Annotated in this window: 91 protein-coding genes and 4 pseudogenes (2 of these 95 running past the window's edge); 41 read left to right on the top strand and 54 right to left on the bottom strand. The window is 69.8% G+C overall.

Going from position 1 to position 115,343, the window contains the following annotated elements; all coding sequences use genetic code 11:
- The 4 genes from V1460_RS08340 to V1460_RS08325 form a co-directional block, all read right to left on the bottom strand.
- Positions 1 to 397: the 5' portion of an ATP-binding protein gene (locus tag V1460_RS08340; protein ID WP_338673063.1), read on the bottom strand. It extends 107 nt beyond the left edge of the window; only the first 397 of its 504 coding nucleotides appear in the window; it begins with the start codon at positions 395 to 397; its stop codon lies off the left edge, out of view.
- A 282-nt stretch (positions 398 to 679) separates the two neighbouring features.
- Positions 680 to 1,447, bottom strand: a complete 768-nt coding sequence (locus V1460_RS08335; protein ID WP_338673062.1) for an enoyl-CoA hydratase-related protein — start codon at positions 1,445 to 1,447, stop codon at positions 680 to 682.
- 86 nt (positions 1,448 to 1,533) lie between these two features.
- Positions 1,534 to 2,790, bottom strand: a complete 1,257-nt coding sequence (locus V1460_RS08330) for an Ig-like domain-containing protein (protein WP_338673061.1) — start codon at positions 2,788 to 2,790, stop codon at positions 1,534 to 1,536.
- Between the two features lie 300 nt (positions 2,791 to 3,090).
- Positions 3,091 to 4,314 carry an Ig-like domain-containing protein gene (locus V1460_RS08325; RefSeq protein WP_338677973.1) on the bottom strand — a complete coding sequence of 408 codons (1,224 nt, stop codon included), beginning with the start codon at positions 4,312 to 4,314 and terminating at the stop codon, positions 3,091 to 3,093.
- Positions 4,315 to 4,551: 237 nt separating this feature from the next.
- On the opposite strand from V1460_RS08325, the gene glgX reads away from it, so the two are divergent.
- Genes glgX through V1460_RS08310 form a run of 3 tightly spaced genes read left to right on the top strand, consistent with a single transcriptional unit; the run spans position 4,552 to position 10,744 of the window.
- Positions 4,552 to 6,984 carry a glycogen debranching protein GlgX gene (gene glgX, locus V1460_RS08320; RefSeq protein WP_338673060.1) on the top strand — a complete coding sequence of 811 codons (2,433 nt, stop codon included), beginning with the start codon at positions 4,552 to 4,554 and terminating at the stop codon, positions 6,982 to 6,984.
- Between the two features lie 11 nt (positions 6,985 to 6,995).
- Complete coding sequence (locus V1460_RS08315; protein ID WP_338673059.1) at positions 6,996 to 8,843, top strand: ABC transporter ATP-binding protein; 1,848 nt, start codon at positions 6,996 to 6,998, stop codon at positions 8,841 to 8,843.
- The gene (locus V1460_RS08310; RefSeq protein WP_338673057.1) at positions 8,840 to 10,744 is read left to right on the top strand and encodes an ABC transporter ATP-binding protein; all 1,905 of its coding nucleotides are present in this window, start codon (positions 8,840 to 8,842) and stop codon (positions 10,742 to 10,744) included. Before V1460_RS08315 ends, V1460_RS08310 begins: the two co-directional genes overlap by 4 nt.
- A gap of 75 nt (positions 10,745 to 10,819) precedes the next feature.
- Here the strand turns inward: V1460_RS08310 and V1460_RS36245 are convergent, their stop codons facing one another.
- Entirely contained in the window at positions 10,820 to 11,197 is a 378-nt protein-coding gene (locus V1460_RS36245; protein WP_407077423.1) for a DUF397 domain-containing protein, read from the bottom strand.
- Here V1460_RS36245 and V1460_RS08300 point away from each other — a divergent pair.
- The 6 genes from V1460_RS08300 (at position 11,196) to glgB (ending at position 22,655) form a co-directional block, all read left to right on the top strand.
- Positions 11,196 to 11,924 carry a hypothetical protein gene (locus V1460_RS08300; protein ID WP_338673055.1) on the top strand — a complete coding sequence of 243 codons (729 nt, stop codon included), beginning with the start codon at positions 11,196 to 11,198 and terminating at the stop codon, positions 11,922 to 11,924. The genes V1460_RS36245 and V1460_RS08300 overlap by 2 nt on opposite strands.
- 516 nt (positions 11,925 to 12,440) lie before the next feature.
- A complete protein-coding gene (locus V1460_RS08295) occupies positions 12,441 to 14,456 on the top strand; it encodes a M4 family metallopeptidase (protein ID WP_338677970.1) in 2,016 nt (671 codons plus the stop codon).
- A gap of 408 nt (positions 14,457 to 14,864) precedes the next feature.
- Complete coding sequence (locus V1460_RS08290; protein ID WP_338677969.1) at positions 14,865 to 16,859, top strand: alpha-1,4-glucan--maltose-1-phosphate maltosyltransferase; 1,995 nt, start codon at positions 14,865 to 14,867, stop codon at positions 16,857 to 16,859.
- Positions 16,856 to 18,673: a maltose alpha-D-glucosyltransferase gene (treS, locus tag V1460_RS08285; protein ID WP_338673053.1), complete on the top strand. Its 1,818-nt coding sequence runs from the start codon at positions 16,856 to 16,858 to the stop codon at positions 18,671 to 18,673. The genes V1460_RS08290 and treS overlap by 4 nt, the downstream gene beginning before the upstream one ends.
- 245 nt (positions 18,674 to 18,918) lie before the next feature.
- Positions 18,919 to 20,298, top strand: coding sequence for a maltokinase N-terminal cap-like domain-containing protein (locus V1460_RS08280; RefSeq protein ID WP_338673052.1), 1,380 nt, complete (start codon positions 18,919 to 18,921; stop codon positions 20,296 to 20,298).
- 98 nt (positions 20,299 to 20,396) lie between these two features.
- Complete coding sequence (gene glgB / locus V1460_RS08275) at positions 20,397 to 22,655, top strand: 1,4-alpha-glucan branching enzyme (RefSeq protein ID WP_338677968.1); 2,259 nt, start codon at positions 20,397 to 20,399, stop codon at positions 22,653 to 22,655.
- 66 nt (positions 22,656 to 22,721) lie between these two features.
- Here the strand turns inward: glgB and V1460_RS08270 are convergent, their stop codons facing one another.
- Together V1460_RS08270 and V1460_RS08265 are read right to left on the bottom strand one after the other, a co-directional pair.
- Entirely contained in the window at positions 22,722 to 24,998 is a 2,277-nt protein-coding gene (locus tag V1460_RS08270) for an ATP-binding domain-containing protein (RefSeq protein WP_338673051.1), read from the bottom strand.
- Positions 24,999 to 25,152: 154 nt separating this feature from the next.
- On the bottom strand, positions 25,153 to 25,680 hold the full coding sequence (locus V1460_RS08265; RefSeq protein WP_338677966.1) for an Lrp/AsnC family transcriptional regulator: 528 nt from the start codon (positions 25,678 to 25,680) through the stop codon (positions 25,153 to 25,155).
- Between the two features lie 12 nt (positions 25,681 to 25,692).
- Here V1460_RS08265 and V1460_RS08260 point away from each other — a divergent pair.
- Positions 25,693 to 25,929, top strand: a pseudogene (locus tag V1460_RS08260) (aldo/keto reductase); the annotation flags it as partial.
- Between the two features lie 21 nt (positions 25,930 to 25,950).
- Here the strand turns inward: V1460_RS08260 and V1460_RS08255 are convergent.
- Positions 25,951 to 27,339, bottom strand: a complete 1,389-nt coding sequence (locus V1460_RS08255) for a cation:dicarboxylate symporter family transporter (RefSeq protein WP_338673050.1) — start codon at positions 27,337 to 27,339, stop codon at positions 25,951 to 25,953.
- Positions 27,340 to 27,477: 138 nt separating this feature from the next.
- Between V1460_RS08255 and V1460_RS08250 the strand changes: the two genes are divergently transcribed.
- Both V1460_RS08250 and V1460_RS08245 read left to right on the top strand, forming a co-directional pair.
- Positions 27,478 to 29,262 (top strand): ATP-binding protein, encoded by a 1,785-nt coding sequence (locus V1460_RS08250; protein WP_338673049.1) that lies wholly within the window; start codon positions 27,478 to 27,480, stop codon positions 29,260 to 29,262.
- A complete protein-coding gene (locus tag V1460_RS08245) occupies positions 29,259 to 29,948 on the top strand; it encodes a response regulator (RefSeq protein WP_338673048.1) in 690 nt (229 codons plus the stop codon). Before V1460_RS08250 ends, V1460_RS08245 begins: the two co-directional genes overlap by 4 nt.
- Before the next feature lie 78 nt (positions 29,949 to 30,026).
- Here the strand turns inward: V1460_RS08245 and V1460_RS08240 are convergent, their stop codons facing one another.
- Positions 30,027 to 31,052, bottom strand: a complete 1,026-nt coding sequence (locus V1460_RS08240; protein ID WP_338673047.1) for an ATP-dependent 6-phosphofructokinase — start codon at positions 31,050 to 31,052, stop codon at positions 30,027 to 30,029.
- Between the two features lie 285 nt (positions 31,053 to 31,337).
- Here V1460_RS08240 and pta point away from each other — a divergent pair, with 285 nt between their 5' ends.
- The 5 genes from pta to V1460_RS08215 all read left to right on the top strand — a co-directional run bounded on the left by pta (position 31,338) and on the right by V1460_RS08215 (position 43,498).
- Positions 31,338 to 33,446: a phosphate acetyltransferase gene (pta, locus tag V1460_RS08235; protein WP_338673045.1), complete on the top strand. Its 2,109-nt coding sequence runs from the start codon at positions 31,338 to 31,340 to the stop codon at positions 33,444 to 33,446.
- A gap of 5 nt (positions 33,447 to 33,451) precedes the next feature.
- The gene (locus V1460_RS08230) at positions 33,452 to 34,708 is read left to right on the top strand and encodes an acetate kinase (protein WP_338673043.1); all 1,257 of its coding nucleotides are present in this window, start codon (positions 33,452 to 33,454) and stop codon (positions 34,706 to 34,708) included.
- Positions 34,709 to 34,781: 73 nt separating this feature from the next.
- Positions 34,782 to 36,212, top strand: a complete 1,431-nt coding sequence (gene pyk / locus V1460_RS08225) for a pyruvate kinase (RefSeq protein WP_338673042.1) — start codon at positions 34,782 to 34,784, stop codon at positions 36,210 to 36,212.
- Between the two features lie 1,021 nt (positions 36,213 to 37,233).
- Complete coding sequence (locus V1460_RS08220) at positions 37,234 to 42,174, top strand: ricin-type beta-trefoil lectin domain protein (RefSeq protein WP_338673041.1); 4,941 nt, start codon at positions 37,234 to 37,236, stop codon at positions 42,172 to 42,174.
- Positions 42,175 to 42,184: 10 nt separating this feature from the next.
- Positions 42,185 to 43,498 carry a hypothetical protein gene (locus V1460_RS08215; protein WP_338673039.1) on the top strand — a complete coding sequence of 438 codons (1,314 nt, stop codon included), beginning with the start codon at positions 42,185 to 42,187 and terminating at the stop codon, positions 43,496 to 43,498.
- A gap of 313 nt (positions 43,499 to 43,811) precedes the next feature.
- Here V1460_RS08215 and V1460_RS08210 read toward each other — a convergent pair whose 3' ends face one another.
- The 4 genes from V1460_RS08210 to V1460_RS08195 all read right to left on the bottom strand — a co-directional run bounded on the left by V1460_RS08210 (position 43,812) and on the right by V1460_RS08195 (position 48,094).
- Entirely contained in the window at positions 43,812 to 45,224 is a 1,413-nt protein-coding gene (locus V1460_RS08210; protein ID WP_407077422.1) for a hypothetical protein, read from the bottom strand.
- Positions 45,193 to 45,744: a DUF6114 domain-containing protein gene (locus V1460_RS08205; RefSeq protein ID WP_338673038.1), complete on the bottom strand. Its 552-nt coding sequence runs from the start codon at positions 45,742 to 45,744 to the stop codon at positions 45,193 to 45,195. Before V1460_RS08205 ends, V1460_RS08210 begins: the two co-directional genes overlap by 32 nt.
- A 94-nt stretch (positions 45,745 to 45,838) precedes the next feature.
- Positions 45,839 to 46,498 carry a DUF6230 family protein gene (locus V1460_RS08200; protein ID WP_338673037.1) on the bottom strand — a complete coding sequence of 220 codons (660 nt, stop codon included), beginning with the start codon at positions 46,496 to 46,498 and terminating at the stop codon, positions 45,839 to 45,841.
- Between the two features lie 642 nt (positions 46,499 to 47,140).
- Positions 47,141 to 48,094 (bottom strand): tetratricopeptide repeat protein, encoded by a 954-nt coding sequence (locus tag V1460_RS08195; protein ID WP_338677964.1) that lies wholly within the window; start codon positions 48,092 to 48,094, stop codon positions 47,141 to 47,143.
- Between the two features lie 273 nt (positions 48,095 to 48,367).
- Between V1460_RS08195 and V1460_RS08190 the strand changes: the two genes are divergently transcribed.
- Complete coding sequence (locus tag V1460_RS08190; protein ID WP_338677963.1) at positions 48,368 to 49,012, top strand: TetR/AcrR family transcriptional regulator; 645 nt, start codon at positions 48,368 to 48,370, stop codon at positions 49,010 to 49,012.
- A gap of 114 nt (positions 49,013 to 49,126) precedes the next feature.
- On the opposite strand, the pseudogene V1460_RS08185 reads toward V1460_RS08190, so the two are convergent.
- A pseudogene (locus V1460_RS08185) lies at positions 49,127 to 49,824 on the bottom strand (GDP-mannose 4,6-dehydratase); the annotation flags it as partial.
- Between the two features lie 137 nt (positions 49,825 to 49,961).
- On the opposite strand from V1460_RS08185, the gene V1460_RS08180 reads away from it, so the two are divergent.
- On the top strand, positions 49,962 to 51,143 hold the full coding sequence (locus V1460_RS08180) for a DUF418 domain-containing protein (RefSeq protein WP_338673036.1): 1,182 nt from the start codon (positions 49,962 to 49,964) through the stop codon (positions 51,141 to 51,143).
- Between the two features lie 16 nt (positions 51,144 to 51,159).
- The gene (locus V1460_RS08175) at positions 51,160 to 51,330 is read left to right on the top strand and encodes a hypothetical protein (protein ID WP_338673034.1); all 171 of its coding nucleotides are present in this window, start codon (positions 51,160 to 51,162) and stop codon (positions 51,328 to 51,330) included.
- Between the two features lie 152 nt (positions 51,331 to 51,482).
- Here the strand turns inward: V1460_RS08175 and V1460_RS08170 are convergent, their stop codons facing one another.
- Positions 51,483 to 52,076 carry a TetR/AcrR family transcriptional regulator gene (locus V1460_RS08170; protein ID WP_338673033.1) on the bottom strand — a complete coding sequence of 198 codons (594 nt, stop codon included), beginning with the start codon at positions 52,074 to 52,076 and terminating at the stop codon, positions 51,483 to 51,485.
- A 105-nt stretch (positions 52,077 to 52,181) separates the two neighbouring features.
- Between V1460_RS08170 and V1460_RS08165 the strand changes: the two genes are divergently transcribed.
- Positions 52,182 to 53,969, top strand: coding sequence for an ABC transporter ATP-binding protein (locus V1460_RS08165; RefSeq protein WP_338673032.1), 1,788 nt, complete (start codon positions 52,182 to 52,184; stop codon positions 53,967 to 53,969).
- A gap of 730 nt (positions 53,970 to 54,699) precedes the next feature.
- Here V1460_RS08165 and V1460_RS08160 read toward each other — a convergent pair.
- The 5 genes from V1460_RS08160 to V1460_RS08140 form a co-directional block, all read right to left on the bottom strand.
- Positions 54,700 to 56,919, bottom strand: coding sequence for an MMPL family transporter (locus V1460_RS08160; RefSeq protein ID WP_338673031.1), 2,220 nt, complete (start codon positions 56,917 to 56,919; stop codon positions 54,700 to 54,702).
- 381 nt (positions 56,920 to 57,300) lie between these two features.
- On the bottom strand, positions 57,301 to 59,001 hold the full coding sequence (locus V1460_RS08155) for a methylmalonyl-CoA mutase family protein (RefSeq protein WP_338673030.1): 1,701 nt from the start codon (positions 58,999 to 59,001) through the stop codon (positions 57,301 to 57,303).
- A 118-nt stretch (positions 59,002 to 59,119) separates the two neighbouring features.
- Positions 59,120 to 59,452, bottom strand: coding sequence for a DUF3817 domain-containing protein (locus V1460_RS08150; RefSeq protein ID WP_338673028.1), 333 nt, complete (start codon positions 59,450 to 59,452; stop codon positions 59,120 to 59,122).
- A 74-nt stretch (positions 59,453 to 59,526) separates the two neighbouring features.
- Positions 59,527 to 60,036 (bottom strand): MarR family transcriptional regulator, encoded by a 510-nt coding sequence (locus V1460_RS08145; protein WP_338677961.1) that lies wholly within the window; start codon positions 60,034 to 60,036, stop codon positions 59,527 to 59,529.
- Positions 60,037 to 60,068: 32 nt separating this feature from the next.
- The gene (locus V1460_RS08140) at positions 60,069 to 61,325 is read right to left on the bottom strand and encodes an MFS transporter (RefSeq protein WP_338673027.1); all 1,257 of its coding nucleotides are present in this window, start codon (positions 61,323 to 61,325) and stop codon (positions 60,069 to 60,071) included.
- An 86-nt stretch (positions 61,326 to 61,411) separates the two neighbouring features.
- On the opposite strand from V1460_RS08140, the gene V1460_RS08135 reads away from it, so the two are divergent.
- Positions 61,412 to 62,416 carry a DUF5937 family protein gene (locus V1460_RS08135; protein WP_338673026.1) on the top strand — a complete coding sequence of 335 codons (1,005 nt, stop codon included), beginning with the start codon at positions 61,412 to 61,414 and terminating at the stop codon, positions 62,414 to 62,416.
- 43 nt (positions 62,417 to 62,459) lie between these two features.
- Here the strand turns inward: V1460_RS08135 and V1460_RS08130 are convergent, their stop codons facing one another.
- The gene (locus V1460_RS08130; protein ID WP_338673025.1) at positions 62,460 to 63,203 is read right to left on the bottom strand and encodes an XRE family transcriptional regulator; all 744 of its coding nucleotides are present in this window, start codon (positions 63,201 to 63,203) and stop codon (positions 62,460 to 62,462) included.
- Positions 63,204 to 63,341: 138 nt separating this feature from the next.
- Between V1460_RS08130 and V1460_RS08125 the strand changes: the two genes are divergently transcribed.
- Entirely contained in the window at positions 63,342 to 63,539 is a 198-nt protein-coding gene (locus V1460_RS08125) for a hypothetical protein (RefSeq protein WP_338673024.1), read from the top strand.
- Positions 63,540 to 63,824: 285 nt separating this feature from the next.
- Here the strand turns inward: V1460_RS08125 and V1460_RS08120 are convergent, their stop codons facing one another.
- Together V1460_RS08120 and V1460_RS08115 are read right to left on the bottom strand one after the other, a co-directional pair.
- Positions 63,825 to 64,118 (bottom strand): MTH1187 family thiamine-binding protein, encoded by a 294-nt coding sequence (locus V1460_RS08120; RefSeq protein ID WP_338673023.1) that lies wholly within the window; start codon positions 64,116 to 64,118, stop codon positions 63,825 to 63,827.
- Entirely contained in the window at positions 64,115 to 64,459 is a 345-nt protein-coding gene (locus V1460_RS08115; RefSeq protein WP_338673022.1) for a DUF3817 domain-containing protein, read from the bottom strand. Before V1460_RS08115 ends, V1460_RS08120 begins: the two co-directional genes overlap by 4 nt.
- Before the next feature lie 199 nt (positions 64,460 to 64,658).
- Here V1460_RS08115 and V1460_RS08110 point away from each other — a divergent pair, with 199 nt between their 5' ends.
- The 4 genes from V1460_RS08110 to V1460_RS08095 all read left to right on the top strand — a co-directional run bounded on the left by V1460_RS08110 (position 64,659) and on the right by V1460_RS08095 (position 67,382).
- Positions 64,659 to 65,291, top strand: coding sequence for an AIM24 family protein (locus V1460_RS08110; protein ID WP_338677959.1), 633 nt, complete (start codon positions 64,659 to 64,661; stop codon positions 65,289 to 65,291).
- Positions 65,291 to 65,974, top strand: a complete 684-nt coding sequence (locus V1460_RS08105) for an AIM24 family protein (RefSeq protein WP_338673021.1) — start codon at positions 65,291 to 65,293, stop codon at positions 65,972 to 65,974. The genes V1460_RS08110 and V1460_RS08105 overlap by 1 nt, the downstream gene beginning before the upstream one ends.
- Before the next feature lie 53 nt (positions 65,975 to 66,027).
- The gene (locus V1460_RS08100) at positions 66,028 to 66,786 is read left to right on the top strand and encodes an AIM24 family protein (protein WP_338677958.1); all 759 of its coding nucleotides are present in this window, start codon (positions 66,028 to 66,030) and stop codon (positions 66,784 to 66,786) included.
- A gap of 119 nt (positions 66,787 to 66,905) precedes the next feature.
- Complete coding sequence (locus V1460_RS08095) at positions 66,906 to 67,382, top strand: MarR family transcriptional regulator (RefSeq protein ID WP_338673020.1); 477 nt, start codon at positions 66,906 to 66,908, stop codon at positions 67,380 to 67,382.
- Between the two features lie 55 nt (positions 67,383 to 67,437).
- Here the strand turns inward: V1460_RS08095 and V1460_RS08090 are convergent, their stop codons facing one another.
- From V1460_RS08090 to V1460_RS08080, 3 genes are all read right to left on the bottom strand, one after another.
- Positions 67,438 to 67,854, bottom strand: a complete 417-nt coding sequence (locus V1460_RS08090) for a DUF6924 domain-containing protein (protein WP_338673019.1) — start codon at positions 67,852 to 67,854, stop codon at positions 67,438 to 67,440.
- 42 nt (positions 67,855 to 67,896) lie between these two features.
- A complete protein-coding gene (meaB, locus tag V1460_RS08085) occupies positions 67,897 to 68,853 on the bottom strand; it encodes a methylmalonyl Co-A mutase-associated GTPase MeaB (protein WP_338673018.1) in 957 nt (318 codons plus the stop codon).
- Positions 68,854 to 68,933: 80 nt separating this feature from the next.
- A complete protein-coding gene (locus V1460_RS08080; protein WP_338673017.1) occupies positions 68,934 to 70,136 on the bottom strand; it encodes an acetyl-CoA C-acetyltransferase in 1,203 nt (400 codons plus the stop codon).
- Between the two features lie 148 nt (positions 70,137 to 70,284).
- Between V1460_RS08080 and mce the strand changes: the two genes are divergently transcribed.
- The 7 genes from mce (at position 70,285) to V1460_RS08045 (ending at position 80,285) form a co-directional block, all read left to right on the top strand.
- Positions 70,285 to 70,725, top strand: a complete 441-nt coding sequence (gene mce / locus V1460_RS08075; RefSeq protein WP_338673016.1) for a methylmalonyl-CoA epimerase — start codon at positions 70,285 to 70,287, stop codon at positions 70,723 to 70,725.
- Between the two features lie 178 nt (positions 70,726 to 70,903).
- Positions 70,904 to 74,890, top strand: a complete 3,987-nt coding sequence (gene scy, locus V1460_RS08070; RefSeq protein WP_338673015.1) for a polarized growth protein Scy — start codon at positions 70,904 to 70,906, stop codon at positions 74,888 to 74,890.
- Positions 74,891 to 75,284: 394 nt separating this feature from the next.
- Positions 75,285 to 76,220 (top strand): cellulose-binding protein, encoded by a 936-nt coding sequence (locus V1460_RS08065; protein ID WP_338673014.1) that lies wholly within the window; start codon positions 75,285 to 75,287, stop codon positions 76,218 to 76,220.
- Positions 76,221 to 76,434: 214 nt separating this feature from the next.
- On the top strand, positions 76,435 to 77,391 hold the full coding sequence (locus tag V1460_RS08060; RefSeq protein ID WP_338673013.1) for an ATP-binding cassette domain-containing protein: 957 nt from the start codon (positions 76,435 to 76,437) through the stop codon (positions 77,389 to 77,391).
- Positions 77,392 to 77,394: 3 nt separating this feature from the next.
- Positions 77,395 to 78,174 (top strand): ABC transporter permease, encoded by a 780-nt coding sequence (locus V1460_RS08055; protein ID WP_338673012.1) that lies wholly within the window; start codon positions 77,395 to 77,397, stop codon positions 78,172 to 78,174.
- Between the two features lie 120 nt (positions 78,175 to 78,294).
- Positions 78,295 to 79,464 (top strand): ABC transporter ATP-binding protein, encoded by a 1,170-nt coding sequence (locus V1460_RS08050; RefSeq protein ID WP_338673010.1) that lies wholly within the window; start codon positions 78,295 to 78,297, stop codon positions 79,462 to 79,464.
- Positions 79,461 to 80,285 (top strand): ABC transporter permease subunit, encoded by an 825-nt coding sequence (locus V1460_RS08045; protein WP_338673009.1) that lies wholly within the window; start codon positions 79,461 to 79,463, stop codon positions 80,283 to 80,285. Before V1460_RS08050 ends, V1460_RS08045 begins: the two co-directional genes overlap by 4 nt.
- Before the next feature lie 11 nt (positions 80,286 to 80,296).
- Here the strand turns inward: V1460_RS08045 and V1460_RS08040 are convergent, their stop codons facing one another.
- The gene (locus V1460_RS08040; protein WP_338673008.1) at positions 80,297 to 80,626 is read right to left on the bottom strand and encodes an ATP/GTP-binding protein; all 330 of its coding nucleotides are present in this window, start codon (positions 80,624 to 80,626) and stop codon (positions 80,297 to 80,299) included.
- A gap of 214 nt (positions 80,627 to 80,840) precedes the next feature.
- On the opposite strand from V1460_RS08040, the gene V1460_RS08035 reads away from it, so the two are divergent.
- The gene (locus V1460_RS08035) at positions 80,841 to 81,881 is read left to right on the top strand and encodes an LLM class flavin-dependent oxidoreductase (RefSeq protein WP_338673007.1); all 1,041 of its coding nucleotides are present in this window, start codon (positions 80,841 to 80,843) and stop codon (positions 81,879 to 81,881) included.
- A gap of 148 nt (positions 81,882 to 82,029) precedes the next feature.
- Here the strand turns inward: V1460_RS08035 and V1460_RS08030 are convergent, their stop codons facing one another.
- Positions 82,030 to 82,422: an SCO5389 family protein gene (locus V1460_RS08030; protein WP_338673005.1), complete on the bottom strand. Its 393-nt coding sequence runs from the start codon at positions 82,420 to 82,422 to the stop codon at positions 82,030 to 82,032.
- A gap of 385 nt (positions 82,423 to 82,807) precedes the next feature.
- Here V1460_RS08030 and nucS point away from each other — a divergent pair, with 385 nt between their 5' ends.
- A complete protein-coding gene (gene nucS, locus V1460_RS08025; RefSeq protein ID WP_338673004.1) occupies positions 82,808 to 83,479 on the top strand; it encodes an endonuclease NucS in 672 nt (223 codons plus the stop codon).
- A gap of 80 nt (positions 83,480 to 83,559) precedes the next feature.
- On the opposite strand, the gene V1460_RS08020 is transcribed toward nucS, so the two are convergent.
- From V1460_RS08020 to V1460_RS08005, 4 genes and pseudogenes are all read right to left on the bottom strand, one after another.
- The gene (locus tag V1460_RS08020; protein WP_338673003.1) at positions 83,560 to 86,205 is read right to left on the bottom strand and encodes an ATP-binding protein; all 2,646 of its coding nucleotides are present in this window, start codon (positions 86,203 to 86,205) and stop codon (positions 83,560 to 83,562) included.
- Positions 86,206 to 86,513: 308 nt separating this feature from the next.
- The gene (locus tag V1460_RS08015) at positions 86,514 to 86,837 is read right to left on the bottom strand and encodes an STAS domain-containing protein (RefSeq protein ID WP_338673002.1); all 324 of its coding nucleotides are present in this window, start codon (positions 86,835 to 86,837) and stop codon (positions 86,514 to 86,516) included.
- Positions 86,838 to 87,095: 258 nt separating this feature from the next.
- On the bottom strand, positions 87,096 to 87,944 hold the full coding sequence (locus V1460_RS08010; protein WP_338673001.1) for a 3-hydroxyacyl-CoA dehydrogenase family protein: 849 nt from the start codon (positions 87,942 to 87,944) through the stop codon (positions 87,096 to 87,098).
- 125 nt (positions 87,945 to 88,069) lie between these two features.
- Positions 88,070 to 88,707: pseudogene (locus tag V1460_RS08005) on the bottom strand (TetR/AcrR family transcriptional regulator).
- Here V1460_RS08005 and V1460_RS08000 point away from each other — a divergent pair.
- A pseudogene (locus V1460_RS08000) lies at positions 88,679 to 88,816 on the top strand (ABC transporter permease); the annotation flags it as partial. The pseudogenes V1460_RS08005 and V1460_RS08000 overlap by 29 nt on opposite strands.
- 49 nt (positions 88,817 to 88,865) lie before the next feature.
- Complete coding sequence (locus tag V1460_RS07995; protein WP_338673000.1) at positions 88,866 to 89,438, top strand: cob(I)yrinic acid a,c-diamide adenosyltransferase; 573 nt, start codon at positions 88,866 to 88,868, stop codon at positions 89,436 to 89,438.
- 51 nt (positions 89,439 to 89,489) lie between these two features.
- Here V1460_RS07995 and V1460_RS07990 read toward each other — a convergent pair whose 3' ends face one another.
- Entirely contained in the window at positions 89,490 to 90,068 is a 579-nt protein-coding gene (locus tag V1460_RS07990; RefSeq protein WP_338672999.1) for a hypothetical protein, read from the bottom strand.
- Between the two features lie 230 nt (positions 90,069 to 90,298).
- On the opposite strand from V1460_RS07990, the gene V1460_RS07985 reads away from it, so the two are divergent.
- The 3 genes from V1460_RS07985 to V1460_RS07975 all read left to right on the top strand — a co-directional run bounded on the left by V1460_RS07985 (position 90,299) and on the right by V1460_RS07975 (position 94,206).
- The gene (locus V1460_RS07985) at positions 90,299 to 91,522 is read left to right on the top strand and encodes a histidine kinase (protein ID WP_338672998.1); all 1,224 of its coding nucleotides are present in this window, start codon (positions 90,299 to 90,301) and stop codon (positions 91,520 to 91,522) included.
- Entirely contained in the window at positions 91,519 to 92,166 is a 648-nt protein-coding gene (locus V1460_RS07980) for a response regulator transcription factor (protein WP_338677957.1), read from the top strand. The genes V1460_RS07985 and V1460_RS07980 overlap by 4 nt, the downstream gene beginning before the upstream one ends.
- Before the next feature lie 171 nt (positions 92,167 to 92,337).
- Entirely contained in the window at positions 92,338 to 94,206 is a 1,869-nt protein-coding gene (locus tag V1460_RS07975) for a glycoside hydrolase family 18 chitinase (protein WP_338672996.1), read from the top strand.
- Between the two features lie 9 nt (positions 94,207 to 94,215).
- On the opposite strand, the gene V1460_RS07970 is transcribed toward V1460_RS07975, so the two are convergent.
- The 21 genes from V1460_RS07970 to rho form a co-directional block, all read right to left on the bottom strand.
- Positions 94,216 to 94,947: a 4'-phosphopantetheinyl transferase superfamily protein gene (locus V1460_RS07970; protein ID WP_338672995.1), complete on the bottom strand. Its 732-nt coding sequence runs from the start codon at positions 94,945 to 94,947 to the stop codon at positions 94,216 to 94,218.
- Positions 94,948 to 95,031: 84 nt separating this feature from the next.
- Positions 95,032 to 95,478, bottom strand: a complete 447-nt coding sequence (locus tag V1460_RS07965; protein WP_338672993.1) for a DUF2550 domain-containing protein — start codon at positions 95,476 to 95,478, stop codon at positions 95,032 to 95,034.
- 183 nt (positions 95,479 to 95,661) lie between these two features.
- Positions 95,662 to 96,033: a F0F1 ATP synthase subunit epsilon gene (locus V1460_RS07960; RefSeq protein ID WP_338672992.1), complete on the bottom strand. Its 372-nt coding sequence runs from the start codon at positions 96,031 to 96,033 to the stop codon at positions 95,662 to 95,664.
- A 156-nt stretch (positions 96,034 to 96,189) separates the two neighbouring features.
- A complete protein-coding gene (gene atpD, locus V1460_RS07955) occupies positions 96,190 to 97,635 on the bottom strand; it encodes a F0F1 ATP synthase subunit beta (protein WP_338672991.1) in 1,446 nt (481 codons plus the stop codon).
- Positions 97,635 to 98,561 carry a F0F1 ATP synthase subunit gamma gene (locus V1460_RS07950; protein ID WP_338672990.1) on the bottom strand — a complete coding sequence of 309 codons (927 nt, stop codon included), beginning with the start codon at positions 98,559 to 98,561 and terminating at the stop codon, positions 97,635 to 97,637. Before V1460_RS07950 ends, atpD begins: the two co-directional genes overlap by 1 nt.
- A gap of 20 nt (positions 98,562 to 98,581) precedes the next feature.
- Complete coding sequence (gene atpA / locus V1460_RS07945; protein ID WP_338672988.1) at positions 98,582 to 100,180, bottom strand: F0F1 ATP synthase subunit alpha; 1,599 nt, start codon at positions 100,178 to 100,180, stop codon at positions 98,582 to 98,584.
- Between the two features lie 137 nt (positions 100,181 to 100,317).
- Entirely contained in the window at positions 100,318 to 101,133 is an 816-nt protein-coding gene (locus V1460_RS07940; protein WP_338672987.1) for a F0F1 ATP synthase subunit delta, read from the bottom strand.
- Positions 101,130 to 101,675 (bottom strand): F0F1 ATP synthase subunit B, encoded by a 546-nt coding sequence (locus V1460_RS07935; RefSeq protein ID WP_338672985.1) that lies wholly within the window; start codon positions 101,673 to 101,675, stop codon positions 101,130 to 101,132. Before V1460_RS07935 ends, V1460_RS07940 begins: the two co-directional genes overlap by 4 nt.
- A gap of 41 nt (positions 101,676 to 101,716) precedes the next feature.
- Positions 101,717 to 101,983 (bottom strand): ATP synthase F0 subunit C, encoded by a 267-nt coding sequence (atpE, locus tag V1460_RS07930; RefSeq protein ID WP_338672984.1) that lies wholly within the window; start codon positions 101,981 to 101,983, stop codon positions 101,717 to 101,719.
- Positions 101,984 to 102,073: 90 nt separating this feature from the next.
- On the bottom strand, positions 102,074 to 102,886 hold the full coding sequence (atpB, locus tag V1460_RS07925) for a F0F1 ATP synthase subunit A (protein WP_338672983.1): 813 nt from the start codon (positions 102,884 to 102,886) through the stop codon (positions 102,074 to 102,076).
- A gap of 225 nt (positions 102,887 to 103,111) precedes the next feature.
- A complete protein-coding gene (locus tag V1460_RS07920; RefSeq protein WP_338672982.1) occupies positions 103,112 to 103,549 on the bottom strand; it encodes a hypothetical protein in 438 nt (145 codons plus the stop codon).
- A 305-nt stretch (positions 103,550 to 103,854) separates the two neighbouring features.
- Positions 103,855 to 105,273 carry an MraY family glycosyltransferase gene (locus tag V1460_RS07915; RefSeq protein ID WP_338672981.1) on the bottom strand — a complete coding sequence of 473 codons (1,419 nt, stop codon included), beginning with the start codon at positions 105,271 to 105,273 and terminating at the stop codon, positions 103,855 to 103,857.
- Between the two features lie 213 nt (positions 105,274 to 105,486).
- Positions 105,487 to 106,806: a serine hydroxymethyltransferase gene (gene glyA / locus V1460_RS07910; RefSeq protein WP_338672980.1), complete on the bottom strand. Its 1,320-nt coding sequence runs from the start codon at positions 106,804 to 106,806 to the stop codon at positions 105,487 to 105,489.
- A gap of 203 nt (positions 106,807 to 107,009) precedes the next feature.
- Positions 107,010 to 107,657, bottom strand: a complete 648-nt coding sequence (locus V1460_RS07905) for a protein-tyrosine-phosphatase (protein ID WP_338672979.1) — start codon at positions 107,655 to 107,657, stop codon at positions 107,010 to 107,012.
- 28 nt (positions 107,658 to 107,685) lie between these two features.
- Positions 107,686 to 108,333: an L-threonylcarbamoyladenylate synthase gene (locus tag V1460_RS07900; protein WP_338672978.1), complete on the bottom strand. Its 648-nt coding sequence runs from the start codon at positions 108,331 to 108,333 to the stop codon at positions 107,686 to 107,688.
- A 235-nt stretch (positions 108,334 to 108,568) separates the two neighbouring features.
- On the bottom strand, positions 108,569 to 109,450 hold the full coding sequence (gene prmC, locus V1460_RS07895; protein ID WP_338672976.1) for a peptide chain release factor N(5)-glutamine methyltransferase: 882 nt from the start codon (positions 109,448 to 109,450) through the stop codon (positions 108,569 to 108,571).
- Between the two features lie 110 nt (positions 109,451 to 109,560).
- Positions 109,561 to 110,634 carry a peptide chain release factor 1 gene (gene prfA / locus V1460_RS07890; RefSeq protein ID WP_338672975.1) on the bottom strand — a complete coding sequence of 358 codons (1,074 nt, stop codon included), beginning with the start codon at positions 110,632 to 110,634 and terminating at the stop codon, positions 109,561 to 109,563.
- A 174-nt stretch (positions 110,635 to 110,808) separates the two neighbouring features.
- Positions 110,809 to 111,033: a 50S ribosomal protein L31 gene (gene rpmE / locus V1460_RS07885; protein ID WP_338672974.1), complete on the bottom strand. Its 225-nt coding sequence runs from the start codon at positions 111,031 to 111,033 to the stop codon at positions 110,809 to 110,811.
- A gap of 310 nt (positions 111,034 to 111,343) precedes the next feature.
- Positions 111,344 to 112,435, bottom strand: a complete 1,092-nt coding sequence (locus V1460_RS07880) for an LCP family protein (RefSeq protein WP_338672973.1) — start codon at positions 112,433 to 112,435, stop codon at positions 111,344 to 111,346.
- A gap of 395 nt (positions 112,436 to 112,830) precedes the next feature.
- Positions 112,831 to 114,639: a trypsin-like serine protease gene (locus V1460_RS07875; RefSeq protein ID WP_338672972.1), complete on the bottom strand. Its 1,809-nt coding sequence runs from the start codon at positions 114,637 to 114,639 to the stop codon at positions 112,831 to 112,833.
- Positions 114,640 to 114,992: 353 nt separating this feature from the next.
- Positions 114,993 to 115,343: the end of a transcription termination factor Rho gene (gene rho, locus V1460_RS07870; RefSeq protein ID WP_338672970.1), read on the bottom strand. 1,671 nt of this gene lie beyond the right edge of the window; only the last 351 of its 2,022 coding nucleotides appear in the window; its start codon lies off the right edge, out of view; the stop codon is at positions 114,993 to 114,995.

Below are 115,343 nucleotides of genomic sequence, written 5' to 3'. Positions count from 1 at the left end.
TGGTGTCCAGATCACGCACCGGCAGCAGACACGGCAGACCCCGCGAGGGATCCCGCACCTCCACCCTGATCCTGCCGGGCCGACGCAGCAGGCGCAGCCCGAAGGCCCGGGCTCCGGTGTGCTGGACCGCGTTGCCGACGAGTTCGGAGACGAGCAGGATCACGTCCTCGGCGATTCCAGGGGACAACGCCCACTGGCGCAGCAGCACGTGCTGGGTCAACCGGCGGGCGATCGCGGCCGATTCCGGGAGGGACGGCAACTCCACCTCGCCGTCGGCCGGGTTGCCGAACGACTCCAGGGCCCTGACGACCCGCGTATCGTCGGCCAACGGCCTCCATCGCTCGGCGGTCGCACCGCCGCGCTGCCGTGGTTGCTCCACACCATCCAGCCCCGCCATGGCCCCCATGATGGCCGCTCGACAGTCGACCCGGGGCCGTTCCCGTGGAATCCACCCCCCGGGGGGCCGGGGCCCCGGGGGGTGGATACCGCATATGCCAGGGGCAGAGATACCTGCCATGACCCCCTGACCAGCCCTGACGCGCCACACACGAATGATCGCGAGGCGCTTCGGGGGTCGGCACTCCGGAACTCCCTTAAGGTTCCCTTAAGCCGGAAATCCCGACTGCAACCTGCCGCAACCCCGGCACCCTCGTGCGTACTCGCGGGTAATCGGCCGTGGTCAGAGGAACTTGGCCTTGCCCGGACCCTCCTCGACGAAGCTGCGCATCCCGCGTTCGCGGTCCTCGGTCGCAAACAGCCCGGCGAACCAGTTCCGCTCGATCGCGAGACCCGTGTCGATGTCCGTCTCCAGGCCCGCGTCCACGGACTCCTTGGCCGCGCGGAGCGCCAGAGCCGGACCCTGGGCCAGCTTGACCGCCCAGGCGTGTGCCTGCTCGTAGACCTCGGCGGCCGGTACGACACGGTCCACCAGGCCGATGGCCAGCGCCTCGTCGGCCTTCACATGGCGGCCGGTGAAGATGAGGTCCTTGGCCTTGGAGGGCCCGACCAGCCGGGCAAGCCGCTGGGTGCCGCCGGCGCCCGGGATCAGCCCGAGCAGGATCTCCGGCTGACCCAGCTTCGCGTTGTCGGCGGCGATCCGGTAGTCCGCACACAGCGCCAACTCGCAGCCACCGCCCAGGGCGTAGCCGGTGACCGCCGCGACCACGGGCTTGGGGATACGGGCGACGGCGGTGAACGCGTCCTGGAGGCCCTTGGACCGCTTCACCATCGCCGCGTGGTCCATCAGCTGCATCTCCTTGATGTCCGCGCCCGCCGCGAACACCTTCTCGCCGCCGTAGAGGATCACGGTCCGGACGTCGTCGCGTTCCGTCGCCTCTGCGGCGAGTTCGCGCAGCCGGTCCTGGGTGGCGACGTCCAGGGCGTTCATCGGGGGACGCTCGAGGCGGATGGTGCCGACGCCTTCGGAGACTTCGAGATTGACTGTCATACGGGGAGGTTAGCCCCCGTTAACGCGGACCGACCCGGTGCCGTCCGTCACAGCACCGGGTCCGCGTCAGCGCAGTTGCCGTGGGACTACTCGACCCACTCGTCCCAGGGCATGTTCCAGCCGTTGAGCCCGTTGCTCGGGGCTATCTGCTTGTCCTTGGAGTTCTTCACGATGACCACGTCGCCGATGATCGAGTTCTCGTACATCCAGGCCGCGGGCGCCTTCTCGTCCCAGCCGCCCCGCACATCGCGCAGTCCGACGCAGCCGTGACTGACGTTGGCCGAGCCGAATGTGCCGGGAGAGGCCCAGTAGTTGCCGTGCATGAAAGTGCCCGAGTCCGACAGGCGCATCGCGTGCGGCACGTCCTTGATGTCGTACTCGCCGCCGAAGCCGACGGTGGCGCCGTTCATCCGGGTCACCTTGTACTTCTCGCTGATGACCATCTGCCCGTTGTACGTCGTCGTGGACGGAGCGCCCGCGGTGATCGGGACGTTCTTGAGGAGCTTGCCGTCCCGTACGACCTCCATGGTGTACGCGCTCGCGTCCACGGTGGAGATCTGGCTGCGGCCGATGGTGAAGGTCACCGTCTTCGACTGCTTGCCGTACACGCCGGGCCGGCCCTCGACACCGTTCAGGTTGAGCTTGACCGTCACCTTGGTGCCCGGTGTCCAGTACTTCTCGGGGCGGAAGTCCAGCCGGTCGTTGCCGAACCAGTGGCCCTCGATCGGCACCGACGGCTCGGCGGTCACCTCGATGGCGTTCTCGACGGCCTCGGGATCGGTGATACCGCGGCTGAAGTCGATCCGGACAGGCATCCCGACGCCGACGGTGGAACCGTCCTCGGGGCTGTACCGGCCGATGAAGGTGTTCTTGGGCACCAGGGTGGTGAAGGTGGTGTCCTTGGCCGACTCGCGACCCTCGGAGTCCTTGGCGACCGCGTGCACCTTGTACGTGGTGGCGGCGGCGAGGTGGGCGAGCGGCTGCCAGGCGGCACCGTCCGCGCTGAGCTTGCCCTCGATCGCGTTGCCCTTGTCGTCCTTGACGCTGACGGCGGTCAGCTTGCCCTGCTCGGCGGTCACCTTCAGGGCCCCGCTGGTGGCCACGTCGTCGGCACCGTCCTTGGGCGCGATGGTGACCACCGCCTGCGATGCGGCGGTGTCGGCCTTACCGGCGCCGTCCTTGTCGCCGCCCTTGTCGACACCGCTCCCGCCGGATCCCCCGCCTCCGCATGCCGTCACCAGCAGCAGCAACGCGCCCAGCAGCAGGGCGAGCACACCCGTGCCCGCGCGCCCGCCCCTGCCGTATGCCACGGCCGATGCCCCCGATATCGGCTGCCCGTTCACGATCGGTCTTCTCCCCTCGCACGGCCTGGCCCCGCCACGGCCCGTGGAGTCCGGCCCCAGCCGGACTGCTACCCCCGCGCGCGGCCTGCGCGCACCTGGCGATAGATAATCACACCGCGAGCCATGGGAACTCCCCCACGGATGTCACCGTTCAGTCCCAAGATGTCCAGGACCGGCGCGGGTCATGCGAGACGGCGAGGATTCGCCAGGGGCGCGGGAAGCGGCCGGTGCCGGTCGGTGGGGGCCGATGACGGCGCCGGGCCGGCCGGGAGTGGCGTGGCATGACGGCGGCCGACTCGATCAACCGAGTGCCGAACCGGCCTTCCAGTCCGCCCAGTCCATGTTCCAGCCGCTCAGCCCGTTCCAGGGATCGACCTGCCGGTCGGGAGAGTTGACCACCTCGATCACGTCCCCGACGAGGGTCCGGTCGAAGAACCAGCCCGCCGGGCTGCTCTGGCTGCCGCCCTTCTCGTCCCGCAGCCCCACACAGCCGTGGCTGGTGTTGGCCGAGCCGAACACCGAGGGATGGGCCCAGTAGTTCCCGTGCAGGAAGGTGCCCGATGTGGTGAGCCGCATCGCGTGCGGTACGTCCTTGATGTCGTATTCGCTCTTGCCGGTCTCGTTGCGGAAGCCGACCGTCGCACCATCCATGCGGGTGACATCGAACATCTCGCTGACGACCATCTTGCCGTTGTACGTCGTGGTGTCCCGCGCCCCTGCCGTCACCGGCAGGGTCGCCAGCAGCCGCTCCCCGCGGCGTACCTCCATCGTGTGGTTGCGGACGTCGACGGTGGAGATCTGCGAACGGCCCACGGTGAAGGTGGTGGTCTTGTGCTGGATGCCGTACACGTCCGGCGCACCCTCGACGTCGCGGAGCCGCAGATCGATGCTCACCTTCGTGCCCGGCTGCCAGTACTCACGGGGGCGGAAGTCGAGGCGCTGCGAGTCGAACCAGCGGCCGACGATCTCCACCGGCGGATGTGCCGAGACCCGGATGGCACGTTGGACCGCCGCGCGCTCCTTGATCTTCTGGTTGAAGACGAACGAGACGATCATTCCGGTGCCCACGGTCGAACGGTTCTCGGGGTTGAAGTAGCCGATGAAGCGGTGTTCGGGCACCAGGGTGGTGAAGGTGGCGTTGCGGGCGGCGCGGCGGCCGTGGGCGTCCAGCGCCACGGCGTCCACCCGGTACTGGGCTGCGAGGGCGAGCCGGGTGCCGGCACGGGGCCGCCAGCGCAGCCCGTCCTCGGAGATCGAGCCGGGCACGTCGATGGCCTGGGCGTCCTCGGTCCGGGTCACCTTGACCCGCTCCAGCCGTCCGCTGGACAGCTTCACTTCGAGTTTGCTGTCCGCCGCCACGTCCTTGGCGCCGTCGTCGGGGGTGATCCTGATGGTGTCGGCCGGGGGGCGCGGTTTGCCGCCGGCGTCGGCCGGGGGTCTCGGGGTGCAGCCGATGGGTGCGGCCAGCAGTCCGGTCCATACAAGGACGACGGCCAGCACGGTCCTCGTCCGTCGCCTCGCCATGCCGCACACAGGGCTCACCTGGTCGTTCACCTGCTCATACACCTGGTCGTCCACCTCGTCGGGTCGCAGAGACACAGCACGTCCCGCCCAACGACCGGCCCCCGCGTGTGGGTACGTGAGCGCCCTCATGTTGGGACGAGGTCCGTGCGGGCAGAACAGGTGGGAGGACCACGCGTGGGCCCTGTCCGGCCGGTCCGGCCCGGCGTGTGGGCCCGCTGAGCCGCGGGAGGCCGACAGGTGTCGAGCGCAGCCGGGCAGGAGACAGTGCGGGAAGGAGGGGCGCCGTCCCCTGAAGTTCAGCGTCGCCCGGCGCTGAACGGGCGGCGCCACCGGCCCGGGGAAGCGGGGGAATCGGACGCCCTCGGTGGTGTCGCCGCGGTCTGGCCCGGCTCGCCGACTCCGCTCGGCGCGCGGTTCCGCATCGGTCCCGACGGTGTCGCGGGCACCAACTTCGCGTTGTGGGCGGGTGGTGCCGAGGCCGTCGAGGTGTGCCTGTTCGACGAGGCGGGCGGCGAGTCACGGCTGCCGCTGACCGAGCTGACCCATCAGATCTGGCACGGCTTCGTGCCGGGGGTGCGGCCAGGCCGCCGGTACGGCTTCCGGGTGCACGGCCACTGGGACCCGTGGACCGGCGCCCGGTGGAACCCGGCGAAGCTGCTGCTCGACCCGTACGCACGTGCTGTGGACGGCGACTTCGGACCGTCGGGGCGGGCTCCGCAGCTCTACGGCCATGTGCGGGACTGGCCCGAGCAGCATGTCGCCGACACCGTGCGCGACGACCGCGATTCGGCCCCGTACGTACCCAAAGGCGTCGTGGTCCACGACGAGGCGCCCGGTGACGAGTGGGCCGACGACCGCCGCCCCAAGACCCCGTGGGCCGACTCGGTCATATACGAACTGCACGTCCGAGGCTTCACCCGACTGCACCCGGACATTCCGGAGCCGCTGCGCGGCACCTATGCGGGCCTCGCGCACCCCGCCGCGATCGACCACCTCGTGCGGCTCGGGGTGACGGCGGTGGAACTGCTGCCGGTGCACCAGTTCGCGCACGAGGACCATCTGCTGCGGCGGGGGCTGCGGAACTACTGGGGCTACAACTCGATCGGGTACTTCGCCCCGCACGCCGCCTACAGCGCGTCGGGGACCGCCGGGCAGCAGGTCGGCGAGTTCAAGCGGATGGTACGGGCGCTGCACGCGGCGGGCATTGAGGTCATCCTCGACGTGGTCTACAACCACACGGCGGAGGCGGGCGAGCTGGGGCCGACCCTCAGTCTGAAGGGCATCGACAACCGCGGCTACTACCGCCTCCAGCCCGACGCCCGCCGCTACGCCGACTACACCGGCTGCGGCAACACCCTGCATGTGGTTCAGCCCCAGGTGCTGCGGCTGATCACCGACTCACTGCGCTACTGGGTCACCGAGATGGGTGTCGACGGCTTCCGCTTCGACCTCGCGGCGGCGCTCGCCCGGTCGATGCACGACGTCGACATGCTCTCTCCGTTCCTCGCCGTGATCGCGCAGGACCCGGTGCTGCGCCGGGTGAAGCTGATCGCCGAGCCGTGGGACGTGGGCAGCGGCGGCTACCAGGTGGGTGCCTTCCCACCGCTGTGGACGGAGTGGAACGACCACTACCGTGACGCGGTAAGGGACTTCTGGCGCGGTGCGCTGCCGGATGTGCGGGGCCTCGGCTACCGGATCTCCGGCTCCAGCGACCTGTACGCCTGGGGCGGGCGCCGCCCGTACGCCTCGGTCAACTTCCTGACCGCCCACGACGGTTTCACCCTGCGGGACCTGGTCAGCTACGAGCGCAAGCACAACGAGGCCAACGGGGAGGGCAACCGGGACGGGACCCATGACAACCGCTCCTGGAACTGCGGGGCGGAGGGCGAGACGGACGATCCCGGGGTCAACGCCCTGCGGCGCCGTCAATTGCGCGGGCTGCTCAGCACCCTGCTGCTGTCCACGGGTGTGCCGATGCTGGTCGCGGGCGACGAGATGGGCCGCACCCAGGGCGGCAACAACAACGCCTACTGCCAGGACAACGAGGTCAGCTGGGTCGACTGGTCACTGCGTGGGGAGCCGGGACCGGCCGGGCTGCTGGCGCTGACCGCCCGGCTGCTGGCAGTGCGCGCCGCGCATCCGGTGCTGCGCCGCAGGGCGTTCTTCTCCGGCCGCCCGCAGACCCCGGACGGGCTGCGGGACCTGGCCTGGTTCACTCCGGACGGCACCGAGATGAGGGAGCAGGACTGGTACGCACCGGCGCAGACCGTGGCGTACTACCTCTCGGGCCGCGACATCCCGGGCCGTGACGCCCGCGGCATGCAGGTGGCCGACGACAGCTTCCTGGTGGTGCTGCACGCGGGCGCCGCTCCACTGGACTTCCGGCTGCCGGGCCGGCCATGGGGCGAGGCGTACGAGGTGGTCGTGGACACCTCCCTGGACGACCAGGCGGCGGCTCCCGGGGTGGTGCACCGGGGCGGCGGGCGGATGACGGTGCCCGAGCGGTCCGTACTGCTGCTGAGGGTGCTGGCGGCGGCCGGCGGCGGGGAAGGAGACGGCGTCGCGGGCACGGAGGAGGCGGGGGGCCGGGACGAGGACACGGAGGACCAGGGCGAGGACACGGAGGAGGCCGGGAAAAACTCGGTGGGCTGTGTCAGTGGTGAAACGTAGGCTCGCACCTGATGTCCACCACACACACCCCCTCCGATGACCGGTCCGTCGTGCGTTCCCTGCTGCGGCTGTGGCCCTATGTACGGCCGGTGCGGGCCCGGCTGTTCACCGCCGCGGTGATCGCGATCATCGCGTCCTGTCTGAGCCTGGTGATCCCGCTCGTCCTCAAGTGGCTCGTGGACGGGCCGGTCGCCGATCGGGACACGGACGGGGTGTGGCTCGGGGCGCTGTACGTGCTGCTGCTGGGCATCGCGGAAGCGGTGCTCTTCGGGTTCCGGCGCTGGCTGGTGGCTCGCCCTCTGGCGGGTGTGGAAGCGGAGATGCGGGCCGATCTGTTCCGGCATCTGCAACGGCTTCCGGTGGCCTTCCACGACCGCTGGCCATCGGGCCAGCTGCTGTCGCGCGGGACGACGGACCTGATGCTGGTGCGGATGTTCCTCGCCTTCCCGCTGACCTTCCTGTTGGTCAACGGCGTGACCCTCCTGGCCGGCGCAGCGATCCTGCTGGCGCAGGACTGGACGCTGGGCCTCATCCTGCTGGTGCCCGCGGCCCCGCTGATGGTGCTTCTGTCGATGTTCGAGAAGCGGTACTCCGGTGCGGCTCGCACAGCTCAGGACCAGGTGGGCGATCTGACGACGGTGGTCGAGGAGAGTGTGCTCGGCATCCGCGTCATCAAGGGCTTCGGACGGCACCGCAACCAGGCCGCGGTCTTCCGCGCCCTGGCCGAGCGGCTGCGGGGCACCGAGCTGCTCAAGGCCAGGATGCTGGCGGGCATCTGGGCCGTCATCATGGCGGCGCCCGAGCTGGCCGTCGGCGCGGCCCTGGTACTCGGCACCGTCCAGGTCTCCGAAGGCGCGCTCTCCGCGGGCACGCTCGTCGCCTTCCTGTCGATCGCTCTCGCGCTGCGGTGGCCGGTCGAGTCGATCGGCTTCCTGCTGGCCATGAGCCAGGAGGCGGCGACGGCGACGGACCGCTTCTTCGAGGTGCTGGACGCGCGGGAGGAGTCGGATGCGCGGGCGAAACCCGGGACATCCGCGCATCCCGAGCGCCCCGGGGCAGGGGCCGAAAAGCGGGAGGCGCCGACGGGAGCCACCGCCGCGCGGCCCACCGGCGGACTGGTCTTCGACGCGGTCGAGTTCCGCTACCCGGACGCCGCGCCCGGCTCACCACCCGCGTTGGGGCGGATCGATCTCCACGTACGCCCCGGGGAGACGATGGCGCTGGTCGGCACCACCGGATCGGGAAAGACCACGCTGACGGCGCTGGTTCCGCGGCTGTACGAGGTGACCGCCGGCCGGATCACTCTCGACGGTCGGGACATCGCCGCCATGCCGCGCGACGAGTTGCGTCGGCTGGTGTCCATGGCCTTCGAGGAGCCCACGCTGTTCTCGGCGAGTGTCGGCGAGAACGTGCTGATGGGTGCCGACGGCAGCGCCGGCGAAGAGCAGTTGCGGCGTGCCCTTGACGTGGCGCAGGCCGACTTCGTGGACGCGCTGCCGCAGGGTGTCCACACCCAGGTGGGCGAGCAGGGGTTGAGCCTGTCCGGCGGCCAGCGCCAACGGCTCGCGCTCGCGCGGGCGGTCGTGGGCGAGCCCCGCTTCCTGGTGCTCGACGACCCGCTGTCGGCGCTGGACGTGCACACCGAGGCTCTGGTGGAGGCCGCGCTCAGACGCGTACTCCGCGACACGACCGCGCTCGTCGTGGCGCACCGGCCTTCCACGGTGCTGCTCGCCGACCGGGTCGCTCTGCTGTCGGGCGGCCGGATCGCAGCCGTGGGCACCCACCATGAACTGCTGCGGGACAACACCGAATACGCCTGGCTGATGTCGGGCAGCCACGCCGAGGAGCACGTCCGATGAGCTCATCGACCACCACACCCCGGGAAGCCGATACGGGCACGGGCGTCGAGGACCGCCCCGAAGCGGACCATCCGGTCCGCGCGGACCGCCCCGAAGCGCCCGGTCACGATCCTTTCGACCATGACGCCCTTCCCGCCCCGAAGGGCGCCACCGGGGCCCTGCTGAGATCGCTGCTGGCACCCCGCCGTGCCACCGCGGCACTGGCCGCGGTGCTGTTGCTGCTGCAGCAGGCCGCCGCCCAGGCCGGGCCGCTGCTCGTCGCCTACGCGATCGACAGCGCCGTACCGGCGATCGCGCGCGGCGACCACGGGCCGCTGGTGGCCGTCGCCGTGGCGTACACGGTCTGCGCGGTCGCGTCGGGCCTGTTCCAGTACGGCTTCATCCGCGTGTCCGCCCGCGTCAACCAGGATGTGCTGCTCGACCTGCGCGGCAGGATCTTCCGCCACGCGCAGGTGCTCAGCGTGGATTTCCACGAGCGCTACACCTCTGGCCGGTTGATCTCCCGCTCCACGAGCGATGTCGAGTCCCTGAGGGAACTCCTCAGCGAGGGCCTCCAGGAGCTGATCGGCGTCGTCCTCTCCTTCGTCTACATCTCGGCCATGCTGCTCTGGCTGGATCTCGGCATCGGCGCGGTGGCCGTGGCGAGCTTCGTGCCGCTGTACCTGCTCGTCCGGTTCTACCGGCGGCGCGCGGCAGTGGTGTTCGCCGACCGCTCCACGGCCATCGCGGCCGTCATCGTGAAGTTCGCCGAGACGATGAACGGCATCAGGCCGGTGCGGGCGTTCCGTAGGGAGCGCAGCAATGAGGACCGCTTCCGGACACTGAACCAGCAGCACGCCCGGAGCAACGGGGACGCTCTCCTGGAGATGGCCCGCTATGTGGTCGGCTCCCGGCTGGTCGCCAACACGGCCGTCGCCGGCATGGTGCTGTGGGGCGCGTATCGGGTGAGCGTCGGCACCCTGGCGCTGGGCGTGCTCGCCGCCGCGGTGTTGTACGTACGGCGGCTGTACGACCCGATCGACCGGCTGGGCATGTTCCTGAACTCGTACGAGTCGGCGGCGGCCTCACTGGCGAAGATCGCGGGCCTGCTGGCCCAGAGCCCGAGCGTCCCTGAGCCGGAGCACCCGATGCGGCTGCCCTCTCGCCCCGACGGCGACACCGCCCCCGGCCGGGCCGTCGTCTTCGATGACGTGCGCTTCGCGTATCGCACCGGGGGCGAGGTGCTCCCCCGCTTCGGCCTGAACATCCCGGCCGGGCAGACGGTGGCGGTCGTCGGCTCGACGGGCGCGGGCAAGTCCACCCTGGCCAAACTGCTGGCACGGTTCTACGACCCGACCGACGGGCGGGTGCTGCTGGACGGGGTCGATCTGCGCGACCTGCCGCTCCCCGAACTGCGGCGCGGGGTGGTGATGGTGACCCAGGAGGCGTTCCTGTTCACCGGCACGATCGCCGACAACATCGCGATCGGCCGACCGGACGCGAGCCGCGCGGAGATCGAGCAGGCGGCCAAGGCGATCGGCGCGCATGACTTCATCAGCGCGCTGCCCGACGGCTATGACACGGACGTCCGCAAGCGGGGTGGCCGGATCTCGGCGGGCCAGCGCCAGTTGGTGGCCTTCGCCCGGGCGCTGCTCGCCGATCCCGCCGTGCTGATCCTGGACGAGGCGACCAGTTCGCTGGACATCCCGGGTGAGCGCGCGGTGCAGCGGGCCATGGACACGGTGCTGCGCGGCCGTACGGCCGTGGTGATCGCCCACCGGCTGTCGACGGTGGAGGTCGCGGACCGGATCCTGGTGATGGAGCACGGCCGGATCGTGGAGGACGGCAGTCCGGCGGAACTGATCAGCGGGGCGGGCCGGTTCGCGGATCTGCACCAGGCGTGGCGGGACAGTCTGGTGTGACCTGCCCGAGCGTCGGGACCCCCGGCGACGCCCTCCCGAGCGGACCAAGGTGCGGTCGGGAGGGCATTCCGATGCTCAGCCCCCGGTGACCACGCCGACGACGAACGCGTTCCGGGCAGCGGCCGGTACGACGAGCACCGGGCCGTCGGGGACCTTGCTGTCACGCACGGGAACGGCACCGGGAATACCGTCGAGGACTTCGAGGCAGCTGCCGCCGTTGTCGTCGCTGTAGCTGCGGACTCCCGAATGCACGGCCTCCGTACAGGCGGTCGGCGGTGCGTCCTCGAACTCCATGAGGGTCAGCATCCGTCCCATCAGGGCATACGCACTCGCCGAGGCCGGAAGCACCTGGACCAGGATCGTCGCTCTCGGACCGCTTTCGCCGGAATGCACTCCATCCGCATCGGGGGCGGCCGCGGTCACCCGCGCCACGTGTGGTGGGGTGCGGGTCATGACGACTGATGTGATCGTGGTTCCGCCGCTCTACAGCGGCTATCCGGGGGTCGCCTTCGGCGGCTATGTCGCGGGAGTGCTCGCCCGACGCTCCGCTGCCGACGCGGTACGGGTGGACTTTCGGGGACCGGTGCCCGTGGGGTCGGAGGTGCGGATCTCCACGACGGACGCCGGGGGCGCGGAGTTGGGGGAACCGGGGCAGCCGCTGACCACGGCGATCCCGGTCGACGCGGCCCCGCTCAGCGCACTCGCCGTACCGGACGCACCCTCCTGGGACGAGGCGCTCGCGGCGGCCGAGGCGTATCGCGCGGACCCGCCGCCGGGGTCGGTGGACTGCTTCGGTTGCGGCCCGGAACGCACGCCGGAGCGTGGGCTTCGCCAGCACTGCACCGTGGTACCGGGACGCGAGCTGGTGGCGACCGCATGGGTGCCATCCCCGACTCTCGCGGCGGATGACGGGACGCTGCCCACCGAGCTGGTATGGGGAGCCCTGGACTGCCCGGGCTTTGCGGCGGGCCGGTCGCTGGGTACGCAGCGGGCAGGAGCGGTGACTGCTTCGCTCACCGGCACACTGCTGCGCCCGCTGGTGGCCGGGGAGCGCTACATCTCGTACGCCTGGCTGCTCTCGGAGTCCGGCCGCAAGCACACGATGGCCGTCGCCGTGAGCACGGCCGACGGGGAGCTGTGCGCGGTGTCCCAGGCACTCTGGGTGGACCCCAGGACCTGAGGCAGGACCTGAGGCCTCCCGAGCCGACGGCCGGGCGGCCGACGGGGCCGACGGGGCCGACCGTCGGCCGGCCGGCCTCGACGCCGTATCGACGCCGCCGCATCCACGAAACACCCGTCACCCTGCGGGAATTCGGCCACTTCACACATGCCTGGTGCCGGGTGGCCCGTATCCTCTGCCCGCCATGCGGACGGTACGGCACCGTATACGGCGCCGCAGAGGGTAAAGGAGGGCGTCGACCTGCCGCGATGACCTGGCGGTGATCACCGGAGAAACGTCCGCTTAACGAACATGACGTTTCGGGGAACGGACGGTTTCCGGCCAATATGTTGACAGGCCCCTGACAGGGGCCTGTGATACCTGCCACGCTTCCCCCGATCCACGCACCACATGCTCCGCACGCTCTGCATGCACCGCAGCTTCACAGCCTTCACAACTCGTGCTCAGCTGCTCTGCCCGAACGGCCCACCCAGCCGTCCGGTACCCCCCTCGCAGAAGGAGTCTCGCGTGAGACCCATGCCCAGACGCCGTCGTGCAACCGCCACCGGCGCGCTGCTCGCCACCGCCGCCATGCTCGCCGTCGGAATCCAGACCGGTTCCGCCACCGCCGCCGACGAGCAGGCAGCAGCGGCCAACCAGACCCTGGCCCGCAACACCGGCGCCCTTCCCGCCCAACTCACCCCCGCCCAGCGGGCCGAGCTGATCAGCAAGGCCACCGCCACCACGGCGGCCACCGCCAAGGAACTGGGTCTCACCGCCCAGGAGAAGCTGGTCGTCCGCGATGTCACCCAGGACCGCGACGGCACCGTCCACACGCGGTACGAGCGCACCTACGCCGGTCTTCCGGTGCTCGGTGGCGACCTCGTGGTCGCGGAGACGAAGGCCGGGGCGACCAGGTCGGTCTCCAGGGCTTCCCAGTCGGCGCTCAAGAACATCGCCACCACCGCCGACGTCGCCCCGGCGACCGCCAAGAAGCAAGCGGTCGCAGCCGCCCGCGCCGAGGGCTCGAAGAGCACCTCCGCCCAGAGCGCCCCCCGCAAGGTGGTCTGGATGGCCCAGGGCACGCCGACGCTCGCCTACGAGACCGTCGTCGGCGGCCTCCAGCACGACGGCACCCCGAACGAGCTGCACGTGGTCACCGACGCCGCCACCGGCAAGAAGCTCTACGAGTGGCAGGCCGTCAACACCGGTACCGGCAACACGCAGTACAGCGGCCAGGTGACGCTGGGCACCGCGCCGTCGTACACGCTCACCGACACCACACGCGGCAACCACAAGACGAACAACCTGAACCGCGGCACGTCCGGCACCGGAACGCTGTTCTCCGGCAGCGACGACATCTGGGGCGACGGCACCGCATCGAACGCCGAGACCGCGGGCGCGGACGCCCACTTCGGCGCGGCGCTCACCTGGGACTACTACAAGAACGTGCAGGGCCGCAGCGGCATCAAGGGTGACGGCGTCGGCGCGTACTCCCGGGTCCACTACGGCAACAACTACGTCAACGCCTTCTGGTCCGACAGCTGCTTCTGCATGACCTACGGCGACGGCTCGGGCAACGCCAAGCCGCTGACGTCGATCGACGTGGCCGCGCACGAGATGACGCACGGCGTCACCGCCAACACCGCCAAGCTGATCTACAGCGGTGAGTCCGGCGGCCTCAACGAAGCGACGTCCGACATCTTCGCCGCCGCGGTCGAGTTCTACGCCAACAACGCCCAGGACAAGGGCGACTACCTCGTCGGCGAGAAGATCGACATCAACGGCAACGGCACCCCGCTGCGCTACATGGACAAGCCGAGCAAGGACGGAGCGTCCAAGGACTCGTGGTACTCGGGCATCGGCGGCATCGACGTCCACTACTCGTCCGGCCCGGCGAACCACTGGTACTACCTGCTCTCCGAGGGCAGCGGCGCCAAGACCATCAACGGCGTGAACTACGACTCGCCGACATCCGACGGCCTGCCGGTCACCGGTATCGGCCGCGACAAGGCGTCCCTGATCTGGTTCAAGGCGCTCACCACCAAGTTCACCTCCTCGACCAACTACGCCGCGGCGCGCACCGGCACCATAGCCGTCGCCACCGAGCTGTACGGCGCCACCAGCGCCGAGACGCAGGCCGTGACCAACGCCTGGGCCGGCATCAACGTCGGCGCCCGCTACGGCGGCGGCGACCCGGGCACCGGCAAGGTCTTCGAGAACTCCGCCAACGTGAACATCCCGGACCTGGGCACCGCCACGTCCACGGTCAGCGTCACCGGTATCACCGGCAACGCCCCGTCCGCTCTCAAGGTCGACGTCGACATCGTCCACACCTGGCGCGGTGACCTGGTCATCGACCTGGTGGCCCCGGACGGTTCGACCTACCGGCTGAAGAACTCCAGCGGCAGCGACTGGGCGGACAACGTGGTCGCCACCTACACGGTGAACGCGTCCAGCGAGGTCGCGAACGGCACCTGGGGCCTCAAGGTCCAGGATGTCGCCCGCTATGACACCGGGTACATCAACAACTTCAAGCTGACCTTCCCGTAGGCCGGCTGACAGCACCTCAGCGACAACCGAACCCGGCGACAACCATCCCGCGCACCGCCCGGGGGCTTCGGCCCCCGGGCGGTGCGCCGTGCTGTCGGGGTGCTTGTCCCCTTCGCTGACTCCTAGTAGTTAAGCAACCACAGGACGGGGAAGGCTCCCCCGGTACGCACCGGCGCGCGCTTCCCCAGACGGCTACCACACAGCTATTCGAGTGAACGCGGACAGGAGCGGCCATGCCCGCAGCCCGCCAGTCGCCGACCGAGCGGTTACAAAGAACAGCACCCGTACGAACAACACGCGCACGGAGACCTCCGCGAACACGTGCTCGAAGAACTCCGCGCCCCGTGCGCGGAGCCCCTACCTCGACCAGCCACGCCCGCCCAGCCCCCAGGTGATGCCGTGAAACCGCTGATTGGCCGTATTCCCGTCCTGGACGTCCGCCCCCTCGTCGATCTCGGCAGAAGGCCCGCCAAGGCGGTGGCCGGGGAGGCCTTCCAGGTCTCCGCCACCGTCTTCCGGGAAGGCCATGACGCGGTCGCCGCCAATGTGGTCCTGGTGGACCCGCACGGACGGCCCGGGCCCTGGACGCCGATGCGTGAGCTGGCGCCCGGCAGCGACCGCTGGGGAGCCGATGTCACTCCCGTCAGCGAGGGCCGCTGGACGTACGCCGTCGAGGCGTGGAGCGATCCGCTGACCACCTGGCGGCGGCACGCGGGAATCAAGATCCCGGCCGGCGTCGACATCGAGCTGGTTCTCGCCGAGGGCGCCGAGCTGCACGAACGTGCCGCCGCCGGGGTGCCGAAGACGGACGGCCGGGAGGCGGTGCTCGGCGCGGCCGACGCACTGCGGGACGAGCGTCGTGGCCCCGGGGAGCGGCTCGCCGCCGCGCTCGCCGCCGAGGTCACCGAGGTGCTCTCCCGCCACCCGCTGCGCGAGCTGGTCAGCGCCGGCGAGCCGTTGCCGCTCCAGGTGGAGCGCCGGCGCGCGCTGTTCGGCTCGTGGTACGAGTTCTTCCCGCGCTCCGAGGGCGCGCGCCCGGCGGAAGGGGAGGACGGGCAGCTGGTCTCCGGCACTTTCCGGACAGCCGCCCAACGCCTTCCGGCCATTGCCGCGATGGGTTTCGACGTGGTCTACCTGCCACCCATCCACCCCGTCGGCACCACCTTCCGCAAGGGCCCCAACAACAGCCTGAACGCCGGCCCCGGCGATGTCGGGGTGCCCTGGGCGATCGGCTCCCCGGAAGGGGGCCATGACGCGGTGCACCCGGACCTCGGCACTATCGAGGACTTCGACGCCTTCGTGCGTTGTGCCAGGGAGCTGCGCCTTGAGGTCGCACTGGACTTCGCGCTCCAGTGCTCCCCCGACCACCCGTGGGTGGAGAAGCACCCCGAGTGGTTCCACCACCGCCCGGACGGCACCATCGCCTACGCCGAGAACCCTCCGAAGAAGTACCAGGACATCTACCCGATCGCCTTCGACCGCGACATGGAGGGACTGGTCAGGGAGACGGTGCGGGTGCTGCGGCACTGGATGGCACACGGAGTGCGGATCTTCCGGGTCGACAACCCGCACACCAAACCGGTGGTCTTCTGGGAGTCGGTGATCGGGCAGGTCAACCGCACCGACCCTGACGTCGTGTTCCTCGCCGAGGCTTTCACCCGCCCGGCGATGATGCACACCCTGGCCGCGGTGGGCTTCCAGCAGTCGTACACGTACTTCACCTGGCGCAACACCAAGCACGAGCTCACCGAGTACCTGACGGAGCTCACCGGCGAGACCGCCGCCTACATGCGCCCGAACTTCTTCGTGAACACCCCGGACATCCTGCACGCCTACCTCCAGGAGGGCGGCCGTCCCGCCTTCGAGGCGCGCGCGGTGCTCGCCGCGACCCTCTCCCCCGCCTGGGGCGTCTACGCGGGGTACGAGCTGTGCGAGAACACCCCACTGAGGCCGGGCTGTGAGGAGTACCTGGACTCGGAGAAGTACCAACTGCGCCCCAGGGACTGGGAATCGGCCGCACGTGAGGGCCGCGGCATCGCGCCCCTGATCACCGAGCTCAACCGGATCAGGCGCCGCCACCCCGCGCTCCAGCAACTACGCAATCTGCGCTTCCATCACGCCGACAACGACGCCGTGATCGCCTACAGCAAGCGATCCGGCTCGAACACCGTCCTGGTGGTCGTCAATCTCGACCCCCACCACACCCAGGAGGCAACGGTCTCGTTTGACATGCCGGAACTCGGCCTCGACTGGCACGAGCCCGTACCGGTGCGCGACGAGCTCACCGGCGAGACCTACCACTGGGGCAGGACCGCCTATGTGCGCCTTGAGCCGGGCGTCACGCCCGCGCACATCGTGGTCCTGCGACCGTCCCCGCCGACCGGAGGGTCACCCACATCATGATCGTCAACGAGCCCGTCCACGACCTCTTCGAGGACACCCCCGCGAAGGACCGGGACCCCGACTGGTTCAAACGCGCCGTGTTCTACGAGGTGCTCGTACGGTCCTTCCACGACAGCAACGGCGACGGCATCGGCGACCTCAAGGGCATCACCGGCAAGCTGGACTACCTCCAGTGGCTGGGCGTCGACTGCCTGTGGCTCCCGCCGTTCTTCAAGTCCCCCCTGCGCGACGGCGGTTACGACGTCGCCGACTACACGTCCGTGCTCCCCGACTTCGGCGACCTCGCCGACTTCGTGGAGTTCGTGGACGCCGCGCACCAGCGCGGGATGCGGGTCATCATCGACTTCGTCATGAACCACACCAGCGACCAGCACCCGTGGTTCCTCGAGTCGCGCAAATACCCGGATGGCCCGTACGGGGACTACTACGTCTGGGCGGACGACGACAAGCAGTACCAGGACGCCCGGATCATCTTCATCGACACCGAGACCTCCAACTGGACCTTCGACCCGGTCCGCAAGCAGTACTACTGGCACCGCTTCTTCTCCCACCAGCCGGACCTCAACTACGAGAACCCCGCCGTCCAGGACGAGATCATGGCGGCCCTGCGTTTCTGGCTCGACCTCGGCATCGACGGCTTCCGCCTCGATGCCGTGCCGTACCTCTACCAGGAGGAAGGCACCAACTGCGAGAACCTTCCGGCGACTCACGAGTTCCTGAAGCGGGTGCGCAAGGAGATCGACGCCCACTACCCGGACACGGTGCTGCTGGCGGAAGCCAACCAGTGGCCCGAGGACGTGGTCGACTACTTCGGGGACTACTCGGCGGGCGGCGACGAATGCCATATGGCGTTCCACTTCCCTGTGATGCCGCGGATCTTCATGGCGGTGCGGCGGGAGTCGCGCTATCCGGTCTCCGAGATCCTGGCCAAGACCCCCGAGATCCCGGACAACTGCCAGTGGGGCATCTTCCTGCGCAACCACGACGAACTCACCCTCGAAATGGTCACCGACGAAGAGCGCGACTACATGTACGCGGAGTACGCCAAGGACCCGCGGATGCGCGCCAACATCGGGATCAGGCGCCGGCTCGCCCCGCTGCTGGACAACGACCGCAATCAGATCGAGCTGTTCACCGCCCTGCTGCTGTCACTGCCCGGTTCGCCGATCCTCTACTACGGCGACGAGATCGGGATGGGCGACAACATCTGGCTCGGCGACCGGGACGCGGTGCGCACCCCGATGCAGTGGACACCGGACCGCAACGCCGGATTCTCCTCCTGCGATCCCGGCCGACTGTATCTGCCGACCATCATGGACCCGGTCTACGGCTACCAGGTGACCAATGTCGAGGCGTCGATGGCCTCGCCGTCGTCACTGCTGCACTGGACCCGGCGGATGATCGAGATCCGCAAGCAGAACCCGGCCTTCGGACTCGGCTCCTACACCGAGCTGCCCTCGTCCAACCCCGCCGTACTGGCCTTCCTGCGGGAGATGCCGGCCACCGACAGGGGCGGTGACGACCTGGTGCTGTGCGTCAACAACTTCTCGCGGTTCGCCCAGCCCACGGAGCTGGACCTGCGGCGCTACAACGGCCGCCATCCGGTGGAGCTGATCGGCGGGGTGCGCTTCCCCGCGATCGGCGAGTGGCCCTATCTGCTGACCCTGGCCGGACACGGCTTCTACTGGTTCCGGCTGCGCAAGGAGCCCGCGAAGGAGCCGCTGAAGGCCGTGCCGGCGCTCTCGGGGGAACCCGAGGGCCAGGCCGAGGCCCCGGATGCGGTTGTCAAGGGAACCATGCCGAAGCAGGCGTGACCGAGGCACATGCCATCTCGGCTGCGGGGCGGTTGCACCGCCCCGCACGGGGCACGCTCCTCCTCATACCCGCGCCGTACCCGCGTCCGTGCGGGCGCACCGAGTCCGTACGGACCATCCTCGATCGACATTCCCCCTCCCATCGGCGGGGGGGACCCCCACGCACAGCCCGGACAGCCTATATTTACCGCAATCCGGGACACTCTTCGCAACCTGTGGTGTGCCCGGGGAAAGGACGCGATGCCATGTCGGAGGCTGCATCCACCCGGACCCCCGTGGCTCTGCTTCCCTCACTCACCCCCCTGCTCCACCAGTGGCTGCCCCGGCAGCGCTGGTTCGCGGGCAAGGGGCGCCCCGTCGCCGGCTTCTCACTGGTGTCGGCCGCCGAGCTGCTGCCGGTCGACTCCACGAACCCCGGCCTGCTTCATCTGCTGATCCGCGTCCAGCACCCCGGGCCCGCGGGCGGCAAGGCAGCGGGGCGTGAGAGCGCCGACTGCTACCAGCTGCTGCTCGGGGTGCGGACGACCCTGCCGCCCCATCTCGCGTCCGCGCTGATCGGCCGACTGGGTGAGGGCCCGCTGACCGGCCGCACCGTCTACGAGGGGCTGCACGACCCTCGGCTCGCCGGACTGCTGCTGGAACGGTTGCGCACTCCCGGCCGGTTCGGCACACTCCGCTTCGACCAGGCGGTGCCGGTGGTCGGCGGCCTGCCCGCCCGGATCCTGGACGCCGAGCAGTCCAACTCATCGCTCGTGTACGGAGATTCGTACATCCTCAAGATCTTCCGTCGAGTGTATCCGGGCATCAACCCGGATCTGGAACTGCCGCTCGCCCTCGCCCGCGCGGGCTGCGAGCGGGTGCCCGCGCCCGTCGCCTGGTACGAGTCGGCGACACCGGAGCCCGCGACACTCGGGGTGCTCCAGCCCTATCTGCGCGGCTCGCAGGACGGCTGGCAGCTCGCCCTGAAGGCGCTGGCCGCCGACCGCGACTTCACCGACGAGGCCCAGGCACTGGGCCGGGCCACCGCCGAAGTACACACCGCCCTGGCCGCGGCACTGCCGGTGATGACCCTGAGCCGGGCCCAGACCTGGCACCTGGCGACGGCGATGAACGAACGGCTCGACGCGGCGGTACGCGCGGTGCCCGCACTGCTGCCGTACGCGCGCGGGCTGCGTGACGCCTTCGACGCGATCGACAAGGCCGAGCTCTGCCGCGGCGGACACGCCCAACGCATCCACGGCGACCTGCACCTGGGCCAGACCCTGCGCACCCCCGACGGGCTCTGGTCGGTGATCGACTTCGAAGGCGAACCGGCCCGCCCGCCCGCCGAGCGCCGCCGGATGCAGCCGCCTGTCCGCGACATCGCCGGGATACTGCGCTCCTTCGACTACGCGGCCCGCTCGCACCGCCCCTGGAACCCGGCATGGGCGGCCCGCTGCCGCGCGGCCTACTGCGAGGGCTACGCGGAAGCGTGCGGCACCGACCCCCGGGCGGAGCCCGAGCTACTGCGGGCCTACGAGACGGACAAAGCGGTGTACGAGGTCGTGTACGAGGCCCGCCACCGGCCGGACTGGCTACCGGTCCCCATGGCGGCGATCGAACGGCTGGCCGGACCGGGGCAATGACGCCCGCCCACTGCCCACACCCCCAACGCGCCTAGGAGGCCGTCCCCGTGACCCCCCGCACGCCAGCCGACCGCACCGCCTCAGCGGAATCCGCGTCCATTCGACCGGCCGCGCCCGACCAGCCGCCTGCCACCCGGCAGGCCGCGACGGGAAGCCACGGTGTGCGGCCCGCCAAGCCGCTGTCCGGCGCCGACCGCGAACGGCTGCTGCACGGCGCCCACCACGATCCTCACGGGCTGCTCGGCGCCCATCTGACCAGGATCGGGGTGGTGATCCGGGTCCTGCGCCCGTACGCCGAGTCGGTCACCGTGCTCGGCAAGGGTCTGCGGGCCGAGCTGCACGAGGAGGGTGACGGCTTCTTCTCGGGGGTGCTGCCGATGCGGCAGGTGCCCGAGTACTCGCTCCAGGTCAGGTACGGCGACGACACGCTTGTCGAGTTCGCCGACCCGTACCGCTTCCTCCCGGCGCTGGGCGAGCTGGATCTGCATCTGATCGGCGAGGGGCGGCACGAGGAGCTTTGGGGGGCGCTCGGCGCCCACCCGATGACCCACCAGGGTGTGACCGGCACCCGATTCACGGTGTGGGCTCCGAACGCCCGGGGCGTACGGCTCGTCGCGGACTTCAACCACTGGGACGGAACGGCCCACCCGCTGCGCTCACTCGGCTCGTCCGGGGTGTGGGAGCTGTTCGTACCGGAGGTGGGCGAGGGCGCCCTCTACAAGTTCGACATCACCCGACCCGACGGCTCGCACACCGTACGCGCCGACCCCATGGCCCGCCACACCGAGGTCCCGCCCGCGAACGCCTCCGTCGTGACCTCGTCCCGGCATACGTGGGGCGACGGGGAGTGGATGGCCCGGCGCGGTGAACGCCCTGTGCACGAAGCCCCGTTCTCCGTCTACGAGGTCCACCTGGCCTCCTGGCGCCCCGGTCTGACCTACCGCCAGCTGGCGGAGCAGCTTCCCGCCTATGTCAGGGACATGGGCTTCACTCATGTGGAGTTCATGCCGGTCGCCGAGCACCCCTTCGGGGGTTCCTGGGGATACCAGGTGACCGGCTTCTACGCCCCTACGGCCCGGATGGGCACCCCGGACGACTTCAGGTACCTGGTCGACTCCCTGCACCAGGCCGGCATCGGCGTGATCATGGACTGGGTCCCGGCGCACTTCCCCCGGGACGACTGGGCGCTGGCGGAGTTCGACGGGCGCCCGCTGTACGAGCACACGGACCCGGCCCGTGCCTCGCACCCCGACTGGGGCACGCTGGAGTTCGACTACGGCCGCAAGGAGGTACGCAACTTCCTGGTCGCCAACGCCGTGTACTGGTGCGAGGAGTTCCATATCGACGGGCTGCGGGTGGACGCCGTGGCCTCCATGCTCTACCTGGACTACTCGCGCGAGTACGGCCAGTGGAGCCCGAACGAGCACGGCGGGCGGGAGAACCTGGACGCGGTGGCCTTCCTCCAGGAGATGAACGCGACGGTCTACCGGCGCTGCCCCGGGGTGGTCACCATCGCCGAGGAGTCCACGGCCTGGGACGGCGTCACCCGGCCGACGCACCATGCGGGACCGGCCGGATTCGGCGGCCTCGGCTTCGGGCTGAAGTGGAACATGGGCTGGATGCACGACTCGCTCGGCTATGTCACGCACGAGCCGGTGCACCGCAAGTACCACCACAACGAGATGACCTTCTCCATGGTCTACGCGTACAGCGAGAACTACGTCCTGCCGATCTCGCATGACGAGGTGGTGCACGGCAAGCAGGCGCTGGTGTCGAAGATGCCCGGCGACTGGTGGCAGCGCCGGGCCACCCACCGTGCCTACCTGGGCTTCATGTGGGCTCATCCGGGCAAGCAACTGCTCTTCATGGGCCAGGAGTTCGCCCAAGGCGCCGAGTGGTCGCACGAACACGGCCCCGAGTGGTGGTTGATGGACGAGACCTACCACTCGGCCGGCGACCACCGGGGCGTGCGCGACCTGGTGCGCGAGCTGAACGCGGTGTACGGGGCGACCCCGGCGCTGTGGGAGCGGGACACCCTGCCCGAGGGCTTCGCATGGGTGGACGGGGGCGCCGCTGAGGACAATGTGTTCGCCTTCCTGCGCTTCGACGCGCAGGGGGGCCCGCTGCTCGCGGTGTCCAACTTCTCGCCCGTGGTCCGGGGCGACTACCGGCTGGGCGTGCCTCCCGCGGCCTCCGCCTGGGCCGAGGTGCTGAACACGGACGCGGCCCGCTTCGGCGGAAGCGACGTGCTCAACGCGGAGCCGCTGAAGCCCGAGCAGGTGGGCGCGCACGGGCGGCGCACCAGCATCCAGCTGACGCTGCCGCCGCTCGCGACGGTGTGGCTGAAGCCGGCCTGATCCCGGCGCCGCACCGCACCGGCCGCACGGAACGGGGGCGAGTCGATCGGCTCGCCCCCGTTCCGCTCAACGCCCCGGCTGATCCGCGAGCGCTGCGGGCAGCTCTCCGGTGTGCACCAGGCCCAGCCGCTGGGTGGCCCGGGTCAGCGCCACATACAGATCGCTGTCCCCGAAACGGGCCGGCTCCACCACGATCACGGCGTCGAACTCCAGGCCCTTCGCCTGTCTCGGGTCGAGCAACACGACGGTCCTGGTCAGGTCGACGGTCCCGGTCAGATCGACGGTCCCGCTCGTCGTGTCGCCGAGCGCCCGCAGCTCCCCGTGCAGCTCACGCGGCGCGATCACCGCCAGCCTCCCGTCGGCGGGCTTCTCGCGCTCCACGGCCGCGAGCACCGCGGCGGCCCGGTCTTCTTCCGTTACCCGTTCGGCCCAGGGCATGGTCCCGGTGGACCGTACGGACCTCGGAGGCTCGAAGCCCGGCTGGTTCACCCGCAGGGCGGCTGCCGCCAGATCCATGATCTCGGCGGGCGTACGGTAGTTGACCCCGAGCCTGGTGTGCTGCCAGCGGTCCTGGACGTACGGCCCGAGGATGTCCTGCCAGGAGCCGCACCCGGCCGCGTCGGCGGTCTGCGCCGGGTCGCCGACCAGGGTCATCGACCGGCTGGGGCTGCGCCGCATCAGCAAGCGCCAGGCCATGGCGGACAGTTCCTGTGCCTCGTCCACGATGATGTGGCCGAAGGCCCAGGTGCGGTCGGCGGCGGCCCGCTCGGCCGCGCTGCGGTGGTCGCGCTCCTCGTGCCGCTCGGCCATCCGCTCGGCGTCGATGACGTCGTGCGCGGACAGCACCTCGGAGGCGTCGGCGTCGATGTCCTCCTTGTCCTCGAACTCGTAGGTACGGGAGGCGTACGAGACATCGAGCACGCCTTGCGCATAGGCGATCTGCCGGGCCCGCTCGGCCTCGGCGGCCGCACGGGCCGCTGAGTCGTCGGCACCGAGCAGTTCGGCCGCCTCGTCCAGCAGCGGCACGTCGGCCGGAGTCCACGCCGACCGCGCGCCGTGGCCGCGGCGGATCAGAGCGGCATCGTCGTCGTCCAGGTGCACCGGATCGGCGAGGAAGTCGGCGAGGAACTCGCGGGGTGTGAGCGGCGGCCACAGCGAGGCGATGGCGGAGTGCACCTCGGGGCTGGCGGCGACGGCCTTTCCGAGCTGGGCGATGTCGTCGGGTCCGAGGAAGTTGGGGCCGCCGTAGGGGTCGGCCCCGATCCGGTCCACGAGCTGGGCGGTGAGGTCGTCGATGAGGTGGAACACGAAGTAGGGACGGGCGAGGTTGTGCGGCAGCCCGGTCTCGCGGGCCTTGTGCCGGGCCTCGACGGCCATGTCCCAGTCCAGGGTCAACTCGCCGTCGTCGTGCGGGATGACGATCGGCTCACCCTTCCCGGGCACCTGCTGCCGGTCCCGGACCGCTTCGGCCAGCACGCCCGCCATACGGGCCCCGCCCTTCACGGCCGCGGCCGCGGGGCTTTCGGTGGCGGTGGCGTGCACTCCGGGGAACAGTTCGCCGATGGTCGCGAGCAGCACACCCGTCTCACCGAGCGAGGGCAGCACCTCGCCGATGTAGCCGAGGAACGCGGGGTTGGGACCGACGATCAGCACGGCCCGCTTGGCCAGCTGTTCCCGGTACGCGTACAGCAGATACGCGGCCCGGTGCAGCGCCACGGCGGTCTTTCCGGTGCCGGGACCGCCCTCCACCACGAGCACCCCGTGCTGCGGGGCGCGGATGATCCGGTCCTGCTCGGCCTGGATGGTCGCGACGATGTCCGCCATCCGCCCGGTGCGGGCGCTGTTGAGCGAGGCCAGCAGCACCTCGTCGGCGTCATGCGACTCGTACCCGGTGCGGGTGGTGTCGCTGAGGTCCATGATTTCGTCGTGCAGAGCGGTGACGGTACGCCCTTCGGTGGTGATGTGCCGGCGGCGCCGCAACCCCATGGGTTCGTATCCGGTCGCGAGATAGAACGGCCGGGCCACGGGTGCCCGCCAGTCGATCAGCAGCGGAGTGCGTTCGCGGTCGTCACGCCGGATTCCGGTGCGGCCGATGTGGTACGTCACACCGTCCCGGTGGTCGATGCGCCCGAAGCACAGCCCGGCGTCGGCGGCGTCGAGCGCGGCGAGCGTGGCTGAGTGCTCGATCACGGCGATGTCGCGTTCGACGCGCGCCTGCCGTCCGGTACCGGTCTGCTTGACGACGGCGGACGCGGCGACCTCGGCCTCCGCCCTGAGCTGGTCGAGCCGCTCATGGACGACGGAGACGAATTGCTGTTCCTGCCGCAATTCCTCGGTTGACAACTCAGCTCCCGACGCGATAGAGTGCATTTGTTAAAGCTTCCCGCGATTTTGGTATGCCCGCACACGGAGCCATCCAATATACGTGAGGAAATGCCCCGGTCGTCAATTCGACCGGGGCATTTCTTGTTTCGGTTCCCGGTTTCCGGGGCGCTGCTCAGGCCCGGCGGGCGGCGGGCGACAGGGGCCGGCGCTCCCGTGGTGAGGTGAGCACGATCGAGGTGGTCGTACGCCCCAGCGCCGAGGTCTGCTCGAGGACGCCCTCCAGATGCACGGTGTCCCTCGTGGCCACCTTGAGGATCCAGCAGTCCCCGCCGACGACATGGTGTCCTTCCAGGACCTCCGGCCGCGCGAAGAGCTCCCGGGAGCGCGGATGCCCGATGCCGTGGCCGGCGTACGGGCTGACCCGGATGAATGCCTGGATGCCGTAGCCGAGCCGAGCCGGTGACACATGCGCGCCGTAACCGGTGATCACGCCGCTCGACTCCAGCCGCCGCACCCTCTCGGCGACCGCGGCCGGACTGAGGCTGACCCTCCTGCCGAGTTCGCTGAGGGTGATGCGGCCGTCGGCCTGGATGATTTCCAGAATGTGCCGGTCGACCGGGTCGAAGGCGCCCCCCGAGGCTTCCTCGGTGCCTGACCGCGAATGCCGTTGTTCTTTCGGCGCGGAGGCCGGAACTCCCATTTCTCCCCCTTCATGAAGCCACGTGCGCTGGGTGACCTGCGCGTCCTGCCCATCGGCCTGGGAGCGATGCCCCTCTCCGTCGAGGGCCGCCCCGACGAGACGCGGGCGGTGGCCACCGTCCACGCCGCGCTCGACGCCGGTGTGACGCTGATAGACACCGCCGACTCGTACCACGCCCCGGGTGAACGCACCGGATTGGGTGAGGAGTTGGTGGCACGTGCGCTCGGCTCGTACGGCGGAGGCACCGACCCGTGGGGGGACGAGGAGCGGTCAGACCTTCACGGTCGGCACGGGCACGGGCTGCTCCCGCTGGTCCGGTACGTCGCTCTCGGCCGACACTGCGGGCGCCCGGTCGCCGGACTCGTCGAGCAGGGTCCGCTCGTCGAACGGGACCCGCCCTGCAAGCACCTCGGCGACCCGCTCCTTGTCGATCTCCTTGGTCCAGGTGCCGATGAGCACGGTGGCGACGGCGTTGCCCGCGAAATTGGTCAGGGCGCGCGCCTCGCTCATGAAGCGGTCGATACCGACGATCAGGCCGACCCCGTCCACCAGCGCGGGCTTGTGCGACTGCAGGCCGCCGGCGAGCGTCGCGAGTCCCGCGCCGGTGACGCCCGCGGCGCCCTTGGACGCGATGATCATGAAGACCAGCAGCGAGATCTGCTCGCCCACCGACAGCGGGGTGCCCATCGCCTCGGCGACGAACAGGGAACCCATCGTCAGATAGATCGCGGTGCCGTCGAGGTTGAAGGAGTAACCGGTCGGCACGGTGATGCCCACCACCGGCTTCGAGACGCCCAGGTGCTCCATCTTCGCGATCAGGCGCGGCAGCGCGGACTCGGACGACGAGGTGGAGAGGATCAACAGGAACTCCCGGCCCAGATACCTGAGCAGGGCGAACAGATTCACCCCGGCGGCCAGTCGCAGCAACGTGCCGAGCACGACCAGGACGAACAGCGCGCAGGTGACATAGAAGCCGATCATGATGACCGCGAGCGACTTGAGCGCGTCGACACCGGTCTCGCCCACCACCGCGGCGATCGCGCCGAAGGCGCCCACCGGAGCGGCCCACATGATCATCGCGAGGATGCGGAAGACCAGGCGCTGGATGTGGCCGATGCCGCGCAGGACCGGCTCCCCGGCGCTGCCCATGGCCTGGAGCGCGAAGCCCGCCAGCAGAGCGACCAGCAGCGTCTGGAGGACCTCGCCCTCGGTGAAGGCCGAGACCAGGGTCGTGGGGATGACACCGAGCAGGAAGTCCACCGTGCCCTCACTGGCACCGGCCGCCTGCTTCTCGCCGGCCGCCTTCGCTGCCTCGGTGAGGTGGAGGCCGGATCCCGGCTCCAGGATGTTGCCGACGACCAGGCCGATCCCGAGGGCGATGGTGGACATCACCAGGAAGTAACCGAGGGCGAGGCCGCCGACCGCGCCCACCTTGGCGGCTTTGCGGACCGAGCCCACGCCGAGCACGATCGTGCAGAAGATGATGGGGGAGATCATCATCTTGATCAGGTTCACAAAGCCGGTGCCCAGCGGCTTGAGCTCGACGGCGACACCGGGGGCCGCGAAGCCCACGGCGATGCCGAGGGCGACGGCACCGATGACGGCGAGATACAGGTAGTGCGTACGGTCCCGCCGTGCGGCTGCTGGTGCGGTTGCCACGGGGATTCCTCCTCGGCCTGGTGAAACGTCCTTGTCGTCCACGTCCCGTTGGACTGCCGTGACTATCCACCACCCTGTGACACCGGTCACCCTTGCGTACGTTTCGTTCACACGAAAGCGGACGTGCACACTGACGGCATGCACATACGGCGTCCACGCCCCCGACCCCGGAGCCTCGCCGGCCAGCTCTTCGCGATGCAGGTCGTCCTGGTCGCGGCGGTCGTGGCCGGGTGCGCCGTGTTCGCGTATCTCACCGACCGGGACCAGGCGGAGGAGACCGCGCGGCGGCAGACGGTGGCGACCGCCACGGCGGTGGCCGACTCGCCGTCGGTGATCGTGGCGGCGCGGACGGACCGGGCGGAGCCGGGCATCCGCGGGCGGGCGGCGGACGGTGCGCCGGGCGCCGTGTTCAGCGAGGTCGCACGGACCAGTGCGGTGCTCCAGCCCTACGCGGAGCGGGTGCGCGAGGACTCCGGTGTGGACTTCGTGGTGATCATGGCGCCCGACGGGACCCGCTGGACCCATCCGGAACCGGAGCAGATCGGCCGCACCTACATCGGGCACACCGCCGAGGCGTTGCAGGGCCGGACCTTCTCCGAGACGCACAAGGGGGTGCTCGGCCTCTCGGTGCGGACGATCACTCCGGTACGCGACGGCGGCCGAATCGTCGCCCTGGTCAGCGCGGGCATCACCATCGACCGGATCAGCGCGCAGGTGTCCCAGCAGCTCACCGCGCTGCTGGGGACGGCGGGAGCCGCGCTGGCACTGGGCGGCGCGGGCACGTATGTGATCAACGCCCGGCTGCGGAGGCACACACACGGGATGAACGCGGCCGAGCTCAGCCGGATGCACGACTACCACGAGGCCACGCTGCACGCGCTGCGCGAGGGGCTGCTGATGCTGGACGGGCAGCGGCGGATCGCGTTGATCAACGACGGCGCCCGGGAACTGCTGGGCCTCGGCCCCGACTCAGTAGGGCGCGGCCCGGCCGAACTCGGGCTGCCGCCGGGGCTCACCGGCGCCCTGCTGGCCAGTGAGCCGCGGGTGGACGAACTTCATCTGACCTCGGACCGGGTGCTGGTCGTGTCGACCCAGCCGGTGGTCGGCGGAGAGCGTCGGGGCACGGTGGTGACCCTGCGGGACCACACCGAACTCCAGTCGCTCACCGGCGAGCTGGACTCGGAGCGCGGATTCAGCCAGGTGCTGCGCGCCCAGGCGCATGAGGCGGCGAACCGCCTGCACACCGTGGTCTCGCTGATCGAACTGGGCCGTACGGACGAGGCGGTGCGGTTCGCCACCGCCGAACTGGAGCTGGCGCAGGCGCTCACGGACCGTGTGGTGAGCGCGGTCGGCGAACCGGTGCTGGCGGCGCTGCTGCTGGGCAAGGCGGCGCAAGCCAATGAGAGCGGTGTGGAGCTGGTGCTCAGCGATGACAGCCGCATCGATGACGGTGTGCTGCCGCCCTGGCTGTCCACGCGCGATCTGGTGACGATCCTGGGCAACCTCATCGACAACGCGGTGGAGGCGGCGTCCGCGCCGGGCGCGCGTGCGGGAGCGCCCCCGCCCGCGCGGTCGCGGGTCACCGTCTCCGCCCGCGCCGACGGTCGCGAACTCGTACTCCGCGTCGGCGACAGCGGCTCGGGCGTGGGATCCGGCGACAGGGACGCGGTGTTCGAGCGCGGCTGGTCGACCCGGGGTCCCGGCAGGGGCCTCGGCCTCGCCCTCGTACGGCAGGCCGTGCACAGGGGCCGTGGCACCGTCGAGATCGCCCAGGCGCCCGACGGCGGTGCCCAATTCACCGTACGGCTGCCGCTGCGTGCGGAGGAACCGGCCGAAGAGCCGGGCGCGCGCGCAGGCGAACCGGGGGGCGACGAGGCAGGCGCCCGCATGGGCGAACCGGCGGGCGAAGGGGTGAGCGGATGAGCGGCGCCCGGAATGTGCGTGTACTCGTCGTGGAGGACGACCCGGTCGCGGCCGACGCGCACGCGCTCTACGTCGGACGCGTACCCGGCTTCGGCGTCGCCGGTGTGGCGCACTCGCGCGCCGAGGCGCACCGGTTGCTGGAGCGGACTCCCGTCGACCTGATCCTGCTCGACCTGTATCTGCCCGACGGGCACGGGCTCCAACTGCTGCGGTCGCTGCGCGCGGGCGGGCATGCGGCGGACGTCATCGCCGTCACATCGGCCCGTGATCTGGCGGTCGTGCGTGAGGGAGTGTCGCTCGGGGTGGTGCAGTATGTGCTCAAGCCTTTCGCCTTCGCCACCCTGCGCGATCGCCTCGTCCGATACGCCGAGTTCCGGGCTGCCGCGGGTGAGGCGTCGGGCCAGGAGGACGTGGACCGGGCCCTCGCGACACTCCGTGCGCCGCAACCCGCCGCGCTTCCGAAGGGGTTGAGCGGCCCGACGCTGGAAGCGGTCACCCGTGCCCTGCGCGACTCCCCCGGCGGGGTGACGGCCGCCGAGACCGGGGCCGCGCTGGGGATCTCCCGGATCACCGCACGGCGCTATCTGGAGCACCTGGTGTCGGCGGGGCGTGCGGACCGCAGTCCCCAGTACGGGCAGATCGGCCGTCCCGAGCTCCAGTACCGCTGGCTCCCGTCCGACCGCTGACGCGTCGCGGCGCTGCCCAGGCCCCCTGCCCGTGCGGGAGGGGGTCGCCCCGTCCGGCCCGGCGGCCGACCGGCCCGCTCAGAAGACCGACTCCGCCTCGCAGAACCGGTCCGGCGGCACCGTCTTCAGCCGGGTGACCGCCTCCGCCAGCGGCACCAGCACCACCTCGGTACCGCGCAGCGCCGTCATCAGGCCGAACTCGCCCTGATGCGCCGCCTCGACCGCGTGCCAGCCGAAGCGGGTCGCGAGCACCCTGTCGTACGCGGTCGGCACACCGCCGCGCTGGACGTGCCCCAGGATCACGGGCTTGGCCTCCTTGCCGAGCCTGCGTTCCAGCTCGACGGCGAGGCGTCCGCCGATACCCAGGAAGCGCTCGTGGCCGTACTGGTCGATCTCGCCCTTGCGGTAGTCCATGGAGCCCTGGACGGGGTGGGCGCCCTCGGCGACGCAGATGACGGCGAACCGCTTGCCCCGGGCGAAACGCTCCTCCACCATCTTCACCAGGTCGTCGACCTCGAAGGGGCGTTCCGGCAGGCAGATCCCGTGGGCGCCGCCCGCCATTCCGGACTCCAGCGCGATCCAGCCGGCGTGCCGCCCCATCACCTCGACCACCATGACCCGCTGGTGCGACTCCGCCGTGGTCATGAGGCGGTCGATCGCCTCGGTGGCGACGGTGACGGCGGTGTCGAAACCGAAGGTGCGGTCGGTGGCCGAGATGTCGTTGTCGATGGTCTTCGGCACTCCCACGACGGGCATTCCGGCCTCGGACAGCATCCGGGCCGCGGTGAGCGTTCCTTCGCCACCGATCGGGATCAGCACGTCGATGCCGTACCGCCGGGCCAACTCGGTGCTGTTCTCGGCGGCTTCGCGCAGCCGGGAGCGTTCGAGGCGGGCCGAGCCGAGGATGGTGCCGCCGCGGGCCAGGATGCCGCCGACGGCGTTGAGGTCGAGCGGACGGTAGTGGCCGTCGAGCAGGCCCTTGAATCCGTCCTCGAAACCGATGACTTCGTCTCCGTAGCCGGTCATGGCGCGGTGGACGACCGACCGGATCACTGCGTTCAGGCCCGGGCAGTCGCCGCCCGCGGTGAGGACTCCGATACGCATCGTGCCGTCACTCCCGATCTCCCTCCCCCCTCACCCCGTACACGCGGCGATCACCGGTGCACATGGCGTCCACCGCTACCGATTCTTCCACTCGGGGCCGCTCACGCACTCCAGGCCGACGCGGCGGGCGCCTTACCCACCGCCGGGGGTATTGTCAAGAGGGCAATGCGACCCCATCGGGGGTATTCCAGCGTGCCAGATCGCCGTTGGCACATGCCCCGGACGCCGCACCGCATTCGGCACAGGACCGCCCGACGCAGCGACAGCAGAAACAGGAGACGACGCGTGACCCGCAGCGTGTACGTGACCGGGATCGACCGCGGCGACGGCCGCCAGGTGGTGGATCTGGGGATGATGGAGCTCCTGACCCGGCAGGTGGACCGCGTGGGCGTGTTCCACCCCCTGATGCACGACGGGCCCGACCGGCTGTTCGACCTGCTGCGCGTCCGCTACCGGCTCACCCAGGATCCGGCATCCGTGTACGGCATGGCATACGACGAAGCCGCCGCGCTCCAGGCGGAGAAGGGCACCGACGAGTTGGTGTCCCAACTGGTCGAGCGTTTCCTCGCGGTGGCGAGGGAGTACGAGGTGGTGCTCGTACTCGGCACGGACTTCCACGCCACCCAACTCCCCGACGAGCTCGCGCTGAACGCACGGCTGGCCAACGAGTTCGGCGCGTCCGTCATCGCCGTGGTGGGCGGCAAGGGCCAGACCGCGGAGTCCGTACGCGCCGAGACCCGCAACGCCCACCGTGCCTACGAGGTGCTGGGCTGCGACATCCTCGCCATGGTGGTGAACCGGGTGGCGCCGCAGGACCGCGAGGCGATCGCCGAACGGCTCGCCGCCCGCGTACCCGTCCCGTGCTATGTCATACCCGACGAACCGGCGCTGGCTGCCCCTACGGTTGCCCAGGTCACCCAGGCGCTGGGAGCGACAGTGCTGCTCGGGGACGACTCGGGGCTGGCCCGCGACGCGCTCGGCTTCGTCTTCGGTGGCGCGATGCTGCCGAATCTGCTGAAGGCCCTGACTCCCGGCTGCATGGTCGTCACCCCGGGTGACCGCGCCGATCTCGTGGTCGGCGCGCTCGCCGCACACTCAGCGGGAACTCCGCCCATCGCGGGACTGCTGCTGACCCTGGACGAGCGGCCCGCCGACTCGATCCTGGCCCTGGCCTCCCGACTGGCGCCCGGCACCCCGGTGATCTCGGTGCCCGGCGGCTCCTTCCCCACCGCCGCCGAGCTCTTCGCGATGGAGGGCCGGTTGAGCGCGGCGACACCGCGTAAGGCGGAGACCGCGATCGGGCTCTTCGAGCGCTATGTCGACACCGCGGGACTGCTCGCCCGGGTCGAGGTCGCGCGCACCGGGCGGGTCACCCCGATGATGTTCGAGCACGATCTGCTGGAGCAGGCCCGCGCCGTCCGGCGCCGGGTCGTGCTGCCCGAGGGCACCGAGGAGCGGGTGCTGCGCGCCGCCGATGTGCTGCTGCGCCGCAACGTCTGCGACCTCACGCTGCTCGGCGATGCCGAGGCGATCCGCAAGAAGGCGGCGGACCTCGGCATCGACCTCGGCGACGTGCAGATCATCGATCCCGCGCGCTCCGAGCTGCGCGAGCGATTCGCCGAGCGGTACGCACGGCTGCGCGCCCACCGCGGAGTCTCCGTCGAACTGGCGCACGACGTCGTGTCGGACGTCAACTACTTCGGCACCCTGATGGTCCAGGAGGGCCTGGCGGACGGCATGGTGTCGGGTTCGGTGCACTCCACCGCGTCGACGATCCGGCCCGCCTTCGAGATCATCAAGACCAAGCCCGATGCCGGGATCGTGTCCTCCGTCTTCTTCATGTGCCTCGCCGACAAGGTGCTGGTGTACGGGGACTGCGCGGTCAACCCCGACCCGGACGCCGAGCAACTCGCCGACATCGCGGTGCAGTCGGCTGCCACGGCTGCGCGCTTCGGCGTGGAGCCGCGGATCGCGATGCTGTCGTACTCCACCGGCAGTTCCGGCTCGGGCGCCGATGTGGACAAGGTGCGCGAGGCCACCAAGCTGGTGCGCGAGCGGCATCCCGAGCTCAAGATCGAGGGCCCCATCCAGTACGACGCGGCGGTGGCGCCCTCCGTCGCCGCGACCAAGCTGCCGGGGTCCGAAGTGGCCGGCCAGGCCACGGTGCTGGTCTTCCCCGACCTGAACACCGGGAACAACACGTACAAGGCGGTGCAGCGTTCGGCCGGAGCGGTGGCCGTCGGTCCAGTGCTCCAGGGGCTGCGCAAGCCGGTCAACGACCTCTCCCGGGGCGCTCTCGTCAGCGACATCGTCAACACGGTCGCGATCACCGCCATCCAGTCCCAGCCGCAGTCCCTGTCCCAGGCCCCGTCCCCGTCCCCGTCCCAGGAGTAGCCCGTATGACCCGCAGCCGTGCCTCCCGTGTCCTGGTCCTGAACTCCGGCTCCTCGTCCGTCAAGTACCAGTTGCTGGACATGCGCGACGGCTCCCGGCTCGCCGTCGGCCTGGTCGAGCGCATCGGCGAGCAAACCTCCCGGCTGGTCCACACCGTGCCCGCAGGACCGAACGCCGGGACACGCGAGCGCACGGACCCGGTCCCTGACCACGGTGCGGCGCTGAAGGCCGTGGGCGAGGAACTGGCGCGGGACGGTCTGGGCCTGGACTCCCCCGAGCTCGCCGCCATCGGCCACCGGGTCGTGCACGGCGGGCAGCGGTTCACCGCACCCACCGTGGTGGACGACGAGGTACTCGTGGAGATCGAGCGCCTCGTACCCGTCGCTCCACTGCACAACCCGGCGAACATCACCGGTATCCGCACCGCACGGGCGTTGCGCCCGGATCTGCCGCAGGTGGCGGTGTTCGACACCGCGTTCCACACGACGATGCCGGAGCACGCGGCCCGGTACGCCATCGACGCCGCGACCGCGGACGCGTACCGGATCCGCCGCTACGGCTTCCACGGCACCTCGCACGCCTATGTCTCGCGCCGGACCGCCGAGTTGCTCGGCAAGGCACCCGAAGACGTCAACGTCATCGTGCTGCACCTGGGCAACGGGGCCTCGGCGTCGGCGGTCGCCGGCGGACGCTGCGTCGACACCTCGATGGGGCTGACCCCGCTGGAGGGGTTGGTCATGGGCACCCGCTCGGGTGATCTCGATCCGGCCGTGATCTTCCATCTGGGCCGGGTCGCCGGAATGTCCATGGACGAGATCGACACCCTGCTCAACAAGCAGAGCGGTCTGGTCGGACTGTGCGGCGACAACGACATGCGGGAGATCCGCCGCCGGATCGGCGAAGGCGACCGCGCCGCGCTGCTCGCCTTCGAGATCTACGTGCACCGGCTGCGTAAATACATCGGCGCCTATTACGCCGTACTCGGCCGGGTGGACGCGGTGGTGTTCACGGCGGGGGTCGGTGAGAACGCGGCCGAGGTGCGGGAGGCTGCCACCGCCGGTCTTGAGGAGCTGGGGCTTGTGCTGGACACGGAGCTGAACGCCGTGCGGTCCGCTGAGCCGCGGCTCGTCTCGCCGGCCCACGCACGGGTCGCGGTCGCGGTGGTACCGACGGACGAGGAGCGGGAAATCGCCCGGCAGACCTTCGCCCTGATCGGGAACACATCCACCGGGAAAACAGCTACTGGCGAGTCTCACGCCTGAGCGGCACAGCGCCCATTTGTACTTTTCACCAGACGGAATATTCCGGCTAGAAACAAACCGATAGGATCGCCTTATGCGCCGTTCCAAAATCGTCTGCACACTGGGCCCCGCCGTCGACTCCTACGAGCAGCTGAAAGCGCTCATCGAGGCCGGCATGAACGTGGCCCGTTTCAACATGAGTCACGGGACCCAGGCAGAGCACCAGGAGCGGTACGACCGTCTCCGCAGGGCAGCCGCCGAGACCGGCCGCCCGGTCGGGGTGCTCGCCGACCTCCAGGGCCCCAAGATCCGTCTGGAGACCTTCGCCGAAGGACCGGTCGAGCTGGTCCGCGGCGACGAGTTCACCATCACCACCGAGGACGTCCAGGGCGACAAGTCCATCTGCGGCACCACGTACAAGGGCCTGCCCGGAGACGTCTCCAAGGGCGACCAGATCCTGATCAACGACGGGAACGTCGAGCTGCGGGTGGTCGAGATCGAGGGCCCGCGGGTGAAGACGATCGTGGTCGAGGGCGGTGTCATCTCCGACCACAAGGGCATCAACCTGCCCGGCGCGGCGGTCAACGTCCCAGCCCTGTCCGAGAAGGACGTGGAGGACCTCCGCTTCGCCCTGCGGATGGGCTGCGACCTGGTGGCGCTGTCCTTCGTACGGGACGCCGACGACGTCAAGGACGTCCACAAGGTGATGGACGACGAGGGCCGCCGGGTCCCGGTCATCGCCAAGGTGGAGAAGCCGCAGGCCGTCGAGAACATGGAGGCCGTTGTCATGGCCTTCGACGGGGTGATGGTGGCGCGCGGCGACCTGGCCGTCGAGCACCCCCTCGAAAGGGTCCCGATGGTGCAGAAGCGGCTCATCGAGCTGTGCCGCCGCAACGCCAAGCCGGTGATCGTGGCGACCCAGATGATGGAGTCGATGATCACCAACTCCCGGCCGACCCGCGCCGAGGCGTCCGACGTCGCCAACGCGATCCTGGACGGCACGGACGCCGTGATGCTCTCGGCCGAGTCCAGCGTGGGCGCCTACCCGATCGAGACGGTCAAGACGATGTCCAAGATCGTCGCCGCCGCCGAGGAAGAGCTCCTCTCCAAGGGCCTCCAGCCCCTGGTCCCCGGCAAGAAGCCCCGCACCCAGGGCGGTTCGGTGGCCCGCGCCGCCTGCGAGATCGCCGACTTCCTCGACGGCCGCGCCCTGGTCGCCTTCACCCAGTCCGGCGACACCGCCCGCCGCCTCTCCCGCTACCGTGCCGAGCAGGCGATCCTCGCCTTCACGACGGACGAGAACACCCGCAACCAGCTCACCCTGAGCTGGGGCGTGGAGCCCTTCATCGCCCCGTTCGTGGAGACCACCGACGCGATGGTCGACCTGGTGGACGCGGCCCTGCTGAAGCTCCAGCGCTTCAACCCGGGCGACACCATGATCATCACCGCGGGCTCCCCTCCCGGCATCCCCGGCACCACCAACATGGTGCGGGTCCACCACCTGGGCGGCGAGAAGCGCCACTGACCGACGATGTACAGCGGTGGGCCGCACCCGAGCGGATCGGGTGCGGCCCACTGTCGTTTCCTGCCGCAAGCAGCGGGAAGAGTTGGGACAAGAGCCGGGGGGCGACACGTACTGCCCTTGCGCGATACGAAATGCCACCCTGGTCAAACCCCGCAGAGGGTCGAAGCCCCAAGCGAGTTCGACAGGCTCATCCCATACCACTCCGACAAGCGCCGACTCCCCCGCTCTGCGGAACCCGGTGCTCGGTCACCCCGCCCCGCTCGGTCGTGAGCCGCTAGGAGTCTTCGGTGACGCGCATGACGTCCTTCAGGATCGCGGTCATGACCTGCACACCGCGTACAGGGTCCACTGCTCGATGAACTCGGACACGGCCATGTTGCACGAGCCGCTCCTTCAGGCGGTCAAGGATTCAGGAGACTGCCACTGCTCTCCGGGCAGGCGCCGAGGGCGGGACCTTCCGAACCTCGCAGGCCCTTCCGGGCGCCCCGGTGCTAGCCGCCACCGGCGAACTCGGTGAAGCGTAGAGCGCGGACTTCATCCTCATGACAGGCCGATAACGTCCGGCGACGGACGTTCATTTCCCCGTCAGCCGCCTTGCGAGAACCTCGTTACCAACACGTCACCTTCACATGTTGCACACAGATAACTCCAGCCGTGAGCTTGGTGTTTACACATAGTGCGCCAGGAGAACGACACCCGCACTCCCCCGCTTCCACCCCGCACGGCCGAGTAAAGCCTTGCGGCGCCCAGTTGGACCGGGGTTAGGGTGATCGCAGCGCGCAAGGTGGGGACCTTGACCACCCCACCATGACGCGCACACATCATTCGGCAGCCGGGGGGTCTGTGCTGCCACGGGGGAGGGATACGCCGTCGTACCGCGACACCGGCTCAGCATGAGGCCCGCTTCACACACCACCCACTGCTGACCTGTCGCCGCGCCACGACAGCGTGGCGACCTGAGGCCGGCCATCACTTCTTTCTCACGGCAGTCATTCCCGCCTGCCCGCATTCACTACGGAGGATGCTCCTCTTGCGCTTCAGACCGGGGTTGTTCAACCCCAGATCACGATCCTCGACCACTCTCACCTCCGCGATTGCGTCCGTCGCTGCTTTGACCGTTCTCAGTGGCCTGGCCGTCCAACCGGACTTGGTCACCGGGGACGCCAGGGGCAGGCTGGCGCTGGCCGGTGAAGCCGACGACTGGTTCGAGGAAACCCCCGCGGAAGAGTTGCGGCAGGACCAGTGCCTGATGTCCGATGTGCTGCGCATCGGCGGGAAGGCGATGTCCGCTGTCGCGCAGGACGGCCTCAACCAGTCCCAGGACAAGCTGCACGAGTTGGCCGACCCCGAGTACTGGAAGAGCACCCCGCTCTCCCAGGCGTACAAGAAGGACCGCGACGCGGCAGCAAAGGACGACGCTGCCCTCGAAGCCCTCTGGCACACATGGAAGAAGCCGCTTGAGGGACTGACGGAGCCTCCGATAGCACAGTTCGACGAGCCTCCGGGAGGACCGGGGCCACTCGACGACGAAGGAGACTTCTACTACCAGACCGGCCTGTCGAAGTGGATCGACGACCGGTTCTGGAAGAACGAATCCGACTTCTACGAGGACCCCACACCCAAGGCCGACAAGGCGACGGTGAAAGCCGTCAAGGACCTCGGCAAGCCGCTGTACGGCAACGATCCCGATCCGAATTTGCCGGAATGGGGACGTCAGGTCGACGAGTACAATGCGTTCGAGTATTTGCTGGGGTCGTCCCTGGAGCCGATGGGCGCGGACAACGCCCGTATCTTCCTCGCGTCCGGCGGCTTCCCCCGTACTGCGCCGCAGCCGGGCACAGCGGAGTTCCGCATCGCGGTGGAGGATCTGAAGACGCGGTTCGCCGGGTGTGCCTGGCGTGACCCGATAGACCCGAACGAGGCCCTGGGCAACCTGTCGGCCACGGCGGCGCAGGAGTGGCAGCAGGAGATCGCCTCCCAGGCTGCCCAGCGCAACCAGATCCTGACCACCAACAAGGACGCCACGAAGGCTCTCGCCGCCGGCGCGAAGACGCTCGGAGACCTGCTGGGTCACTCGTGGGCCGCCGACCGTTTGGCCCGTTGGCAGGACTACTGGTCCGCGGGTGGGGTGGGCTGGATCGGTAAAAGCTACGTGACCATCGAGGTCCCCGGCGCCAAGGGCATGTGCCTGGACATCGAAGGCAACGCCAAAGTCAGTGGTGCGGATGTACAGATCTACACCTGCAATGGCGGCGATGACCAACGATGGTCGTTCTACGGCGGCGACGAGAACCAACTCCATATAAGTGCAAACAATTCGGATCAATGTCTGGGCGTGGCCGGGAACAAGTCGGCCAACGGTACGAAGGTTCAGCTCTCGGACTGCGACAAGTCCACGGAATGGAAAGTCGATGTCCAGGCCGCCTCGACCCTGAGGAGCCTCTCCACCGGCAAGTGCCTGGACCTCAGTGCCCTGGACAAGGCCACGGACGTACGGGTGTGGGACTGCAAGGGCACCAGTGCGCAGAAGTTCCTGATCAAGCCGTCCGGTGACGACGGCACCGACAGGCCGGACTATCCGGACAAGGCGCAGTTCGACAAGGCGAAGAAGGGTGTCACCGACACCCAGGCCGCCGCGAAGAAGCAGTTGGCTGTGCTGAAGGTGCAGTTGGAGAGCGCGAAGAAGTCGGGTACGGCGTCGGACGCCGCCGAGCAGGTGGCGTACGGGATCGCGGACGCGGCCGGTGCGCCGCGGGGTCGTGGTCTGCTGGTGGGTCAGCAGAAGGCGCAGGTCACCAAGGGCGTCGTGGCCGCGTTGACGGCGATGGTGAAGGCGGGTGAGACCGCCGAGGCGGCGACGAGGGCGTCCGCCGGTGACAGTGCGACGATCGCGCAGCGCGCGTTGGCGCAGGCGGCTCAGGTCAACGCGGAGTTCCGCAAGGAGGCTGCGCACAAGGCCGAGTTGCAGGCGAAGGCGGCTGCTGACGCGGCGAAGCTGCACCGGGACAACGCGAAGAAGGACAAGGAGACCGCGGAGGCCAAGCTCGCCGTCGCGCTGAAGGCGGAGGCCGACGCGAAGGCTGCCGCCGCCGACGCGCACGCCAAGCGACTGGCGGCGGAGGCCGAGGAGAAGACGGCCAAGGCGGAGAAGGAGACCGCCGCCGCCAAGCAGGCCGAAGCCAACCAGCACAAGCAGACCGCACAGGCCGAGGCGACCAACGCCCAGGACGCCAAGGAGAAGGCCGAGGCCGCCGAGGCCACCGCCGCCGCCCGTAAGAATGCGGCGGTCAAGGCCCGTGACAACGCTCGTGATCTGAATGACGACGCGTGGGATGCCGCGCAGAAAGCGGATTCCGCCCGAGCCAAGGCCGATGCCAAGGAGGCGTACGCCCAGGCGCACGAGGCCGACAGCAATGCTCAGGAATCCAGGGCTGCAGCCAACGCCGCGGACGCATATGCCAGCGACGCGGAAGCCGCCTCTGCCCGCGCCCAGGCAGCAGCGGATGCCGCATCCCAGGCCGCTGCTGAGGCGGATGCCGCGGCCACCCGTGCCGAAGCGGCAGCTAAGCGGGCGCGTTCGAACGCTGACGCCGCCGAGGCTGCCAAGCTGAAGGCAGATGCCGCTGTCGGGACCAGCACAAGCGCCGCCGCGGACGCCATCGACGCCGCGCAGCACGCCTCCGATGAAGCGAACTACGCAGTCAAGATGGCCGACGAAGCAGAACAGGAGTCCAAGACCGCCAAGTCTGAGGCAGACAAGGCGAACAAGGAGGCAATCAAGGCATTGGCCGCCGCGGCGAAGGCCGCTGGCTTCGCCCATGTCACCGCGCAGGCAGCGGTCGACGCCGGCAACGCCGCCGCCCAGGTCGCCAAGCCCGCCAACGACGCGATCCAGCTCGGCTCGCCCTACGTCACCACCGACTCGGCCGCCAGCCTGGTTGTACTGGTCGGCCAGGCGTCCAAGTCCATCGCGAACCAGCAGAAGGCCGTCGCCGACGCCCACGCCAAGAACGCACAGGCTGAAGCCGCAGCCGCAAAGAACCTCGCCGACCAGGCCACCGGCGACGCGAAGATCGCCTACCAGTACGCGGCCAACGCCGCCACCCACGCCGCCAACGCCCGCACCTACTCCAAGGAAGCCCTCGGCTACGCCGCCAGTGCGGCCACGGCAGCGTCGAAGGCGTCGGCATCACTCGCCCGCGCCGTCGAGTACGGGCAACAAGCGACCGCGGACGCCGCAGTCGCCGACCAGGCAGCCGGACGCGCCGAAGGCTACGCCAAGGACGCCCGAGCATCAGCCGACCAGGCCGCACTCGACGCCCAAGCCGCCCGCCAGGCCGCAGCCGCGGCCGAACAGGCAGCCAAGGACGCCCGCGCTGCCGCCGACCGCGCCGCCGTCGCAGCCACCGAGGCGGAGCAGGCCGCCAAGGACGCACTCAAGTACGCCCAGGAAGCCCAAAAGGCGGTCGAGGAGGCGGCACGCAACGCCGCGAACAAGCAGGTCGCGACCGGCGCGGCAACCGGAATCGGCGGCACCTGGACCGTCGTCAACGAAGACACCATCGAGATCACTGCGGCCAAACAGCACAACGACTGCGTCATCGAGATCGGTTTCGAAGGTTGCGAGGTCACGTTCACCGTCACCTTCAACGCGGTGGTCGACTTCTTCCTCTGTACCAACCCCGATGTACCCGCCGACGCCACCGGCTGCCCGTCCGAGGACACTTTGCTCATCGAGAGCAAGCCGTTCCCCGGCCTGCAGAAAAAGGTCACCAGCTACTTCTCCAAGCTGGACCTGATAGAGATGACTGCGGCCTACAAGATCCTCAAGGCGGTGTTGGTCCAGGACTTCGTCGACTGCTACCACGGCAGCGCCAGCGGCTGCGCCTGGGCTGCGAGCAACTTCATACCAGGCAAGGCGTTCGGGAAGCTCACCGAGGCGCTCTGGGCTCTGGACGCTGCACTGAAGACCGGCATCGGCGTCGCCGACGCATTCAAGGCCCTCAAAGCCATCGAGGGACTGGACCCCTCGAGCATTGCCAAGGTCGAGCGAACAATGAACGCATACGAGGACGCGTTCACATCCTGCCGGGTCAACAGTTTCCCAGCCGATACACCAGTGCTGATGGCCGACGGATCGCGTCGGCCGATCGCTGCGGTCGGACTCGGCGATCTTGTGATGGCCACTGACCCGAACAACAGTCAGATGCGCCCCGAGCCGGTCACCGACACGTTCCAGCACCCTGCCGACCGTCTGCTGACCATCGGCCTGGCCGGCGGCAGCAGCCTGGACACCACGCCCGGTCACAAGATCCGCGTTCATGAGCGCGGTTGGGTCCTTGCCTCCGAACTGCGCCCGGGAGACCGGTTGCTCAGCCCGAACGGCAGCCTGCGCGCCGTGACCGAGGTGCGGGATCGCTCCGGACTGGTGCCCCGGCAGGTCTACGACCTCACGGTCAGCGGCCTGCACACGTTCTATGTGACAACCGACGGGCCCCAGTCCGCGGACGTGCTGGTGCACAACTGCCTGAGCCTGTCGGACGAGAACCTCTCGAACCTCAGCGATTACGAGTTGCATACCCTGAGCAAGCACGTCAACCCGCAGGATCCTTTCGCGGAGGCCAAACCGGGACGGCCCAACACGGTCTGGACCAACGCGGAGATAGCCCAGCAGGCAGTAGATCGTGTCGTATCGGACTACTTCCACATGACCAACAAGCACGGGCAGAAGGTGCTGGACACGAAGAAGTGGAAGGCGTTCGAGAAGTGGCTGGCCAAGGCCGATGACGGCGAGAAGTACCCGGCCATCGAGGGATCATGGAACGCGTATCCGTCCCTGGGCAAGGTCTACCATGCTGACAGGTCGATCACGAATGCCGGTAACGGGGTACGAGTGGTCTTGAAGAAGACGAAACACAAGGGACGGGGTGGCTTCTCCGTCTACACCGCCTATCCGGTCTAGGTGAAATTCCGTGGCAGAAACACGTACCGCGTACTTCGCAGACGGCTACTCCGAGGACTTCGGGCTCACCGGCCTGACGGAGCAGCTGTACTCCCCCGGGGCTCGTCCCGACCAGGCGAAGGCGCTCGGGGCCGCGGCACGCATCGCGGACGAGTCCGGTGGTGAGTACGCCGCCGAACTAGGGGAAGACGCCCGCCGCCTGCTGGAGTCCTCCGTCCCGGACGAGACTCTGCACACGGTGTGGCTTGCCGCGGTCGGCCGGTGTTTCGACCCGGTCGACCACGGCATGAACATCAGAGCCTGGTTGGAGGAGCTCTCGGAACTGTCCACAGACCGCCTCCGGTGCAACAAGCGCTCCTATGTACCACCACCGGTTCGCCCGGTGCGAGACGAGGAGCTGTGCCGCGCGGTCGTGGCGGAGCTGCGGGGTCTCGCTCCGGTACTGGAAGGTGCCGGAGCAGGGCCAGAGCTCGCCGACGGTCTGGAGCAGGTCGTCACGCAGGCGGACGCCGACCTAGGCCTGCGGCTCATGCTGCGAGCCCTGAAGGTGTACGGCGCAATGATCGAGAAGGAGCGCTACGACCGCCTCCTCGGGCTGGGCGGACGCTTCGGATATCCAGTCCGGGTAGTGCGCAACGGCTTGAAGGTGCAATGGCCGCCGATCGACACCACCCGCCGCGACACCGACTGGGACTTCGGACTCTCCTGCCTCACCACCCAGTTCGTGGCAGCATGGCATGACCGCACCGCCCGCGGAACCGTGCAGGACGCCGCCGCGAGAGACGAACCCACACAGACACCGGGGTCCGCAGCGGCCATCCTGCTGGAGGACACACTGAGGCTGCTGGAATCCGAGCTGTCCACCGAGAACATCGCCACATTGTGGGTGGCGGCGACAGACCGCGGCTACAGCATCGATCAGTTCTCCATCGGCGGAAGGGACTGGCTGCGCCAGATCGCTGAAGTATGCCGGGAACACCTGGGCACGGTCGCCCCTGAATACATTCCCGTCATCGCAGCGGCTTGGACTGGAATGGCTGACCGGGTACTGCGTGAACTCCGCGAAGTGACACCTCTGTGCGCGGGCAGAGCGGTCAGCCCTAGATATCTTCCGATCCCTGCCGAGACAGTCCTGAACGCACTGGAAGAGGTCATCACGAGGGTCGATCCCGACCTCGGGTTCCGTCTCTTCCTCCGTGTGCTGCTGGTACTGTCCGTGCCTCTCACCAAGGAGCAGTACGGCAGGTACGAGACCATCGGTGCGGACTTCGGGTACGGAGAGTTCCACGTATACGCGGTAGCGGACCTTGTCCACTGCGGCTGACGGCCGAATGCCGGAAGCCCACGGTGCGTGCACCATCACGTGCCTGACCTGCACGAACTCGCTAACTCACCGGCATTGCTGGTCAGAGGCACTTTTCGCTGGGGCGACCACCCGTCGGACAGCCCGCTTCATGAAAGCGCGAGGCTAGGCAGGCAACGGGCCAGCTCCTCACGAACCTTCGCAGCTGGCTTCAGGTCCTGAAGAACAGAGAGATGCCCCAGAAGGCACCGACGACCGGCCACGAACCGACACGGCTGTGGGCCGCACCTTATTCGAGGTGCGGCCCACAGTCTTGTTGCGGCTCCCGGAGGACTCAGCCGGCGTTGCCGCCGGTGAAGTAGTTATGGAGACCGGGGACGGTCAGCGTGCCGCCGAACTGGGCCGCCTGGACCACCCTCACATCGGTGAAGATGGCGAGCGGGACGTTCAGGGGCGGCGGGGACTTAGGGCTGAAGGTCACGGGGATGATGCCGAAGAGCTTACCCTTCAGCTCCTCCGTGTACATCGTCACCGTGCCGTTGCGGATCTCCGAATCGCGGTGGGTGCCCTTCTCCGCCTCGACGTGCATCGTGGTGCCGTTCGGTCCCACCGCCATCTGGTGGAGGTCCTTGATCTTGACCTTCGACGCGGTGAACTTCAGAGCCTTCTTGATCTTGCCGCTGGCGGTCCTCACCTCGACGATGCCCTTGTAGTCCAGGCCGCTCAGGGTGAGCTTCGAGCTCTCCAGCACCCAGGGGTCGTCCGGAAGCGAGGGGATGCCCTGCTCCACCTCGGCGGCCGCCAGGGCCTCGGGGTCGGCCGTCGGACACGGGAAGCGCGGCTTGGCGCCCTCCGGGATGTCCTCGTCCTTGACCGGGTCAGTGCCTTTGACCTTGTCGTCGAGCTCCTCGACCTCGGCGCCCGCCTTGGCCGCCGCTTCCTTGATGGCCTCTGCGGTCTTGTCCGTGACCTCGTCGGTCTCGTCCGTGACCTTCTCGGCCTCGTCAGCCGTCTCGGGCTCGTCGCGCGTCGGGGCCTTGTCCTCTGAGGCGCTCCCCGGCTCGGGCTGGTCGTCGGCGGGCTCCTCCGACGGCTCGTCGGCCGGCTCCGAAGTCTCGCTCGCGGCCGGTTCGGCCTCGGACTCCGAGTCGTCGGAACCGTCGAACAGGTCCTTGATCTTGTCACCGATGCCAAGCGGGTCGAGCAGGCTCTTGGACTTGTCCGAATCCGAATCCGAGTCCTCGGCGTCTGACTCCTCCTCGGTGGGCTTGTCGGCCTCGTCCGCCGGCGCTGAGGCAGACGGAGACTCAGCCGGCTTCGGCTCGTCCCGGGTCTTGCCCGAGTCGTCGTCAGAGTCGGACTCACCGCCGGAGGACTCCGACGAAGGTTCGTCGGTCTTCTTGTCCGAGGACTTGTCCGACGCCTCGTCGGACGGCTTGGCCGACTCCGAGGGAGACGGGGACTCCGACTCCGCCGGCTCGTCGGAGCGCGTGACGCACGGTCCCGGCGCGAAGGGTATGTCCTTGTCGTCGGCGAGGGCGAGCTTGGGGGCAAGGCCCATTCCGACGAAGACGGCGGTGGGCATGGCGGCCAGGGCCATCGCCTTACCGGCGGGCATCTGGAGCTTGGTCAACAGCGACTTCCTCGGGGCCGCGTGGCGCGGCCCCCTTCTGGCCTCTGCCCCGTCACCCCCCGCCGTGTTCAGCGGTGTGACATCACCCGGCACTGTTCCTCCCGCCGTTTGCATCGATGGTGGTCTCGTGCGTCGTCTGCCCGTCGCGCATGCCCTGAGGCTCCGGGTCCTGCGCGGTCGGCAGTTCGCCGGATGCGTAGGTTTCCTCGTGGGCTTCAGCCTCTTCGGGCTCAAGCTTCCCTGGCGCCCAAGCGAGCGCGAGCGCACCGCCGATGAGGGCGAACAGGTAGCCCATGATGAAGCCGCCGAGGTTGGACACCGGGATGGAGATGAGCGCCAACAGAACTGCGGCGACGCCCGCGAAAACGCGAACCAGGGGCTGATACCACATGGTGAGGCCAAGCGTCACGAGCAGCACACCGATGATCAGAGATCCCGCGCCTGCGGTCGTCGCCATGGAGAGCGTCATATGACCGAGCTTGAGGCTCGCGTACGGGAAGTAGGCGATCGGCATACCGCCGAGCAATGTGAACAGGCCTCCCCAGAACGGCCGCTGTCCGCGCCAGTCGCGGAAGCGCCGACGAAGGACTCGAAGGAAGTGTTCGTTCTGTCCCGTGGACTCGGCGACGCTCATGGAAACAGCTCCCTGGAACTGGTTGTGCGATGTGGAGGGTGGGTGGGCAGATGAAGCCCTGCGAACTCATCTGCCCACCCGGGACGGCTTACCGTCAGTAGCACTCGTTCTTGGGGCCGTCACCCCAGTTGAGCTCCATGTTCAGGCCGCCAAGCTTGAACGTGCCAGCCGTGGTTGCCCACGCCCGCTGCTGGACGTCCGTGAGGACTGCCTCATCGGCCTGCTGGGCGAAGCCACCGGGCAGCATCTTCTCGCCCGGCTTGATCTCGGGGCCCTTGCCGCCCTTGACACGCTTGTCGGTGTCCTTGGCCGCAACGCCGATCTCGATGTTCCTGAACTCGGCATCGCCCTTGAGGTACGAGACGTCAAGGTAGAGGTCCTTGGCGACAACCGAGCTCTTGCCCTCGCCGGCCTTCAGCTTCAGAGTGATCGGCTGAAGACCAGGGATCTTGGTGACGACCGACTGGCACATGTCCTCGATGGTCGCGTCCCGGAAGGACGAGACCGCCACGGGCCGAACCGTCTTCTTGTCACTGGTCGCCGACTCGTAGCCCTCGTTGAGACCGCCGTACTGAGCGAAGCCGGTGCCCTTGAGGTACCCAGCGCTGACCTTGAACTCCTGGCCCGACACCGCGAACGAAGCCGCGAGCGCGCCCTGGGCCAGGCCCACACCGATCGCAGCCGTGGCGGCCACGGACGGCACCATGACGACGGCGAACCGCTTCCATCTGGTCCCACCACGAACCTGGGACATATCTGTTCCTCCTTCTCGGACGTACATCTCCGGTACGGACCGGGAGGTCCGCCCTGGGATGGGAGAAGTGCTACGTCCTCGGGAAGGGGAGCACCGGGTCAAGCAGGCGCGGTCCGCGTCCGCTTCACCGGCGATCACCCCCGAGCGACAACCACTGGCCACGCGTTCGCGCAACCTCGATGGACAGGCCCCGCCGCTCAGGCAGGAACCCCCCTGTCCGCGGTCGGCGTCTCTGCCGCCGGCCGACTCGGTGGGGACCCAGGACCGCTGAACCGCGACTGGCTGCCGAGTGGTGCGGTGATGGACCGAGCGTGGCCGATCGTCGTCCATTCAGAGCCGGGGCACAAGGGGGTTCGTTACTCGGTAGTAACGGGCCGATAACCACGCCACGACGGGGCGATATCGGGCGGCCACACAGGGTGCCGCAAGCCTCGTTCAAAGGGGTGGATTTTGTCGCTGAAAACAGGACAGAACAGCATGATCGATTTACTACGAGTAACAGCGTTCCCGTTTACCAAGTTTTGGTAAAGCGCAACCGTGACTCGTCACTCTGTCGCCAAATCGTCGACCGTGGCCCCACACCCACGGGGGCGGTGGGGCCACACTCATGCGTGCCGAGTGAGTAGGGCACACATCGCTACGTCAGAACAGCACCCGGGCCAGCGCCGTACGCGCGGCGCTCACCCGCGGGTCGTCGGGGCCGATCACCTCGAACAGCTCCAGCAGGTGCAGCCGTGCAGCGTCGCGGTCATCGCCCGCCGTGCGGCCCACGGTGTCGACCAGCCGGCCGAAGGCGTCCTCGACATGACCGCCGACCAGGTCCAGGTCCGCGACGGCGACCTGCGCCCGGGCGTCGTTCGGCTTGTCCGCAGCCTCCTTGCGCACGGCGGAGGCGTCCATGTCCTGGACGCGTCGCAGCAGTTCGGCCTGGGCGAGGCCCAGCTTGGCCTCGACATTGCCCGGGTCGTCGGCGAGCACGTTCTGGTACGCCCGCACCGCACCACCCAGGTCACCCGCGTCGAGCGCGTCCACTGCCGCCTCGAGCGCCGCGTCGTGCGGCCCCATGGGCGCGGCGGGGGCCGCCTGCGGTTCGCCGTCCTCGGTGTCCGGGGCGACGGTGATGCCGGTGAGTCCGAAGCGCTGCTCGGCGACCTGGACCAGCTGGTCGAGCGTCTGGCGGATCTGCGGCTCGGGCGCGAGGCCCTGGAAGAGCGGGAGCGCCTGCCCGGCGACCACGGCGAAGACGGCGGGAATCCCCTGGATCCCGAACTGCTGCATCAGCAGCTGATTGGCTTCGACGTCGATCTTGGCGAGCACGAAGCGGCCGTTGTACTCGCGGGCGAACCGCTCCAGGATCGGGCTGAGCTGCTTGCAGGGCTCGCACCACTCGGCCCAGAAGTCGATGACGACCGGGACTTCGGCCGAGCGCTGGAGGACATCGCGCTCAAAGCCTGCCTCGTCTGCATCGATCACGAGACTGGAGGGAGGGACGGCACCGCTGTCACCACGCCGGGCGGCCTCCGCACGGGCCTGCTCCGCCTTGGCTTTGGCCTCACCGGCCGCCTTCACCGCGGCGAGGTCGACGACGCCGCTCATGGACATGTTCCTAGGCTGCTGCATGGCTACATCCTCCCCCCTCCGCGCGCACGAGTGAAAAGCCGCGTCAAGTCGCGTGACCGGCGGTGCTTCGTTTTTCGGTCATGCTGTGGCGCCTGGCCCCCACCCGGCGCTCGTGGTCATCACTCAGAAGTTTTTCGATACGGGTCGTAGCGTAACTGTCCAGCGGCCGCTCCGGGCCCGTTCCGCCGGTGAAGTGGCTCACAGCGCCCGGCGCGGCGACACCCGGTGGCCTTTGACCTACTGGCCGGTATGGTCGCCGTCATGTGCAGCCATCTCCGTCCGAAAAGCATCCGTGCCGGCCGCCCCCGCAGCGCCGAGGCGGATGCCGCCATCCTGGACGCGACCAGGGCCGCACTGGTCGAGCTCGGCTGGTCGAAACTGACGCTGGGCGACGTGGCCAAGCGCGCAGGAGTGGCCAAGACCACCCTCTACCGGCGCTGGGCCAACAAGAACGAGCTGGTCGTGGACGCGGTCGCGGTGCTCTTCGACGAACTGGAGCTGCCCGACCGGGGCTCCCTGGCCGCCGACATCGAGGGCGTGGTGTTCCAGTTCGCCGAGCTGCTCCAGCGCCCCGAGGCCAAGACGGCGATGATGGCGGTGGTCGCCGAGTCGACCCGTGACGAGCCACTGCGCGAGCGCATCCGGGTCTCGATCGTGGACCGCCAGAAGCGGCTGGTCCTGGAGGGGCGCGCCCGGGCCCAGGCACGCGGTGAACTCCCATTGGAGAGCAGCCAGGAGGTCGCGGACCGCACAGCGGACCTCATCTTCGACATCGTCGCGGGCGCGGTCGTGCACCGGGCACTGGTGAGCGGCGAGCAGGTGGACGAGGACTGGGTGCGGCGCTTCACGGCGGTGCTGCTGGGCGGTCTCGGTGCGGCGGGACAGCTCGGCTGAACCGCGTCGTGCCCGCTCCCGGCCGGCGAACCGTGCGTCGGCGCGGGGGGGCCTCCGGATGGCCCGCGGCCGAGCGGCGGCGCGAGACGCGGCTCAGCCGCCCGGCCGCCGGACTCACACCTGGTAGCGCTCCGCCGCGAACAGCCTCGGGTTCGCCTCGGGTTCTCCGCCACCCACTCCGAGGTCCGCTTCAGGCCCTCGTCCAGTGCGACTTCGGGCTCCCAGCCGGTCCACTCCCGGATCCGCCGGTGGTCCGAGAGGAGCCGCTCCACCTCACTGCCGGACGGGCGCAGCCGCGCCGGGTCCGCGACGACCTCGGCCCTTCGCCCCGACGCGGCGATCAGCCGGTGCGCCAGGTCGCCGACCGAGATCTCCCGTCCCGTACCGAGGTTGACGACCTGACCCAGCGCCCGGTCGGAGTCGGCAGCCGCGAGGAAACCGCGCGCCGTGTCCGTGACATAGGTGAAGTCGCGCGTCGGGCTCGGCGAACCCAGCCTGATCTCCCCTGCTCCCGCGTGCAGTCGGGCGAGGATCGTGGGGATCACGGCCCGGGCCGACTGGCGCGGGCCGTAGGTGTTGAAGGGGCGCACCACCGTCACCGGCAGCTCGAACGCGTGCCAGTGCGAGAGAGCCATCATGTCGGCGCCGATCTTCGGCGCCGAGTAGGGCGACCGGGGCTGGAGTGGATGGTCCTCGGAGATCGGCGCGGTGAGGGCCGTGCCGTAGACCTCGCTGGTGGAGGTGTGCACCAGGCGCCGGACGCCGTGGCGGCGGCAGGCTTCGGCGATGTTCTCGGTGCCGTTCACATTCGACGCGGGTCGGAGGATCTCGCCACGGCAGGCCGGTGCGCTGCCGGATCGGTTCTCGCCCCGACTACAACCTTCGATGCAGCGGAGGTTCGTCCCCCGTCAGGACGATCCACGGCACGGCCACGCAGACGATGAAGGGCATGACGACGACGAGTACGGGCATGCCTGCGACCACCGTCGGTGGGAAGCGAGTGCCGCTGCTGGACGTGCTGCGGGGAGTGGCGATCCTGGGCACGCTGATGACGAACGTGTGGATATTCACCGGTCCCGGTGCCGAAGGGGGCGTCCTGGCGGTCGGCGGGTGGGGAGGCTTCTCCTCCGGGTCGTTCGGGGAGTTCGCCGAGAGCGTGTTGCGGCTGGCCGCGGACGGCAAGTTCTTCTCGCTGCTGACGATCCTCTTCGGTGCCGGGATCGCCATCCAGTACGGAGCGGCCGAGCGGCGCGGGCAGCCGTGGCCCGGGCGGTACCGGTGGCGGGCGCTGTTCCTGTTCGCCGAGGGCACGGTCCACTTCGTGCTGGTCTTCGCATTCGACGTGCTGATGGGGTACGCGGTGACCGCGCTCTACGTAGCCTGGCTGCTGACACGCCCGGAGCGGACCAGGCGCCGGGTCATGGGGTGGGCGATCGGGCTTCACCTGACCGTGATGGGCCTGCTCACGGTGGCACTCACCCTGGACGACGCGACAGACGGGGACAACCGGATACCGCCGCGGGTCGCGGACCTGTACGCGCAGGGCAGTTGGGGAGACCAGATCGGGTTCCGCCTGCAGAACGCCGTCGCCCTGCGCGTCGAGCCGGTGCTGTCGTTCGGTCTGATGGTGTTCCTGTTCCTGCTGGGCGTCCGGTTGCTGCGGTCGGGCGCGTTCGACGCGGGCGAGACCGGGCGGCGCATCCGGGCGCGCATGCTGGTGTGGGGCCTTGGCCTGGGTGTACCGCTGAACGTGGCGTGCGCGATCGGCGGCACGGACTGGTTCCTGGTGGGCCGGTACGCGGCCGCTCCGCTGGTCGCGATCGGATACGCGGGACTGATCGGCGCCCTGGTCGACCGGGTCCGGCGGCCCGGCCCGCTGATGAACGCGCTCACCTCTCTGGGGCGGATGTCCCTGACCGGATACGTCCTTCAGAACGTGCTGTGCGTCCTCGCCTGCTATGGCATCGGGCTGGGTCTGGCCACCCGGCTGGGTGACACATGGCGCCCGTGGTGGGTGATGGGCCTGTGGACGGCGGTGTCCGCGGTCCTGCTGCTGGGCTCGGTCCTGTGGCTGCGCCGCTTCCCGGCGGGACCGCTGGAGTCGGTGCAGCGGTGGGCACTGCGGCGCTGACGCCGGTCCGGGTGGTGTGCCTGCCGCCCGCGGCTCGGACATCCGCCGCGCGGCCTACGACCAGGGTCGCACCCTGCGCGACCTCGACGTCCGGCTCACCGGGTTCCTCGCCCTGGACGACGCCGGCACCCGTATTCCCGGACGGCCGTACTTCTCGATGGACGGGAAGTGTCCGGCGGGCCCTTGACGGAGTGTCGGCCGTGCCGGCGCACTCCTTCATGTGGTGATGCCGTCGCCGGGGCAGACGCCCACCGACGCATCGAATCATCGCCGTCGGCGGTCTACAGATCCGCGGTCCGCGTCACATGTGCTGCCCCACGTCACGTCCACCGCCCCGCGTCACACATGCGGCTCTGCCTCATTCGCCTCCGGCGTCAGGATCCCGCCCTCCAGTGTGCGGATGACATGCGCGGTCACCCCGTGCCGCGGCACCGTGCCCTGCTGGGCCGCCGCCGCGCCCGCGTACACCATCGCCCACAGCACCTGCATGATCCACTCGGCGGAGACTCCGGAGTCGAAGACGCCCTCGTCCTGGCCACGCGAGATGAGGGCGAGGACGAGGGTCTCGATGTCGCCCTCGCTACCCTCCTCCGCCTCGACCTCCTCGATGAGCTGCGGGTCGCCGAAGGCGAACAGCAGCCGGTCGCCGGTGCCGACCAGTGCGGTGGCGAGCCTGCGCATCGCCTCCGCCGGCGTACCCTCGTCGGTCGCGGCATCGCGCACAGCCCTGTCGATCATCTCCAGGGAATCCAGGGCCGCGGTGAGGACCAGCTGCTCGCGGTCCGGGAAGTAGCGGTGCAGGGTACTGCGGCCCACGTCGGCAGCCTTGGCGATGGCGGCGAGGGGGGCTCGGCGGTCGCGCGCCAGGACCGAAGCTGCGGCATCGAGGATCGCGCGGCGGGTGCGACTGCGAGTGCCGGATTCCACATTCATGTTCCGAACATAGCAGTTGACAGCTCATCACGGGATCTTCATACTCGAAAATGAGACATTCAAGTCCCAAAAATAAGAATCCAAGCCCCATTGAAAGAGCCCACCGTGCCGAATCTGCGTCTGCTCTGGTCCTTCGTCCGCCCCCACCGCCGCACGCTCCTGCTCGGCCTCCTCCTCGGACTCCTCGCCACCGCAGCCACCCTCGCGACCCCGCTCGTCACCAAATGGGTCCTCGACGGACTTGCCGACTCGCGCTCGATCGCCCCGGCGGTCGTCGCGCTGTCCGCACTGCTCGTGGTCGGCTCCGGTGTGCAGGCCGTGCAGTGGATCCTGCTGGGGCGCATGGGAGAACGGGTGGTGCGCGACGCCAGGGTGTCGATGATCCGGCGCCTTCTGCGCCTGAAACTCGGCGAGTACGGCGCCCGGACGAACGGCGAACTCGTCACCCGCGTCACCTCCGACACCGTGCTGCTGCGCGAGGCCGCCGCGTCCAGTCTGACCCAGCTGGTCAACGGCACGATCGGGCTGGTCGGCGCGCTGGCGATGATGGCGCTGCTCGACGGTGTCCTGTTCGCCGTCACCCTCGGCAGCCTCACCGTGGTCGCCGCGCTGGTCGCCGCGCTGATGCCGCGCCTCGCCAAGGCCCAGCGCTCCGCGCAGGAGTCGGTCGGCCGCCTGGGCGCGGCGGTCGACGGTGCACTGCGCGCGATACGTACGGTCAAGTCCGCGCGCGCCGAGGAGCGGGAGTCCGTGCGGATCGAGGCCGAGGCGGACACGTCCGCGCGGCACAGCGTCAGAGCGGTGCACATCGAGGCGGGGGTCTGGTCGGCCACCATGGCGGGAGTGCAGCTGGCGATCCTGCTGATCCTGGCGATCGGGGCCGTCCGTGTGGACTCCGGCGCCCTGCCGGTGTCCAGCCTGATCGCCTTCCTCCTGTACGCCTTCCAGCTGCTCGACCCGGCCACCGAACTCGCCCAGGAGTTCGCGCGGTTGCAGTCCGGTGTCACCGCCGCCGCGCGGATCGCGGAGCTGCAGAAGCTGGAACTGGAGGACGGCCACGCCCGCCCGGCCGTACCCCGTCCGACCCGCCCGGCCGCGGCGATCGCCGACGAGCACGTCCTGGCCTTCGAGGACGTCACCGCCCGCCACACCCCCGACGGCCCCCCGGTTCTCGACGGCGTCAGCTTCGCCGTACCGCGCCGCGGCCACACCGCGATCGTCGGGCCCTCCGGCGCGGGCAAGACCACCGTCTTCTCGCTGATGCTGGAGTTCCTGCACCCGGAGAGCGGTCTGCTGCGCCTCGACGGCATCCCGCTCGACGCCTGGCCGGCGTACGAGTCCCGCCGCCGTATCGCCTACGTCGAGCAGGACACTCCGCTGCTGCCCGGCACCCTCGCCGACAACCTGCGCTATCTGCGTCCGGAGGCCTCCGACGCCGAACTGTGGGCCGCTCTGGACGCGGTCGGCCTGACCCGCCGCGCCGAGGCACTGCCCGACGGACTCGACACGGTCCTCGCCGACGCCGCGGTATCCGGCGGCGAACGCCAGCGTGTAGCGCTCGCCCGTGCTTTCGTCACCGACCCGGAGATCCTGCTGCTCGACGAGGCCACCGCCCAGCTCGACGGGCTGACCGAGGCGGCGGTCCAGGCCTTCGTCCGCGACCGCGCCGAGCGGGCCGCCGTGGTCACGATCGCGCACCGGCTGTCCACGGTCGTGGAGGCGGACCGGATCGTCGTCCTGGAGCAGGGCCGGGTCCGAGCCATCGGCACGCACGCCGACCTGCTGACGACCGACCCGCTCTACCGCGACATGGTCACGGCCCTGCGCGTGGCGACGACACCGGACGGCACGGACGAGCCGGCGCAGAGCGAGGAACCGTCAGCCGTCGGCTGAGGTCGGCCGGGCGGGCCACAGCAGATCCCGCCCGGAACCTGCCCCGCCGGTGCCGGTGTCCCGGATCCCGAGATCCGCGCGGGCGGCTTCGCGAAAGGCGTTGATCGTCCGGTAGGCGGCTCGATGCCGCCCGCTCCACTCGGCGATGCTCCCGGTCGTCCGCCCCGCGGCTGCCTGCCGGTCTCCGAGACCGGAGCGGTCAGCCCGTGCCCGGCCTCGATGGCGTCATCGCCGCCGAGCGGCATGACCCGCTCGAATGCCGACCCCACCACCGGGCCGCCTCCACCGGCTCCTCCCGTGGCTCCGGCTCGGGCCGGTGCTCCTCGCCCGGGCCCAGCCGCGGGTCTCGTACAGCCAGACGAACACGACAGCCCGCGCCGTCGCCGCGTCCACGCGTTCGCGTGCGCCCCGGCCTTGCGGTCGTCCCACCGCGTCAGCAGCGGACTGCGCTCGCGGCTGCGCTCCAACAGATGGTTCGTGAAGTGCGTGGACAACCCACCGAGCAACACGGCCGCGAGAGAACGGTCAAGGCCGGTGGATCGGGGCGCCTGCCACGTCACGCGAGGGAGTGCTGCTCGCTTGCGTGAGCGCTGTCAGCGGCCGCTCCAGTGACGAGGATCTTCTGGGCCCGGGTCTGGGTGTGCGCTTCGAACCGCCACAGGGCCCTTGCGGTCAGGCTCCGTCCGCGAGGACGCAGCCGCCGTGAAGCAGCCGCGTCCTCGCGGGCCCGTCAGACCCCGGCCGTCTCGGGCTCGCGGGCGGCTTCCGGGGAGTCGGCGGTGCCGCCGAGCTCCTTGCGGAGCTTTTCGCCCTCGACATCGACGTTCGGCAGGATGCGGTCCAGCCATGTGGGCAGCCACCACGCCTTGGCGCCCAGCAGGGCGAGCACGGCGGGCACGATGGCCATACGGACGACGAAGGCGTCGAAGAGGACCGCGATGGCGAGGCCGAAGCCCATCATCTTGATCATGTCGTCGTTTTCCATGATGAAACCGGAGAAGACACTGATCATGATGATCGCGGCTGCCGCGACGACCCGGCCGCCGTGGGTGAAGCCGGTGGTGACGGAATCGGCGGCGGACGATCCGTGGACGTAGGCCTCGCGCATGCGGGTCACGAGGAAGACCTCGTAGTCCATCGCCAGGCCGAAGACCACGCCGATCATGAAGATGGGCATCATCGACATGATCGGCCCCGGCTGGTCCACGCCGAACACGTCCGCGAGCCAGCCCCACTGGAACACCGCGACCACCGCGCCGAGCGCCGCCGCCACCGAGAGCAGGAAGCCCAGGGCCGCCTTCAGCGGGACGAGGACGGAGCGGAACACCAGCATCAGGAGCAGGAAGGCGAGGCCGACGACCAGGGCCAGGTACGGGATCAGCGCATCGTCCAGGGTCTGCGAGAAGTCGATCGTCATCGCGGTCATGCCCGTGACCAGCATGGTCGCGCCCGTCTCGGACGTGATGTCGCCGGACAGCGAGCGGATGTCCTTGACGAGCTCCTCGGTCGCCGCGTCGCTCGGTCCGGTCCTGGGCACGACGGTGAGGACGGCGGTGTCACCCTCCTCGTTGAAGTTCGCCGGGGTGACGGCGGCGGCCTCGCCCAGGCCGGTGATCTCCTTGCCGACGGTCTCGGCGGCGGCCTTCGCGTCGTCGGCTCCCCGCGTGTCGACGGTGACCATCAGTGGGCCGTTGAACCCGGCACCGAAGGACTCGGACAGCATGTCGTAGGCCTTGCGCTGGGTGGTGTCGGGTGCCGAGCTGCCCTCGTCCGGCAGGCCCAGCTCCAGGCTGGTGGCCGGCACGGCAACGACGCCGAGGCCGATCACCGCGGTGAGCAGCACGGCCACCGGACGGCGCAGGACGAAGCGGGCCCAGCGAGTGCCGAGTTTCGGCGTGGCGGACGCCGTCCGCTGTCCGGCGGCCGCCTTGCGGTCCCTGCGACTGAGTGCCTTCTTGCCGGCGAAGCCGAGCAGCGCCGGGGTCATGGTGAGCGCGATCAGCACGGCGACGCCGACGGTGGCGGCGGCGGCCAGGCCCATCTTGGTGAGGATCGGAATGTTGACCACCGCGAGGCCCGCCAGGGCCACGATGACGGTGAGTCCGGCGAAGACCACGGCGGAGCCGGCGGTGCCGACCGCGCGTCCCGCGGCGTCCTCAGGCGTGCGGCCTTCGGCGATCTCGGCGCGGTAGCGCGAGACGATGAACAAGGCGTAGTCGATGGCGACCGCCAGGCCGATCATCATGGCGAGCGTGGAGGTCGTTGCGGACAGCTCCAGTGTGCTGCCGAGTGCTCCGATTCCGGAGATGCCGATGCCCACACCGATGATCGCCGAAAGCAGCGGCATGCCGGCCGCGACGAGAGAGCCGAAGGTCAGCAGGAGCACGACGGCCGCAACACCGATGCCGATCAGCTCGGCGGTGCCGCCCATCTCCTGCTCGGCCATGACCGCGTCGCCGCCGGTTTCGACGGTGAAGCCGCCGCCGCGCGCGTCGTCGGTGGCCGCGGTGAGCGACTCGCGGGCCTGGTCGGTCAGCTCCATGGCACTGACCGTGTACGTCACCGAGGCGTACGCGGTCGTGCCGTCCTCGCTGACGGCGTCCGCCTCGAACGGGTCGGCCACCGAGGCGACTTGCGGTGCGTCCTCGAGCGCGGTGACCAGCTGTTCGACCGTGGCTTTGCCGGCCGGGTCGGAGATCTTCCCGCCCTCGGGGGAGCGGATCACGACACGCGCCGTGGCGCCTTCGGCACCGGCCGCCGGGAAACGCTCGTCGAGCAGGTCGAAGGCCTTCTGGGACTCGGTGCCGGGCATGGAGAAGGAGTCTTTGGGAGGGGCGGGCGCGGCGGACGCGGCAACGCCGACGCCCACGAGTACGGCAACCCACAGCAGGGCGACGAGACCGCGGCGCCGGAACGCGCGTCGGCCGAGTCGATAAAGGAACGTAGCCACCTGGGACCAATCCGTCGGATACGGGCAGGGCGAGACCCGGCAGATGGGGAAGGCAGGGGTTCTGACCGGGCTACTCGTTCATGCTCGCCCGGGTTCCGCTCCATTTGATCCGTCCCTGGGGCTGGACCGACGTACCGCATTGGGTGTAGCGCGTCTGCGTGCTCCTCTCCCCCGAGGCGTAGATCCGGGGATGGATGTACGCCGCATTCTGTCCCTTCCGCGAACCGGTGCCCGTCAGCCGGTCGCCGGCCGTCACGTTCCGCAGGACCGCACCGGAGACTCTGCTGCTCAATTCGCTGCGGGGTGCGGCTGGGTCCGCGATGATCGTTCCTGAGGTCGCTTCCCTGTCGACCACCCGTTGATCACGACTCGATACGCGCCCTAGAAGCCCGGAGGCTCCGTGTAGGTCCCCCACTCGTCCCGCAGCGCGTCGCAGATCTCGCCGAGTGTGGCCTCGGCGCGCACCGCGTCGAGCATGGGCTCGATCATGTTGGAGCCGTCGCGGGCAGCGGCCAGCATGGCCGCCAGGGCCGACTTCACACGGTCGTCGTCGCGCCTGGCCTTGCGGTCGGCGAGGATACGGACCTGCTCGCGCTCGACCTCGTGGCTGACCCGGAGGATCTCCAGGTCACCGGTGACCGAACCGTGGTGCACATTGACGCCGACGACGCGCTTCTCGCCCTTCTCCAGCGCCTGCTGGTACCGGAACGCGGACTCGGCGATCTCGCCGGTGAACCAGCCGTCCTCGATGCCGCGCAGGATGCCCGAGGTGATGGGCCCGATGGGGTGCTTGCCGTCCGGGTGGGCGCGCAGTCCGCGCTCCTTGATCTGGTCGAAGATCTTCTCGGCGTCGGCCTCGATGCGGTCGGTGAGCTGCTCCACGTACCAGGAGCCGCCCAGCGGGTCGGCCACGTTGGCGACGCCGGTCTCCTCCATCAGCACCTGCTGGGTGCGCAGGGCGATCTCCGCGGCCTGCTCGGACGGCAGGGCGAGGGTCTCGTCCAGGGCGTTGGTGTGCAGCGAGTTGGTGCCGCCGAGCACGGCCGCGAGCGCCTCGACGGCGGTGCGGACGACGTTGTTGTACGGCTGCTGGGCGGTCAGCGAGACACCGGCGGTCTGGGTGTGGAAGCGGAGCCACTGCGCCTTGTCGGTCTTGGCCCCGTAGACCTCCTTCATCCAGCGGGCCCAGATGCGGCGGGCGGCGCGGAACTTGGCGATCTCCTCGAAGAAGTCGACATGCGCGTCGAAGAAGAAGGAGAGGCCGGGGCCGAAGACATCGACGTCCAGGCCCCGGCTGAGGCCGAGCTCGACGTATCCGAAACCGTCCGCGAGGGTGTACGCCAGCTCCTGCGCGGCTGTCGCGCCCGCCTCGCGAATGTGGTAGCCGGAGACGGACAGCGGCTTGTACGCGGGGATGCCGCGGGCGCAGTACTCCATCAGGTCGCCGATCAGGCGCAGATGGGGCTCGGGCTCGAAGAGCCATTCCTTCTGGGCGATGTACTCCTTGAAGATGTCGGTCTGGAGCGTGCCGTTGAGCACGCCCGGGTCGACACCCTGCCGCTCGGCGGCGACGAGGTACATGCAGAAGGCCGGGACCGCCGGGCCGCTGATGGTCATCGAGGTGGTGACGTCACCGAGCGGGATGTCCTTGAAGAGGACCTCCATGTCGGCGGCGGAGTCGATGGCGACACCGCAGTGGCCGACCTCGCCGAGCGAGCGGGAGTCGTCGGAGTCGCGGCCCATGAGGGTGGGCATGTCGAAGGCGACGCTGAGCCCGCCGCCTCCGGCGGCCAGGATCATCTTGTACCGCTCGTTGGTCTGCTCGGCGTTGCCGAAGCCGGCGAACTGTCGGATCGTCCAGGTGCGGCCGCGGTAGCCGGTCGGGTACAGACCCCGGGTGAAGGGGTACTCCCCCGGCCAGCCGATCCGGTCGAAGCCCTCGTAGGTGTCACCGGGCCGGGGCCCGTAGGCGGGCTCGACCGGATCACCGGAGAGCGTGGTGAAGTCGGCGTCCCGCTTCTTCGCGGAGTCGTACCGGGCCTGCCAGCGGCGGCGGCCCTCATCGATGGCGTCAGCGTCCATACCTTCGAATTTACTAGGACGTCCTAGTAAATGTCGATGGGGGGCCGCCGTACGAGCGTACGGCGGCCCTGGAGCCCGCGTCGACCGCCCGTGGGCGACACACTCGGTCGCGGGCCGACTACACCTTGACGGGAGTCGGCGAGGCGCCCGTGATCAGCGGCTCGACCTCACGGGCGACGTTGCGCTCCACGAAGAAGGCGGCACCCGGGATCGTGCCGGAGAGCAGCACCCACAGCAGCTTGCCGAACGGCCACTTGGCCTTGGAGCCCAGGTCGAAGGCGAAGATCAGATAGATGATGTAGAGGATGCCGTGGACCTGGGAGACCGCGAAGGTGACGTCCTCACCCATGTCGAAGCCGTACTTGAAGACCATGCAGGTGCACAGCACCAGCAGCATGACGGCGGTGACGTAGGCCATCACCCGGTAGCGGGTCAGCACGCTCTTTTTCATGGCGCCGAGGGTATCCGTCCGCTTTGGGTGATCTTCCAGCGGGTCGGGAGACCTGCGTCACGCCCGCCGGTGGCTCACTTCTCGTCGAAGTCGTGCGCGGCGACCCGCAGCGGGCGCAGCAGCGCGAAGATCTCCGCGCACTCCTCGGCGTCGTACGTGCCGAGCCCGAAGTCCATCGACATCAGCTCCCGGGTCGCCGCCTCGACCACCTCGCGGCCCTTCGCGGTGATGGAGGCGAGCGTGCCCCGGCCGTCGTTGGGGTTGGGCCGCTTGTCGACCAGGCCGGACCTGACCAGACGGTCGACGGTGTTGGTCACGGATGTCGGGTGCACCATCAGCCGCTCGCCGATCTTGGACATCGGCAGCTCACCGGACTTGGAGAAGGTGAGCAGCACCAGCGCCTCGTAGCGGGCGAAGGTCAGTCCGTACGGCTTGACCACCGAGTCCACCTCGGCGAGCAGGATCTGGTGCGCCCGCATGATCGAGGTGATCGCGGCCATGGAGGGCACAGGGCCCCAGCGCTGCTGCCAGAGCTCGTCGGCTCGGGCGATGGGGTCGAAGGGGAGGCTGAGCGGCTTCGGCACGGCACCGACCTTACCCACTGGTCATATGCTGGTCAGCCCCGTCTCGGACTTCGGTACCCGATCTTCCGCAGCCTGAGGGCGAGCACCGCCACACAGCCGGCTCCCACCGCCCCGAACCAGGCGACCGCGCGGTGGACGGGAACGAACTCCGCCACCACGCCCGCCGCGGCCATGCCAAGGCCCTGGAGCGTCATCATTCCGGCCGTCAGCAGCGTCATCGCGCGGCCGCGCAGCTCTTCGGGCACGGCGGCCACGTACCACTGGTCGAGACCGAGGCTGTAAGCGGAGCCCAGCCCGGCCAGCAGCAGCACAAGCACGGCGAGCGGCAGCCCCGGGCGCACCGTGTACACCAGCAGGGGCAGCAGCGAGCACACGGCGAGCGGCAGCACGGACCGGGATCGGACCGCGCCGCTCAGGGCCGAACCGGCGAGCAGCTCGCCGGCGATATGGCCCACCGGCAGCGCGCACATCAGCAGTCCGAGCGCGGCGCCCCCGGCGCCGATCCGGTCGGCGTACGGGGCGGCCAGCGCCTCCGGAGCGACGGCGAACATCGGCGGCACCCAGAACATCAGGGTGAGCAGCCGCAACCGGCGGTCCCGGAACACCAGACGGGCACCTTCGAGGGACTCCCGGAGCAGCGTGCCGCCCCCCGAGCCCATCCGCGCGGGCCTGCGGCCCGTCCCGAACCGCAGCAGGGCCGCCGAGCCGAGGAACGTCACGGCGGTGATCGCGATGGCGCCCCGGGCCGGCACCAGGGTCAGCAGCACGCCCCCGATCCCGAACCCGACGAGCTGGGCGCTCTGCGCCACGATCCGCACCAGCGAACGGCCGAGCACGAAGCGCTCCCCGTGCCCGAGGATGTCGGCCAGGGTCGCCATCCGCGTCCCGTTGAACACGGGTGCCACGGCGGCGACCGCGCAGCGCAGCGCGAGCAGCGCCGCGACGGGGGTCGAGGGCAACACCATCAGTGCGACGCACCCCGCGCACACCAGGTCGCAGACCACCAGCACCCGCCGGGCGGGGTAGCGGTCCGCTACGCCCGCGAGCAATGTGCCGCCGACGAGGTACGGGAGGAAGCCGAGGGCGAAGGTGAGGGCGCTCAGCAGCGGCGACCCGGTGAGGTCGTAGACGAGCACGGTCAACGCGATCTCGCTGATCACGACCCCGAGGAGGGAGAGCGCGTGCGCGGCGAACACCGCCCGGAACTCGGCGACGACGAAGACGTCGCGGTAGCCGATGGCCGGGCCCGGCGGAGCAGGGGCAGTGGCGGGCGAAAGCTGGTCGGTCATGATCGCAGCCTGCCGCCGGACCACCGCGGGCCCTAGACTTTCGCCTGGAAACGAATCTTGCGGGCTCACGGACAGGGGGAGATGGGGTGCCCTTCACACTCCACTTCGGCGAGGCCGATCTCCTGCGCTGCCGGTTCGCGCTGTCACCGCTCTGGGAGACCCAGGAGGCGGTGCGCACCCTCGCCCGTCCCGAACGCCACGGCTACCACCTGCCGTGGCTGCGCCGGCTGCGCGAAGCCCGGGTGGCCGAGGAACTCGACTTCACACCGCTCCAGATCCTCATGCCACACCGGGGCCACAACCCGGACTGCCTCTACCCGCCTCCCATCGGCCCGGCGGCCACCTTCGACGAGGAGATCGCGCGGGTCAGGGCCACCGACCCCGAGTCGGCTCGCGACGATCTGGCGTACGCCCTCGCGGACGCCGGCACATCGGACCGCCCCGAGGCACGGGCGATGCTCGCGGACCCGGCGCGCGCCGTACGGGAACTGGCCGACCTGATCGAGCGCGCCTGGAACACCCTGATCGCCCCGGACTGGCCCCGTCTGCGGGCCCTGCTCGAAGCGGACATCGCGTACCACTCACGGCGGCTGGCGGATGTGGGCCTCGAAGGGCTGCTGCGGGAGCTGCACCCGCGACTGGAGTGGGACGGGACCTCCACCCTGACCCTCGCCAAGACCGACGACCACCGCCGCGACCTGGACGGCGCGGGTCTGGTGCTGATGCCCAGCGTCTTCTCCTGGCCGGACCTCGTCAGCGGCTTCGACCCGCCCTGGCAACCGACCCTCGTCTACCCCGCCCGCGGCATCGCCGGTCTCTGGGCGGCTCCGTCCAGCCGCACCCCCGAGACACTGGCCCGCCTTCTCGGCAGGGTGCGCGCCGAGGTCCTCTGCGCCCTGGACGACCCGACCGGCACCACAACCCTGGCCCACCGCCTGGGCCTCGCGCCGTCGAGCGTCTCGGCGCATCTGTCGGTGCTCAGGGACGCGGGCTTGCTGCGCTCACGCCGCTACGGCCACCAGGTGCTGTACGAGCGCACGCCGCTGGGCATCGCACTGGCGACGGAAGGGGCCCGCCCGGACGACACGTGACCGCGATCCGAGTTCGCCGCCGGCACCAAGGGATCGCCTTCACTCAGGCATGGTTCTCGGGGTCCGGGACCCGCGCCCTCCCCCACAGCTCCTCGCTGTGCTCGCTGAACCGATCGAACATGCCTCCGCCGCCATGTCGGCGCAGATGCAGGAGTGGGGAGTCGTGGCCCACGAGCCGTGCGAGATGCGGCGTCACGAGCGCGTCATCGTCAAACCGGAACACGGAGAGGCCCACATGGTTGATGGCGTCCAAGGGAGCAGAGAAACGCGTCTCCACGCCGTGCCGGGGCCCGAGACGGTCGAGGTGCTCCAAGGTGATCCTGATCCGCGTGGAAACGGACAGCGCCACGTCCTCGATCGTCTCCCGCTGGCGCGTCACCTCCCCTTCCGGGTCCCCGAGCAGGAAGCGCACCCGGCACCCGGACTCGGCCTTGCGCCGGACGGTGTCTGCGAAGTGGGGCACCTGCGTCCAGAGGAAGTAGTTCGTATACCCGGCGAGGAACAGCTCGGCGTCCGCCGACTCGACCAGCTCCGTCCAGACCGTCGACGGGCACGCGGACCGGTAGGGATAACTGCGGACCAGCTCACGGTCGGTTCCGGTCTTCACCCGCTCCTGTACGCCCTTGGGCCACAACATCTCTTCGTCCACTCCCAACGCCCGGCAGGCATCTGCTCGGTTTCTCGCGTGTGGTGTGAGATCACGATTGCCGAGCCATCGTTCCACCTGCTTCGCGGACACCCCCACCCGGTAGGCGAGTTGACGGACGGACAATCCGGCGTCGTCCATGGCCAAACGAAGCGCATCGTTCACGTCAACCCTCGCACTCCGGCCTTTTGGGCTTTCTTCGAACCCTAGCGCTCTGACGTCCCAACTGTCCGCAATACGGGGCAAGATACGTCCCCGAGGGTGGGCCAGGCTCGCGCCATGACCAAACCCACTGGCTACAGCGCTCCCCCGGTTGACCTTCCGTCGCGACAGGAACCGGACCCCGACCCAGTCGAAGAGTGCGCCGGATGTTCCGAGCTCGCCGCCGTCCGCGACCGTGCCCGCGCCGGGGGCGACATGACCACCGTGACCGACTGCAACGTCCACTTGCGGCGACACCCTGAGGGGCACCAGTGAGCACCCGGAGCGGTGTGCGCGGCCGGGCGGACACCGGACCGCCCCTGTTGACACTGCGTGTGTCCCGGGACAACGGGCGCACCTGGGAACCCGAGACGGTCATCCGGAGGACGGACGACCTTCCGCCGTTGATGTCCCGCGCGTGGCCACCATGCGAGTGCCCGCGCTGCGGGTGACGCGCTTAGCCATGCGGCTGGCGACCGCAACGCCCCGGAGAGCGGCCAAGCTCCCGGCACAGGCCGGGAGCTTGGCCACCCATACGGCGCTCACGGCAGAGACGGCAGGTCAGGCCGAGAGGTGCCGCTCCACCGTCTCGACCTTCGACGTCAGTCCGTCGGTCACTCCGGGGCGGATGTCCGCCTTCAGGACCAGCGACACCCGCGGTGACCGCTCCTCCACCGCGGCGACGGCACGCTTGACGACGTCCATCACCTCGTCCCAGTCGCCCTCGATCGAGGTGAACATCGCGTCGGTGCGGTTGGGCAGTCCGGACTCCCGGACGACGCGCACGGCGTCCGCGACGTACTCGCCGACGTCCTCGCCGACACCGAGCGGGGTCACGGAGAAGGCGACGATCATGCCTTGACCGCGCTCTCGCGGCGGGCGCGGGAGGCGATCACCGCGGCCTCGGCCTCGCGCTTCAGCTTGCGGTCGGCGACGAAGCCGCCGAAGGGCAGCACGGAAAGGACGAAGTACAGGGCGGCCGTGCCGATGCTCCACCGGGTGCGGTTCCAAGCGTCCAGCCAGAAGAGCACGTAGAGGACGAACAGCAGGCCGTGGACCGCGCCCATGACCGGGACCGCGTTGAACTCCGTCGTGCGCTTGAGCACCGAGCAGACGAGCAGCAGCAGGAACGAAACGGCCTCCGGGGCGGAGACGAGGCGGAGGCGGTGGAGGGAGGCGGCGGTCTTGATGTCCACGTGAGGCACCTTCGATGGAGGGGGTCGAGCGTCGACGCGCCTTGTGAATGGGCGCACAAGCTCGCTCATTGTGACATCGCTCTTTTCCCGATCTTTACCCGGGTGGACTCAGGGGAGGGTCAGGGGAAGACCAGGGTCAGGTTCATTCCAGGGGGCCTGTCCGGGAACGTACCCCGCCGAGTACCTTCACTCCGTGGCAATGTTCCGACTTCAAGGCAGCAAGGTGCTGGCCGTCGACATGACCGGGGACGCCGTCAAGGCCAAGAACGGCTCGATGGTCGCCTACGACGGCCAGATGGCATTCAAGAAACTGTCCGGTGGCGGTGAGGGCATCCGCGGCATGGTGACCCGCCGGCTGACCGGTGAGCAGATGACCATGATGGAGGTGAAGGGTCAGGGCACCTGCTATTTCGCCGATCGCGCGTCCGAGATCAATCTCGTCTCGCTGCACGGCGACAAGCTGTACGTCGAGTCCAGCAATCTGCTCTGCACGGACGGCGGACTGCGCACCGGCACCAGCTTCACCGGTCTGCGCGGCGGCGCGACGGGGAACGGGCTGTTCACTACCACCGTCGAGGGCACCGGCCAGGCAGCGATCATGTCGGACGGCCCGGCGGTCGTGCTGAGGGTGAGCCCGCAGTACCCGCTGTCCGTCGACCCGGGGGCGTACATCGCCCACCAGGGCAACGTGCAGCAGAGTTTCCAGTCCGGGGTCACCTTCCGCACCCTGCTGGGCGAGGGCGGCGGGGAGGCGTTCCAGATCCGGTTCGAAGGCGACGGACTCGTGTACGTGCAGCCGAGCGAGCGGAACACCATCGGGGGTGATGTGTGATGCCGTTCCGTGAGGTCAACTCCAAGATGGTCGAGGCGCAGCTCGTTCCCGGCCAGAAGATGTACAGCCAGCGCGGCGCGATGCTCGCGTACAGGGGCCAGGTGTCGTTCACCCCGAACATGTCGGGTGGCCAGGGCGGTCTGATGTCGATGATCGGGCGGCGGGTGGCCAACGAGACGACACCGCTGATGACGGTCGAGGTTCCCCTCGGGCCCGGCGGCCCTGGGGAGACCCCATCGGGGACCGTGTTGTTCGGCCACGGCGGGCATCATGTGCAGGTCATCAACCTGACCGGGGAGACCTTGTACGTGGAGGCCGACCGGCTGCTCGCCTTCGACGGGACGCTCGAGCAGGGCACGATGTTCATGGGCTCGCAGGGCGGGGTCATGGGCATGGTGCGCGGCCAGGTCACCGGCCAGGGGCTGTTCACCACCACCCTGAAAGGACACGGCGCGGTCGCGGTGATGGCGCACGGCGGGGTGATCGAGCTGCCGATCACCCCGAGCCGCCCCATCCATGTGGACCCGCAGGCGTATGTCGCCCACCACGGCGATGTGCGCAACAAGCTCTCCACCGCGCTGGGCTGGCGCGACATGGTGGGGCGCGGCTCGGGCGAGGCGTTCCAGCTGGAGCTGAGCGGCAGTGGCGCGGTCTACGTCCAGGCGTCGGAGGAGAAGCTGTGAGCAACCCTGGATGGGGCGCCCCCGGGACACCCGGGCCCCAGGCCCTGGACCCGATGACCCTCCCGAGTGATGACAACGTCAACGCGTACACCTTCTGTGTAGAGCTCAAGGGCTCCCAGTGGCTCCTGCAGAAGGGCAAGATGATCGCCTACTACGGGCAGATCGAGTTCAACGGCATCGGCCACGGCAGGCTGGACCGGCTCATGCGGACCAGCTTCCACTCCCCGCTGCACGCGAGCGACTGGGTGGTGGCCGAGGGCAGCGGCAAGATGCTGCTCGCCGACCGGGCGTTCGATGTGAACTCCTTCGACCTGGACGACGGCAATCTGACCATCCGGTCGGGGAACCTGCTGGCCTACCAGCCCTCGCTCGCGCTCAAGCAGTCCATCGTGCCGGGCTTCCTCACTCTGATCGGCACCGGCAAGTTCGTCGCCGCGTCGAACGGTCCCGTCGTGTTCATGGAGCCGCCGATCCGGGTTGACCCGCAGGCCCTGGTGGGCTGGGCGGACTGCCCGTCCCCCTGCCACCACTACGACCACGGCTATATGAGCGGGGTCATGGGCGGGCTGCGGCAGCTGGCCGGGATCGGCGGAGCGTCCGGCGAGGAGCACCAGTTCGAGTTCGTCGGCGCGGGCACGGTGCTGCTGCAGTCGACCGAGGCGCTGATGCCGGAACAGGCCACCGGGATGGTGCCCCACGCCGACGGCGTACCGGGCGGAGGCCACGGGAGCCATGGGCAGCCTGGCCAACACGGCTCGTCACCGCGCCTTCCCGGCCAGCTTGGGGACCTCCAAAGGCGCTTTGGGCTGTGAACGGTAGTCTGCGGAGTGTGATGTCGAACGTCTGCACCCGCGCCGGGGAAGCCCGGGTGTCCGAGGTCACACTCCCAGACTTCGTACGGATTTCAACTTCTTAGGGTTAGTATCCATATATGGAGACCGAAACTGCCGCCCGCTGGCTGACCGACGCGGAGCAGTGCGCCTGGCGCACCTATCTGGATGTCAACAGGCTTCTGACATACCAGTTGGAGAAGGACCTTCAGCCCTTCGGCCTGACCATCAACGACTACGAGATCCTCGTCAACCTCTCGGAGTCCGACGACCTGCGGATGCGGATGAGCGACCTGGCCGCCGCCACGCTCCAGTCCAAGAGCCGCCTCTCCCACCAGATCACCCGCATGGAGAACGCGGGCCTGGTCCGCCGGGAGAACTGCGAGTCCGACCGGCGCGGGCTGTTCGCCGTGCTCACCGACCACGGCATGGAGACCATGCGCAAGGTGGCTCCGCACCACGTCGAGTCCGTGCGGCAGCACTTCATCGACCTGCTGTCCCCCGAGGCCCTGGCAGACCTCCGGGCGTCGCTGACACCGGTCGCCGAGCACCTGCGCGGGCGCCGCGGCAAGGTGTGAGTCCGAAGCGGCCCGACCCGTTCATCGGCGGCGGCCGAAGTGCCGCGGCAGTCGCTCAGTCGTCGCCGAAGCCGCGGAACGTTCCTGAGGCATCGGCCATGTCGGCGAATTCGCCGAAGTCCATGTTGGCGATGCTCAGGTTCGCCGACATGCCGGGAACCCACCGGGCTGGGATCCTGAACGTCCGACCCGGCTCGTCCGCCAGGTCAACGGCGAGCAGCGGATGCGAGGTATCCGCCATCGTGACCGCATCCGCCAGGAAGACATGGAAGACCCGGGCGTCTTCCGCCGCGGCGGCGTCCTCCCCCACCAGGGCCTCGACGGCCGCCCCGGCGTAGCGCGGGTCGCTGACATACGTGGCGTACGGCCCGTCCGCGTCGAGTGCGGCCCGGACCGCCGCCCAGGCGTCGTCGTCCTCGAAGTCGGTGCGCAGTACCAGCGAGGTCAGGTCGTCGGGTGCGGGAAGCGTCATGGCGGTGATCCTCCCAGCGCGCCCGGTCGGCACCGGCGCCGGCTAGGAGTCGATCAGCCCCGCCACCAGCTCGTCCGCAGCCGCGTACGGGTCCGTCTCGCCCGCCACGATACGGGCGGCAAGGGCGTCGAGGCGGCGGTCGCCGTGCAGGTCGCCGATGCGTTCGCGGAGGCGGGTGACGGCGATGGTCTCCACCTCGTGGGCGGCGCGGCGGGTGCGCCGCTCGGTGAGGACGCCGCGCTCCTCCATCCAGGCACGGTGCTTCTCCAAGGCCTCGACGACCTCGTCGACACCCTGCCCCCGTGCCGCGACCGTCTTCACGATCGGCGGCCGCCAGGTGCCCGGTCCACGGGACTCGCCGAGGCCGAGCATGTGGTTGAGCTCGCGGGCGGTGGCGTCGGCGCCGTCGCGGTCCGCCTTGTTGACCACATACACATCACCGATCTCCAGGATGCCCGCCTTGGCGGCCTGGATCCCGTCGCCCATACCGGGCGCGAGCAGCACCACGGAGGTGTCGGCCTGCGAGGCGATCTCCACCTCCGACTGACCGACACCCACGGTCTCGACCAGCACCACATCGCAGCCCGCCGCGTCCAGCACCCGGATGGCCTGCGGTGCGGCCCAGGCGAGGCCGCCGAGATGGCCGCGGGTGGCCATCGAGCGGATGTAGACGCCCGGGTCCGACGCGTGGTCCGACATCCGGACCCGGTCGCCCAGCAGCGCTCCCCCGCTGAACGGCGAGGACGGGTCGACGGCCAGCACGCCGACCCGCTTCCCCGCCTTCCGGTACGCCGTCACCAGCGCGGAGGTGGACGTCGACTTGCCGACCCCCGGCGAACCGGTCAGCCCCACCACATACGCGCCGCCGGTCAACGGAGCGAGCTCCGCCATGACCTCGCGGAGCTGGGGGGCCGCTCCCTCGACGAGTGAGATCAGCCGGGCCACGGCCCGCGGCCGGCCTTCCCTCGCCTGGGCGACCAGCTCGGGGACGTCCACCATCACGCTGCTCCGTTCGACGGTCGGGACTCGATGATCTCGTCGATCTCGATGACCCGATGGTTAGCTGACCGGCTCGACGGTCACTTGGCCGGGACGCGCACGATCAGCGCATCGCCCTGGCCGCCGCCGCCGCACAGTGCCGCCGCACCGACACCGCCGCCGCGCCGCTTCAGTTCGAGCGCCAGGTGGAGCACGATCCGGGCGCCGGACATACCGATCGGGTGGCCCAGCGCGATCGCGCCGCCATTGACGTTCACCTTTTCCGGGGACACGCCGAGGTCCTTCATCGACTGCACGGAGACCGCGGCGAACGCCTCGTTGATCTCGATGAGGTCGAGGTCGGAGACCTCCAGGCCGTCCTTCTCCAGCGCGTGCTTGATCGCGTTGGACGGCTGCGACTGGAGCGAGTTGTCCGGGCCGGCCACATTGCCGTGGGCGCCGATCTCGGCGATCCACTCCAGGCCCAGCTCCTGGGCCTTGGCCTTGCTCATCACCACGACCGCCGCGGCGCCGTCGGAGATCTGCGAGGAGGTACCGGCCGTGATCGTGCCGTCCTTGGCGAAGGCCGGACGCAGCTTGCCGAGCGACTCCGCGGTGGTCTCGGCGCGGATGCCCTCGTCCTTGCTGAAGAGCACCGGCTCGCCCTTGCGCTGCGGGATCTCCACCGGGGTGATCTCAGCCTCGAAGAGGCCGTTCTTCTGCGCGGCGGCGGCCCGCTGGTGGGACAGCGCGGCGACCTCGTCCTGCTCCGGACGGGCGATGCCGAGGCGGGTGTTGTGCTTCTCCGTGGACTCGCCCATGGCGATGTCCTCGAAGGCGTCGGTGAGACCGTCGTAGGCCATCGCGTCGAGCATCTCGACCGCGCCGTACTTGTAACCGTCGCGGGACTTCGGCAGCAGGTGCGGGGCGTTGGTCATGGACTCCTGGCCACCGGCGACGACCACGTCGAACTCACCGGCGCGGATGAGCTGGTCCGCGAGGGCGATCGCGTCGAGTCCGGAGAGGCACACCTTGTTGATGGTGAGCGCCGGGACGTTCATCGGGATACCGGCCTTGACGGCCGCCTGGCGGGCCGGGATCTGACCCGCGCCGGCCTGGAGGACCTGCCCCATGATCACGTACTGGACCTGGTCGCCTCCGATCCCGGCCCGGTCGAGCGCCGCCTTGATCGCGAAACCGCCCAGATCGGCGCCGGAGAAGGACTTGAGGGAGCCGAGCAGCCGCCCCATGGGGGTGCGGGCGCCGGCGACGATCACGGATGTGGTGCTGTTCGTTCCGGACATGAGATGAGCATCCCCTTCCAGCGCAGCGGCTGAGGAGTGAACGAGGGTTTACTCGAACTGTACTGAGGCGTTCGCATCCCGGTCATCGGTCGACCGGTGTGATGGCGCGCACGTTGCGTAACCATCACACGGGCGCTCCACTGGAGCCATGCTGACGCGAATCGACCACATCGGGATCGCCTGTTTCGACCTCGACAAGACCGTTGAGTTCTACAAGGCCACCTACGGTTTCGAGGTCTTCCACACCGAGGTCAACGAGGAGCAGGGCGTCCGCGAGGCCATGCTCAAGATCAACGAGACCTCGGACGGCGGAGCCTCCTACCTCCAGCTGCTGGAGCCCACCCGCGAGGACTCGGCGGTCGGGAAGTGGCTGGCCAAGAACGGTGAGGGTGTGCACCACATCGCCTTCGGCACCGCGGACGTGGACGGCGCCGCCGACGACATCCGCGGCAAGGGCGTACGCGTGCTGTACGACGAGCCGCGCATCGGCTCGATGGGGTCCCGCATCACCTTCCTGCACCCCAAGGACTGCCACGGAGTCCTGACCGAGCTCGTCACCTCGGCCGACCCGTCATCCTCGGAGCACTGACCTCCGGATTCCCGGCCCGGTAGAGTGGGCGGCTCCGGGCCGGGGCCGGAGCGGAGCCGTGTCACAGCGCTGTCCGCGGGCGATGTTCGATCTGCCACCATGTCCCCGGGGGGCCGTTCGCCGTGGAACGGTGCTCGTCTGTACAGAGTTGCGACCAGGGGACGGATGGGACGGCGCAGTGCGGGGCTACGAACGCCAGGAGAGCCACCGAGCTGACGACGACCATCTCTCGCGGTTCGAAGCCGAGATGGACCGGCTGCGGACGGAGCGGGAGAAGGCCGTCCAGCACGCCGAGGACCTCGGGTACCAGGTCGAGGTGCTGCGTGCGAAGCTGCACGAGGCGCGCCGTACGCTCGCGACGCGTCCCGCGTACGACAGCGCGGACATGGGCTACCAGGCCGAGCAGCTGCTCCGCAACGCCCAGATCCAGGCCGACCAGCTGCGCTCGGACGCCGAGCGGGAGCTGAGGGAGGCCCGGGCGCAGACCCAGCGCATCCTCCAGGAGCATGCCGAGCACCAGGCGCGCCTCCAGGCCGAGCTGCACGCCGAGGCCAACCAGCGCCGCCAGCGCCTCGACCAGGAGCTGGCCGAGCGCCGCCAGACCGTCGAAGCCCATGTCAACGAGAACGTGGCATGGGCCGAGCAGCTGCGTGCCCGCAGCGAGGCCCAGGCCCGCCGGCTGCTCGACGAGTCCCGTGCCGAGGCCGAGCAGAAGCTGGCCGCCGCACGCACCGAGGCGACCCGGGTCGCCGAGGAGAGCCGCCAGCGGATGTCGTCCCAGGCGGAGTCGGCTCGCGGCGAGGCCGAGGCGATCCTGCTGCGGGCACGCAAGGACGCCGAGCGGCTGCTGAACGCCGCCTCGACCCAGGCGCAGGAGGCCACCAGCCACGCGGAGCGACTGCGTACGTCCAGCGCGGCCGAGTCCGACCAGGTCCGCCAGCAGGCCACTGAACTCGGCCGGGCCGCCGAACAGCGGATGCAGGAGGCCGAGGAGAAGCTTCGCGAGGCGCGCGCCGAGGCCGAGAGGCTCGTCGCGGAGGCCAAGGAGTCGGCGGCCAAGGCGCTGGCGGGCGCCGAGTCGGCCAGCGAGCAGCGGACCCGTACCGCGAAATCGGAGGTCGCCCGGCTGGTGGCCCAGGCCACCAAGGAGGCCGAGACTCTCAAGGGCGAAGCCGAGCAGGCGCTCGCGGACGCCCGCGCCGAGGCGGAGAAGGTCCTCGCGGAGGCCGGCGAAAAGGCACGTACCGTCGCCGCCGAGGACTCCGCGGCCCAGCTCGCGAAGGCCGCCCGTACCGCGGAGGAGGTCCTGAACAAGGCCTCCGAGGAAGCCAAGGCGACCACCCGGAAGGCCTCGGAGGAAGCCGAGCGGATCCGCAGGGAAGCCGAGTCGGAGGCCGACCGGCTGCGCTCCGAGGCCCATGACACGGTCGAGGAGCTCAAGGGTGCCGCCAAGGACGACACCAAGGAGTACCGCGCCAAGACGGTCGAGCTCCAGGAGGAGGCACGGCGGCTGCGCGGTGAGGCGGAGCAGCTGCGGTCGGAGTCGGTCGCCGAGGGCGAGCAGATCCGCAGCGAGGCACGCCGCGACGCCGTTCAGCAGATCGAGGAAGCGGCCAGGTCCGCCGAGGAGCTGCTGACGAAGGCGAAGGCGGACGCGGACGAGTTGCGCTCGGGGGCGACCTCCGACAGCGAGCGGGTCCGTACCGAGGCCATCGAGCGCGCCACCACCCTGCGCCGGCAGGCGGAGGAGACGCTGGAACGCACCCGCGCGGAGGCGGACCGCCTGCGCACGGAGGCCGAAGAGCAGGCCGACGAGATGAAGGCCGCCGCCGAGCGGGCCGCCGCCGAGGTCCGCGAGGAGGCGGCCCGCGCCGCCGTCACGCGCCGCCGGGAGGCGGACGAGGAGCTGACCCGGCTGCACTCCGAGGCGCAGACCCGCGCCGAGGCCGCCGAGCAGGCGCTTTCCGAGGCCCGGGTGGAGGCGGAGCAGCTGCGCCGGGAGACCGCGGAGGAGACGGAGCGGCTGCGTGCCGAGGCCGCCGAGCGGATCCGCACCCTCCAGGAGCAGGCCGAGCAGGAGGCCGAACGGCTGCGCACCGAGGCCGCGTCCGACGCGTCCGCCTCGCGCGCCGAAGGCGAGTCGGTGGCGGTGCGGCTGCGCACCGAGGCCGTCACCGAGGCCGAGCGGCTGTCGTCGGAGGCGCAGGAGACAGCCGACCGGCTGCGCACCGAGGCGGCTGCCGCCGCCGAGCGGGTCGGCCAGGAGGCCACGGAGGCGCTGGCCGCCGCGCAGGAGGAGGCCTCCCGGCGCCGCCGGGAGGCCGAGGAGATCCTCAGCGGTGCCCGCTCGGAGGCCGACCAGGAGCGGGAGCTGGCTCGCGAGCAGAGCGAGGAACTGCTCGCCGCCGCCCGCAAGCGGGTCGAGGAGGCGCAGGCCGAGGCGCAGCGGCTGGTAGAGGACGCGGACCGGCGGGCCACCGAGATGGTCACGGCAGCCGAGCAGACCGCGCAGCAGGTGCGGGATTCCGTGTCCGGGCTGCAGGAGCAGGCCGAGCAGGAGATCGCCGGGCTGCGCAGCGTCGCCGAGCACTCTGCCGAACGTACGAGGACCGAGGCGCAGGAGGAGGCCGACCGGGTCCGAGCGGACGCGTACGCGGAGCGGGAGCGTGCCGCCGAGGACGCGGGGCGGGTCCGTGCCCGCGCCGCCGAGGAGGCGGAGGCCGCCAAGGCGCTCGCCGAGCGGACCATGGCCGACGCGATCGCGGAGAGCGACCGGCTGCGCGCGGACACGTCCGAGTACGTCCAGCGGATGCGTACGGAGGCGTCGGACGCGGTGGCCTCGGCCGAGCAGGACGCCTCGCGTACCCGCGCGGACGCCCGTGAGGACGCCAACCGCATCCGTTCCGAGGCCGCGGCCCAGGCGGACCGGCTGATCGGCGAGGCCTCGAACGAGGCCGACCGGCTCACCACCGAGGCCGCCGAACTGCTGTCGGTCACCGAGGAGGACGCGGCACGGCTGCGCACCGAGGCGGAACAGGCCAAGGCCGAGGGCGAAGCCATGGCCGAGGAGCTGCGCGCCGCGGCCCGGGCGGACGGTGAGCAGGTGCTGGACGAGGCCCGCAAGGCCGCGGACAGGCGCCGCGCCGACGCGGCCGAGCAGGCGGACCAACTGGTCGCCGAGGCGACCGCGGAGGCTGACCGGATCAGGGCCGAGGCCGTGGAGACCGTGGGCTCCGCCCAGCAGGCCGCCGACCGTATCCGAGCCGAGGCCAAGCAACTGCACGCGGAGGCCGAGAGCGCGGCCGAGCAGCTGCGTACGAAGGCCGAAGAGGAGGCGGACCGCGTCCTGGACGAGGCGCGCCGCGACGCGGCGAAGCGGCGCTCGGACGCCGCCGGGCAGGCCGACCAGCTCATCGGCAAGGCGCAGGAGGAGGCGCTGCGCGCCACCACCGAGGCCGAGGAGCAGGCAGACACCATGGTGGGCGCCGCCCGCAAGGAGGCCGACCGACTGGTGGCCGCGGCCAGGGTCGAGGGCAACGGCCTGGTGGAGAAGGCCCGTACGGACGCCGACGAGCTGCTCGTGGGCGCCCGCAGGGACTCGACCGCCATCAGGGAGCGCGCGGAGGAGCTGCGCACCCGGGTCGAGGGCGAGGTCGAGGAGCTGCACGAGCGGGCCCGAAGGGAGGCCGCCGAGCAGCTGAAGTCCGCCGGCGAGCGGGCGGACCAGCTGGTCAAGGCGGCGACCGAGCAGCAGGATGAGGCCGCGGCGAAGGCCAAGGAGTTGATCTCGGAGGCCAATTCGGAGGCCGGCAAGGTGCGGATCGCCGCGGTGAAGAAGGCCGAGGCGTTGCTGAAGGAAGCCGAGCAGAAGAAGGCCGAGCTGACCCGGGAGGCCGAGGCCGTCAAGGCGGAGGCGGACCGGGAGGCCGACCGGTTGGTCGCGGACGGCAAGCGGGAGCTCGACGTCCTGGTGCGTCGGCGGGAAGACATCCAGGCGGAGATCACCCGGGTGCAGGACGTGCTGGAGGCGCTGGAGTCGTTCGAGGCGCCCGCTGGTGGCAAGGGCGGTGCGGGGAAGGCCTCCCCTGGCGGATCCGGCGGCGCCGTGAAGGCGGGTGCGTCGGCCGGGGGCACGCGTGCGAACGGCAAGCCGTCCGAGAGTTGAGCCGAGCCGGCGCGCGACGTCGTTCGGCCGCCGGGCGTGGCGTGCCGCTACTGCCCCGCAACATGGCATTGGCCCTGGCGCACAGGCCGGGCCGGGCCCGGCCGCAGACCCTCCGGGCCACGGCTGACGATTTTCGGCCATGTTCGATGGACCGGCCGGGAATCAGCGGCGCTCCCGTGCCCCAGGGGCCGGCGCCCGACCGCAGGTCAACGGGGGCCGGGCAGCGTTCCATTCACCGGACGCCGCGGCCTTCGGCGAATCCATACCGTCACGGCACTATCCACTCAAAAGGCTGGACATTCTCCATACCAAACGGGCATCTGCCCGGTGACACGCCGCTTGGGCCCCTAGGATTCCCTCTAACACCTCACCGGTCTCATTCGACAGGAACCCCATGAGCGACACTTCCTCCCCCTTCGGCTTCGAGCTCGTGCGGCGTGGGTACGACCGCGGTCAGGTGGATGACCGCATTACCAAACTCGTCGCCGACCGTGACAGCGCTCTCGCGCGGATCACGTCTCTGGAAAAGCGCATCGAGGAGCTGCACCTCGAAACGCAGAATGCACAGACCCAGGTCAACGACGCGGAGCCGTCGTACGCAGGGCTCGGGGCGCGCGTCGAGAAGATCCTCCGGCTGGCCGAGGAGGAGGCGAAGGACCTGCGCGAGGAGGCCCGTCGCGCCTCCGAGCAGCACCGCGAGCTCGCCGAGTCGGCCGCCCAGCAGGTGCGCAACGACGCGGAGGCGTTCGCCTCCGACCGCAAGCAGAAGGCCGAGGACGAGGGCGTACGGATCGTCGAGAAGGCCCAGAGCGAGGCCAACTCGCTGCGCGCCGACGCCCAGAAGGACGCGCAGTCCAAGCGCGAGGAGGCGGACGCGCTCTTCGAGGAGACCCGCGCGAAGGCCGCGCAGGCCGCCGCGGACTTCGAGACGAACCTCGCGAAGCGCCGTGAGCAGTCCGAGCGGGACCTGGCCTCGCGTCAGGCGAAGGCGGAGAAGCGCCTCGCCGAGATCGAGCACCGCGCCGAGCAGTTGCGTCTGGAGGCGGAGAAGCTGCGTACGGACGCCGAGCGCCGGGCCCGCCAGACGGTGGAGACCGCGCAGCGGCAGGCCGAGGACATCGTGGCGGACGCGAACGCGAAGGCGGACCGTATCCGCAGCGAATCGGAGCGCGAGCTGGCGGCACTGACGAACCGTCGCGACTCCATCAACGCGCAGCTGACCAACGTCCGCGAGATGCTGGCGACGCTGACCGGTGCGGCGGTCGCGGCGACCGGTGCGCCGGACGACGAGCCGGTCTCACGCGGCGTTCCGGCTCAGCAGACGCGCTGACGCCGACTCCCGAAGCCGCGTTCCGGGCGGCTTGGAGTCAGGCCCGGCTGTGAGTTCCGCCCGTGCCCGGTGCCCCTTCTGGGGCGCCGGGCACGGGCGTTCGCACCTACAGGCCACGGTGCGGCGATTTCCGGCCATTCGCCGACCCCGAACCGTAGCGTTCTGTTACCTCAATACAGTGGCGCAGGTCAGCGCCCGCCTTTAGCGTGAACACATGATCGAGCTAGAGGGTCTCACCAAGCGCTTCGGCGCCAAGGTCGCCGTCGACCACCTCTCGTTCCAGGTCCGTCCGGGAGTCGTCACCGGCTTCCTCGGGCCCAACGGGGCGGGCAAGTCCACGACGATGCGCATGATGCTGGATCTGGACAACCCCACCAGCGGGACGGTCCGGATCGACGGCAAGCACTACCGGGACCTTCAGGAACCGCTCAAGTACATCGGCGCGCTGCTGGACGCCAAGGCGATGCACGGCGGACGCACCGCGTACAACAATCTGCTGTGCCTCGCCCAGTCGAACCGGATCCCGAGCAGCCGGGTGTCCGAGGTGCTCGATCTGGTCGGTCTGACCGCGGTCGCCAAGAAGAAGTCCAAAGGCTTCTCCCTGGGTATGGGGCAGCGGCTGGGAATCGCCTCCGCACTGCTCGGGGATCCCCGGGTGCTGCTCTTCGACGAGCCCGTCAATGGCCTGGATCCCGAGGGAATCCACTGGATCCGCAATCTGATGAAGCTGCTGGCGTCCGAGGGCCGGACGATCTTCGTCTCCTCGCATCTGATGAGCGAAATGGCTCTCACCGCGGAGCATCTGATCGTCATCGGACAGGGCAAGCTTCTCGCCGACATGTCGATGGCCGATTTCATCCAGCAGAACTCCCGGAGTTTTGTGCGGCTGCGCTCCCCCGAACAGGAGCGGTTGCGGGACGTGCTCCACGGACAGGGCCTCAGCGCGATCGAGACGGGCAACGGCACGCTGGAGATCGACGGCGCCGCCATCGAGAAGATCGGTGAGCTGGCCGCTGAGCACCGCATCGTGCTGCATGAGCTGAGCGCCCAGCGGGCTTCGCTGGAAGAGGCGTTCATGCAGATGACGGCGAGCGCCGTGGAATACCACGCGCAGCCGACCGCAACGGGAACCGGCGCCCCGCAGTGGGCCCCGCGCGACAAGGGAGCCTGAACCATGGCAGCGGCAACCGCCGTCCTCCAGTCCGAGTGGACCAAGATCCGCACGGTGGCCTCCACCAGCTGGACCCTGGTGAGCGCGTTCGCGGTGACGGTCGCCCTGAGCGCCGGGCTCTGCGCACTGATGGCCGCGAACATGGAGAGCATGCCCGCGGCCGAGCAGACCGCCTTCGACCCGACGCAGGTCAGTTTCTCCGGGATGCTGCTCGGGCAGCTGGCGATGGTCGCCTTCGGCGTGCTGGTCGTGAGCACCGAGTACAGCTCGGGGATGATCCGCACCTCGCTTGCGGCCGTACCGCAGCGCGCCACCTTCCTGTTCAGCAAGATCGCCGTGGCGGGCGGGCTGGCCCTGGTGGTGGGCATGGCGACCAGCTTCCTCACCTTCTGGCTCGGGCAGGCACTGCTGGGTGAGCACGGCACCAGCCTCGGTGAGGAGAACGTGCTGCGGGCGGTGGTCGGCGCCGGGCTCTACATGACCCTGATGGCGCTCTTCTCGATGGGCGTGGCGGCGATGCTGCGCAGCTCGGTGCTCTCGCTCGTCATCCTGATGCTCTTCTTCTTCCTGCTCTCCGGCATCCTGTCGCTGGTTCCGTACGCGAAGGACGTGGCCCAGTACTTCCCCGACCGGGCCGGTTCCAAGATCATGCAGGTCATTCCGGACGCGATGGGCAGCGATCCGGCGCCATACGGGCCCTGGGGCGGTTTCGGCATCATGGCGCTGTGGGTGGTGGCGGCGCTGCTCGGTGGTTACGCGGTGCTGAAGACACGCGACGCGTGACCGAACAGCAACCTTTGGCCGGAACCGTCAAGGGCTGGCTATCCTCCTAACTCTTACGGGGGTCGTGCGGCCTGCTCCGGCCCGGGCCCCGACGACCTGACCTGTCGATGGGGCTGGAGAATGATCGAGGCGATCGGCCTGACGAAGCGCTATGGCGCCAAGACGGCCGTACACAACCTGTCCTTTCAGGTGCGGCCCGGCGCCGTCACCGGTTTCCTCGGCCCCAACGGCTCAGGCAAGTCCACGACTATGCGCATGATCGTCGGTCTGGACAAGCCGACTTCCGGCCAGATCACCATCGGCGGCCACCCTTTCCGGCAGCTGCCGAACGCGCCCCGGCTGGTCGGGGCGCTGCTGGACGCCAAGGCGGTACACGGGGGCCGGAGCGCGCGAAACCATCTGCTGTCGCTCGCCCAGTTGGCCGGGATCCCGGCCCGCCGGGTGGACGAGGTGCTCGGTGTCGTCGGCCTCCAGCATGTCGCCAAGCGGCGCTCCGGTGAGTTCTCGCTGGGCATGGGGCAGCGACTCGGCATCGCCGCAGCTCTGCTCGGCGATCCCCAGGTGCTGCTCTTCGACGAGCCTGTCAACGGTCTGGACCCCGAGGGCATCCTGTGGGTCCGGAATCTGATGAAGGCACTGGCGGCCGAGGGGCGTACGGTCTTCGTCTCCTCGCACCTGATGAGCGAGATGGCGCTCACGGCCGACCATCTGATCGTGATCGGACGCGGTCAGCTGCTCGCGGACATGAGCATCAAGGACTTCATCGCGGCCAATTCGGCCGGCTTCGCCCGGGTGCGCACGCCCGACGCCGAACCGCAGCAGCGGGAGAAGCTGACGGCCGTGCTCAGCGAGGCCGGGGCGCAGGTCATGCCGGAGAAGGACGGCGCGCTGCGGGTGATGGGGCTGCCGCTGCCCGCGATCAGCGATCTGGCACACGGCGCGGACGTCCGGCTGTGGGAGCTGTCGCCGCACCAGGCCTCGCTGGAGGAGGCGTATATGCGGATGACGCAGAGCGCTGTGGACTACCGCTCGACGGACGACCAGAAGGCCGGGCTGATGCAGCTTCCGCCGCCCGGTCATGTCCCGGGTCTGGAGCCCGTTGTGGTCCCGGAGGTGCCGCAGCAGGGTTGGTACGCCCCGCCGCCGCCCGGACAGAATCCGTATCTGGCCCAGCCACCGGCTCAGGGCGCCCCAGCTGCCGCGGCGCCGGTCAGCGCGGCAGCGGCACCAGCCGCACCGCAGGCCCCCGCGCCCGCCTCCACCCCGAACCAGCCCGAGGACTCCCGATGACCGCCCCCTATCACCAGCAGGGCGCCTCCTACGCCTCACCCATTCCGGTACGCAAGGCCCACCTGGGTGACGCCATCGCCTCCGAGTGGACCAAGATCCGCTCCGTGCGCTCCACGATGTGGACCCTCGGCGTGATGATCATGCTGATCATCGGCTCGGCACTGTCGATCGGCGCACTCGCGGCGAATGCCGGCAGCGAGGGCGGCGTGGAGCAGGAGGCTTCGGCTCTGGGATTCGGCTTCTTCGGTGTGCTGCTGGGCTCGCTCTGCGTCATCACCCTGGGCGTGCTCACCATCGCGTCCGAATTCGGTACGGGCATGATCCGTACGACCCTGACGGCCTGCCCCAGCAGGGAACGGGTGCTGGCCGCCAAGGCGATCGTGTTCTCCGCCCTGGTTTTCGTGATCACGTCCCTGACCTCGTTTTTCGCCGGGCTGATCCTGATGGGGCTGGTGAGCGCCCCGCCCGCGGACGCCGGTGAGTGGCTGCGCTCGACGGTCGGCGTCGGGGCGTTCGTCGCACTTCTCGGGCTGCTCGGACTGGCCCTGGGGACGATCATCCGCCACTCGGCCGGCGCGATCACCGTGATGGTCGGCGTGATGCTGCTGCCGTTGGTCGCGGCGATGTTCATGATCTCCAAGCAGCTGGAAGACCTCCAGAACTGGCTGCTGCACTACTCGATCCCAAGCCAGATCGTGGCGCTCTACGGGGACATCGGACCCGGCGGCCCCCAGGGCTGGGACTCGCTGTGGATCATGCTCGGGGTGACCGGCGTCGCCCTGGCGGGAGCCTTCGCCAGCCTGCACAACCGCGACGCGTAGCAGCTCCGGCCTCAGTACCGGGGAGCGTTACGGGGCCGGTGCACCCGCGCGGTGCGCCGGTCCTTCGCGTTCCAGCACGCCTTGTGCCAGTGGCGGCGGTCGTCCACTCCCCCGAGTTCAGGCCAGGCCACCACGTGCGGCACCCCCGAGGGAATCTCCTGGTCGCACCCGGGGCAGCGGTAGCGCTTGCCCACCGAGCTCGCCCCTGCGACATGGCGCACCCACCAGTCCTCGCCCTGCCAGCTCTCGGTCTGCTGCATCCCGCCGTAGCGGGTGCCTGCGTCACCTGCGTGGTCGATCGGCTTCTCGCCGCCACGGGGGCGGTTGCGGCGCGGAGACACGTAACACCTCATGGGACAGACCGGACGTTGCCCTTCCAGCCTACGGTCCGTATCCGCGGGTAGGCGCCCCGTACGGCGATGTGGCCCCGCACCCGCAAGGGCCAGTTAGCGGAAAATCGCAACAACTTCTCGCGTGGCCGTGCCTTTGGCACGTGTCAGACGTTATTGCCCCTGTGGGGGGAATGCCGCGTCGGCCGCAAGGAGGCATAAGGCGATGCGCGTTGGAGCATTTGTACTGGGGGCCCAGTTCCCGGGCCAGGGACAGGGGGAGGCACTGCACCGGGCGGTGCGGTCGGCCGAGGTCGCGGAGGCGGCCGGACTTGACTCGGTGTGGCTGGCCGAGCACCACTTCGTGCCGTACGGGGTGTGCCCGTCGGCGGTGACCCTCGCCGCACTGCTGCTGGGGCGCACCGAGCGGATCAGGGTGGGCACTGCGGTGAGTGTGCTGCCGACCGTCCATCCGGTGGCTCTCGGCGAGCAGGCCGCGCTGCTGCACCTCACCTCCGGGGGGCGCTTCTCACTGGGGGTGGGGCGGGGCGGGCCCTGGGTCGACCTCGAGGTGTTCGGGTCCGGACTCGGTGCGTACGAGCAGGGCTTCCCGGAGTCCCTGGACCTGCTGCTGCGCTGGCTGCGCGAGCCTCGGGTGTCCGCCGACGGCGAGCGGTTCGCCTTCCGCGAGGTTCCCGTCGTCCCGCGTCCCGACGAGCTGCTGGACGCCGACGGCGGCAGCGCCGAGGGGCCCGAGGTCGTCGTCGCCTGTACGTCCCCGGCCAGCGTCCGGCTCGCCGCCGAGCGCGGACTGCCCATGCTCCTCGGGATGCACTGCGGCGACGAGGACAAGGCGGACATGGTGGCACTGTGGCGCAGGCACGCGCGCGCCGCCGGGCACACGCCGGAACACATCGCGCGCGCCGGGCATGTGTCGGCCGGGGTGGCGCAGATCGCCGACACCCGGGCAGAGGCGGAGGAGATCCTGATGAAGGCCATGCCGGGATGGCTGAAGAAGGGTCTCGACGCCCATGTCACGGTGGACGGGCGGCAGCGTTCCATGCGGGACCCCGTGGCGTACACGGAACTCCTCTGCGGGCTGCACGCCGTGGGCACCCCGAAGCTGGCCGCCGACCGGCTGGCGGCGACCTCGGAGCGCACAGGCATCAGCCGCTTCGCCCTCCTCGTCGAGGGATCCGGGGATCTGGCCACGACAGAGGAGAACGTGCGCCGACTGAGCGCGGAGGTGCTCCCGCTGCTGGGCTGAGGATGTGGGCCGTACCTGGCGTACGGCCCACACACCCCGCGTCGCCAGCCCGTCTCTCTGGCGAGTGCTGCCGCTCCGTTCTCCGTGATCCCATGTCTCCGGTGGCTTCCGGGACCTGTCCGGTGGTGCGGATCAGCAGCAACAGGCATCAGCAGTCGCGCAGTTCGGGCGACTGGTTGAGCAGCTGGGCCCGGGGGGAGGTGAAGCGGGCGAGCCGCTCGTCCACCGAGGGGTCCAGCGGGAATACCGCGACGCGGTGGCAGTTCTGGAATGCGAGCCGTACTCCGAAGTGCCGTTGAAGGGCCCCCCGGATGGCGTCACTCGCGAGTGCGCGCAGCAGCTGACCACGTGCCTGCTCGTCCGGCGGCGGCGTCTGGTTGTCGGCGAAGTCGCCGCCGTCCACCTTCAGCTGAGCCACCAGAGAGCTGATCATCTCCCATGCGAAGGGCAGGGAGGTCCGGACGCAGTCGACGAAGGCGGCTTCGTCGACCTCGCCTCGCTCGGCCTGTTCCAACAGCGCCGGTGAGACGTCGAGCGACATGGGTTCTCCTCTCGCGACCCCGGGATGACCGAGGCCTTACGGGCAGGGAAGCAGGAGGACCTGCCGACCGGGCGATCGACGCTGACCGCGAATGGCCGATCTTGACGACGCAGAGTGCGCGACCGACAACCTCCTGCTCCCACGTTAGGCGTGCTGCCAGGTCCGCACCAGGAGAATGGGAACACAACCGGCCAATAACGTAAGGGGACAAGAGGGGCGACCTGTAAGGACGCGCACGAGGGTGGCTCAGGGGAGGCAGGAGCGCGGCCACAGGCAGGACGGCGAGTGACCGGAGGAAGAGCGGCACGGGACCGGAGGGCGAACGCCGGGTGGGCCCGGGGGCGGAATCGCGCGGGGGGCGGTGCGTCGAGTAGCGTTGCCGACCATGCGTCTCGTCATTGCCCGCTGTTCCGTGGACTACGCGGGCCGGCTCACCGCCCATCTGCCCTCCGCACCCCGGCTGATCCTGATCAAAGCCGACGGCAGTGTCTCCATCCACGCCGACGACCGCGCGTACAAACCGCTCAACTGGATGTCCCCTCCCTGCACCCTGAAGGAGGGCGCCGACGGCGCGGAGCACGTCTGGACGGTGATCAATAAAGCGGGCGAGAAACTGATCATCACCATGGAGGAGATCCTCCATGACTCGTCCCATGAACTCGGTGTGGACCCCGGGCTCATCAAGGACGGCGTGGAGGCGCACCTCCAGGAGCTCCTCGCCGACCGTATCGACACACTGGGCGACGGCTACAGCCTGATCCGCCGTGAGTACCCCACCGCCATCGGTCCGGTGGACATCCTGTGCCGCGACGCTGACGGGGCGACCGTGGCGGTCGAGATCAAGCGGCGCGGCGAGATCGACGGGGTCGAGCAGCTGACGCGCTATCTGGAGCTGCTCAACCGCGACCCGCATCTGGCCCCGGTCCGCGGTGTGTTCGCCGCCCAGGAGATCAAGCCCCAGGCCCGCGTCCTGGCCACCGACCGGGGCATCGGATGCGTGGTACTGGACTACGACGCGCTGCGCGGCATCGAGGACGACAAGCTCCGCCTGTTCTGAAGGCCGGAGACCGGTCCCCGGGTCCACGGGCTGATCCCTGGCACAGGGAGAAGCCCGACAGCCGGGGCCGGTACTGCCTGCTACGCGCCCGAGGTTCCCTCGGAACCCGTGCCCGCTGCGTCATCGCTGCCGGTGCCACCCGCCTCCGCACCGTCGCTCGCCGTGCCGGAGGTGGTGCCGCCGGCGGCCGTCGCGCCCGAGGACTGGGATCCGGATGTCGTGCCCGCGGTCGACGGCGAAGGGGAACCGCTGCCGCCGGTCGCCGTCGGGGACGGCGAACCGGACGTGCCCCCGGACGGTGAGGGAGAACCGCCTCCGCCCGCGGTCGACGGCGAGGGGGAACCACCGCCCGAGGTCGATGAACCCCCACCGGAGGTGTTCCCGCCGCCCGAGGTCGAGCCGCCGCCGTTCGAGCCGGAACCGCCGCCCGATGTCGACGGCTCCCTGTCCGGTGTGGACGAACGGCCGGGTGAAGCGCTCTCGCCGGGGTCGTCCTGCCGCGACGGCTCGGGCGCCGCGGACGGTGTCGCGTCGTCCGTTCCGCTCGGGCTCGGAGTGGCGCCGGCCGCCGGCTGGTCCCCTATCAGCCCTTCGACTGTGCTGTCCTGGGTCGCCGGCTGCTCGTTGGTCACGCGCTGCGTCGGCTGGTCGCCGTCGGAGCCCGTGTTCAGCAGGGCCACGGCGGTGCCGAGCGCCACGACGAGCAGCACACCCGCCCCCGCGGCGACCGCGTTGTGGCGGACGCCCGACAGGATCGTGCGGTGCCATCCCCCTGCCCCCTCAGGCGCCGACCGGTCCGGCTGCGTGCCCAGAGTCTCCGCCGGCTGCCCCGGCAGCCGCGCCTTCCCCGGCTTCGGGAACGCTGCCGCGGGCTCGTCGCGGCGAACGTCCGGGATTCCCCCGCCAGGGGTGTCGGCGGTGTCGCGGGCACGGTCCCCGACCAGGGCGAGCGCTCGGCGGCCGGCCACCGTTCCGCTCTTGTCCACGAGCGCGCCGCGCAGCGCGATGGAGGTTTCGAGTGCGGCGCGGGCACGGTCCAGGTCGCCCGAGCAGATGGCGAGCACGCCCAGCTCATGGTGGAAGTACGCCTCCTGCGCGACCTCGCCGGAGAAGCGGGCCGCTTCCTGACCCACTCTCAGGGCCCGCTCCCATGCTCCCCAGTGCAGCCCCGCGGCGTAGGCGGGCGCGACGCTGCGCGCGGCGAGCACCGCGGCCGACGCGTCCGCCGCCTCGCCCGACTGCACCAGGAGGGTCATCGCCGCCAGCACGGCTTCCGCCTCGGCCACGACCCGGGCAGGCAGTACGGAAGGGTGTGCGGCCCACCAGGCATAGTGCTGCGCCGCGGTACGGGCGCGGTCAGGTGCGCCTTCTCCGTAGCCCGCGGCCTCCAGCTGGGCGGGCACACCCGGAGCCAGCCGGTAGCGCGGACCGACGGGTGTCAGCAGTCCGCAGCGCGTCAGCTCGCCGACGGCGGCGTCCGCATGGGTGTCCCCGACGAGCGCCGGGAGATGCGCCTGGTGCGGGACCTCGCCTCCGAGCGCCACGGCGAAGCGCAGTGTCTCGCGCGCCGATTCGCTGAGCCGGGAGGCCAGCAGCGGAGCGGGCGCGGCAGCGTCACCCAGGCCCGGCAGCGGGGCGGGGTGGGAGTCGGTGAAGACGCTCTCCTCGTCGGCGTCGTCGTCCGTGCCGTCGACGGGTACGGGATCGCTGATGCGCTGGGCGTCCCGCTGCCGCAGCAAGGCCCCGGCCTGCACAAAGCGCAGCGGTCTGCCCTCGGACTCGAACCAGAGGTCTCCCGCCCAGTTCGCCTCGTCGTCCGTGAGCGGACGCTCCGCGATGTGCTCCAGCAGTTGGAGGGCGGTGCTTCGGCCGAGCCCCGGCAGGAAGACCTCTTCCAGGTCCGACTCACTCGATGGCGCGGGCACGTCGGGCGTCACGGCGAGCAGGTAGGCGCACTCGGGCGTGGCGTCGAGCAGTTCGTCCAGGGCACCGCCGCCGAGTTCGAGGTCGTCGATGACGACCACGGCTCCTGTCTCCCGGACCAGTTCGAGCAGCCGCGTCCGGTCGGGGCGGTGCGGCGGCTCGTCATGGACGGCGGCGGAGAGTTCGTGGAGCAGTTCGATCGCCGTCCGGCCGTAGCCGGAAAGCCGCACGACACCGTCGGGCGCGAGGTTCGCGCAGTCCTCGGCGACCACGTCGACGAGCGCGGTCCGGCCGGACCCGGCCGGACCGGTGAGGCGGACCGAGCGGCCCCGGCTGAGCAGCCGTACGAGCCGCTCGCGCACCTCTCCGCGCTCGAACAGCGGCACGGCCGGTCCCGCGGGCACCGGGGGACGCGCGGCGCGGCGCTGCTCCTCGCGGGCCTCGGCGCTGCGCCGGGCGGCACCCCGGAGACCGGGCTGCGGCGACGGCCGGCTCCCCGGTGGGCAGAGCTCGATCTCGCTGCCGTCGACGGGATTGACGGTGAGCAGCAGGTCACCGGTGACGAGCTGGACGGTCCGCACGGGGGCGGGTGCCTTCTGGGCGAGCTCGGGGGCTATCGCGTCACGCGGAGGGCGTTGCACGCGGGCCGGCCTGCGCTCGCCGTCGACTCCGTCCGGGTCCGCTCCGTGGGGGTCGGCGCCGGTGGACCGGCTGTCGACGCCATCGTTGTCGACATGGTCGGCGCTGTCCTCGTGCGGGCTGCGTCGGCCGTGCTGGTGCGGCCTCTGGCGTATCGGGTCCAAGGTTCAAGCCCCCCAGATGGCGTCTCGTGCGGAAGTCCCCAGGTCCGGACAGGACCTGGCGGTCTGTCTGCACGCTCAGCTCGCTTCCGGTTCGGTGCCTGTCGGTGCCCTGTGCCGGGGCCGGATGGCCGCGGCACATGTCGCAGGGGTTCCGCGCCGGCGACCGGCCGAACCCAAGACCGTCGGAAATTATCGCGGAATCGCCGTCTCCGCAGGACGCCGGGAGGTCACGTTCTCGTGAGGATTGTGCGTCCGCCTCCCACCGCGCACAGCGGCCGTAACCGCCTCGCACCGCGTCGTGGACCGGGTCAGACGCGCGGCAGGGACTCCGCGGCGATCCCGCCCTCGATGGCCAGGATGCGGTGCAGCCGGGTGGCGACGAGAAGGCGCTGCATCTGCGGGGGCACGCCACGCAGCACGAGCCGTCGGCCGCAGCGGCCGGCCCGTCTGTGCGCGCCCATGATGACCCCGAGTCCGGTGGCGTCCCAGGAGTCGAGATCGCTCAGGTCGAGCACGAGATCGCCGACTCCACGGTCGACCGCCGCGTGCAGGACCGTACGGGCGTCCGCCGCGCTGCGGACGTCGAGGCGGCCCCCGACGACCAGCTCGGCGTGGTCGCCCCTGATGTGCATATGCGCTCCCCGAGAGTGCGTGGGTCCGTCGGATCTCTCTGCTGTGCTGCTGTCGTGCCGTGCCGCGCGGTTGCCGCACCGTCCGCGCGGCCCTGTGCCGTCCCGCCTGTCCGCGTGACCGCCGCATGGCTGTCCACGGATCAGTTGTTGCAACAACTGACTGCCGTACAGGCAGAGTAGTTGCCGTCTGTAAGCGATCCGATACCGAATTCACCCGCGAGGGTGAAGTCACACAGGGCCGCGCGGTCAGCTGCCCGATCAGTACGTGTAGAAGCCTTGCCCGCTCTTGCGGCCGATGTCACCCGCGTCCACCATCCGGCGCATCTGCTCCGGCGGTGCGAACTTCTCGTCCTGGCACTCGGTGTAGATGTTGCTGGTCGCGTGCATCAGGATGTCGATACCCGTCAGGTCGGCGGTGGCCAGCGGCCCCATGGCGTGGCCGAAGCCGAGCTTGCAGGCGATGTCGATGTCCTCGGCGGTCGCCACGCCGGACTCCTGGAGCTTGGCGGCCTCGACCACGAGGGCCGAGATCAGCCGGGTGGTGACGAAGCCGGCGACATCGCGGTTCACGACGATGCAGGTCTTGCCGACGGACTCGGCGAACTCACGAGCGGTGGCGAGGGTTTCGTCACTCGTCTTGTAGCCGCGCACCAGCTCGCAGAGCTGCATCATCGGCACGGGCGAGAAGAAATGCGCGCCCACGACCCGCTCCGGACGCTCCGTCACAGCGGCGATCTTCGTGATCGGGATCGCGGAGGTGTTCGAGGCGAGCACGGTGTCGTCCCGTACGAGCTTGTCGAGCGCCCGGAAGATCTCGTGCTTGACCTCAAGCTTCTCGAACACCGCCTCGACGACGATGTCCACGTCGCCGACCGCGTCCAGCTCGGTGGTCGTGGTGATACGTCCCAGCGCGGCCTCGGCGTCCGCCGCCTCCAACCTGCCCTTGGCGACGAACCGGTCGAACGACGCCTTGATGCCGTCGGTGCCACGGGTCAACGCCTCGTCGGTGACGTCGCGCAGCACGACCTCCCAGCCCGCCTGGGCGGAGACCTGCGCGATTCCGGACCCCATGAGTCCGGCCCCGATGACGGCGAGCTTCCTGGCCACTGCCACACCCCTTAACACACGTGTATTTTTCGACTCTCGGCCGGAGGTTAGCGCTCGTGAGGAGCCATGTGGCCACGAAGAGATGCGCGTCACGTCTCAGATGACGGACATCACATCGGACGGGGTCACCGCGACGGCCGTACGGCGTACTCCAGCACCTGCCGCCCCAGCAGTCCCTCCATGTCGTCCAGGAGGCCGAGCGCTTCACGCGAGACGGTGGCGGCGTCCCGCTCGGCGCACATCTCCCGTCCGATCCACCCCGTCAACGCGCTGTGGATCCAGCCGAACTGTCCGGCCACCAGGCCGGGGAGCACGTCACCGGAGGCGGCACCGGTGGCCTCGCGGAGTGTCGCCTCCAGCCGCTCCAACTCATCCTGCTGGATCCGCCAGAGCCTGGAGCGCAGGGCGGGGGCCTCGTTGATGACCCGCAGGAACGCGCTGTACCCCTCGAAGAGCCCGACGGTCGGCGACACGGCCTCGACCGCTTCGCGCAGTTCGCGCAGCACGGTCACAGGCCGACTCGCCGTCGTGGCGGCCGCGCGCATAGCGCGAGAGCCGGTCGATGACGTCTGCGCTGCGGTCGAAGAACAGGTCCTCCTTGGCGGGGTAGTAGTTGTGGACCGTGTTGACCGACACCTCGGAGTTCGGCGATCTCCGCGATGGGCACCGCGTCGAATCCGCGCTCCGGGAAGAGCCGGGTGGCCGTGTCCGAGATGTGCCGCCTGGTCTGCCGCCTCGTGGACGCGATGCGGGACGCGTACACGGGCGCCTACTGGTCGGCTTCGATGCTGTACGGGGTCCTGGTGGCGGTCGGACTCGCGGGCATCGCCGTGACGGCGGGCACGGCGGTCTTCCGCAGGGTCGGCGGATGACGAGGATCACGGGGTGAAGGGGGAGGCACGGGCAGCCTAGGCTGGCCCCATGGTCAATCTGACGCGCATCTACACCCGCACCGGCGACAAGGGCACGACGGCACTCGGCGACATGAGCCGCACCGCCAAGACCGATCTGCGGATCTCGGCGTACGCCGACGCCAACGAGGCCAATGCCGTCATCGGCACGGCCATCGCGCTCGGACAGCTCCCGGACGAGGTCGTCAAGGTCCTCTTCCGGGTCCAGAACGACCTCTTCGACGTCGGCGCCGACCTGTCCACGCCGGTCATGGAGAACCCCGAGTACCCGCCGCTGCGCGTGGAGCAGTCGTATGTCGACAAGCTGGAGGCGGACTGCGACCGCTTCCTCGCGGACCTGGAGAAGCTCCGCTCGTTCATCCTGCCGGGCGGCACGCCCGGCGCGGCGCTGCTGCACCAGGCGTGCACGGTGGTGCGGCGGGCGGAGCGCTCCACCTGGGCCGCCCTGGAGACGCACGGCGAGACGATGAACGTGCTCACGGCGACGTACCTCAACCGGCTCTCGGATCTGCTGTTCATCCTCGCCCGGACGGCGAACAAGGAGATCGGCGACATCCTGTGGGTGCCCGGCGGCGAGCGCTGAACCAGCACGGTGGTGGTGGGGCGGCTTCGGCCGCCCCACCACCGCTTGTCCCTACGAGGCGTCCCGCACCGCCGCCTCACGTCCTGAACGCCCTGTGCCCTGTGCCTTCTTCGGCCAGAGCGCGTAGCTCAGCGCGATCAGCCCGTGGATGCCGGCCACCCGCCAGGCGGCGTACATGCACTCCTGCAAGGCGCTGCTCTTCGCCGGGTCGCCCACGTACCGGATGGCGAGTAGCAGCAGCACCGTGGCGACCGCGGCGCCGATCAGGGTTCCCAGCCAGATCCTGCCCTCGTGCCTGGCCCGCGCCATCCCGCCTCCGGGCGGCCTCACGGGCGGCGGGCCGCCGGCGAAGCGGTGGGCCGCGTGTCCGTCGAGCCACTTGATGGTGCGGTGGCCGTGGCCCACGGTGTAGCCGATGTAGAGCGCGGCGATCCCGTGCTTCAGGCTGGGGTCGGCGCCGTTCTTGAGGTCGAGCGCGGCGACGACGAACAGCAGGAGTTCGAGCACCGGCTCGCAGAGGAGGATCGCGAGACCGGTCCTGGGCATCTTCAGCAGATAGCGCGCCGACAGACCCGCTGCCAGCAGCACCCAGAATCCGATCTCGCAGATCACGATCAATGTCACGACCACGGTGGCGCTTCCTCTCCTCGGCTCCGTTCCATCCTCGGCGCCGTGACGGCCCGAATCGTCGGCGCGCCGGGCGAACCCGCACTGCACCCTTTGATGTACCGCCGCGGCCCCCGGCTTCGTCCGCCCGGCCGAGGCCACGCCTCCACGGCCTTCCTAGGCTGAGCCGAGTGGCTCCGGCGTCGAAGACGCAACCAGTGCGCGCCCCGCGCCCGACATGCTGAGATTGGTCCATGCTCCTACCCGCGTTCCCGCGCCCGCATCGCGACGACGCCCTGATCGCCATAGCCGGCCTCGCGGGCGGACTGCTGCTGCGGGCACTCGGGCTGCACAACAACGCCGGAGTCCGCCCCCTGGACGGGCCCTGGATCACGCTGGTCCCGCTCGTGGTCATGGCCGCCATGGAGCTGCTGCGCCAGACCAGCCCGCGGACCGCACTCACGGTGGGCACGCTCGCCCTGGTACTGGATCTCTTCACCCCCGGCAACCTGGTGACCCTGCTGATGTACACGGACCTGATGTACGCGGCGGTCCTCTACGGCTCGCCGGAGATGGCCAGGCGGCTGCCCTACGCGACGGCACTGACCACGATCGCGGCGACGATCGGGCTGATCGCGTGGTACCGGGAGCCCCACGCCCTGCTGCTCGGTCTGATCATCGGGCTGGTGTCGATCGGGCCTGCCGCCACCGGCGCACTGGTGCGTAACCACCGGGATGCGGCCGACACCGCCCGGCTGCGCGCCGAGCAGACCGCTCTGCTCGCCGAGATGGACCGTACGCAGGCGGTGAACGCCGAGCGTGCCCGGATGGCGCGGGAACTGCACGACCTGGTGGCCAACCACCTGTCGGCGATCGCCATCCACTCGACCGCCGCGCTCTCCCTGGACAAGCCGGAGACCACCCGGCAGGCGCTCACGGTCATCCGGGAGAACAGCGTGGCCGGGCTGGCCGAGATGCGCCGGCTGATCGGTCTGCTGCGTGACAGCGGGGGCGGCCAGGAACCCGCCGCCGCCCCCACACTGGACGCCGTGGACGCGTTGATCGCCCAGGCGCGGGCGAACGGCGAGCCGAGCGGGCTGCGGTTCACACTGCACGACGACCGTGACGGCGCCGCCTCCCTGCCGGCCCCGGTCGAACTGGCGGCGTACCGGATCGCTCAGGAGTCGCTGACCAACGCACTGAAGCACGCCGCGGCGGGGGAGGTGGCGGTGCGTATCACGGGCGAACCGGGGGATGCCCTGACGGTGACCGTGACCAGTCCCTTCGGACAGCGGCCCGGACCCCGGGCACCCGGCTCGGGCGCGGGCCTGGTCGGGATGCGGGAACGGGTCGCCCTGCTGGGCGGGGAATTCGAGGCGGGGCCGGTCGCAGGGACCGACCGGGGGCCGGTGGTCTGGCGGGTACGGGCGCTGCTGCCCATGGAGAAGGACAAGGAGCCCACCGCGTGGGCACAGTGATCCGTGTCGTCGTCGCGGAGGACCAGAGCGCGGTACGCGCCGGACTGGTCCTCATCCTCGGCAGCGCCGCCGACATCGAGGTGGTCGGAGAGGCCCCTGACGGGGAGGATGCGGTGCGCCTGGCCCGTGAACTGCGCCCGGACGTCGTGCTGATGGATGTGCAGATGCCCCGGCTGGACGGGGTGTCCGCGACCCGGCAGGTGGTGTCCGAAGGCCTGGCGGATGTGCTCGTCCTGACCACGTTCGATATCGACGAGTACGTCTTCGGAGCGCTGCGCGCCGGGGCCGCGGGCTTCCTGTTGAAGAACACCGAGGCGGACGCGCTTCTGGACGCGGTGCGTACGGTGGCGCGTGGCGAGGGCCTGATCGCCCCGGCGGTGACCCGGCGGCTGATCGCGGAGTTCGCAGCTCCCGTTCCCGTACGGTCGCCGGACGCCCCGGACCCCTCGGTGCTCGATGTGCTGACCCGCCGGGAGCGTGAGGTGCTGTCGTGCATCGGCCGGGGCCTCTCGAACGCGGAGATCGCCCGGCAGCTCGATATGGCGGAGGCCACCGCGAAGACCCATGTGAGTCGACTACTGGCGAAGCTCGAACTACGCAGCCGGGTCCAAGCCGCCGTACTGGCAAAGGAATTGGGGCTCTGAGCGCTGGGCGGAGGCAACCGCTCCGGGGTGTGGTCTGGACCTATTGACGATTGGTCCAGACCTTCCTACTCTCACCGCACAGCACACACCGCGATGAGCCTCGCGGTACGCACGCACGGACCCGAGCACACCTTCCCCGGTCCGTCCGCACACTCGATCGAGGAGTTTCCCTTGAGTACGAGTTCCCCCCGCAGCACCCGCGGCAGAGGCCGCTTCCGGGCACGGTTCGCATCGAGAACCACCGCAGGACTCACTGCCCTGCTGCTCCCGTTCGCCGCCATGGTCGGCCTCGCCACCCCTGCCGAGGCGGCCACCTCCACCACCGCCACCTACGCCAAGACCCAGGACTGGGGCAGCGGCTTCGAAGGCAAGTGGACGGTGAAGAACACCGGCACCACCGCCATCTCCTCATGGACCGTAGAGTGGGACTTCCCCTCCGGCACCTCGGTCACCACCGCCTGGGACGCCGATGTCACCAACTCGGGCACCCACTGGACGGCCCGCAACAAGAGCTGGAACGGCAGCCTCGCCCCCGGCGCCTCCGTCTCCTTCGGCTTCAACGGCGCCGGCCCCGGCTCCCCGTCCGACTGCCGGGTCAACGGAGGTTCCTGCGACGGTGGCAGCGTCCCGGGCGACAATCCGCCGTCCGCGCCCGGTACGCCGTCGGCGACGGCCGTCACGAACACATCGGTCACCCTGGGCTGGGCCGCCGCCACCGACGACAAGGGTGTCAAGAACTACGACGTGCTGCGCGGTGGTACGAAGATCGCGACGGTCACCGGACTGACCTACACCGATACGGGCCTCACCGCCGGAACGGACTACTCGTACACCGTCCGGGCCCGCGACACCGCCGATCAGACCGGCCCGATGAGCGGAACCCGCTCCGTACGCACCACGGGCGGCGGCACCGACCCCGGACCCGGTGGCAAGGTGAAACTGGGCTACTTCACCAACTGGGGCGTGTACGGCCGGAACTACCATGTCAGGAATCTGGTGACCTCGGGCTCCGCCGCGAAGATCACCCACATCAACTACGCCTTCGGCAACGTCCAGAACGGCCGCTGCACCATCGGCGACTCCTACGCGGACTACGACAGGGCCTACACCGCCGACCTCTCGGTCGACGGCGTCGCCGACACCTGGGACCAGCCGCTGCGCGGCAACTTCAACCAGCTGCGCAAGCTGAAGAAGGCCTACCCGCACATCAAAGTGCTCTGGTCGTTCGGCGGCTGGACCTGGTCCGGCGGCTTCCCGCAGGCCGTCCGGAACCCGACCGCGTTCGCCGAGTCCTGCTACCAGCTGGTCGAGGACCCGCGCTGGGCCGATGTCTTCGACGGAATCGACCTGGACTGGGAGTACCCGAACGCCTGCGGTCTGTCCTGCGACAGCAGCGGTCCGGCCGCTTTCAAGACGATGATGCAGGCCATGCGGGCCAAGTTCGGTACGAACAACCTGGTCACGGCGGCCATCACGGCGGACGCCAGCAGCGGCGGGAAGATCGACAAGACCGACTACGCGGGTGCCGCCGCGTACTCCGACTGGTACAACGTGATGACGTACGACTTCTTCGGCGCCTTCGACGCGGACGGGCCCACCGCCCCGCACTCGCCGCTCACCTCGTACTCCGGGATCCCGCAGTCCGGATTCAACTCGGCCGACGCCATCGCCAAACTGAAGGCCCAGGGCGTCCCCGCCGGGGAGCTGCTGCTCGGCATCGGCTTCTACGGGCGCGGCTGGACGGGCGTCGGCCAATCCGCACCCGGGGGTTCGGCCACCGGACCGGCACCGGGCACGTACGAGCAGGGCATCGAGGACTACAAGGTGCTCAAGGCCTCCTGCCCGGCGAACGGCACGATCGCGGGCACGGCCTACGCCCACTGTGGCGCGCACTGGTGGAGCTACGACACCCCGGCCACCATCGGCGGCAAGATGAGCTGGGCGAAGAGCCAGAGCCTGGGAGGAGCGTTCTTCTGGGAGTTCTCCGGTGACACCACGAACGGCGAACTGGTCAGCGCGATCAACAGCGGACTCGGCTGAGTTCCCCGCTCACTCGACCCGCACCAGCGGGTGGTGCACCACCTCGACGCGGTCGCCGTCCCCCACGACGGCGACCGCCGCCCGGTAGCCAGGACCGGCATCGAGATCCTCGAGCCGCACCGGAAGGTGCGGCTCGGGGCGTTCCCGCCACTCCAGCAGCCGGGCGGGCACACCGGGGGCGCTGACGGTCAGCGCCGAAGGTTCCACCATGAGGCCGTGTCCGGTGGCCTTGAGTACGGCTTCCTTGCGGGCCCAGTAGCGGATGAAGCCGGCGACCCGGTCCTCGGGAGCCAGAGGCTCAAGCTCGGCCTGCTCCCGTGCGGTGAGCACGTCCAGCGGCAGGGTCCGGCCTTCGACGATCTCCTCCACATCGACGCCGACCTGGCCCACGGCCGTCAACGCGACCATGACCTGTTGTCCCGAGTGGGACAACGAGAGTTCCAGCGACGTCCCGGGCAGGGTCGGCTTCCCGTGCGGCGGACGGTCCCCCGACTCGGTGCAGTACTCGCACACGGGGACGACGACGACATCACCCGGGTCGATGGAGAGTTGTGCACCGACCACCTGGCGGGCCAGCACATGCGCGGTCAGATAGAGCGCTCGGGCGCCTTCGACACGGAACTGGGCGCAACGGTCCCGTTCGACGTCATCCAGCAGATCGAGCAGCTCGGGCTTCCAGCGGGCCTCGGCGGACCAGACATGGCACTCCCCGGGCCCCAGCAGCGCGATATCGCCGGTCATCCGGAAACCTCGGACCTGCTCATGCCACTCCCCCAGACTTCGGCCGGGTGCCCCCCGACCACAGAATGCCCGACACCATCCCGCTCAAGCCACATTGACTCGTTGGCCGGGAGGGGCGGCTTCGAGCCAGGCCAGGAAGCCGGTGAGCGCGTCCTCGCTCATCGCCAGTTCCAGCCTGGTCCCCCGGTGCAGACAGCCAAGGATCACCGCGTCGGAGAGCAGCGCCAGCTCCTCCTCGCCCTCCGGAAGCCGGCGCGCCAACACCTCGATCGCAGCGCGCTCCAGCACCCGCCGGGGACGGAGGGCGTACGAGAAGACCCGGAACCACTCGATCCGGTCACCGCTGTAGCGGGCGACTCCGTACACCCAGCCCTTGCCCGAGTGATCGTCCTTCTCCGGTACGTTCCAGCGCAGGCTGCAGTCGAAGGTGCCGCCCGAGCGCTGGATCAGCCTGCGGCGCAGACCGAAGACGAAGAGCCCGATCAACACCAGGGCGACGGCCAAACCGCTCACGAGCAGAGCGAGGACCATCTGCACCGACCTCCTCGTTTCGTCCCGTAGCGGTAGGCGGTTCCGCGAGTGTGCGGCGTGTCCCTGGGGATATGCCTACACCCGCGCTTGCACTTGCACCTGCACTTGCATCGCCTCAGCCGCGACCCGGTCTGGAGAAGTCCAGCCTGGCCGCGGCTGAGGGTGGTACATGGTCTCGGAACGTTAGTGCACCGCGACCGCGCGCAGCCGGACCTCGGCGCGCCGCTCGGCGGCGGCGTCGTCGTCGGCCTTGGCGCGCTCCAGCGCACGCTCAGCGCGCTGCTGGTCGATCTCGTCCGCAAGCTCGGCGATCTCCGCGAGCAGCGACAGCTTGTCGTCGGCGAACGAGATGAAACCGCCGTGCACAGCGGCGACGACCGTCCCCTCGTTCGTACGGATGGTCACCGGGCCCGACTCCAGCACACCGAGCAGCGGCTGGTGACCGGGCATGACGCCGATGTCGCCGGACGTGGTGCGCGCGACGACCAGGGTGGCCTCACCGGACCAGACCTGGCGGTCGGCGGCGACCAGCTCGACGTGCAGCTCAGCAGCCAAGGGTGGCTCCTCGGGTCACCACCCGGCGGTTCTGCCGGGTGTTGGGTCATAAGTCTAGTAGGGCTCGGGCGCGGGAAACGCCCGGGCGAAATACGGAGGGGGGCGGGACGGAACCCGCCCCCCTCCGCGAGTCAGCTCACGGTTACGTCAGCGGACTCAGGAAACGCCGAGGTCCTTCGCATTGGCCTTGAGGTCCTCGAGGCCACCGCACATGAAGAACGCCTGCTCCGGGAAGTGGTCGAACTCGCCGTCGCAGATCGCGTTGAACGCGGCGATCGACTCGTCCAGCGGCACGTCCGAACCGTCCACGCCGGTGAACTGCTTCGCCGCGTGGGTGTTCTGGGACAGGAAGCGCTCGACACGACGGGCGCGGTGCACGACGAGCTTGTCCTCTTCGCCGAGCTCGTCGATACCGAGGATCGCGATGATGTCCTGGAGGTCCTTGTACTTCTGCAGGATCCCCTTGACGCGCATGGCGGCGGAGTAGTGGTCCTGCGAGATGTAGCGCGGGTCCAGGATGCGGGACGTGGAGTCCAGCGGGTCCACCGCGGGGTAGATGCCCTTCTCGGAGATCGGACGGGACAGAACCGTCGTCGCGTCGAGGTGGGCGAAGGTGGTGGCCGGCGCCGGGTCGGTCAGGTCGTCGGCGGGGACGTAGATCGCCTGCATCGAGGTGATCGAGTGACCGCGGGTCGAGGTGATGCGCTCCTGCAGGAGGCCCATCTCGTCGGCGAGGTTCGGCTGGTAACCCACCGCGGACGGCATACGGCCGAGCAGGGTGGACACCTCGGAACCGGCCTGGGTGAAGCGGAAGATGTTGTCGATGAAGAACAGCACGTCCTGCTTCTGCACATCGCGGAAGTACTCCGCCATGGTCAGACCGGCCAGCGCGACACGCAGACGGGTGCCCGGGGGCTCGTCCATCTGGCCGAAGACCAGCGCGGTCTTGTCCAGAACGCCGGACTCCTCCATCTCCGCGATGAGGTCGTTGCCCTCACGGGTGCGCTCACCGACACCGGCGAACACGGAAACACCCTCGTGCAGCTTGGCCACACGCATGATCATTTCCTGGATGAGGACGGTCTTGCCCACACCCGCGCCACCGAACAGACCGATCTTCCCACCCTTGACGTACGGGGTGAGAAGGTCGACGACCTTCAGGCCGGTCTCGAACATCTCGGTCTTCGACTCGAGGTCCTCGAACTTCGGGGCCTTGCGGTGGATCGTCCAGCGCTCGGTCTCCTGGCCGTTGGCCTCGGGCTCGTTCAGCACCTCACCGAGGGTGTTGAACACCTTGCCCTTGGTGAAGTCGCCGACCGGGACGGTGATGCCCGTGCCCGTGTCGGTCACCGCGGCCTGGCGGACCAGACCGTCGGTCGGCTGCATCGAGATGGTGCGGACGACGCCCTCACCGAGGTGCTGCGCGACCTCGAGCGTCAGCGTCTTGGTGGAACCCGGATTGGCCGGGTCCGGCACGTCGACGTTCAGCGCGTTGTAGATCTCCGGCATCGCGTCGACGGGGAACTCCACGTCGACGACCGGGCCGATGACCCGGGCGACGCGGCCGGTGGCCACGGCGGTCGGCTCAACAGTGGTGGTCATTAGTAGTCACTCCCCGCGGTCGCGTCGGCCAGGGCGCTCGCGCCACCGACGATCTCGCTGATTTCCTGGGTGATGTCGGCCTGGCGGGCCGCATTGGCAAGTCGGGTGTACGTGTTGATCAGATCACCGGCGTTGTCGGTGGCCGACTTCATCGCCTTGCGCCGGGACGCGTGCTCGGACGCGGCCGCCTGGAGCAGGGCGTTGTAGACACGGCTCTCGACATAGCGCGGGAGAAGGGCGTCGAGGACGTCCTCCGCCGACGGCTCGAAGTCGAACAGCGGGAGGATCTCACTCTTCGTGGTCTCCGCCGCTTCCGCGCCCTTCTTCTCGGCGAGGCTGAGCGGCAGCAGCCGGTTGTCCACCGGAGTCTGCGTCAGCATCGAGACGAACTCGGTGAACACGATGTGGAGTTCGTCCACACCGCCGTCGGCCGTGTCCTTCTCGATCGCCTCGATCAGGGGCGCCGCGATCGCCTTGGCGTTCGCGTACGAGGGGTTGTCGGTGAATCCGGTCCACGAGTCCGCGACCTTGAGCTCACGGAACCCGTAGTAGGCCACGCCCTTGCGGCCGACGATGAACGTGTCGACCTCCTTGCCCTCCGCGCGCAACCGCTCGGTGAGCCGGGCAGCCGCCTTGATCGCGTTGGACGAGTAGCCGCCGGCCAGACCGCGGTCGCTCGTGATGAGCAGGACCGCGGAACGGACCGGGGACTCGGCCTCCGTGGTGAGCGGGTGCTTGGTGTTCGACCCGGTCGCCACCGCCGTGACCGCGCGGGTCAGCTCGGTCGCGTACGGAGTGGAGGCCGCCACCTTGCGCTGCGCCTTGACGATGCGCGAGGCGGAGATCATCTCCATTGCCTTGGTGATCTTCTTCGTCGCGGTGACCGACTTGATGCGACGCTTGTAGACCCGGAGCTGGGCTCCCATGAGTCAGGTCCCTTCCGTCGTCACTTCGAGACGTTGACGGCGGCCGGGGCGTCCTCACCGAGCAGCTTGCCGTCCGAGGTCTCGAACTGCTTCTTGAAGGCGGCGATCTGCTCGGCGACCTTCTCCAGCGTGTCGTCGGACATCTTCGCGCCCTCGCGGATGCTGGTCATCAGACCGCCCTGCTCACGGTGCAGGTAGTCCAGCAGCTCGCGCTCGAAGCGGCGGATGTCCTCGACCGGGACGTCGTCCATCTTGCCGGTGGTGCCGGCCCAGATGGAAACGACCTGGTCCTCGGTGGAGTACGGGGCGTACTGCGCCTGCTTCAGCAGCTCGACCATGCGCTTACCGCGCTCCAGGGCGGACTTCGACGCGGCGTCCAGGTCGGAACCGAAGGCGGCGAACGCCTCCAGCTCGCGGTACTGGGCGAGGTCCACACGAAGACGTCCGGAGACCTGCCTCATGGCCTTGTGCTGGGCGGAGCCACCGACACGGGAGACCGAGATACCGACGTTCAGGGCCGGGCGCTGGCCGGCGTTGAACAGGTCGGACTCCAGGAAGCACTGGCCGTCGGTGATGGAGATGACGTTGGTCGGGATGAACGCCGAGACGTCGTTGGCCTTGGTCTCGACGATCGGCAGACCGGTCATCGAGCCGGCGCCCATGTCGTCGGAGAGCTTGGCGCAGCGCTCCAGAAGACGCGAGTGCAGGTAGAAGACGTCACCCGGGTAGGCCTCACGACCCGGCGGGCGGCGCAGCAGCAGCGACACGGCGCGGTAGGCGTCGGCCTGCTTCGACAGGTCGTCGAAGATGATGAGGACGTGCTTGCCCTCGTACATCCAGTGCTGGCCGATGGCCGAACCGGTGTACGGCGCCAGGTACTTGAAGCCGGCCGGGTCGGACGCCGGGGCGGCGACGATGGTCGTGTACTCCAGAGCACCGGCCTCCTCCAGCGCGCCGCGCACGGACGCGATGGTGGAGCCCTTCTGGCCGATGGCGACGTAGATGCAGCGGACCTGCTTGTTCACGTCGCCCGAGCGCCAGTTGTCGCGCTGGTTGATGATCGTGTCGATCGCGAGAGCGGTCTTGCCGGTCTGGCGGTCGCCGATGATCAGCTGACGCTGGCCACGGCCGACCGGGGTCATCGCGTCGACGGCCTTGTAGCCCGTCTCCATGGGCTCGTGCACCGACTTGCGCTGCATGACCGTGGGGGCCTGCAGTTCGAGGGCGCGGCGGCCCGAGGTCTCGATCTCGCCGAGGCCGTCGATCGGGTTGCCGAGCGGGTCGACCACACGGCCGAGGTAGCCCTCGCCGACGGCGACGGACAGCACCTCGCCGGTGCGCTGGACCGGCTGGCCCTCCTCGACACCGCTGAACTCGCCGAGAACGATGGCACCGATCTCGCGCTCCTCGAGGTTGAGGGCGAGACCGAGGGTGCCGTCCTCGAACCGCAGCAGTTCGTTGGCCATGGTCGAGGGCAGCCCCTCGACCTTCGCGATGCCGTCGCCGGCAAGGCTGACCGTGCCGACCTCCTCGCGCGAGGCCGCGTCCGGCTTGTACGACTGGACAAAGTTCTCCAGCGCGTCCCGGATCTCCTCCGGCCGGATCGTGAGCTCCGCCATCTGGGTTCCCTGCTCTCCTTGTTGGGCCCGAAGTTTCTTTGGGGGTCTGGGGGCGACCCCCAGGAATCCTCTGCGGCCCAACCGGGCCGCTGTGCCATGCGTGTTTCTGTTGTGGCCTGGTCGCCGACGGTGACCGATCAGCCGCCGATACGGCGCTGCGCCTCGGCGATACGGTCGGCGATCGTGCCGTCGATGACCTCGTCGCCGATCCGCACCGAGATCCCGCCGAGGACCTCGGGGTCCACGTCCAGGTTCAGGTGCATCTCGCGGCCGTACATCCGCGCCAGCACGGTTCCGAGGCGCTGCTTCTGCCGATCGCTCAGCGGCACCGCGGAGGTGACGACGGCGACCACGCGGTCGCGGCGCGCCGCGGCCAGCTTGGACAGGGAGTCGAGTCCCTGTTCCAGGCTACGTCCCCGGGGCGCGATGCCCAGGCGGACCACCAGACGCTCGGTGACCGGGTTGGTCTTGCCGCCGAGCAGCCCGCGCAGCAGGCCGCCCTTCGCGGACGCCGTGGCAGAGCGGTCTGCCAGCGCGGCCCGCAGCTCGGTGCTGGAGGCGACGATCCGGCCGAACCGGAACAGTTCGTCCTCGACCTCGTCCAGCGCGCCGGCCCGCTGGGCCGCGACGAGGTCGGCGGTGTTCGCCAGTTCCTCCGTCGCGTCCACCAGGTCCCGGGACTGGGACCAGCGGGAGCGGACCATGCCGGAGACCAGGTCGACGGTCTCGCCGCCCACCTGACCGCCGAGCAGTCGCGCGGCCAGTTCGGCCTTGGCCTCGCCGGCCTGCGCCGGGTCGGTCAGGACCCGACGCAGCGACACCTCGCGGTCGAGCAGCGCGGTGACGGCGGCCAGCTCGTCGGCGAGCTTCGCAGCGTCGACCGACGTGTTGTCGGTCAGCGCGTCGAGACGCTCACGCGCGGCAGCCAGTGCCTCGCGGCTCGCTCCGTTCATCGGGCGGCCTCGGCCTTCTCCTCGAGCTCGTCGAGGAAGCGGTCGATCGTGCGGCTCTGGCGGGCGTGGTCGTCGAGGGACTCACCCACCAGCTTGCCGGCCAGGTCGGTGGCGAGCTTGCCGACGTCCTGGCGCAGCGCGGTCGCCGCGGACTTGCGGTCGGCCTCGATCTGGGCGTGGCCGGCGGCGACGATCTCCTCGCGCTGACGCTGGCCTTCCGCCCTCATCTCGGCGATGATCGCGGCGCCCTGCTCCGTTGCCTCCTGGCGCAGACGCGCGGCCTCGTGGCGGGCCTCGGCCAGCTGTGCCTTGTACTGCTCAAGCACACTCTGGGCCTCGACCTGGGCCGATTCGGCCTTCTCGATGCCGCCCTCGATGGCCTCGCGGCGCTGCTCCAGAACCTTGTTGATGTTCGGGAGGAGCTTCTTGGCGAGGAAGCCGAAGACGATGACGAAGGCGATCAGGCCGATGACGAGCTCGTCGAGATGCGGGATCAGAGGATTCTGAGGCTCCTCCGCAGCCGCAAGGAACAGAGCGTTCACATCAGTGCCTTCCGTGAAAGGGGTTGGGCTGTCGGTCCGGCTTACTGGTAGACGAAGCCCATGACGATGCCGATGAGGGCGAGCGCCTCACAGAAGGCGAAACCCATGATCTGGTTGGTGCGGATCAGGCCGGCCGCCTCAGGCTGACGGGCGAGGGCCTGGGTGCCGTTACCGAAGATGATGCCGACGCCGACGCCGGGGCCGATCGCAGCGAGGCCGTAGCCGATCGACGCGACGTTGCCGACGACGTTTGTCCTCGCGGAGCCTTCGGCGGCGGCGAGGTTGATCATGTCGAGAGCAGCGGACATGCCGTTACTTCCTTCTCTTTCAATGACCCGGTGGGGGTTGGCCACCGGACGTCTGCTGGTTGTTGACCGGGCCGGGCCTGAGCCCGTCGCTCAGTGGTGCTCGGCGAGCGCGCCCTGGATGTAGCTGGAGGCCAGGAGCACGAAGACGTACGCCTGGACGGCCTGGATGAAGAGCTCGAAGGCGGTCATCACGAGGACCATGGCGAACGAGGCGGTCGCGTAGACGAAGCCGAGGCCGTTCATCAGGTACCACGTGGCCACGGTGAACATCACGATCAGCAGGTGACCGGCGAACATGTTCGCGAACAGTCGGACCGCGTGGGTGAAGGGGCGGATGATCAGGTTGGAGAGGAACTCCAGGCCCATGATCACCGGCAGGATGCCCTTGGGGAGCGTCGCGTCGTAACCGAGGATGTTCTTCCAGCCGCCCACGAAGCCGTGCTTCTTGAAGGTCAGGCTGACCCACATCACATACACGATCAGCGCCAGGATCGCCGGGAAGGCGATCAGCGAGGTGACCGGGAACTGGGCGAGCGGGATGATGGACCAGAGGTTCATGATCCACACGAAGAAGAACAACGACACCATGAACGGCACGTACTTCTCGCCGTCCTTCTTGCCGATGATCTCGTAGACGATGCCCCGGCGGACGAAGTCGTATCCGGCTTCACCGACCATCTGGAGCTTGCCCGGGACCATCTTCGGCTTGGCGAACGCGGCCCAGAAGAAGCCGACGACCACGATCGAGCTCAGCAGCGCGAGAAGCATCGGCTTGCTGAACTCGAAGCCACCCACGGTGAAGATGGGCTCGTACAGGAAGGTGTGCAGGCCCGGAGCAGGGAATCCACACCCGGAGAAGATGTGGCAGCTCGCGTCGAAGGCAAGCGTCTGGTCAGCACTCACCGCGGGCTCCTTCAGCGTGGCGCATAGGTACGGCAACCTCGTTGTGTCGGCGCGGCACGCAGCCGCGGGTCGGCACTGGACTGTTCTTACAGGTAAGGGGGCGGCGGTTCGGCGTCGAGCCTCGCGCTGGGTCAGGCGTCAGCTCGGATGCCCGCGCCCGCAGTGCCGCAGTTGGCACCGGACGATAGCAGGATCGTGAACGGGCGTTTATCCCGGCCCTACCCCTCATGCCGTCGACCCAGTCTTCTCGGGCCCTGTGGCCGTCGAGGACTGCGGGTCGACGTAAAGGATCTTGGCCTTCATATAGGCGCGCGCCTGCGCGGTGACCCAGACGATGGTCGTCGCGAGCAGGGTGAAGGCCATGGCCTTCGAGTGGAACAGAGTGGTGCCCCGGAACACCGCCATGAACACGAACAGCAGCAGCAGCTGGGCCGTGTAGAGGAGCAGCCCCATCGCCTGGAACAGGTGCGGGAGGCGCTTCGCGGTGCGCTGGAGCACCACCATGCCGGCACCCATGAAGGTGATCACCACCAGGGTGCCGACGACCGCCCCCAAGGCACCCTTCCCCCCGGCGACCACCCCGCTCACCACCGCGGCGATGACGCCTGCGGCTGCGGTGGGTACGGCGGCGAGAAGGACGGTGCGGGCGTCGTTGGACAGCATGGCGGCAGCTCCGCTGATGGTGGGGGCAGTGGTGTCGTCATGGACGAGCGTAGAGCCGGTCCGAGGCGAGTCTCGGGGCCAAAGGGCCGTCGCACTACGGACCTTCGGCTCTGTATCCGGTTCTCGTGAACCGTATCACAAACTATTTGAATAGGTCTTTACCCAGAGGTGTGCCAACTCTCACACATGAGAGTGACTCCGCGCGTGTGTGCACGACACAGGGGCCGTTTGTCTGGTATTGGGCGCAATTGCGTCAGAGCGGGTCGGTCCCCGCCATCGCCACCGCGTCCTTGAAGCCCACTACGTCAACTTGGCGTTCCCGCCTTACGCCGGTCCGTGAAGCGTGAACGGGCGCCGATGGCTGTCGCTCCGTTGATGCCGACCGGAACGGGGACCCGCTCGCCGTCCGCTGTGTCCGTCCCGTCGAGCGCGGAGGCCGCGGTCCCGGCCGAGTCCGCGTCGTACGGCGGTGCTGTGCCGAACGGCCCCTCAGGCGCTTCGCCGGACCACTCGCCGCCGTGCGAGGACACCCCGGCGGACAGTGCCGGCTCCGGGCGTCTGCGGCGGTAGCGCGGCGGTACGAACGCCTCCGCCCACCGAGGGGCGCGCGGCGTGAAGCGCGGCAGCAGCAGAAGCACGAGACCGACCGCGCTCAGCCCCACGATGCCGAGCACGATCCACGTCGACGCCGAGTGCACCGAATAGGCGACGACACCGAAGGCGATCAGCGCCGACCAGAAGTACATGATCAGCACGGCACGGCTGTGTGAGTGCCCGATCTCCAGCAGCCGGTGGTGCAGATGCCCGCGGTCGGCGGCGAAGGGCGACTTCCCGTTCCAGGTCCGGCGGACGATCGCCAGCAGCAGATCGGCGAGCGGGATCGCGATGATGGTCAGCGGCAGCAGCAGCGGGATGAAGACCGGCAGCGCCGCGTGGGTGGCCTCGCGGGTGCCTCCCTCGAACAGCTTCAGCGCGTCCGGGTCCACCTGGCCCGTCACCGAGATCGCGGACGCGGCGAGCACCAGACCGATCAGCATGGATCCGGAGTCGCCCATGAAGATCCGCGCGGGATGCATGTTGTGCGGCAGGAAGCCCAGGCACATGCCCATCAGGATCGCGGCGAAGAGGGTCGCGGGTGCGGCGGCCTCGATCGTGTAGCCGTACCAGATGCGGTACGCGTACAGGAAGAACGCGGCGGTGGCGATGCACACCATGCCCGCGGCGAGACCGTCCAGGCCGTCCACGAAGTTCACCGCGTTGATGGTGACGACCACCAGGGCGACGGTGAGCAGGGTGCCCTGCCACTGGGTGAGCGCGACCGTGCCGATGCCCGGGATCGGCAGCCAGAGGATCGTCAGACCCTGCACGACCATCACACCCGCGGCGATCATCTGCGCACCCAGTTTGATGAGCGCGTCGATCTCGAACTTGTCGTCGAGCACACCGACCAGCCAGATCAGCGCGGCCCCTGAGAGCAGGGCGCGTGGCTCGTTGGACAGCTCGAAGACGGCGTTGAGGTTGGTCAGGTGGTCGGCGACCAGGAGCCCCGCGCACAGACCGAAGAACATGGCGATGCCACCGAGCCGCGGAGTCGGTTCTCGGTGTACGTCGCGGGCGCGGATCTCCGGCATCGCTCCGGTCGCGATGGCGAACTTCCGCACCGGACCGGTGAGCAGATAGGTCACCGCCGCCGTGACACAGAGCGTCAGCAGGTAATCACGCACGGGCTGCCCCACAGGTATCGCTGGCCATCTCAGCCTCACACCCTAGCTTCGTTGGCCTTGTGGGTGAGGACTTCGGGAAGGTGAGAACGGTTGCATCCGGCCCTTCCCGGCCCGCTCCGGGCTCGGCGCATGCCCGGCCCGCGTTCCGACGGAGCCCGGCCCGCGTTCCGACGGAGCCCGGTCCGGACTCGCTCAGCGGCCCCGCCGCGCGGCTCAGTACGGCGGGAAGCGCCCGGTCAGCTCCCGCACCTCGTCGCGCAGCCGCCGGGCCACACCGCCGTCTCCGGGTGCGCGCAACGCCAGGCCGAACAGTGCCGCCATACGGCGCATCTCCGCCTCGCCCATGCCCTGGGTGGTGACGGCCGCGGTACCCAGCCTGACCCCGCGCCCGTCGCCGTACGGCAGCGCACATGTGTCCAGGACCATCCCGACGGCCCCGAGCCTGCCCCTGGCCGTCCGTCCGTCCACGCCCAGCGGGGCCGGGTCCGCCATGATCAGGTGGGTGTCGGTGCCCCCTGTGGTGACGGCGAAGCCCTCGTCGGCCAGCGCGCCCGCGAGCACTCGCGCGTTGGCCACGACCTTGCGGGCGTACTCGGCGAACGCAGGGGTGGCTGCCTCGCCGAAGCCCACGGCCTTGGCGGCGATGGTGTGCATCTGGGCGCCGCCCTGGGTGAACGGGAAGACCGCCCGGTCGATACGCTCGCCGAGATGGCTCCCGCACAGCAGCATCCCGCCGCGGGGGCCGCGGAGCACCTTGTGCGTCGTGGCGCAGACGACATCCGCGTAGGGCACGGGGTTCGGCGCCACTCCCCCGGCGATCAGGCCCATCGGATGGGCGGAGTCCACGATCAGATACGCGCCCACTTCGTCGGCGATCTCACGGAACGCGGCGTAGTCGGGGTGGCGCGGATAGGAAATCGACCCGCAGACGATCGCCTTGGGCCGGTGCTCCCGTGCCAGGGCGCCCATCTGCTCGTAGTCGAGCAGTCCGGACTCCGCGTCGACCCCGTACGGGACGAAGTCGAACCAGCGGCCGGAGAAGTTGGCCGGGGATCCGTGTGTGAGGTGCCCGCCGAAGGCCAGTCCCATCGCCAGCACGGTGTCGCCCGGCCGCAGGAGCGCGGCATACGCCGCGAGCACGGCGGACGAGCCCGAGTGCGGCTGTACGTTCGCGTGCTCGGCGCCGAAGAGGGCCTTCGCCCGGTCGACGGCGATCCGCTCGGCGGCGTCGACGAGCTCGCAGCCACCGTGGTACCGCGTGCCCGGGTAGCCCTCGGCGTACTTGTTGGAGAGCCGAGAGCCGAGCGCCGCGAGCACGGCGGGCGAGGTGAAGTTCTCGGCGGCGATGAGCTGCAGGGTGTCGGTCTGCCTGACCGTCTCACCCAGGATGACCTCGGCGATCTCCGGGTCCTGGCGGCGCAGCGCCGCGAGTTCGGGAGAGCGGGCGACGGCGGCTCGGGCCGCGGCCGGTTCGGCCGACGCTGCCGGTGCGGCTTGGGCGGCTGGTGCTTCGGTGCTGCTGCTGACCGGCATGGTGTGCTCCGGGCATCAGATGGGTTCGTGCGATCCAATGTAGGCCGGTGTCGGCCCGTCCGCGCACCGTTCCGCCGGTTTCACCGTTCTCCGGGCCGGTCCGCCTGGGCCGTGTCCCTCGCGGAGGAAGGCCGGTACACGGGCCTCACCGCCACCCGGGCCTGTGCCGGGACTCCCTTGGGTCGAGGGCGCGCGGGGCCTCGTCAGCGGCTCGCGGGCACGCCGGTCAGCGCCGTCACCACCGGGTCCAGCGCCTGGTTGATCTCCTCGCCGATCGAGCGGAAGAACGTGATCGGCGCACCGTACGGGTCGTACACCTCGTCCGCCTCAGCGCTCGGCGCGAGCAGCCAACCGCGCAGCGCGGCCGCGGCGCGCACCAGGGCCCTGGCCCGCTCCACGAAGCCTTCGCTGCGCGGGTCCGGCAGCGTCGCCGGGTCTATCGCCCGGACGAGCCGGGTGAACTCCTTCAGCGTGAAGGTGCGCAGTCCGGCGGAGTGCCCCATCGAGATGACCTGCGCCCGGTGGTCACGGGTCGCCGTCAGCACCAGGTCGGCGCGGATGACGTGCTCGTCGAGCAGCTCCCGCCCGGTGAAGCCGCTGGGGTCCGCGCCGAAGTCGGCCAGCACCGTCTCGGCGTTCGGCTCCATCGCCGCTCCCTCATGCCCCCAGGTGCCCGCGCTCTCCACGATCAGCCCGCGCGCCGACAGGTCTCCCAGCCGGTCGCGCAGGGCATGCCGAGTCAACCGCTCGGTGATCGGCGAGCGGCAGACGTTGCCCGTGCTGACGTGGAGGATCCTGAAGGTGTCGCCGCCGTTCACCGCGCCTATGCCGCGCTCCTCGGATGCGGTCACTGGGCCGGTCCCCGGCCGCACACCGCGCTCATGGAGCCACCTCGAGGTCGGGTACCACCTTCCGCAGCTCGTCCGCTTCGAGCGCCCCGGCACGCAGCAGCACCGGCACCTTCCCGGTGACGTCGACGATCGAGGACGGGACGATGCCGGGAGTCGGTCCACCGTCGAGGTAGACGGACACGGAGTCGCCGAGCATGCTCTGCGCGGCGTCGCAGTCCTCCGGCGCGGGGTGCCCGGTCAGGTTCGCGGAGGACACCGCCATCGGGCCGACCTCCGTGAGCAGCTCGATCGCGACCGGGTGCAGCGGCATCCGGATGGCGACCGTGCCCCGGGTGTCACCGAGGTCCCACTGCAACGACGGCTGGTGCCTGGCGACCAGCGTCAGCGCACCCGGCCAGAACGCGTCGACAAGCTCCCACGCCTTCTCCGAGAAGTCCGTGACCAGCCCGTGCAGGGTGTTGGGCGAACCGATGAGCACCGGCGTGGGCATGTTGCGGCCGCGGCCCTTGGCGTCGAGCAGCTCGCTGACGGCCTCGCTGCTGAACGCGTCGGCGCCGATGCCGTACACGGTGTCGGTGGGCAGCACCACCAGCTCGCCGCGGCGCACCGCCGATGCCGCCTCGCGCAGACCGGTGGTGCGATCGGTCGCGTCGTTGCAGTCGTATCGCCGAGCCATCAGCGGGCCTCCTTCTTTTCGAGCACTCGGTCTACCTCCGAGGCGCTCCAGCGTGCGTCGACAGTTGATCGGACTCGGCCCGCCCCTGCCTTCGGCGGGTGAGTCCCCGTGTTCATCGGGGCCCGGGCGCGGTCTGCCTTCCGACCACGCTCCCCCCTGGTCATCGGCCGGGGGGATCCCCACCGCCGCTCACTCGGGCCGGCCGGGGGGCCGGGCTCCGACGAGCGCAGGGGGGTCATGGCATCGCCTTGCGCGCGGTCGCGAACCGCGGGCGGTTGTTCAGGTCGGGATGGTCTGCCGCGTCCGCCCAGCCGGACTCCTCGTTGAAGATCCACGGCACCTGGCCGCCCTGGGTGTCCGCGTGCTCCACGACGACGAGCCCGCCGGGGCGCAGCAGCCGGTGGGCGGTGCGCTCGATACCGCGGATGGTGTCGAGCCCGTCCTCACCCGAGAAGAGCGCCATCTCCGGGTCATGGTCGCGCGCCTCGGGAGCGACGTACTCCCACTCGGTGAGCGGGATGTACGGCGGATTGGAGATCACCAGGTCGACCTGGCCGTCGAGCTCGGGCAGTGCGACAAGCGCGTTCCCGTGGTGGACGGCGACCCGCGAGCCCTCGGCGTTCCTGCGGGTCCAGTCGATCGCGTCGTCCGACAGCTCCACGGCGTGCACCCGGGAGCGCGGCACCTCCTGCGCGATCGCGAGCGCGATGGCGCCGGAGCCCGAACACAGATCCACGACCAGCGGCTCGACCACGTCCATCGCCCGCACCGCGTCTATGGCCCAGCCGACGACCGACTCGGTCTCGGGCCGGGGCACGAAGACACCGGGGCCCACCTGGAGCTCCAGATAGCGGAAGAAGGCCCGCCCGGTGATGTGCTGCAGCGGCTCGCGGGCCTCCCGGCGCGCGATCGCCTCCCAGTAGCGGGCGTCGAAGTCCGCGTCCTTGACCAGGTGCAACTCGCCGCGCTTGACGCCGTGCACGAACGCGGCGAGCTCCTCCGCGTCGAAGCGTGGCGAGGGCACGCCGGCGTCCGCCAGCCGCTGGGTGGCCTGGGCCACTTCGGCAAGCAGCAGGGATCGGGGGTACGGGGGTCGTCCCCCCGGGAGCGACTGCACGCTGGTCCTCCGGGCCGGTCGGTTCTGTCTTGCCTGTCTTGCTGCTGACCACTCGCTCGGCCGACTGCCGGACGTGGCCGTCCTGGCTCGCCCGCCGCCTCGCGCACCGCTTACGCGGCGGCGAGCTTCGCTGCGGAGTCGGCGTCGACACAGGCCTGGATCACCGCGTCCAGTTCCCCGTCGAGCACCTGGTCCAAGTTGTACGCCTTGAATCCGACGCGGTGGTCAGAGATCCGGTTCTCCGGGAAGTTGTACGTACGGATCTTCTCGGAGCGGTCCACCGTGCGCACTTGGCTGCGCCGGGCGTCGGCGGCCTCGCGCTCGGCCTCCTCCTGCGCGGCGGCGAGCAGCCGGGAGCGGAGGATACGCATGGCCTGCTCCTTGTTCTGGAGCTGGCTCTTCTCGTTCTGGCAGGACGCCACGACACCCGTCGGGATGTGCGTGATGCGCACAGCCGAGTCGGTGGTGTTGACGGACTGGCCACCGGGGCCCGACGAGCGGTAGACGTCGATCCGCAGGTCGTTGGGGTTGATCTCGACCTCGACCTCCTCGGCCTCCGGGGTGACCAGCACGCCCGCGGCCGATGTGTGGATACGGCCCTGGGACTCGGTGGCCGGCACCCGCTGCACCCGGTGCACGCCGCCCTCGTACTTCAGCCGGGCCCAGACGCCCTGGCCGGGCTCGGGGGTCGCGTTGCCCTTGAGCTTCACGGCCACCTGGACGTCCTTGTAGCCGCCGAGCTCGGACTCGGTGGCGTCGATGATCTCGGTCTTCCAGCCGACGCGCTCGGCATAGCGCAGATACATGCGCAGCAGATCGCCCGCGAACAGCGCCGACTCGTCGCCCCCCGCGCCCGCCTTGATCTCCAGGATGACGTCCTTGTCGTCGCTGGGGTCGCGCGGGACGAGCAGCAGCCGCAGCTTGTCGGTGAGCTCATCGCGCTGCTTGTCCAGTTCCTTGACCTCGGCGGCGAAGTCCGGGTCGTCATGGGCGAGCTCGCGGGCCGTCTCGATGTCGTCCCCGGTCTGCTTCCAGGAGCGGTACGTGGCGACGATCGGAGTCAGCTCGGCGTAGCGCTTGTTGAGCTTGCGCGCGTTGGCCTGGTCGGCGTGGACCGAAGGGTCGGCGAGCTTCTTCTCGAGATCGGCGTGCTCGCCGATCAGTTCCTCGACCGCCTCGAACATCGGGGGCTCCTGGTATGCGTTACGAAAGTGCTGCGGGAGTGCTGCGGGGATGAAGCTGCTGCCGGTCCGGGGGTGGCGTCCGGTCGTCCCGGGTCCCCGCCGTGAGCGGGGACGGCAAAGCGCCGGTCCCGGCCGCCCCGCGCGGGGGCAGCCGAGAACCGGCGCAGTGGCTCGCTACTTCTTGGCGGAGCCGGCAGCCTTGCCGAAGCGGGCCTCGAAGCGGGCCACACGGCCACCGGTGTCGAGGATCTTCTGCTTGCCCGTGTAGAACGGGTGGCACTCGGAGCAGACCTCGGCGCGGATGGCGCCGCTCTCGATCGTGCTGCGGGTGGTGAACGACGCGCCGCAGGTGCAGCTCACCTGGGTCTCGACGTACTCGGGGTGGATGTCGCGCTTCAAGGTGTCTCCTAGATTCGGGAGGGCACCGGGTCGCACACGCGGGATGCGGGTACGTGAACCGGGGCCGACGTACCAGTCTGCCAGGACCGGCCGTATCTCCCAAAACCGGGGTGGGGCCGCGGGTATTCCCCGCTTCCGGCCGGACCTCAGGAGCGTTCGCGCGACCTGCCCCTCCCGGGCTGCCGGACCCGGTGGCGCTGCCGTCCACCACCACCCGGCCGACGCCGCACCGCGGGCGCCACTCGACCGTGGAGGACCGGGCCGAGAGTGACCGACCCGGCCGGAATCGGCCGTGTCGCCCGCGCGCCGGCTACTGCACGACGTCCGCCGCCTGGCCCTCGGCCGCGCCCTCGGTCGCCGAGGCGGGGATCGGCTTGTCTGCCGCGAGAGCCTTCCAGACCTGCTGGGACTGCTTCTCCAGCGGTCTGACGCGGTTGGGGTCGACCTGGTCGTACTGGACCGGCAAGGTGATCATGTTGACGTCATCGGCGCCGAGTTCCTTGAGCCCGCGCGCGAAGCCGGCGAGCGCCTCGACCGAGTCGAGTTCCGAGTCGGGGGTGATCGCCTTGGTGGCGCTGTCGGCGAGTCCGAAGAGCTTGTCCGGGCTGGTGAGCAGCCCGACACCCTTGACCTGCTGGATCAAGGCCTTGATGAACGCCTGCTGGAGCTGGATGCGCCCCAGGTCGCTGCCGTCGCCCACGGTCTTGCGGGTGCGGACGAGGGCGAGCGCCTGCTCGCCGTCCAGGGTGTGGGTGCCGGGTTCGAGGTCGAGACGGCTCTTGGTGTCCTTGATCGCCTTGTTGGTGGTGATCTTGACGCCGCCGAGTTCGTCGATGATCTCCTGGAAGCCGCTGAAGTCCACTTCCATGTAGTGGTCCATGCGGATGCCGGACATCTTCTCGACGGTCTTGACCGCGCAGGCGGGCCCGCCGACCTGATACGCCGTGTTGAACATGGCGCGGGACTCGCCGCGTACATCATCGCCGTTGCCGTCGGTGCATTCCGGGCGGTCCACGAGGGTGTCGCGAGGCACGGAGACGACCGCGGCCTTCTTGTGGCCCTCGTAGACGTGCACGATCATCGCGGTGTCGGAGCGGGCGCTGCCCTCGTCCGTGCCGTACTTGGAGTTGTCGCCGGCCCGGGAGTCGGAGCCCAGGACGAGGATGTCCATCGATCCGTTGTCCACGTCGTCAGGACGGTCGGTGCCGAGCTGGGCATTGATGTCGACGCCCTGGATGTTGCCGTTGAGCTTGAAGTACAGGTATCCCAGACCGGATCCGCCGGCGAGCACCAGACCGCCCGCCACCCAGGCGGTGGCCGTCACGGCGCGGCGCCGCCCGGTGGGCGGCTTGCGGCGTTTGCCGGTGGCGCGTATTCGACTGCCCTTGCTCTGGTCGGCCATATCCCCTCGAGTCCTCGTCGGTCCTCTGTCCTCGCCGTCGCGTCCGACATGGTTTGCCCGCCATGTCAAATTTTGTTACGCCACTGGTATGACGGCCAGGCGGTGAGAAGGGTTGCACAGGAACCTGAGAGGTACGCGAGAGTCACTTGGTGACCGCAGGAGGAGGACCTGTGTGCTTCATGCGGACCGGGGCACACAGCCCCTGATTCACCTGCGAGTTCCAAGGCCTCGGCAGGCACAGGCGGACACTCGTCGTCGCGGGCCGGATGGCGGCGTGTGGCGAACGTCCCACCGGGGCGCGGGGGTCGACCGGCGGACGACGGCGGCAGAGCCGAGGGTGCCCGCCGTGCGTGACGCACGGCGGGCACCCTCGGCTTCTTCGCTGCGCTGCCTCGTCAGCCGAGCAGGTTCATCGTGTGGAAGCTGGTGCCGAGCGCGACCCTGGTGCCGAAGATCCCGCCGGAGGACTTGCCGTTGCCCGGGTAGAGCCACAGCTTGCCGCCGGTCTCGCGCACCCAGACGTCGGCGATGCCGTCGCCGTTCACATCACCGGTGGTGACCAGCGCGGTGAAGCTCCTCGGCCGGAACGTGACCGTCTTGATGCGGGCCGCGAACGGCGCCGACGCCTTGCCCGTGCCCTTGTACAGATAGGTGGTGCCGTCCGCGCCGCGGGCGAGCAGGTCGGGCATACCGTCGTTGGTGAAGTCGCCGTGGCCGCCGAGGATTCCGTACTGGGCCCAGCCGGTGCCGACCCGGACCGCGGTGCCGAGACCACCCTTGCCGTCGCCCGGGCGCAGGTACATCGTGCCCGCGGAGTCCACCGTCAGCAGGTCGGGCTTCTCGTCGCCGGTGACGTCACCCGGGGCCACGAAGTGCTTGTACGTGCCCCAGGCGCTCGACAGGAGCTTGCGCTTGACCGTGCCCTCCGACGGCACGTAGTGGTCCCAGTACACGGAACCGCTCTTGGCCCGGACGATCATGTCCTGGTAGTCGTCGCGGTTGAGGTCGGTCTGGAGCAGGACCGTGTTGCCGGCGAAGGAACCGAGATCGACGGCGCGGTTGACTCCCGTGCCCCTCGACGTCCAGCTGAACAGCTTGTTGTCGGACCCCCTGCGACCCAGCAGGTCGGCCTTGTCGTCGTTGTTCCAGTTCGCGTCGTCGACGCGGGCCTGGATCGCCGCCGAGTAGGTGGACGTCTTCGCGTACACGCCGTACTTGCCCTTGGCCGAGCAGTCGACATCACCCCAGGAGACGACACCGGCGAGCTTGCCGTTGACGACGAGCGGGCCGCCCGAGTCACCGTTGCAGGTGGTCTCGGTGGTGGCGTCGTCGCCGGTCGGGGCTGCGCCGGCGCAGACCATGTGGCCCTTGACGAACTTGGCGGCGGTCGCGGTGGACTCCGGGTAGGCGGTGGCGCAGGCGGTGTCCGAGACGATGTCGGCGTCGGCGACCTTCAGCGTGTCCGAGCCGCTGTTCGGGTCGGTCGAGCTGGTACGGCCCCAGCCGTAGACCTTGCCGTCGTTGCCCGCCGTGTACAGGGAGCTGTCCGACGGCTGTGCCAGCGGGAGCGTCGCCACACTGACCTTGGAGTCCAGCGTGAGCACGGCGACGTCGTTGTCGATGTCGACGTCGTCGTACGCCGGGTGGTCCCACTGGCGGTAGGCGCCGCGGACTTGGCCGCCGTGCCAGTCGACGGTGTCGCCGTCCACGGTGGGCACATGGTTGGTGCCGACGACGACCGTCCCGGTCTGGGCCCAGTCGATGCCGTCGACGCAGTGCGCCGCGGTGGCGACCTTGGTCGGAGCGATGACCGCGCCACCGCAGAAGTAGCCGCGGCCCTCGCTGTCCTGGAAGTAGAGCTGAGCCATCCACGGCGCGGAGGAGATCGTGGTCTCCTTGCCGCCGATGATGCGGGCACTCGGCGCGCTGCGGGCGGACGTACCGGGCTCGGTGGACCCGGCGGCCTCAGTGGACCCGGCGGCCTCCGGCTGCTTGACGAGCGTGTGCTTGCTGCGCTCGTCTGCCTTGATCGCGGCCACCAGGCGCTCGCCCAACTCGGCCTTCGACACCGCGGCAGGCTTCTGCGCGTCAGCGGCGATCGGCGAGCTGCCCTCGCCGGCTTCCGCCGAGTCGGTGCCGGTGAAGGCGATGCCCGCTCCTGCGAGCGCGGCTGCTGCGGCCACGGCCGGGAGCGCGAGCTTCATGCGGCGCTTGTGCCGGCCACCACGGGTGCGTATCTGCACTCGTAAACCCCTCGTGAGAACCGGCGGAGCGCAACCGCTCGCCGGAAGAGACATGCTCGTGGAGGGGTGACGCACAAATGCGGGCAGCACGGCGGTCAAGGTCCCCCGACCTCGCCGTACCGCTTGGTGGAATCCCCCCACGTCGATCAGCAGATCGTACTCACGTCAACCCGTGGTTGACCAGTGAGTACCCGCGGGCAAAGGGGGCGGGAAGGCGGGACGGCCCCGTCACTCGAAGTGACGGGGCCGTTCCATGACCGCCGGTGCTCTCGCGAGCAGCCGGTCCACCGGTGCGGGGACCGGTGGTTCGGATGTCAGTCGCCGTTGCCCGGCGCCGGGGTCGTCTTCTGGATCTGGAGCAGGAACTCGGGGTTCGACTTCGTCTGCTTCATCTTGTCGAGCAGCAGCTCGATCGCCTGCTGCTGGTCGAGCGCGTGCAGCACTCGGCGCAGCTTCCAGACGATGCCGAGTTCCTCGCCGCTGAGCAGGATCTCCTCCTTGCGGGTGCCGGACGCGTCGACGTCCACCGCCGGGAAGATGCGCTTGTCGGCGAGCTTCCGGTCGAGCTTGAGCTCCATGTTGCCGGTGCCCTTGAACTCCTCGAAGATCACCTCGTCCATGCGCGAGCCGGTGTCGACCAGCGCCGTGGCCAGGATGGTCAGCGA

Origin of the sequence: Streptomyces sp. SCSIO 30461 (assembly GCF_037023745.1) — a bacterium.
In the GTDB taxonomy this organism is placed as follows: Bacteria; Actinomycetota; Actinomycetes; order Streptomycetales; family Streptomycetaceae; genus Streptomyces.
The sequence above is the reverse complement of the archived record's forward strand: the minus strand, read 5'-3'. Positions and strand labels throughout refer to the sequence as shown.

Excerpts from the sequence above, each read along its gene's own strand:
- V1460_RS08140 (WP_338673027.1), bottom strand. The coding sequence starts at position 61,325 with ATGACCGACCAGCTTTCGCCCGCCACTGCCCCTGCTCCGCCGGGCCCG.
- V1460_RS08250 (WP_338673049.1), top strand. The coding sequence starts at position 27,478 with ATGCACATACGGCGTCCACGCCCCCGACCCCGGAGCCTCGCCGGCCAG.
- meaB (WP_338673018.1), bottom strand. The coding sequence starts at position 68,853 with ATGGTGGACGTCCCCGAGCTGGTCGCCCAGGCGAGGGAAGGCCGGCCG.
- V1460_RS08100 (WP_338677958.1), top strand. The coding sequence starts at position 66,028 with ATGACCCTCCCGAGTGATGACAACGTCAACGCGTACACCTTCTGTGTA.
- V1460_RS08300 (WP_338673055.1), top strand. The coding sequence starts at position 11,196 with ATGACGACTGATGTGATCGTGGTTCCGCCGCTCTACAGCGGCTATCCG.
- V1460_RS08110 (WP_338677959.1), top strand. The coding sequence starts at position 64,659 with ATGTTCCGACTTCAAGGCAGCAAGGTGCTGGCCGTCGACATGACCGGG.
- V1460_RS08240 (WP_338673047.1), bottom strand. The coding sequence starts at position 31,052 with ATGCGTATCGGAGTCCTCACCGCGGGCGGCGACTGCCCGGGCCTGAAC.
- V1460_RS08095 (WP_338673020.1), top strand. The coding sequence starts at position 66,906 with ATGGAGACCGAAACTGCCGCCCGCTGGCTGACCGACGCGGAGCAGTGC.
- V1460_RS08230 (WP_338673043.1), top strand. The coding sequence starts at position 33,452 with ATGACCCGCAGCCGTGCCTCCCGTGTCCTGGTCCTGAACTCCGGCTCC.
- V1460_RS07880 (WP_338672973.1), bottom strand. The coding sequence starts at position 112,435 with ATGGCCGACCAGAGCAAGGGCAGTCGAATACGCGCCACCGGCAAACGC.
- V1460_RS08045 (WP_338673009.1), top strand. The coding sequence starts at position 79,461 with ATGACCGCCCCCTATCACCAGCAGGGCGCCTCCTACGCCTCACCCATT.
- V1460_RS08195 (WP_338677964.1), bottom strand. The coding sequence starts at position 48,094 with ATGAGCGGCGTCGTCGACCTCGCCGCGGTGAAGGCGGCCGGTGAGGCC.
- V1460_RS08245 (WP_338673048.1), top strand. The coding sequence starts at position 29,259 with ATGAGCGGCGCCCGGAATGTGCGTGTACTCGTCGTGGAGGACGACCCG.
- mce (WP_338673016.1), top strand. The coding sequence starts at position 70,285 with ATGCTGACGCGAATCGACCACATCGGGATCGCCTGTTTCGACCTCGAC.
- V1460_RS07965 (WP_338672993.1), bottom strand. The coding sequence starts at position 95,478 with ATGGTCCTCGCTCTGCTCGTGAGCGGTTTGGCCGTCGCCCTGGTGTTG.
- V1460_RS08325 (WP_338677973.1), bottom strand. The coding sequence starts at position 4,314 with ATGGCGAGGCGACGGACGAGGACCGTGCTGGCCGTCGTCCTTGTATGG.
- atpA (WP_338672988.1), bottom strand. The coding sequence starts at position 100,180 with ATGGCGGAGCTCACGATCCGGCCGGAGGAGATCCGGGACGCGCTGGAG.
- V1460_RS08190 (WP_338677963.1), top strand. The coding sequence starts at position 48,368 with ATGGTCGCCGTCATGTGCAGCCATCTCCGTCCGAAAAGCATCCGTGCC.
- V1460_RS08150 (WP_338673028.1), bottom strand. The coding sequence starts at position 59,452 with ATGAAAAAGAGCGTGCTGACCCGCTACCGGGTGATGGCCTACGTCACC.
- V1460_RS07950 (WP_338672990.1), bottom strand. The coding sequence starts at position 98,561 with ATGGGAGCCCAGCTCCGGGTCTACAAGCGTCGCATCAAGTCGGTCACC.
- V1460_RS08155 (WP_338673030.1), bottom strand. The coding sequence starts at position 59,001 with ATGGACGCTGACGCCATCGATGAGGGCCGCCGCCGCTGGCAGGCCCGG.
- V1460_RS08035 (WP_338673007.1), top strand. The coding sequence starts at position 80,841 with ATGCGCGTTGGAGCATTTGTACTGGGGGCCCAGTTCCCGGGCCAGGGA.
- V1460_RS36245 (WP_407077423.1), bottom strand. The coding sequence starts at position 11,197 with ATGACCCGCACCCCACCACACGTGGCGCGGGTGACCGCGGCCGCCCCC.
- V1460_RS08125 (WP_338673024.1), top strand. The coding sequence starts at position 63,342 with ATGACCAAACCCACTGGCTACAGCGCTCCCCCGGTTGACCTTCCGTCG.
- V1460_RS08335 (WP_338673062.1), bottom strand. The coding sequence starts at position 1,447 with ATGACAGTCAATCTCGAAGTCTCCGAAGGCGTCGGCACCATCCGCCTC.
- V1460_RS07900 (WP_338672978.1), bottom strand. The coding sequence starts at position 108,333 with ATGGCTCGGCGATACGACTGCAACGACGCGACCGATCGCACCACCGGT.
- V1460_RS08015 (WP_338673002.1), bottom strand. The coding sequence starts at position 86,837 with ATGCACATCAGGGGCGACCACGCCGAGCTGGTCGTCGGGGGCCGCCTC.
- V1460_RS08315 (WP_338673059.1), top strand. The coding sequence starts at position 6,996 with ATGTCCACCACACACACCCCCTCCGATGACCGGTCCGTCGTGCGTTCC.
- V1460_RS07920 (WP_338672982.1), bottom strand. The coding sequence starts at position 103,549 with ATGCTGTCCAACGACGCCCGCACCGTCCTTCTCGCCGCCGTACCCACC.
- glyA (WP_338672980.1), bottom strand. The coding sequence starts at position 106,806 with ATGCCGGTCAGCAGCAGCACCGAAGCACCAGCCGCCCAAGCCGCACCG.
- prfA (WP_338672975.1), bottom strand. The coding sequence starts at position 110,634 with ATGTTCGAGGCGGTCGAGGAACTGATCGGCGAGCACGCCGATCTCGAG.
- V1460_RS08280 (WP_338673052.1), top strand. The coding sequence starts at position 18,919 with ATGTCGGAGGCTGCATCCACCCGGACCCCCGTGGCTCTGCTTCCCTCA.
- V1460_RS07995 (WP_338673000.1), top strand. The coding sequence starts at position 88,866 with ATGGTCAATCTGACGCGCATCTACACCCGCACCGGCGACAAGGGCACG.
- V1460_RS08105 (WP_338673021.1), top strand. The coding sequence starts at position 65,291 with ATGCCGTTCCGTGAGGTCAACTCCAAGATGGTCGAGGCGCAGCTCGTT.
- V1460_RS07970 (WP_338672995.1), bottom strand. The coding sequence starts at position 94,947 with ATGACCGGCGATATCGCGCTGCTGGGGCCCGGGGAGTGCCATGTCTGG.
- V1460_RS07940 (WP_338672987.1), bottom strand. The coding sequence starts at position 101,133 with ATGAACGGAGCGAGCCGCGAGGCACTGGCTGCCGCGCGTGAGCGTCTC.
- V1460_RS08170 (WP_338673033.1), bottom strand. The coding sequence starts at position 52,076 with ATGAATGTGGAATCCGGCACTCGCAGTCGCACCCGCCGCGCGATCCTC.
- V1460_RS08180 (WP_338673036.1), top strand. The coding sequence starts at position 49,962 with ATGACGACGACGAGTACGGGCATGCCTGCGACCACCGTCGGTGGGAAG.
- atpE (WP_338672984.1), bottom strand. The coding sequence starts at position 101,983 with ATGTCCGCTGCTCTCGACATGATCAACCTCGCCGCCGCCGAAGGCTCC.
- nucS (WP_338673004.1), top strand. The coding sequence starts at position 82,808 with ATGCGTCTCGTCATTGCCCGCTGTTCCGTGGACTACGCGGGCCGGCTC.
- V1460_RS08220 (WP_338673041.1), top strand. The coding sequence starts at position 37,234 with ATGCTCCTCTTGCGCTTCAGACCGGGGTTGTTCAACCCCAGATCACGA.
- V1460_RS08295 (WP_338677970.1), top strand. The coding sequence starts at position 12,441 with ATGCCCAGACGCCGTCGTGCAACCGCCACCGGCGCGCTGCTCGCCACC.
- V1460_RS07875 (WP_338672972.1), bottom strand. The coding sequence starts at position 114,639 with ATGAAGCTCGCGCTCCCGGCCGTGGCCGCAGCAGCCGCGCTCGCAGGA.
- V1460_RS08265 (WP_338677966.1), bottom strand. The coding sequence starts at position 25,680 with ATGGGAGTTCCGGCCTCCGCGCCGAAAGAACAACGGCATTCGCGGTCA.
- V1460_RS08120 (WP_338673023.1), bottom strand. The coding sequence starts at position 64,118 with ATGATCGTCGCCTTCTCCGTGACCCCGCTCGGTGTCGGCGAGGACGTC.
- V1460_RS08090 (WP_338673019.1), bottom strand. The coding sequence starts at position 67,854 with ATGACGCTTCCCGCACCCGACGACCTGACCTCGCTGGTACTGCGCACC.
- V1460_RS08205 (WP_338673038.1), bottom strand. The coding sequence starts at position 45,744 with ATGAGCGTCGCCGAGTCCACGGGACAGAACGAACACTTCCTTCGAGTC.
- V1460_RS08060 (WP_338673013.1), top strand. The coding sequence starts at position 76,435 with ATGATCGAGCTAGAGGGTCTCACCAAGCGCTTCGGCGCCAAGGTCGCC.
- V1460_RS08030 (WP_338673005.1), bottom strand. The coding sequence starts at position 82,422 with ATGTCGCTCGACGTCTCACCGGCGCTGTTGGAACAGGCCGAGCGAGGC.
- pyk (WP_338673042.1), top strand. The coding sequence starts at position 34,782 with ATGCGCCGTTCCAAAATCGTCTGCACACTGGGCCCCGCCGTCGACTCC.
- atpD (WP_338672991.1), bottom strand. The coding sequence starts at position 97,635 with ATGACCACCACTGTTGAGCCGACCGCCGTGGCCACCGGCCGCGTCGCC.
- V1460_RS08130 (WP_338673025.1), bottom strand. The coding sequence starts at position 63,203 with ATGGACGACGCCGGATTGTCCGTCCGTCAACTCGCCTACCGGGTGGGG.
- V1460_RS08050 (WP_338673010.1), top strand. The coding sequence starts at position 78,295 with ATGATCGAGGCGATCGGCCTGACGAAGCGCTATGGCGCCAAGACGGCC.
- V1460_RS08310 (WP_338673057.1), top strand. The coding sequence starts at position 8,840 with ATGAGCTCATCGACCACCACACCCCGGGAAGCCGATACGGGCACGGGC.
- V1460_RS08080 (WP_338673017.1), bottom strand. The coding sequence starts at position 70,136 with ATGTCCGGAACGAACAGCACCACATCCGTGATCGTCGCCGGCGCCCGC.
- V1460_RS08210 (WP_407077422.1), bottom strand. The coding sequence starts at position 45,224 with ATGCAAACGGCGGGAGGAACAGTGCCGGGTGATGTCACACCGCTGAAC.
- V1460_RS08055 (WP_338673012.1), top strand. The coding sequence starts at position 77,395 with ATGGCAGCGGCAACCGCCGTCCTCCAGTCCGAGTGGACCAAGATCCGC.
- V1460_RS08200 (WP_338673037.1), bottom strand. The coding sequence starts at position 46,498 with ATGTCCCAGGTTCGTGGTGGGACCAGATGGAAGCGGTTCGCCGTCGTC.
- V1460_RS08065 (WP_338673014.1), top strand. The coding sequence starts at position 75,285 with ATGAGCGACACTTCCTCCCCCTTCGGCTTCGAGCTCGTGCGGCGTGGG.
- treS (WP_338673053.1), top strand. The coding sequence starts at position 16,856 with ATGATCGTCAACGAGCCCGTCCACGACCTCTTCGAGGACACCCCCGCG.
- V1460_RS07985 (WP_338672998.1), top strand. The coding sequence starts at position 90,299 with ATGCTCCTACCCGCGTTCCCGCGCCCGCATCGCGACGACGCCCTGATC.